Raw genomic sequence first — 115,343 nt, forward strand, 5'->3', positions numbered from 1 at the left:
GACGAACACCATTACCCCAGCCGATGTGAAGCCTGTGGCAGGTCCCTGGATGCGGCTGTCTCCCGTATTTATACCGCCTATGACAGTGTGGACATCCAGTTTGGCACGGATGGGAACCCGGACTGACCGTCATCACCACCCGCCACCACCTTCACGATAGCGTATGCACCTGCGGTCATGTGAGCCGCCATATCCCGCATCGCCAAGCTCCCGACCCGTTATACCCGGAGGTTGATGTGGGCGAGTGGCGGCTGATTGGGGGCAATCTGGCGGCACTTATTGTCCACCTACGGCTGCGCTCACGCTTGTCACTGCGTGGCACACAAGAACTGTTGCGGGAGGTGTTGGGCATTCCCCTAAGTGTCGGGGTGTTGCAGCAATGTTTTGAGGAAGCAGCCGCGAGTGCTTCTCCATTGGAAGATGCCTTGGTGGAAGGGCTGTTGGCAGAAGCCACCGCTGACGGCGGGGTGCTGTATATTGATGAAACCTCTTGGAAAGAGCGTGGCGAAGCCCTGTGGCTATGGACATTCGTCACCACCCTCAGCGTTTGTTTCTACGTAGGGCAGCGCACCATTGAAATGCTCGACAACGTGATTAGCCCCACTTTGGGGGCTGGCTGATGAGTGATGGCTATGCCGCTTACCGCCACCACCCCAAACGCTTGCGTTGCTGGGCGCACCTGATCCGCAAAGCCCGTGGGCTGGCAGAATCACTGGACAAAGACGGGCGGACGTTTGGCAACTTCACCCTCGCTTGGCTGAGGGTATTACAGGACGACATTTACGCTTGGCGGGCAGCAGGCGGCACGGTGGGGACGCAAACCGACGTGATCCGTCAACGCCATCAGGCAAAACTCCTGGAATTCAGGGCATTATGCTTGATCCATGCCGTATCTGCCCATGACAAGACGGCGGCACTGGCGAAAGAGTTCATCAATGATTGGGATGCCATTTTCCGAATCCTTGACCACCCGTGGCTTCCCTTGACCAATAATGAGGCTGAGCGGGCGTTGCGCCATTGGGTGATCCTGCGCAAAACCAACCATGGCACAAAGAGTGCTACGGGAGCCGTGCGTTTGCCATGCTGGCCAGCATCATCGGTACTTGCCGCAAACGTGGACAGTCTGCCTTGGCTTATCTTGCCAGTGTTATTACCGCTGCCCGCGCTGGCTTTGCCCTGCCCGCTTTACCGCAAGGGGTGGGATGTGATCAATTACCTTCATTCCAGAAGAAACGGTACGTCGCCAAGGTGCTTGACCAACTCTGGCAAGCCCTAGGGATGCTGGACTGGGGGCTTTCAGCATAGCGTTGAGAATATGGACAGCGCGTGTTTCGAGCGCTTGTCTCCCAAATCAAGATCGGTGAGTTCGCTAGATGACCCGTTCATGGGTGAAAATTGCTTATCTTATCACTTGGGACTTGTGTATAGGAGATGGGTTTTCCGATGGAGCTACAACTAACAAGTATTGCAATAATTGTTAGCAAAACGGGAGGCGGAGAGTAGCGCAAACCATCTAGACCCATAGCAATATATACTCACTTTTCACGCATGTAATCAAAAGATTTTACCAATGCCTTTAAATTTTCTTCAAATAAATTTTTTGATATGTTCTCATGGCTTATTTATTTCGTTAATCAAGTAATTAATATCTTTTTTTGAAAATAAAAAAGGTCTTATAAAATCTTTATAGCATTGTTTTTAAAAATTATTCTTGTTTGTATTTGAATTTTCCATAAGGTTTATTTTTCGCATATATTTTATCTCAGAAATTTTATTGTTTCATTGTGAAAATAATAGGCTATATTTAGAGTGCCATTATCTATTGAAATTGATCGAGTACTTGTTAGCTCACCAACTAGAAACATAATAATAATAATAATTAAGGCAACAATACTACCGGAATTGTATATAACTACCATAGCTCCAGTAAATGCTATTCTAGTAATAATAATTTTTTTTAAATCTGGAAAAATTATCATGCTACCATCCGATAGGGCTAACATGGTTCTGAAATAGAGTATAGCTTGCGGCAGCAACCCCACCCCAATAGCCGTATTGTACCCCCATTGCTCCGACGACCGCGCCATCCCAATCCTCTGTTTGTGCAGACCAACCAGCTCCCATGTAACTCAACGCTGGGCTGCGTATTCCAGCGACTCCGAGAAAACTATTCAGAATGATTAGGTCGCGCTGACCTGCATCAGTCTTTACATAATCTGCAATATCACGATAATCGTTATTTGGTGCTTCCCACCAAGGTTGATTAAAGCCTCCTGAAACCCCACCATAGTTTTTTTGATTCTCCATCCATTGATTGCTTATTTTGCTTTGAGCATGGTGAGACACAACACTCGGAACTCTTGGGTCGCTATGGTCTCTTGTAACCCAGCCATCCTCATTATCAAAATATGTCATTTCATCATTAAATACATGGGTAATCGCCGCCGCTCTTGCTCCATCCTGAAAATCACCGCCACTGATTTCAGCAGCCAAGCCTCCTATTAAGCCTGATAGTGCTGTGCGTTGGGCAATACCTGACATTGTGTTCACATTTGCACCTAGTTCTGCTGCGACTGCTCCCGTAAAGCCGGAGACAAATTCACCACCCCGGGCTTCTTGGAATACGCCTTGAGCAATACCGTGTGCTATTGGTTTTGCATTACCAAAGGGCGAATTACCATTATCGCCATGCCCAATATAGTTGGCTACCTTAGCACTTGTAATATCCAGCATGGCATTTTTGGGGTCATTAATGACTGTCGCTACCGTTGCTATATCACGTAGAGCGCTGGCAGTGTTCGCTATATTGGTTGAGCCAGTGAGTTTACCTGTCCCTGTTACTGCTCCAGCAGCACTTGCTAAGGCTTTAGTGATGTTGCCATCTTCAGCCGCCTGAATGGTGTCATGTGCCGCCGCCACAGTATTAAAAATAGTCGCGACAGGCGTAAGAGGGGTAAACTGCGCGATTTGTGCAACCGTGCGAATAACTGGGTTGTCAATGACGTTTTCAATGAATCCATTAACGAAACCGCTTAAACCATGACGATCTTTGGTTGGGTCAAATGCCCCATTTTATTGTTATCCGCTCCTGCTGTATGCCCATGCTGGGTGTTTTCCGCAATGGCAGCCAACAGTTCCCCACCTGCAACGTAATGACCGCCTTGTGGTGAAGAGATTTTAATATCCTTGCTGACTTCTGCTTTGAATGCTTCCTGCGACGTTTCAAAACGGTAATTGAGTCGTTGATCGGCATAAGTCACGATATGCAGACTCTGACCATTCTTCCTTGGCGTATTGATGATTGTAGGCTTTCGTACGGATTCAGTTTTTGGTTAATCTCATCAAGACGCCTTGACGGTTGGATTTTGATATTGTGTTGTAATTGGGCGTATTCCTCTATGAGAGCTTTCATGTCAGCAACGTTCAATTGCTGCCCAGTGGCAGGAATTAACGCACGATAATAATCATCGGGGAGTTGCTTCAGGAATTGCTGCTCATCGTATTCAGGCGTTGCGCCTGCGTAACTATAAATGCCATGCTATTGTTATAAGCATCCTGCACTGCCATTGCCGCGTGGTCAACGCCAGTCATGGAGTAGGTTTCACTATTGGTTTTCTGATTGAGATTGGTGACAGTTTGTGCTGCTAATGCCTGATAGTCCTTGTTATCCAGTGCAGTTTTGCCGGTAGTTTGTAAGCATTTTTCGCGCCATTGAGTGAACCCTTGCGGTGTATTGAGATCGGGCAGATTGGATGGCGGTGGGGCTGAAAGTACTTGCGTGAATTGCATCACACTGTGGTTATCAAGTGCTGTAGACGTTGCTACAGACGTATTGGTTGATAACGAACGAGAAAATTTCTAACACTGTCTACCATGACTTTAGCTCCCAGCAATTCAAACTATTAGCAATGGCATCAATATACACGGGGCGGTAAATCCCATAGCGAATGCCATAGACCGTCAATCTGCTTTAGCGGATAAACGGAGTGAATTTAGCGCAATCAATGCAAAATAATCCGTATGCTTAAACCGCTGCCATTATCCGCCGCTCCAAACGCTAATTGCGCCCCAATGGTGGCAGCGCGTTTGCGCATACTCGCCAGCCCTTTGCCCGGTTGGTAAGTGGCAGGCATCCCCATGCCATTATCGGCAATTTGCACAAAGCCGTGCTCACTCGCCGCATCCGTGCCCGTGCTGACAGTGATAGTATTGCCGCCGCTGTGTTTGATGGCGTTAGTAATCGCTTCTTGCACGATGCGTAACAGTTGCAAGGTTTTTCTGCGCCAAACCTGCGGGTGTGGCAATGTCTTCCACTGCCAGCGCAGTTCAAACCTGCTTGCTTGATCTTGCGGCTGTTACGACTGCGGAACTGCCGAGGGCGGTGGTGATGTCTTGCGAGTCAAATCAGTGATCAATCACCAGCCGCAAATCGTTTAACGCGTCTTGAATGTTTTCTTTGATGACAGAATCCGTGCATCGGGCGTTCCAGCATGGCTAAGGTGGAAATCAAATCTCCGCCAAAACCATCATGAATGTCACGCATATGCGTTCGCGTTCATCGACCACGGCTTTTTCTTGCTCCATGCCGCGAATTTTTGGTAATTAGCTTCCAATTCTTGCTCACGCGCTGCCGACGATGCTTCCAGATTGTTGGCGTAATATTGTGTTTCACGCAAGCTGCTCACAAAACGCCGCACCACAGCACATACTGAGTGAGCAAGGTGAACATCGCCGCAAAATGCAGCAGGTAAGGGCGGGTCGAATGCCGCTCGATAATCACCTCGGTGTCATGCAGCCCGAACACCAGCATGGCGAAACCGCACAGCACAAACAGCAAGCGTTTCGCGGTTTGGTCTTGCCAATAGAGTTGCACCACATACGCCAGCACCAGCGAAACAGCAAGGCGAGCAAACTGTACCAAACGATATGGTAGTTTGCCTGTGCTCCAGACGCATACGGCAAGATAAACAGCGGCAGTGCCAACACCAGCACGGTTGCCCACAAATAAACAGCGGATGGGTGTAACGTCGCGGTGGTAGGTGAGTGCGGGGAACGTAGTAATACACCATTGTGACTAGCGCCAACACGCTCAACCCAATCGTAAACGGCACAGAAGCTGCCCACAGCGCATCATTCACCGGAATATCGCGGATCACCAAGTTGCTGCTGTGAATTCCCATATGCCGTACCAATCGCATACCACAGGTATTCCTTGCGAGCGGGGTAAACAGCCAGATACCGCCGATCAACAACGCGCCAGCAAGAGCGTGGTCAGCAGCACTTTCACACTGTCTTGGCGTAGCAGATTGTTGAGGTAGTAAGCCTTTCGAGGGTTGCGCTTGCACCGAGATACACATTAGTCAGCATCAGGTATTCGGGCGGGTCGAGGCTAATTCAAAGCGCATACGCCGCCGGGTGTCAGCGCGGGTTTGTACAGCGGCAGCAACAGCGGGCGGTGTTTATTGCGGGCATCGGTGCGGTCATGCTACCGCCATCGCCCGCGAGTGTGCCGTCAGGTAATACACGGCAATATTTTGGTTGAGATTGAGATCAGCACGGGGTGTTCATCGTTGAGATTGGCAGGATACGATCGTACCCGTGCTGCGAGTAGCGTTGGGGCTATCTAACGTCACCTTGGCTTGCGGTTGCTCCGGCGCAAAGGTCAGGTGATCCAATTGTTGTGCTAGCAAATACAACGCCAGCAGTACAACGGTAACCACCAAAGACGCGTATCCCCCCAAACCTTCATAGCAGATGCCGTTTGACGGCTTCGTGTACCGCTTCGGCGCGGGTGCTGATGTGCAATTTACGGTAATGCTTTTGATGTGCGAGGTAACGGTGTGGTAGGAATGTGTTGAGATCCGCCGCTTCTTGCGCGGTGTAGCCTTTGGCGATGAAGCGCAGAATTCCAACTCGGCTTTGGTGAGCTTGATTTCGTCGGCTTCGGGGCGCAGGCGTTTCAGTAAGTGGCTGGCAACGGCGGGGCTGATCGGTGAGCCGCCTGCGCACAGTTGCACAATCGCTTGTTCCACTTCCATCGACTCGTCGTCTTGAGGATATAGCCAGTTGCGCCTGCTTCGATAGCGGTGATGACGTGCTTTCATCGCCAATACGCTGATCACCATGATATGTGTGTCGGGGTGTTGTTCGGTGCATTGGCGGATCAAGTCCAGCCCGTTGCCGTCGGGCAAACCGAGGTCGGTTAACAAGACATCGGCGTGGCTCGCGTTAATGACGCTGTGGGCAGTAGTGGCATTGCTGCACGCGGCAACCAGCGTGAAGCGTGGGTTGCTGGTGAACATAGTCATGAAACGGTGCAAGACGATGGGATCATCTTCCACAACATAATGCTGATGGGGTATTCATGGCGGGGCTACCATTGGTTGTGGGAACGGGCATTTATGCACAAGTATAGACCTTCATTTCAGCATCGGGTAATCCCCTGTTCTGGGGATTAATTGCGTAAATTCACACGTTTGTGGGATTAATAATCATCAACTTGCGTGTTAAGGTAGCGCCATCAGCAAGCGAGGGAGAGTGGGCATGGCAAAGCGTTTGATGGTGTGTTGTGACGGGACCTGGCAAGCCCGGATAATGATTGCCCAACCAATATTGTGAAATTGGTGCAGGCGCTCAAAGACGTTGGCGATGACGGTTTGCATCAGGTGATTTATTACGATGAAGGTGTGGGTGCGGATAGTCATGGTATTGCGCACTACCTCAGCGGCGCGTTTGGGATTGGGCTGGATAAAATATTCTGGATGCATACCGTTTCCTGTGCCTGAATTACGCGCCGGGGGATAAATTTGCCTGTTTGGGTTCAGCCGTGGGGCTTACACGGTGCGCAGTTTGGCAGGTTTGTTGTATTCCTGCGGGGTGTTGGAACGGCGTTGGATTGCGCTGTCCGGTGAGGCGTATCGTTTGTACCGTGACCGTAATATTCGCCCTGAAACCTCGATTGCGGCAGCGTTTCGCAGGAGTTAGCACATCCGGTTGAAGTCGATTTCATGGGCTGTTGGGATACGGTGGGTGCGTTGGGATTCCCGATGTATTGCCGTATTTTCCGCTGGATAATTTGCTGAATCGCAAGTACGAATTCCACGACACCAAACTCAGCCCGATTGTGCGCAAGGCGCGTCATGCGATTGCGCTGGATGAACCCGCAATATTTACAATGTCACCCACATGGAATTATCCAACAAGGCTCAACAGGCGGGGGTAGATGTGCAAGAACGTTGGTTTGTGGGGCATCACGGTGCAGTCGGCGGCGGCAAACACGAGAATCGCGGGCTTGCCGATATTACCCTGACGTGGATGTTGGAGGAGGCGATGAGTACTGGGGTAGGGGTGGATGTCGAGAAAATCCTGACGCATTAATACCGGATGCGTGCTGCACGTTTACCAGCAAGCTCTATCAGGTATTCGCGTTGGGGTCGGGTTTTCGGCGGGCGTTTCGTGGGGATAAAGACTGTATTCACCCCAGCGTGTTTGAGCGGGTTAAGCGGTGCCGGATTACCGACCGCGTAATATTGAGGGGTTTCTCGACTGAGGTTTCACGCTCTTGGTCTGCACTTTGCCGCGTGGGGGACACACCTCCACGCGGCTGTTTTGCTTAAACGTTGCCGAACACTTCGCGCTGCAAACCGTTCAATTGCACAGCCGTGCGTTCAATTCAGCTCAATACCACGCCACAGGAGGCTTGCCCTTCGCGGGTTTCCAGATGCCGGCATAATAGCTCTTCCACAATGTGGATGGTGGATGTCTAGTTCAATATGCCCGACAAACAATTCCAGTGCATCTTCGGTAATCCCGGCACAGTACGCAAGCCCGTGAGCAACATGCGGTAATAGGGTGGAATCGGCCATTCGCCTGCAATGCCTGCCACACCAACGGCGGCGAGCCAATCCGTGCCTTGGGTCACGCGCATCATGGTGTCGATGTAGCCTTGCTGTTCGGGCGTAATCGGCGCATTTGCCATTTCTGCTTCACTGAAATCCAGCGCCCGTAGCAGTTTGCGATACACCTCCATGTGCGAATTTGCGGGATTACCGTTGCCGTATTCGTCGTACAAAATATCGGCTAATACTGCTTGAATACGTTCGTCTGGCGTGACTCCCAGCGCATTGGCTTGGTACAAACGCGTGCGCAAAATGTGCGGGTAATACAGCAGCGCAAAGGTACGCGCTTGGGCAAACGTCAGTGGCTGCGTCGAAAATTGTTGCAGGAATGGATGGCGCAAGAAAGGGTGATTATTCACGCGTTCTTTGAGTTCTTGCAGGAAAGCAGGTGCATTCATGTGGTGTCATCTCCAAAAGTGTCATGGTGGCAATATATCAGGGATGTTGAGCTGGCTCGAATTATCCATAAGTTTTTGCTGATATGCTTGGTATCTCGCGCTGAAAAATAGACTTAATCCCTGTCTGCTTGATGTGTGTCATCTTAACGGAATAAAAGCTCATCAATAATATGCCTAACTAATGCCCTATAAGATGAGGATGTGTTTTTATGCAGCAGTTCCGTACACTCTTTCACCCAACTGATCTCTCTGCCGCCAGTGAAGTGGCGTTCTTGCACGCGTTGAAATTAGCCGTGATGAACAAAAGCAGTTTGACGCTCTTGCATGTGGCGGGTAAACACGAACATGTACACAGCAACCACTTTCCTAGTGTGCGTGCAACCTTGGAGGGCTGGGGAGAGATTCCGTCACACAGTGATAAAGCGGCTGTTTTGCCTTGGGCGTGACAATCCACAAGGTGGTATCCAACCGGAAGACCCAGTACGCGCCTGCCAACGCTATTTGGAATCACACAGCATTGATTTGGTGATTTTGGCGGTGCATCAACACAACAGCCGGATGGGTTGGTTATATGCTTCTATCGGGCAACCTATTGTGCGGAATACTGGCGAAACCGCGCTCATGTTGCCCCACGGGGTCAGCGGTTTTGTGGATCGTCAGGCGGGGAGCTTGTCGCTCAGGAATATCCTGATTCCGATTAGCACACAGCCGAATCCGCAACGGGTGGTGGATACTGTGCAGGCATTGTTGGCGACATTGCAGTTGACGGAAGGGCGGGTCATTTTGTTATACGTTGGGCAAGCCAGCGATGCGCCGCGTGTCTCTTTGCCTGCGGAGAGTGGGTGGGTGTGGGAACAGCAAGTTGCTTCTGGTGATGTGGTGGATACCATTCTGCAAGTCGCTACGGATTCGAGCTGTGACCTCGTGGCAATGGCAACAGAAGGGCGGCACGGTTTCTTTGATGCGTTGCGGGGTAGCACGACGGAACAGGTTTGCGTCGTTTGAATTGTCGTTGTTGCTGTGCCTGCGTAAAGCTGGTATTTTTTGTGGTGTATCCTTACAAGCTTGGATGGAAGATTAGATGGGAATTCCCTCGCTCCCCAAATCAGCGCATTTTTGTTGACAAATGGGGAGCGGTAGAAAAATATGACTGTTTTACAGTGCTATGATCTATCGGGATTGACAAATTTAAAATCCATAAGAAATACCTATTGATGCAACAGGCCAATATTTTATTGAATCTATATCATTACGTATATTGTCAATTTCTTATTAATGTCAGTTTGTGAGACTAAGTTCTGTGGCGATACTTGCAGACTAACTTTTGGACTTCCTTGGTATAAAATACCTAGCTCTGAGGTGAGGCTAAGTCCTTTGTTACTTGCAATCGGTTGACGATAGCCAATGCCAATATAGGGACTTGCACCATCGAAACTGATAGTTGAGTCAACTTTACCGGTATTGACTATGGTATCGCCAATATTGACACTTTTGTTACTGGTTGCAGTCGCTGACAAATCTAGTTTGTTATTGTTAACCATCATGCCACCACTAACAAAAAGCTATTGTTTACGGGATGCCAGTCCGCCAATACACTGATTGTTTGTAATTGATCACATCCCCACCCCTTGCGGTAAAGCGGGCAGGGCAAAGCCAGCGCGGGCAGCGGTAATAACACTGGCAAGATAAGCCAAGGCAGACTGTCCACGTTTGCGGCAAGTACCGATGATGCTGGCCAGCATGGCAAACGCACGGCTCCCCGTAGCACTCTTTGTGCCATGGTTGGTTTTGCGCAGGATCACCCAATGGCGCAACGCCCGCTCAGCCTCATTATTGGTCAAGGGAAGCCACGGGTGGTCAAGGATTCGGAAAATGGCATCCCAATCATTGATGAACTCTTTCGCCAGTGCCGCCGTCTTGTCATGGGCAGATACGGCATGGATCAAGCATAATGCCCTGAATTCCAGGAGTTTTGCCTGATGGCGTTGACGGATCACGTCGGTTTGCGTCCCCACCGTGCCGCCTGCTGCCCGCCAAGCGTAAATGTCGTCCTGTAATACCCTCAGCCAAGCGAGGGTGAAGTTGCCAAACGTCCGCCCGTCTTTGTCCAGTGATTCTGCCAGCCCACGGGCTTTGCGGATCAGGTGCGCCCAGCAACGCAAGCGTTTGGGGTGGTGGCGGTAAGCGGCATAGCCATCACTCATCAGCCAGCCCCCAAAGTGGGGGCTAATCACGTTGTCGAGCATTTCAATGGTGCGCTGCCCTACGTAGAAACAAACGCTGAGGGTGGTGACGAATGTCCATAGCCACAGGGCTTCGCCACGCTCTTTCCAAGAGGTTTCATCAATATACAGCACCCCGCCGTCAGCGGTGGCTTCTGCCAACAGCCCTTCCACCAAGGCATCTTCCAATGGAGAAGCACTCGCGGCTGCTTCCTCAAAACATTGCTGCAACACCCCGACACTTAGGGGAATGCCCAACACCTCCCGCAACAGTTCTTGTGTGCCACGCAGTGACAAGCGTGAGCGCAGCCGTAGGTGGACAATAAGTGCCGCCAGATTGCCCCCAATCAGCCGCCACTCGCCCACATCAACCTCCGGGTATAACGGGTCGGGAGCTTGGCGATGCGGGATATGGCGGCTCACATGACCGCAGGTGCATACGCTATCGTGAAGGTGGTGGCGGGTGGTGATGACGGTCAGTCCGGGGTTCCCATCCGTGCCAAACTGGATGTCCACACTGTCATAGGCGGTATAAATACGGGAGACAGCCGCATCCAGGGACCTGCCACAGGCTTCACATCGGCTGGGGTAATGGTGTTCGTCTGCATTGATGGGCGGATGCCATACCCGACCATAACCCGGTGCGCCGGGTTGTTTACCCGCTTTGCGTTTGGCTGGTTGGGCTGGCTTTGTGCCCGCCACAGCTTCTGGTTCCGGGGTTGGCTTTCCTCTGGCTGCACCCACCCCTTCTGTTTCGGGCAAAGCCACCGTTTTGGGTGACGTTTCCCACGGGAAACCGCTGCTGGGTGGTTTGGAGGAGTTGTTGGAGTTTTGGTTGATCTGTTCCCGCGCTTCTTTCAGGTCATGCAACAACTTGGTCGACAGGTGCAGCAGTTCCTCCGGCGTGAGCTTGGCAAGGTACTGGCTGTTAAGCTGTTTGAGGCTGTGGTCTTTCAGTTGTTGGGTCATCGGGGGAGTGTCGCAAATTTAGTGCGTTTGGGTAAGGGGGGACTGTTCAGTTACAGTTAAACAGGCTTGTATCTACGGCACTTTGCCCCTATAAATGGTGGCATGACAATACGCCTGTACCCAGAACTGAACGAACGCGCCCGCCACATCCTCAAAGTGTTGGTGGAAAGCTATATCCAAGACGGACAGCCCGTCGGTTCGCGCAACCTTGCCCGTAGCAGTGGCTTGGACTTGAGCGCCGCCACCATCCGCAATGTGATGGCGGACTTGGAGGATATGGGCTATATCCGCGCCCCGCACACCTCGGCAGGGCGCATTCCCACCTCGCAAGGCTACCGTCTCTTTGTGGATGCGTTGGTGAATATCAAGCCGCTCGAACAACACGCCATGCACATCCTGCAAGGGCAGTTGAAAGCGGAACGCGACCCCGCTGCGTTAATCCAATCCGCCTCTAGTTTGCTCTCTTGTATTACCCAACTGACGGGCGTAGTGAGTTTGCCGCGTCGCAATCCTTCATCTATCCGCCAGATTGAATTCCTGAGCTTATCGAGTCGGCAAGTGCTGGCGATTTTGGTGATGAACCGCAATGAGGTACAAAACCGCATTATCCAACTCGATGCGGATGTGAGTTCTTCGGAATTGCAACAAGCCGCCAATTTCCTCAACGAACGCCTGATTGGCAAGGATTTACAGCAAGCTCGTGCTGCCTTGCTGGAAGAAATGCGCGAACACCGCGAAGACATGAACCGCATGATGCTTTCCGCGATTGAGCTGGGCGAAAAAACTGTCGCGGATTTGGGTGATCAGAAGCAGGAAGAGGATTGCGTGATTGCGGGTGAAACCAATCTGATGGGTTACGATGACCTGTCGGATATTACCAAGCTGCGCGAATTGTTTGCCGCCTTTACCCGCAAGCGCGATATTCTGGGTTTGCTGGACAAATGCTTGCAGGCGGATGGGGTGAAAATTTTCATCGGGCGCGAATCCGGTCAGGCAGTGTTCGACGAATGCAGTTTGGTGACAGCACCGTATGAGGTCGACGGTGAGCAGTTGGGCGTACTGGGTGTGATTGGTCCCAAACGCATTCCGTATGAACGGGTGATCCCTGTTGTTGACATTACCGCGAAGTTACTGAGTTTGGCATTAAAATCACGGTACTGAAGTTGCATAAAACACAATTTATGTGACGATTGTCATAAATTATTATTATAATAAGTGGTTAAATAACAATCTAGTCAATGTATCAGCCAGTGAGGGGCTACGGCTATGTTAACTTCAGTGGTAAAAATCTTGTTGCGGCTATTTGTCATCAGTCTCATGAGCCTAGGGTATGGTGTGGTTTCGCCAGCGGCTGCCGCTGTGTCGATTAAGTTGCCGGAGAATGCGTTGCCTGCTATTCCCGCGCAGCCATTACAGCTTGTACGTCCGCAAACGGATGCAGGGGTGCGCTATGACCGTATTAGCCCTGTCGTCAATGGGCAAGCGACTTATAACCCCGCGCTGTGTAATGTTGCTGCGTACTGGTCTGCGACTCAAGTAAGTGTGGGCGGGCGGGCTATCGGTAACGGTGTAGATGTCTGCAAGGTGCAGGCGCAAACTGATGACGGTGCACTCAAATTCCTCACTAAATGGCCACTCAACAATATCCATTACCCGTTGACCCCTGCACCGGCTTGGGCGCAGTTTCGTTTTTCGATTCCGCAAGGTCATACGGCTAGCACGTTGGAATACGAATTGTCGTGGTACAAACTGTTCGGTTCTATGCCTACGCATTGCCATCCTACGGAAATCGACTCTACCACAGGGCTGTGCAAACTGGATGTGAGTACCGACTGGCAACCGGATGTACCGGCGGGCTTGTTCTTGTTGTGGGCAAAACCGGGCGATAGTCAATATACCGTCACTGGGCCACATGACCCGATTGAGAAAATCGGCTATAGCGGTAAACAGGTGTTTCAAGCGGCTGTTCCAGAAGCCATGCGTGGCGTGGATGAAGTGATCGTGACGCTGTTGACCTATAACCAGTACACTAAAGCGTGTGAAAAAGCTAATCCGAGTGCCTGCACCACGCACGAGAATGAAAATCTGGAACTGCATTCCGTTAGCTTGAAGACTACCCGCGCTTTGCAGCCATTGCATCAACCCGCCCCACAACACCCACGTCTTTTGGGAAATGGTGCGGCTTGGAAAGCCTACTGGCAACCGTTTGAGTCTTTGCCTTGTGTGAACAGCGGCCTTGATGCGGATTGGGGCGTGGTCTTTAATGCCAAAAATGTCTGGGACAAAAACACCAAAGGATATGCGCCTTGTCGGGGAGGTTCACCCACTGGCTTGCAAACGTTAGCTGATGCTGCTTTCTATTTGAATCCGCCGACGGATCCCGTGTGGAATCAAGATCGTGCCTTGCGGGTATTGTTTCTGCTGCGGCAGTTGAAGCAATGCCAAAGCGAGGGCAGCGCTTGCACGTACAGTGCTGCTGAAACCCAAGCCTTACAGGCGGCTTTTATCGCGTATGAAATGCGGCGTTTCCCGACAGTGGTGTGGGATTGGGGCTATAAATGCTTTGATCTTGGCACAGAACCCACCATGAAATTCTGGTCGCTGTTTGTGGATGTGTTCTGGCATGACTTAGCCGCTGCCGATAAAAAAGCCATAGATACCAAACTCGGTGCACTGGCTGATTGTTATTTACAACAATATGCAGCCAAAGATTGGTCGATTTTCAATGGCAATAACTGGACACCCGTGCTGGGCAAGGGTGCAACCTATTGGGCATTAGCTTATTACCATGAAGATCCCCGGGCGCCCGTGGTATTGGAAAAAGTGTTGGAAAGCCTATGGTTACACCGCGATTTCTACCTGACGGATGGGGCGTATATCGAAGGCATTGTCGAATACACCAATGTTTCCTACTCTAGCCTGCGCGAAATCAATAATCTGGTGATGCAGGGCTTTGGTGTGCCACTGGAGAGTGTGCGCTGGGAGCGTATTGCTAAAACCGCCGATTGGTATCTGGATTTTATGACACCTGACGGTAGCATGGTCGATTTCGGTGATTCTTGGGAAAAACTTGGTTGGTACACACTCGACCCGCTCCACATGCTGTTGTGGGAAGAAATGATCGGCAAAAAAGCCATTGGCACGGTTAACCTTGATGCGTGCAAGGTACAGGAGTATTTCAGCAATAAATGGTTTTCCAAAGACCTAGAAGATCCGTGGGCAGTGCAACCGTCCATGGCACGCGATTGGATTGGGTTGGCGGCGCAATGTCAGCGCACTACCCAGAAGGGAACGCGTACCAGCCTATTTACCGAGGCGTTGACTGGTTCGCTACGTCAGTATTTGCCGGGTAGCAGTACGTTGGCACAAAAAGAGGGATTGCGTTTCAAACAAGCGGATCAAACTTATCTCGCGGTGAGTGGTGTACCCAATGATTTCCCGCACCGTGAGTTGGATTTCGGTGGGCTGATTTGGTCAGCGTATGGCAATCGTTTGTTGTACGACTTTGGTTACGGGGATATTGCCAAAACTGCCCAAGGAAAACCGTATTTGATAAAGGATGGTACGAACGAGTTGTTTGATAATCTGCCATTGGGTGCCAATACCTTGGTGGTTGAAAATGCGACACAAACGGGTTACAGCGGCGGCAGTTACAACAATGACACCATTAACAGTAGTCAGATTTACGGTGAACGGGGGCGTTTAGCCAAAGTGAATATTGGGGGATACGACGGTCTTCACCTTGATGCACAGGCGGTGTATGGGGCGAATGATGCTGAACTGGGTTGGTTGCGTTATTTCGACCGCTGGATGTTGTCGCTGAATGATGGCAATTATTTGGTGGTGGATGCGTTTGCCGTTAAGGCTGACCGAGGCGTGGCGGATGTGCAGGAATACTGGCATACCGCTGCCGAAACCGATACGGCGACCAGTTGCAGCTTTTCTCGCCAGAATGTGGCGATGACGCTGGAGAATGCCCAAAGTTTACGGCTGACACCAGAATGTGCGCGTCTTGAGCGCAATGCTGCTTCCAGCGTGGTGGGGAGGATCAGTGCGGCGTCCTTGCAGGCGGGTGCATTCAGCCTTGAGCCACACGTCATCGCCTACCGCAATCGTATTGGTGGCATAACTTCACGCCAGCGGGCGCGTTTTAAACCGCTGAGTCCAGTCGGTGAAGATGTACGGGTTTTCTTATTGCAAGCAGCACCGCAGGCAGCACAATTACAAGCCGTGAGTGTGAAGAAAATGGATTGTGGTGGAATGCCCTGTTTTGATGTGGTGATGAATGGGCAAGCGCGGCGTTTGACGTTTGCATACGCTAATACCCAATACAGTTTGGTTAATATTCAACCCGTTGCGACCGCTTTTGAAAATCAGAATGGGGTGAAGCCAACGACTGTGGTGGAATCCAATAGCATTCAGATCAGTGGTTTAACCAAACCCGCTGCCTTGACGATCAGTGGGGGTGAGTATCGCCTTAATGGCAGCGCTTACACCAAAGCTAAAGGCACAGTGAAAGATGGCGATACGGTTCAAGTACGGCATACGGCTTCCAGCGCCTCCAACACCACTGTTACGACGACGCTGAAAGCAGGTACGAATACTTACACCTTCAAAAGTACGACACTGGTGATGGATAGTACGCCTGACCCGATCAGTTTTGTGCCGCAAACGGGTGTGAGCTTAAGCAGTTTGGTGGAATCGGCTGTTGTCACAGTCAGCGGCATCAATACCACGCTGGCGCTCAGTATTACGGGTGGGGAATACCGTATCAATGGTGGGGTGTATACCAAGGCTAAAGGCACGCTGCAAAACGGGGATACGTTGCAAATTCGGCATACGGCTTCCAGCAAATCCAACACCACTGTTACGACGACGCTGAAAGCAGGTACGAATACTTACACTTTCAAAAGTACGACACTGGTGGTGGATAGTACGCCTGACCCGATCAGTTTTACGCCGCAAACGGGTGTGAGCTTAAGTAGTCTGGTGGAATCGGCTGTTGTCACAGTCAGCGGCATCAATACCACGCTGGCGCTCAGTATTACGGGTGGGGAATACCGTATCAATGGTGGGGTGTATACCAAGGCTAAAGGCACGCTGCAAAACGGGGATACGTTGCAAGTACGGCATACGGCGGCAACCAGCTCGCGCAAATCGATAACGACAACGCTGAAACTGGGTAGTACCTCAGTTAGTTTTAAAAGCACTACAAAATAAACGTGCCGGAGGAAAAAATGCAAATCAGGTATGGTCTATGGTCAATTCTACTCTTCTGGATTCTATCGCCACTAGCGGCATGGGCAGAGGCGCTGCCCCACTACGGTGTTGGCGATATGCTGATCTATGATGGTGAAACGGGTTCTGCGCCAGTGTTGTTTGAAGATGCTGGCAATGGCAGCAACCGTTGCCTGTTCTACCTAGAATCGACCCCTAACGCAGGGCTGAATGGCAATAATGCCCTGCAACTCAAGCCTGATAAATGGCATGGCCCGGCTTACCGACTGTATTGCGGGGGCGGCTCGCGGCGTGATTTTTCTGCGCATGATATTTTGGAATTCTATTTCCGTTGTCCTGCCGGTTATAGCACCCCGCCCGTTTTCCACCTCAGTACTTGGGATCGGAGCAGCAATACCGTGAACATCCTAGACTTTATTGAAGGGGGTGTTATCGATACGAGTTGGCGACGCGTGCAAATTCCGCTGAATAAACTGGCAACCCCCGCGTGGACACTCGGTAATGTAGAGACCCTTGCTTGGCCTACTGATGATAAGAATCGTACTTGCTATGTGGATAATATTGCCCTGCGTGATATTACGCGGCCTACCGTTATCACTCAGGGCGAGACGGCTCCCACGCCTGTCAGTAATCGGGTATTACGTCTGACCTTCAGCGAAGCTTATGCTGCTAGCAGTATCCGCACCTTGGCGAACTACACGCTGCATAGCACAACTGACAGTACTTACAGCAGCCCAGTACCCGCCAGCGATACGGGAATGCATTACCGTATGCAACACTTTGACAACAGCGGCATACCCAAAAACCGTTATGACCTGTTCCTGCAATTTGCCAAGCCGTTGAAGAATGGGCAGGAATACACGCTGACCGTACAGGGTGTGCAAGACCTTTCCGACAATACGATGGCAGTAACGCAATACCGTTTTACCTACAATGACCGGCAACAATTGAATACCAATATCAAGGTGAATCAGGTCGGTTACTTGCCGGAACGCCCCAAAGTTGGTTATGTCGGTGGTTATCTGGGGGATCTCGGAGGGGGCGTTTGGGCAGTCGGCACACAGGGTAACGTTCTGTTTCATGATCCACAAAATGGCTGGCAAGCGCAGTCCACGCCTGTCACTAGCACACTGCGTGCCGTGACGGCTACCCGTGAAGATTCCGCTTGGGCAGTTGGTGATGGTGGCGTTATCTTGCACTGGAACGGGCAACAATGGACACGGGTTACTTCACCCGTCAGTACTAACCTGCTGGCAATTGCTTTCGACCCGTTGAATCAGGGGTGGATTGTCGGTGAGGGTGGGGTTATCTTGCGCTACACCGGTAGTGCTTGGGTAACGGTGGTCAGCCCAACAGCATCCAGTTTGCGTGGTGTTTTGGCAGAAACGGGTAGTGCTGCTTGGGCAGTGGGCGACAACGGCACGATTATCCGCTGGAATGGTGTCAAGTGGGTCATGGATGACAACGTTACCAACGTTACCCTTCACGCCGTTGGAGGCTCTAAAGCCGATGATCTCTGGGCAGTGGGGGACAATGGCACTATCCTGCAACGCCAGTATGGTCATTGGAAACCGTGGGCAGATAAACCGACGGGAACACCCCACCTGTATTCTCTCGCATGGAATCACAGTGGCGCCGTTTGGGCAGCCGGTGATAATGGCGCATTGTGGTATAAAACTGGCTTCGGCAGTAATGCCTTCACGGCACTCGCCAGTGGCAGCACCACGCATTTGCGGGCGGTGGTACGCCAAAACTCGCGTCAGTTCTGGGGCAGTGATGCCAATGGTGCATTGATTACTAACACTGGCGGCAACTGGCAAACGGCAGGCGATCTGCATAGCGGCATTAACGGCATGTTCGCCTTGCCTTATGGCGCGTTACGCCTGCCAGACGTTCTACCCAACGTCAGTATCCAGAATGCTCAGGATGGGCAAACCGTTCTGAGCGTGCCCCTGACGCTGCGTTATGCTAACTGGCATCTGTCGGGTGAAGATGTCTACCAGTTTGATTTCAGCGCCTTAACTACGGCGGGCGAATACCGTGCCTATATTCCCGGCATCGGGGTATCGGACACGTTTAAGGTTAGCAAGGATACGCTGAACTCGGTGGCTTATACCACGGCACGCGGCCTGTTCTACCAGCGTAGCGGTACAGCCTTGACCGAACCGTATGCGGAAGCCCGTTTCACCCGTCCACTCAGCCACGAATACGCTGAGAACGGGCGCAAGATTGACGGGGTTTTCGATAAATCCTTGAGCACTTCACCGCTGTACCATAACGAATCCATTGGCGGTCTTAAGGATGTACACGGTGGTTGGCATGATGCTGGGGATTACGGCAAGTACATGCCCACTGCCGCGACTGCCCTGTGGTATTTGCTCACCGCTTATGACATGCGCTCAGAACAGTTCCGCGATAACGCTTGGAATATCCCCGAAAGCACTAACGGTGTGCCTGATTTGCTGGATGAAGCCCGTTGGGAACTGGATTGGATTGCGCGTCTTCAGGACAGCGATGGCGGTGTTTACCACAAGGTGACGTCGGAATGCTGGTTTGGCGACATGCCGCACAAGGAAACCACACCACGTCATATCTATGCCAAAACAACCCACGACACGGCGTTAGCAGCGGCGCTGTTTGCCAGTGCAGCACGGGTCTGGAAACCCTATGATGCCACGTTGGCAAACCGCTACCTGCAACAGGCTCGTTTGGCTTGGAGCTTTCTGCAAGCCCATCCAAGCAATACACCTGTGGGTGGCTTCAAGAATGTGGCTAACAACTGTTCCGGTGAATACAACGATGCCGATGATTCGGACAATCGGCTGTGGGCAGCGGCAGAACTTAACCGCACGACGGGTGAAAGCGCTTTCCGGCAATATTTTGACAACTGGTGGTCGAGCAACAGCCATACATGGGGCTGGCATGAATGGCAGCATTTTTACAAGCGGGCTTACTGGGCTTATTTACGTACTCCGGCAGCCAATGCCAATGCCGCCGCTCAACAGGAAATCCGCAATAAGATTATTCTGGATGCCAACAATAGTCGCATCCAGACACTTGCCAACCCTTATCAGAACGGGGCGCGGTTGGATGTGCCGGACTGGCTGGGTTGGGGAACCTTTACCCAAAGCACGCTGTATGCCTTCCCGCTATTACAAGCATGGGCTTTGACGGGGGATGAAAAATACCGTGATACCGCCGCGTTAAACTTGGATGCGCAACTGGGGGCGAACCCGCTGGCTTTCAGTTTCATTACCGGCATTGGCAAACGTTACCCGCATGATCCATTGCACACGGTATCCATACACGACGGTGTAGATGAACCTGTCCCTGGCATTCCTGTGTTTGGTATTTTCGCTCACATGAGCAATGGCAAGACCCCGCAACGTAAGGCGCAGGAAGATGCCAACAATTACCCCACCATGCTCAATACTGACGACCCTTACCCGATTTTACGGCGCTATACCGACGAGTCCGATTTGGTGGAAATGTCTGAATTCACCATTCAGGAAATGGCGCTTGCCACAGGGGTATTCGGGCTAATGGCTGAACCCTTGGGCGTTGATCCGCTCATAGATACGGACGGTGACGGAATACCCAATCCGCAGGATACCGATGATGATGGCGATGGTATGCCGGATACATGGGAAATCCAGTACGGTTTGAATGCGCTGGATGCGGCTGATGCCAGTCTGGATAAAGATGGTGATGGCATTGCCAATCGTGAGGAATACCAACAAGGTACTGACCCAACGGTTAAAGATGGCAAACCTGATTTGGTCGTTAGCATTGCACCCGTCACTAGCGTTACACCGGATACTTTTACTTCGCATGTCGTGACAGTGAGCAACACTGGCGTTAAGGCAGCGGCGGGCATCACGCTAAACATACAGTCCCCAGATAAGGCAGAACAAGTGGCGTTCCAGCTTGAGCAAGGCGAAGCCGAATGCCCACTCAGTGTCCGTGCCGCTCTGAAGAATGGTTGCAGCCATCTACCGACAGGTGAAATGTTTTTGCTGGGCGAAATTGCCGCTGGTCAAACCGTGACCGTGACCGTTGTTAACCGTTACAGTGCCCAGACAATAGGCAGCGAGTTAAGGCTTAATGCCACGGTGACATCGAGCACACCAGAACAGAGCCTTGCCAATAATACGATCAGCTCGCTGTTTGTATTACAGGCTAAACGTCTGCTGCAAGGCTGTGATTATCGCCAGATGGTACAGGTTTCTCCGTTCCCACAAACTGCCAATAGTCGGATTGCCAACCACTTCCATGCACTCACGTTTAGTCCCAGTAGTATCCCGCCGCTGACTTTGTTTGGTTATGGTGAAGAGGGGCAGCAAGTCATGCTTACGGGGGATGGTTTTCAATGGAATGGGGTGGATGACTACGGTACTTATCCACCCAGCTTGTGGGCAGTCGCCAAGTCGGAAGTTGGCAATCGTCATGTTGGGGTTGCTACTCTGGGGGGGCTGTACTGGTCAGATGACCGTGTGACTTGGACACCAGCTACTTACCCCAGTACGGCACTATACGATGTCATTTATGCCAAGGGGCGCTATGTGGCTGTCGGGGCGCAAGGCACGATTCTCACCAGCAGTGATGGCAGCAACTGGCAACCTGTGCTCTCCGGCACGACTGCCAAACTGGCTTATGTCGACTATGGCAATAATGAGTTGGTGGCTGGTGGACAAGGTATTGTGCTTACCAGCCCCGATGGTTTGGTGTGGACAATTCGCACCAGCAATAGCGGAATCGATAGTGCCGCCCTCGAATACGGCGCAGTCTGGAATGGCAGCCAATACCTGTTGTTTGATGCGGCGGGTGACACGCATGTATTGGCTGCCAATCTGACTAATCTAGCAGCAGCAACACCATTCAGACCCACGGTAGATGGTGTAACGGAAAGCGCCACGGTACGTGCTTGGTCATCTGTCCACTGGCAGGATAACCAGTACATCGCCCTTACCAGCAAAGGTTTGCTGATTTCCAGCGATGGACATGCTTGGGTCACACAACAAGCATTGGATTATCCTTACATCTACCAGCGGCTCGGCGATAAAGCAGTGGTGGCGGGCAGTTATGGTAGCATTTGGGTCAGCGCTTGTGCGCCGATGACAACACTGCTTACGACCTTCCTTGAGCAACGGGATGTCAAACTCAGTACGCTGATGGAGTCCAACACCCTTAAGGTCAGTGGTTTAACGGGGTCAGTATCCCTCACTGTATCGGGTGGGGAATACCGCAAAAATGGTGGGGCGTACACCAAAACGAAAGGCACGGTGCAAAACGGTGATACGTTGCAGGTGCGGCATACCTCTTCCAGTAAATCCAATACGGCTGTTACCACAACCCTGAAGGCAGGTACGAATACCTACACATTCAAAAGCACGACCTTCGTTATGGATAGCACACCTGACCTCATCAACTGGATAGCCAAGACGGGGGTCACACCTACTAGTTTGGTGGAATCCAATGTCATCACGCTGAGTGGCATTAATGTGCCTGTTGCGGTCAGTGTGACGGGGGGCGAATACCGTATCAACGGTGGGGCTTACACCAAAAGCAAGGGTACTGCTAAAGTGGGTGATACGCTGCAACTGCGCCAGATCACGTCCAGCAAATCCAACACTACGGTGAAAACCACCCTGACGGTAGGGGGCGTAAAACCCGTGTTTAGCACCACCACGCTGGTCATTGATAGTACCCCCGATGCTTTCAGCTTCACTGCCCTTACCGGCATTGCGCTTAATAGCTGGGTCGAATCTGAAAGCATCACCGTCAGCGGCATCAATACAGCAGTTGCCGTCAGTATCAGTGGTGGAGAGTACAGCGTTAATGGCGGCGAATACACCAAGGCTAAAGGCGTTGCAAAGGCGGGAGATACGTTGCAAGTGCGCCATATGAGTTCCAAAAGCAGCAAAAAAACGGTCACGACCAGCTTAACCGTTGGCACCGTTAAAGCAGCGTTCAAAAGTACCACTCAGTAACAAACGTATGGACACAAGGGCAATAAGGTGAAAACAATACTCATCCGATTCGTAATAATGGCATGGAATATCTGCTGGGTTGGGCTAATGTCACCCGCTTATGCGGGAATTGCTATTAATCTTGAGGAAAATGCCACTGCATGGGGGGGGTATCAAGAGGGCAATCCTACTTGGGTTATCGAAAATTCGTTGGCGAACTCCCCCACTGGCAAGGCGTTACGTTGCGGTCTGACGGGTGGCGATCCTTATTCCAATATTCACTGCTACCGTAACTTACCAGCCGATCCAGATGCCCATTTCTTTACACTGGAGCTGGATTTTTATCTGCCTGAAACCAGCTTCAATAATCAGGGGATGCCTTCGCGTATTCAAGCGTTGGAATTCACCATGAACCAGTGGCAAGGGGGGAAGCGCTACGAATGGGCATTGCAGTGGATGAATGTTGGTAGTAATGGCCCGCAATGGCGTTATTGGAATCCTCACCAAAGCGAACGCTGGGTGGCGACACCTATCCAGCAAGCTTTGGCGGTCAAGCAGTGGCATCACTTGCAGATGGAAGGTGAAATCCGTTCTGGTCAAGTCTATTACCGTTATTTCATTATTGATGGTGCACGGCATGAACTGAATATGACGGTCGCCCCCGTCCTGACACCCAATGACCCTGACCGCTTGGCAGTAGCGGTACAGGCAGATGGCAATTATGCGCAGGATGCCTATGACCTATTGATCGACAAGGTTAACTTTTATCACCATCCCAAGCTATCCATGCTATTGCCCCTGTACCAATACCCTAGCCATTGGAATGCAAACAGCTATATCTGGGATGATGTCGCGGCGGCACAAGCCAAAGTCGATATTACAGCGATTATTAACCCTGCGAACGGGCCGGGTGCATCCGGTACACCCAATAGCGACTACCAGATAGGAATGCAGGCATTACGTACCGCAGGTGTCACCCTGTTAGGTTATGTTCCCACCTGCTGGGGCAATTCTCAAGCACAGGCTAGCTGTTATAACACCCGTTCATTGGTAGATATGAAGCGGGACATCAAAGCGTATGCCGATCATTTTGCGGTGCACGGCATTTTCTTCGACGAGGCGGCAACTGACTCCAAGCAGGTCAGCTTTTATCAGGAACTCAGCGGCTATGCTCGTTCATTAGGATTGCCGTTGATCGTGCTGAACCCTGGCATTACACCTGCTGCGTCTTATGTCAGTAACGATGTGGTAGCACAGAGTGCAGTTACTTTTGAATCTTCCTATGCTGAGTGGTTGCAGGCAATCAAGCCAAATGATTGGACGCAGACCACCGCCGCCCGCCAGTCTGCTTTGCTGGTTTATGACGTTCCTGCCAATGCTGTATCAGCGGTCGTCAATCAGGCACTGCAATGGAATTATGGCTACCTTTACTTCACCGACGATGGCAATGATGGCAACCCCTGGGATAGCTTGCCTACTTATTGGCATTCGTTGCTTGATTATCTGGTCAACCTGCAAACCCCGCCAAACAATACATTTAACAGCCAAATAGGTGTTAAACCGACCGCCTTGATCGAATCCAATACCATTACACTTAGCGGTTTGAGTGCTACTACTGCTCTCACCGTGACAGGTGGTGAATACCGTAAGAATGGTGGAGCGTACACCAAAGCCAAAGGTACGGTGAACAATGGCGATACTTTACAGGTGCGGCACACGGCTTCCAGTAAATCCAATACCACTGTTACCACGACGGTCAAGGTAGGCAAGAATGTTTACGCTTTTAAAAGTACGACGTTCGTGATCGACAGTACGCCTACCCCGATTAGTTTTACGCCGCAGACGGGGGTGAGTTTAAACAGTTGGGTGGAATCTGCCATTGTTACGATCAGTGGCATCAATGTTGCTATTCCTGTGACGGTCAGCAATGGGGAATACCGTCTCAACGGTGGGGCGTATACCAAAGTCAAAGGGCTGTTACAGGCGGGGGATAGCTTGCAGGTACGGCATACAGCGGCGGCTCGTGCGGGGAAGATGGTTACTACTAGCCTGAAACTAGGCAATACGTCAGTCAGTTTTAAAAGCACAACAAAATAGAGACGGCAGGTAAAATCATGATGAAGATGGCAACCACTTGGTTAGTAACACTGTTGTTAGGGCTTGCGCTATCTGATCTAGCGGTAGCCGAGGGTACAACGTTACGGTTGGGTAGCAATCTTGGTGGCATTTCGGATTGGTCTACTCAACGCCCGTTTACCAATTTGTTTAAGCAAGCGCGTCCGTGGCTCACTCAATGTGACAATAGCCGTGATGCTGATTGCAATGGACGCTGGGAAACCCATGAGAACGCTAAACTTGACCTCGATGCGGATGGTTGGGTGAAATCACTTCCAGACCCTGCCACACCGGGTTATTCCATTGCTGGCACAGTGTTGGATGTACCGAAAAACTTCCCTGCCGGACGTTACTTATTGCTGTATGAGGGGGAGGGGACGCTGCATTATCGGCTGGGCGCACAAAAAATTGCTGCTGAATCCACGCGAGGGCGTGATGTACTGGATATTGACTTGAACCGTGGTCTGATTCAGATACAGATCATGGACACCGACCCGAATAAAACAGGGAATTATATCCGCAATATGCGCCTGATCCGGCAAGCCGATGAGGGTATTTACCCGCAGCAGATATTCAACCCCGATTTTATTTCCCGTATCCAGCCATACCAAACGCTGCGCTTTATGGACTGGATGAATACCAATGGCAATGCACAACAACGTTGGACAGACAGGGCAAAACCAACGGCGGCTACCTATGCCACTTACGGAAATCCGATTGGCGCTCCGCTAGAAATAATGGTGCAACTCGCTAATGAAACCCGCAAACCCGCGTGGTTCAATATGCCGCACAAGGCGGATGATGACTACATGCGTCAGTTTGCGACCTTGGTTCGGGATACGCTTGATGCCACGCTGCCGATTTACGTGGAATATTCCAATGAAGTTTGGAATACCCAGTTTAGCCAGCACGCGTGGATACGTGACCAAGCCAAGGCGCTGTGGTCGGGTGGCACAGACAGCGATTACACGAAAGTGATTAATTGGTATGGCAAGCGTACTGCAGAAATGTGTGACATTTGGAAAACCGCTTTTGGAGCGCAAGCCAGTCGGGTGACTTGTGTGCTAGGTGCGCAAGCGGCTAATACTTGGACAGCTTCTGCCGCCTTGGACTGTTCGTTGTGGGATAAAAAACCGTGTAGCACCCATGGCATTGGCGCTCTCGCCATTGCACCTTACTTCGGTTACTACCTTGGTCTTCCCACCCATCAAGCCGAGGTCAATGCTTGGACGGGTGCAGCGGATGGCGGACTGGATAAGCTATTTGCCGAGCTAACCACAGGGGGCGTTTTGGCGGGCGGAGCAGCCGGTGGTGCAATCGCGGAATCATGGCGTTGGATGGATGCTTACAACACGTTGGCAAGCACCCGCCGCTTGCAATTATTAGGTTATGAGGGCGGACAACACTTGGTTGGTGTGGGTGGTGTGGAAAATGACAGCGCATTAACCAATCTCTTCATCAATGCTAACCGCGACCCGCGCATGGGGGCGTTGTATCTCGATTACCTGCGTGGTTGGGAGGCGCGTGGCGGTGGCTTGATGATGAATTACACCGACATTGGCATTCCCAGCAAATGGGGCAGTTGGGGTGTACTGGAGCATGTGCTACAAACCCATTCCCCCAAGTACGATGCTTTGTTGGATTATCTCAACGGTACGGATTATGAAGCGGTGGTGACGCTGACTGCTTCTGCTACAGGCATGTCCGAAAAAGGCGGTAGTGTGACGTTGAGCGCACACTTGGATAAAGCCGTTGCCACATCCGTTACGCTCGCTCTGAATGTTGCGGGTACAGCAACCCAAGGAACTGATTACCGTCTTGCTACCGCATCGTTGTTGATTCCCGCCGGTAGTACGAGCGGCACAGTACGACTGGATGCTATCGACGATAGTTTGATTGAGGCCAGTGAAAAGATCACTGTCACGATTGGCACTATTGTCGGTGATGCACGCACCATCTCATCCAGCTTGCAAATCAGTCTGACACAGGAGGATAGCGATGTTGATGGGATGTCGGATGACTGGGAACGCCATTACGGTTTAAATCCTAACGATGCGGCTGATGCCAAGCTGGATTCCGACGGGGACGGTACGAGTAATCAGGCGGAGCATTTGGCTGGCACTGATCCCAAAACACGCGACAGTGCTGCATCGTTGTTAGGCACTAACCTCAGCGGTGTGTCGGACTGGAGTTCGCAAATGCCGTTCCTTGATCTGTTCAAAATGTCGCGTACTTGGATTACTCAGTGTGCTTATTGGGTGGCAAAACCTGATCCCGGCTGTACCGGACAGTGGGATACGGGCGAACAGGCGCAGCTTAATCTGGATGCGGAGGGTTGGGTGAAGTCCCTGCCAAAATCGGAAGATGCGCCGATTTTTACCCGTGTGGCCACTTACTGGGCGATGTACCCTGAATTCAAAGGCGGGCGCTACGTGGTGTTGTATGACGGCGAAGGCACGCTCCAGTACCACTTTTCTGCCCACAAACTGGAGGCAGAATCCAGAACAGGGCGTGATGTCATTAATATTGTGCCGGATAAGAATAACGGTACGGCTATTTTGATGACATTGACGGCGACTGACCCGCAACATAATGGCAATTACTTACGCAATATCCGCATGATTCCAGAAGCGTATGCCACTACTTACGCCCAACATGTATTCAACCCCGATTTTCTGGAACGTACCCGCCCGTTTCAGGTATTACGTTTTATGGATTGGATGGCGACTAATGGCAGTACGCAGGAACATTGGACGGAGCGCCCGTTACCCAGTGATGCTCGCTATGCACATTACGGCTATCAATCCGGCATTCCGCTGGAAATCATGTTGCAACTGGCGAACGATTTGGATAAATCCGCGTGGTTCAACATGCCGCACAAAGCCGATGATGATTATATACGCCAGTTTGCGATCCAAGTGCGTGACAATCTGAAGTCGCACAATAAGGTGTATGTGGAATATTCCAACGAAGTTTGGAACAGCATTTTTGCGCAAAGTACTTACGCGCTCCAGCAAGGTCGGGCGTTATGGCCTGATACAGTTGCAGACGATCATACGGTACGCCTTAACTGGTACGGTAAGCGCAGTGCGGAAATGTGCCACATTTGGAAAGAGGTGTTCGGCAATAATGCCAACCGTGTGGTATGCGTGATGGGCGGGCAGGCAGCGTGGACATACCCAGCGGAACAGGCACTAGCTTGCCCTTTGTGGAAAGAAGGTCCTTGTAGCCACTACGGTATCGACACCCTAGCGATTGCACCGTATTTCGGTGGACATTTGGGCGATCGGACAGTGACTGCGGAACTGGATGGCTGGTTAAAAGATGCGGACGGTGGCATGGGCAAATTGTTCGAGGAATTGCAGCACGGCAATGTACTTAGTAATAGCCCAGATACCAGTGCTATCCAACAAGTAGCTGGTTGGATCAACAACCATCAGCAGTTAGCGCAACAACACGGCTTGCACCTGATTTCTTATGAAGGTGGGCAGCATATCGCCGACATTTGGGGAACACTCAGCACGGGGGTGATTAACCTGTTTACACAAGCCAACCGTGATCCGCGTATGGGGCAGCTTTATAGCGAGTATTTGGCAGCGTGGAAACAGCAAGGCGGTGGGTTATTTACGCATTTTACCGACATCGGTACGCCGGGGCGCTACGGAGCATGGGGGGCGTTGGAGCATGTTGGGCAAACCACGTCACCCAAATATGCAGCCTTGCTGCAATATCTGACCGACAATAATACTGATCGTGACGGTGATGGTGTGCCTAATGAACTGGATGCATTCCCGAATGATCCTGCTGAATCCGTGGATACCGACAAGGATGGCATGGGTAATAATGCTGATAGTGATGATGATAATGACGGGATGCCGGATAGTTGGGAAACCCTGTATGGTTTGAATCCGTTGGATGCCAGCGACGCTAGTAGCGATAAAGATGCCGATGGAGTCAGCAACCTCGCTGAGTATAAACAGGGTTCTAACCCGTTAGTCCCAGACAGCAAATTGGCTTTTATCGAGCAAACGGGGGTTTTACCTTCGACCCTGATTGAATCAAACACTCTTACACTCAGAGGATTGACGAGTGCTACGGTTATTAGCATTACGGGGGGGGAATATCGCAAGAATAGTGGGGTATACACTAAGGCGAAAGGTACAGTTCAAAATGGTGATAACGTGCAAATACGGCATACGTCTTCCAGCAAGTCCAAGACAACGCTGACGAGCACTGTGAAACTGGGTAAGCAAACGCTGACATTTAAAAGCACTACGCTGGTGATTGATACGACACCAGACATTTTTAGCTTTGCTGCTAAAACCTCCGTAGCCCTGAACACTTGGGTAGAGTCTGCTCCTATTACCATCAGTGGTATCAATGTGCCTACAGCAGTCAGTGTCAGTGGTGGGGAATACAGCGTTAATGGCGGTGCTTACACCAAAGCCAAAGGTATGCTTAAAGCCAGCGATGTCTTACGAGTACGGCACTTGAGTTCCAAAAGTGCCAAGAAAACCGTAACCACGACCCTAACAGTCGGCAAGACCAAAGCAACTTTCAAAACTACAACAAAATAAGCGGTTTCTGATAAGGGGTACCTGAGGTTGTTAGCATCCCTCAAACAGTCATTAATTTGTTTTGTTTTATATAAAACAAATGTATATTCAGTGTGTGAATGAGTTTGGGTGAATTATGCTCATCGACGATCATGGGCAAGTAAGGGGGGCTTTTAACATGCAGGTATTCTCAGTCGTTAAGCGGTTTGCTGTTGTCAGTATTATCGCTACATTCTTATTGTCAGCTTGCCAAGAAGGTAAGTTGTCTTCCTATCAAGGTGATGCAAGACCCAGCGTATTGCTAACATCCGAGGTGTTAGGGGATGCCCCTAATTACCCCGCGTTGCAGCCATACCCGTTGTCAGAGGAATTGGAAGCCGCTTGGCGTGTGCCATCCTCTAATACCGGCGGTTGGACAGTTAATCCCAGTAATCGTCAGTTGGCACGCGCTTTTTACAATAGCGTTTATTCAGCCTCACTCAACACACCTATTGAATGGACGGGTAATCATGCCGCTTGTAATGCAGGCGCGACCAGCAGTGCATTTAAAGATTCTGTCCTAGCTCGCATCAATTACTTCCGTGCGATGGCTGGTGTTCCTGCCAGCGTAACGCTATCGAATACGTTCAATACGAAAGCACAGCAAGCTGCTTTAATGATGAGTGCCAATAATTCACTAAGCCATACTCCCCTAGTTCATGGCGGTGTTATACCGCAGATGGGTATACCGCTGCGAGCAGTTCTAACATTTCTTTGGGGCACAACGGTTGGGATGCTGTTGGCGGACAAATGCGTGACAACGGTACTAACAATACGGTGGCTGGGCATCGCCGTTGGCTGCTATATCCACAGACTCAGCAAATGGGCACTGGCGATGTGCCAGCAATCGATACTTACAGCGCCGCTAACGCTGTTTGGGTATTTGATGGGCGTTTTGGCTCAGCTAGACCGACCACCCGCGACGATTTCGTGGCATGGCCCACGAAAGGTTTTAATCCTTATCAAGTTGTGCCAGTACGTTGGTCTTTTGCTTATCCGGGTGCAAATTTTGCAAACGCCACCGTCTCCATGAAGCAAGGTAGTGTCAATGTTCCGGTAACATTGGAAACGCCTACCAATGGTTATGGGGAAAATACCTTGGTATGGCGACCTAATAATATGACCCCTGATCAAGACTGGCCTAAACCTGCTGCGGATACCAGTTACCAAGTAAGCGTCAATAACGTGACGGTTAATGGTAGTTCGCGGAATTTTAGCTATACCGTGACGGTCATTGATCCCCAATCAGTGGGGACATCGGAAGAGCAGGTTCAAGTCAGTGGCAATACCAATCCGGTGGGTGGTGCGTTGGCGACATATACATTTAACGCCGTTTCCCTTGCCCAACAATATGAAGCCTATGTGGCAGAAATTTCAGAGGCTACGGGGAGTTATAATGCGGAAAGCGATAGTTTGAATGTGACGGATGGTACGGATGCTTCCTATGACCTGATTTATTCAGATTCAGACATTAGCGATACGGCGGTTTACCGTTTAGCACCTGTCACATCATCTGAAACAGTTGAATTCCCTATTACCTATATTCCCTCTGGCGACAGTATTTTACAGTTTGATTCTAAACTGGGTTATGCAACGGATGGGCAAACGGCTGCTCTACAAATTAGTGTGGATGGTGGTGCAAGTTGGCGAGACATTTACAGTAAAACGGGTACATCTTCAGGCAATGAAGAAGAGTCGGCATTTTCTACAAAAACGCTTTCATTAAGTGCCTATGCTGACAAATTGGTAAAATTCAGGGCGCAATACCGTCACAATGGTTACCGTTACGTGGGTGTAACGTCTGATGTTAGTTTTTTGGTTGATAATGTACAAATCAGCAATGCTCAACAAGTTGTTGCAGAATCTATTCAAAATACGGGTAGCGCTACCAGCTTCAGTTTTACTCCTGCGAATGGTAAACGTTATGCCTTGGCGGGACGCGCTATTCCTTGGGTCGGTTATCCGGGGTTAGACTGGGGAGCAGTGTTGTATAGTGACGCGGCGCATGGTGTTGATACTCAACCGGATGCTTTTAGCTTCACCGCACAAACTAACGTGGCACGTTCCAGCTTGATGACATCCAATGAAGTGACGGTCAGTGGTATTGAGGTTGCCGTTGCGATGAGTGTGGCGGGTGGGCATTACAGTATTAACGGTGCAGCATTCACTAATACGCCACGTTTGGTAAGCAATGGAGACAGAGTACGCGTACAGCACACCTCCGCTACTGGGTATGCGACCAAAGTGGATACAACCCTAACGATTGGCGGTGTCGATGGTACGTTTAGTAGTACAACCTTGACTGAACCCGTTGATACAACGCCGGATGCGTTCAGTTTCACCGCGCAAACCAATGTAGTACGTTCTAGTGCAATGACATCCAACAGCATCACCGTTGGTGGGATTAATGCGCCAGCAGCGATCAGCGTTGCTGGTGGCAGCTATAGCATTAATGGTGGCGCATTCACCAGCACGGCAGGAACGGTGAGCAATGGCGCAACGGTGCGGGTACAACACAATGCTTCAGCCAATTACGCGACCAAAGTGGATACAACGCTGACGATTGGCGGTGTTAGCAGTATGTTTAGCAGCACGACTTTGGCTGAACCCATTCCTATGATATTCAGTGAAAAAACGGATGTGTTACCTAGCACTTTGATGACCTCCAACAGTATTACGGTCAATGGTTTGACTGCGCCAGTGGCGCTGACTATCACCGGTGGTGAGTACAGCAAGAATAGTGGTGTTTACAGCAAAGCGAAGGGTACGGTGCAAAATGGTGATCAGTTAGTAGTACGGCATACATCTTCGAGCAAGTCCAAGACTGCGGTGACGACAACGGTGAAGCTTGGAGCACAAACGCTGACGTTTAAAAGTACCACGCTGGTGATTGATACTGCGCCCGATGCCTTCAGTTTTGCGGAACTCACGAATGTATTGCCAGCGACAGTGCTTGAATCTGAGCTGGTTACGCTGACTGGGATGAATGCGCCAACCGCAGTGAGTATTAGCGCTGGTGAATACAGCCTCAATGGTGGAGCGTATACGAAAGCCAAGGGTACGGCTAAGACGGGCGATACCTTGCGGGTTCGTCATGTGTCCTCAAGCAAGTCACAAGGCAAAGTGACCACTGCACTAACAGTAGGCGGTGTCAAGGCGAGTTTCGTGAGTACGGTCATGTTGCTGGATACCGTGCCGGATGCTTTCAGTTTTCCAGCCAAAACCGCCGTCGCTTTGAACACGGTGGTGGAGTCTGACCCTGCGACCATTGCTGGCATTAACGTGCCAACCGCTGTGAGTGTTAGTGGCGGGGAATACAGCCTTAATGGTGGTGCTTATACCAAAGTTAAGGGGGCGCTCAAAGCAGGGGATATTCTGCGCGTGCGCCACTTGAGTTCTAAAGTTGCAAAGAAGACAGTGACCACGACGGTTATGGTCGGTACGATTAAAGCGGTGTTCAAAAGCACTGCTCAGTAAACCCGCCTATGAAGATGGATGCCTGCCACGCTTGGTGGGCATCCCTTCCACGCTCTGCTATTCTACGTCTACCCACCACCATACTTAACATGACAACGAGGTAGGCATGGACACCACTCCCAGCAATATTGGCTTAATCGGTCTCGGCGTAATGGGGTCAAACCTTGCGCTCAACCTGAATGATCACGGCTATTCCCTTAGCGTATATAACCGCACCTATTCCCTCACCGAACAATTCATGGCGCAACAGGCACAGGGGCGCACGATCCAAGCCGCGCCAACCTTACCCGAATTCGTCAATCAGCTTGCACAGCCACGCATTATTATGCTGATGGTCACGGCAGGGCGGGCTGTCGATGCGGTGATCGAGCAATTGCTACCGCTGCTCAACCCCAACGACATTATTATCGATGGTGGCAATTCCAACTACAAAGATACCACGCGCCGCTGGCAGGAACTGACCGCAAAGGCTATTCATTTTGTCGGCATGGGCGTATCTGGCGGTGAAGAGGGCGCACGGCACGGCCCTTCCTTGATGCCCGGTGGTGCAGTCGAAGCATGGTCGGACATTCGTGAGATGTTCCAAGCCGTTGCTGCCAAAGCGGACGGTGTTGCCTGTTGCCAATGGCTCGGTGAAGGCGGAGCGGGGCATTACGTCAAAATGGTGCATAACGGCATCGAATACGGCGATATGCAACTGATTGCCGAAGCCTGCCACCTGATGCAACATGCTTTGGGCATGGATTTCGACGCAATGGCGGATACGTTTGCCGTGTGGAATCAAGGCAAGCTTGAATCGTATCTGATCGACATTACCAGCCAGATTTTGCGCCAGAAAGACGTGGACGGTAGCCCACTTGTCACCAAAATCCTCGACCGTGCCGGGCAAAAAGGCACGGGGTTATGGACGGCGCAAGACGCGCTCGAACATGCCGTGCCACTGACCCTGATTGGCGAAGCCGTTCATGCACGGATGTTGTCGGCGCGTAAGGATGAACGTGTCGCTGCTTCTCAACTTTTGGGCGGTTTAGCCGCACCCGTGGCGGCAGATCAGCGGCAAGCCTATCTCGATGCTATTCATGATGCGCTGTATGCGGCAAAACTGGTGTCGTATGCGCAAGGTTTCATGCTGATGCAAACGGCGGCGGCGCAAAATGGTTGGAATTTGCCTTATGGCGACATTGCCTTGCTGTGGCGGGCGGGTTGCATTATTCGCAGCCGTTTTCTTGGCGACATTAAAGCCAGTTTTGAACGCGAACCTGTGCCGCAAAGCCTGTTGCAAGATGCGTTTTTTGCGGTGGAACTGAAGCAAGCGGAAAGTGGTTGGCGTAAAGCGGTGGCGTTAGCGGTGATGCAAGGTGTGCCAGCTCCGGCATTATCTTCCGCGTTGTCATTCTATGACGGCTACCGTTGTGCAGACGGTTCGGCGAATATTTTGCAAGCGCAACGCGATTTCTTTGGGGCGCATGGCTACCAGCGAGTTGATCGCGACCCGGCACTGCATTTCCACACGCATTGGGGCACGGATCGTGCAGAGGAGCTGTTATGAGTTGTGGTTGTGTGGGGATTTCGCACGCCTACGTTATTTTTGGGGCGACGGGCAATCTGGCGGTGCACAAGTTATTGCCAGCACTCTACCAACTGCATTGCATGGGTCATTTGGCGGATGATGTGGAAATTCTTGGCTGTGGACGTACCCCCTTTACGCAGATTTCTTGGCAGGTAGAAGTACGCCAGCAATTGCTGAAGCAAGGTGTGGCAGAAGATGCAGCGTTAGAAAGCTTCATTCAGCGGCTGGATTATTTGGCGGGAAGTTTGACGGAGGCGACGTTCTACCAAGCCTTGGGTGCATGGATTCAAAATGATGGCGAATGCGCCAACAACGTGATTTTTTACCTTTCCGTCAGCCCCGATTTGTACGTCACTGTCACCGAAGGGCTGGCGGCGGCGCAATTGTTGGATGAGGTGCAAGGTTTTCGGCGCATGGTGATCGAAAAGCCGTTTGGTCACGATTTGGAATCGGCGCGTACCTTGCAGCACAGCCTCAGCGAGCATCTTAAGGAAGAACAGATTTACCGCATTGACCATTACGTGGGCAAAGAAGCGGTGCAAAACTTGCTGGTGCTGCGTTTCGCTAACCTGATTTTAGAGCCGTTGTGGAATCGTTATCACATTGACCACATTCAGATTACCCACGCGGAAACGGTGGGAGTGGATGGGCGTGCCAGCTATTACGATAAGAGCGGCGGTGCGGTGCGCGACATGATCCAAAGCCATTTGCTGCAAGTGATGGCCTTGCTGGCAATGGAGCCGCCCGTGTCGCTGGAAGCGGAAGCCTTGCGCAATGAAAAGGTCAAGGTATTGCAATCCATTCGCCCGGTGAATCTGGAGCAGCTTGCGACTCATGCGATTCGTGGGCAATACGCGGCGGGTGAGGTGAAGGGTGAAGCTGTCCCCGGTTATTTGCAGGAAACGGGGGTGGCAGCGGGTAGCCATACCGAATCTTACGCGGCGATGAAGCTGTATATCGACAATTGGCGTTGGAAGGATGTGCCGTTTTATTTGCGTACTGGCAAGCGGTTGAAAGAGCGGCGTTCGTTGGTGGCGGTGCGTTTTAAGCAGCCGCCGATGCAATTGTTTAAGGGCAGCGGGGTGTATCAGCCGCATCCGAATTGGTTGTTGATTGGGATTCAGCCGGAAGATGCGGTGCGCATGGAGATTTCTGCGAAAGTGCCGGGGCTGGAAATGCACACGCGCCAGATTGTGATGGATGCGTCGGTGAGTACGCCGGGTGAGCGCAAAGCCGAAGCGTATGAGGAATTGTTGCTGGATGTGATCAAGGGCGATAGCTCGCTGTTTTTACGTTATGACGAGGTGAAAGCGGCTTGGACGGTGGTTGACCCGGTGATGCAACGTTGGGCAGAAGACGAGCAATTGCCCTTGCAATACCCGGCAGGTGGCTGGGGGCCGAAGGCGGCAGAAAAGATTTTTGGGGATTCGGATAGAGCGTGGCGGCACACCTTGTCGTGCAATGGAGGTGAGTGATGTTACCCAGTGATACGCAAGTGTTGGTGGATGCGGAAGCGGTAGCGCAGCGGGCGTGCGAGTGGATTGCAGCGGCGGCTCAGGTGGCGATTCGCGAACGTGGAGTGTTTCGCTTGGTGTTAGCAGGGGGCGGTACGCCGCAGCGGGCGTATGATTTGCTGGCAGATACACCGCAGGATTGGGATAAGTGGGAGATTTTTTGGGGGGATGAGCGGTGTTTGCCGGTTGAGCATGTGGAACGCAATTCGCGGATGAGCTTGCCGACTGAACGGCGTTTTCCGATTCCGGCGGAGTTGGGGGCGGAAGCGGCGGCGGAGGCTTATGCGCAGACTATCCACGATAAATTGCCGTTTGATGTGGTGATGTTGGGGATGGGCGAAGACGGGCATACGGCGAGTTTGTTTCCGGGGTTTGAAGAGGGGAAATCCCTAACCGTTGCGGTGTTCGATGCGCCGAAGCCGCCGCCGGAGCGGGTGAGTTTGAGTGTGGCGGCATTGCAGGCGTGTCGGCAGCAATTGGTGTTGGTGACGGGGGCGGGGAAGGTTGATGCGCTGGCGCAATGGCGTAGCGGGGCATGTTTGCCGATTGTGTTGGCGGTGCGGGAGGATGCTTGTTTGTTGGTGGATGCGGCGGCATACGGAGAATAGGCAGAGTGCTTTAGATTTTCTCCCACTCAAACCCGACGATATTGCGGGTTTGTTTACTGAATTCGATGCCCACCAGATATAACTCGCGCCCGTCGCGGTATTTGTCAGCGTAGCGTTTGGCTTTGATTTGTGCCAATGCTGCGCCATTGCCCTGTTCTGTGTCGATAGCCTTGAACTCGAAAATAAATACCTTGTTTTCTACGATAGCGGTTAGGTCAATTTGTCCCGTGGCGGTGACATCTTCCGCAATGGTGGTAGCACCACAAGCGACCATGTGAGCGTAGAACAGGCTGGCGTAATAACCTTCGTACTGATCAATATTGTTATTGCGATACCAATCGTGGGGGATGCTAGCGAAGAAGCGTTTGAGGGTATCTCGTAGCCCGTCCATGTCTGCTTTTGCCAATAGGCGGTAGATTTGTATGCTGGTTTGGGGGGCGCGGCTGTTGGTTGGGGTTAGGTAGCTCAGTAAATGGGTGGTTAGGCTGAGTTTGACTTCAAGGTTGGGGTAGCCTAAGACGAAACCCAATTGGTTGCCCATTTGCAGGGTTTCGTGGATGGTGAGGTAGCCTGTCTGGAATAGCAGCACTTCGGCGGGGATATTGTCGATGTCAATGCTGCCAAGGCTGGACTCTTGGACTTCGAGGTATTCCAGTTGCGGCAGGTAGTAATGTCCGGTTTTGAGCAAGGTCAGCAGAAAGCTGGGGGTGGCGGTTTCAAACCAGTAACTGCGAAACTGTTGCCCTTTATCGACAAATAACAAGATGTCAAACGGGTTGTAAACGGATTCTCCTAACCAATTGTAGCCGTTGTACCATGCCCTCACTCGTGCCATATCCGCGCCTTTTAGATGGTCATGGAAATGGTGTTCCAGTTCGCTTTGGGTGTAGCCGCACAGGGCGCTGTAACGCGCATCCAACGTGATGTCGTTGAGGTTGTTTAACCCGCTGAAGAGTGAGACTTGGGAAAATTTGGATACGCCGGTCAGTAGTACAAAGCGCAGCAGGGTGTCGCGCCCTTTCAGCACGGAATAAAGGTTTTTCAGCCCGTCACGCAATTCTGTGGCGCGTTGGCTGTCCAGAATTTGGTCGAGGATGGGTTTGTCGTATTCGTCGATCAGTACTACCGCAGGTTGTGAGTAGGCTTCTACGCTGTCTTCAATCAATTGCGCAAATTGTTGTGAAATAAGCCCTTCTTGTAATTTGACTCCTAGTCGTTCGGCATTCTTTTTGAGTTGCCCGATTATGAGGGTGTCAAGTTGTGTGCGGTCGGTATGTACGCCGTCGTTGAAGGTGATGTGGATGACGGGGTGTTGTTTTGTCCAGTCCCATAACGGGTGAATGGCTAAGCCTTGGAATAGGGGTTCGTTACCCTCGAAGAGTTCTTTGAGGGTGTCAACCAGCAGGGATTTACCGAAGCGGCGTGGGCGGGAGAGGAAGTGATAGCGACTGGTTGTCACCAGTTGGTGGATCAGGGCGGTTTTGTCGACGTAGACGCAGCCGTCGTTGAGGATGCTGCTGAGGGTGCTGATGCCGATGGGGAGTTTTTTCATACAAGGTGCTTGCAGGCTGAGAACAAGGTTTAAGTATAGCGGAAACGTTGGGGCAGGGTGTCATAGTGAGAAGACCTTAACCATGCAGGTGAGCGGGGCATTGTTGGGGAAGCAGTAGTTGCCTTGGGAGTCGATCATTTTCCAGTGGGAGATGACGGTGCTGGGGTAGTTGGGGGCGGTGAAGGTGATGGCGATTTCGATTTGTCCGTTGGGTGGGGTGTCAGGTAGTGGGTAATGGTTTTGGGGGGATTTGAGACCGTGTTTTACGATTGTGCCGTCGGGGTGGCGCACTTGCAGGAGGTCATCAATGCAGATGAGACTACGCCCTTGCCAGTGGACTGTGCCGGTGTTCTGAATCAGCCATTTTTTGACGAAGGTGGTGTTGATAGAAACCATGTCGCCATCGGGAAAGGTCACATCCTTGACGAAGCCGATGTCGTCCCCGGTGGTGGAACTGGATGTACGGCATTCTGTGCCGGTGTGGCAGGCAAAGTCAGCGTAGCGGAAGTAGGCACTGATCAGTTCCATTGGGTGGATGTTGAGTGCATCGGCAATTTTTATCAGCGTTTTGAACTTGGCTTCTTCTACGCTGCCGTCTAGCAGATTGTGGACGGCTTTGCGGCTGAGTCCTACTTCTTCTGCGAATTTGCTAATGGATATTGATTTTTCAAGGATTTTTCGGCGTAGGAATATGCCAAAGTCTGTTTGCATGGTTAGGTCTCGTGCTGTGATAGTGTGAAATTGAGTAGTCAAGTACACAGTTTAACCCTACAAGTAAACCTTTTGTCCAATAAGTAAAAGAAATGGGTTAACATCGAATTGTCAAGTACCAATAATCACCGTTTATCGGATAATTCTGTACACGACAAACAATTCTGACAACTTGTAACCAATTTATAATTTTTTTGATAGGAATAGGACTTGCGCATTGACGGCGACCTGAAATTGTGGGTTAAGGTGCTGCTTACCTTGCATGAAGTTTCTGACGAAAGCGGCGATCACCTTTGTGTGCAAATTGCGTTGCCACTGGTAGGCATTGCTGATGATGTCAACAAACCTCATCTGCTGGAGGTGGACATAACTGCACAAGGCAGCAAAGATATGGTTGCGTATCGGCACTTTTAGGAGATTTAAGTGTGTTGAACAAAAATTATTTCTCGTCGTGGAGTAACACATATCGAGCAGTTGCCTTTTTTCTGATTGTGTTATTTAAGATAGATATTGCCTTTGCTGATGATGGCTGGGCTATGATAAACAATACTCAGGCATCTGAAGCTTTGCCCTATGCTTTGCTAAGTCAATCAGTTTATTCCGATGCAGTATCTGTTGCTGACTGGATAAGAGTAGATGTTAATGAAGGTATTGAAGCGAAGGTATGTTTGAAAATACCTCGTAAAGCACTTGGCACTGATAGTATTTTCAAAACACCTAAAAGAAATCAAAAAATGACTTAAATGTCTCTGACACTGTATGTTCCTCTTTGAACTTATGGGGTTTTTATGCAGCTACATATAAAAAGAGAGATGAATATGTTATAGCTTTTAGGGGTACATCGCTAACATCAATAAATGATTGGATGAATAATTTACATGTCATTCCTTTGCCTACACAATATATAGCAGCGCAGGAGTATGCTCTAAAGGTTATTAAAGAACACCCAAAAAATAAAGTTACTCTAACTGGTCATTCATTAGGCGGTGGATTGGCGGCTTATGTAGCAAAAAAATTATCCATTCCAGCTTATACTTTTAATCCAGCTCCTTTATGGGGCTTAACCAATCCAAAGCTTATCGCAGACTATAAGGGAATTAATAATTTTATTTTAATTAATAATGAAACTTTTGAAATGGATGTTGTTTCGACGACATTAGGTTTTCCTCCGACATTACTGGGAAAAGTATTTATTATACCATCAAGCATAACCGGTAAAGAAAACTTGCATAAGATAGAGAATATATATAATCGTCTTGAGTCAATTTCTGCAACTGCTCGGACAGAAGCAGAGAAACATCTTGATAGATGTATTTCCATGTTTCAAAAAATGGATTTAAGGGGGGTTATGTATAATGGGAAAAGAAAATATGATAAAGATTATGCAATGGGGAGCAAGGTTGGTGGGGTGGAAGCTCAACAAGGAGGGTATTTCTGTCAAAAGACATCACTAGATCAAGGTGTTCTTGGTGGCTTGTGTTTTAAAGCAGAAAAAAGCTCTTATTGGCGAGGAATTTATCCACCTATAGGTGGAATTGACTGGCTTGATGTTCAAAATATCAAGTTGCCTAGTGCCTGCTATTTATGAGGTATGACTTGTGAAAATCTCATTATTAATATTATTAATGTTGCTTTTTCCTCCTATTTTGAAGGCTGATTCATTAAATGATTTGTTTGGGAAAGGTGAGCAAAGTGAAGATTTTGATATTTTTATAGAGATTGCAAGTGCAACAGCGAAAATAAATAGCAAACTCATTACGCATACAATAATTCTTAAAAATAATGGGGCAACTCCAAGAGCTATAAATATCAATTGTTATCTATATAAAAACAGAACCAATACGAATCCTATTAATAGCTATTATGAATCAATTAATGTAGGCGCATATGAAAATTTTGTTTTTGAAAGATCAATAAATGCTAGCAACGAAGGCTTGCATACATTGAGCTGCATAGCAGATGAAGAAAATTCTTTTTTAGAGAAAGATAGAACCAATAATTACTCAAGTTTGGTTGAAACTATAGTCTATAGTACCACTAGTGATTTTGATGCTGATCAAATTAGCGATTACTGGGAAATTGAACATGGTCTTAATCCAGAAGACAAAACGGATGCGATGCTAGACTCTGACGGTGATGGCGTTTCAAATAAAATAGAGTTTAACTGGGGGACTTTGCCAAATAATAAAGATTCTTATATTTCTCCACAAATTCTATATAGCAAAATTCATACTATAAGCGATAATTATTTTATTGTCGATATAGCATCAACTATCATTGGAAGTAATTTTGATGAGATGAATAAGAGGTTTTCAGTAAGTTTTGGCTTTAGTAAGGATAAGCTAGACAGAAAGAGTGATATTATTTATGACTCATTTTTTGATAACAAGGACGTTTACCATGTTTTGATTAAAGTTTTAGTTAATGAGTCGCAATTATATTTGTACAGGCCATCTTTTATATTCGATAAAAACATTACTATTGAGGGGGAAATAAAAAAATACTTCCACCAATCTACATGTAGTTATAGTGAATGGGGGGTGGGTCATGCATTTGATGCTCAAATTAATAAATTATGGTTTAATGAAGAAATTAGGATAGCCATTTCAAATGATTCTATCTATACATCAATAGATGGAGTTAGTTGGGAGCTTTCTTATAAGAAAAACAACGCATTGTTTATTGATATTTTTTGGGATGGCGCACAGTTTTTAGTATTAAACAACATAGATAAAAATATATATGCTAGTGTTGATGGTAAGGTTTGGCAAGTATATGACACCAATTTGTCTTTTAATCCTATTGCAATTTCTTGGAATGGCAAAGAATATATTGTCGTTGGTAACAATGGTGGAATTGCTTATAGTAGAAACTCTCAAGATTGGGTTGATGTTGACTCAAAAACAAATAATCATTTGACAGATGTAACTTGGTATGGAGATGAAAAAATTTTCTTGGTTTCTGGAGGTAATGGTACTGTCTTAAAAAGCCAAGATGGAAAAGAATGGACTCCTGTTTTATTTCTAAATTCGAACGCCATTCTTCAACTTGAATCAAATGGAAAGAGTATTGTTGCCACTGACCATGTTTTCGGGATTTATTTTTATCAAAATGGCAAATGGAACGATACAGGTTCTAGAGCAAGTGGGTATCGCATTGCTTGGGATAATTACCATTATGTTATCCCAGGAACTCAATACACTCTTATTAGTGATGATGGTCAGCTTTGGAGGCGCGTAACTGCGATACAAAGCGATCCTTATGGTGTTCACTTTGATGGTGAATATATGTATGTAGCTGGACGGTCTGGTATTCTATACCAAAACAGGTGTGATGTTGCTGCTAATGATAGGGATGGAGATGGAGTTCCCAATGACCAAGATAGCTTCCCAGATGATAAAAATGAGTCAAAAGATAATGACAAAGATGGGTTTGGCGATAATGCTGATACTGACGACGATAACGACGGTATGCTGGATACATGGGAGCAGCAATACAGTTTTGACCAATTAAACAGTGCAGATGCGGGGACGGATGCTGATAATGACGGGTTCACCAATAAACAGGAACATGATGCCAACGCACACCCGCGTGATGCTAAATCTTACCCTGTAAAGGCAAAGGTAAGCACTGTTATCCCAGAAACAGCGAATGTGGGTGAAAAAATCACTGTCATCGTCACGGGTACAGACTTGCCCGATACCTTGGATATGCAGCTTGCAGATTGCGCGGGCATCCAAAAGTTAGCAGGTGCAACGGCAACAGAAGTGAAATTCACTTGTACGTTCTCCAGTGCAGGCACAAAGTCCGGCACGATTAAAGACAAAGCAGGCAGCAACTATACCCTGAAAACATTTTCACTGAATGTAAGCGAGGTCTTGCCTGATTTGCGCCCCGTCAATTTACAGATTCCTGCATCTGTGAAAGCAGGTGCATCCATCAATGTCAGCGTAGACATAGAAAACATTGGCGGCACTGCAACTCCAGCTTCTTCATTGGGTGTCTGGTTATCAGAAGATGATGTCTTGTCAGGTAATGAAGCATTACCACCTGTTCCGATTCCGGCGGTATTGACTAGCACCAGTGCCAACGTGTCGTTTGATGTTTATATCCCGGAACACATCACTAGCAATTATCGGCTGTTCGTTAAGGCGGATGCTGCTCAGGTCGTTACTGAATCCAATGAAGACAATAACCAGATTACTGCCAACTTAGTAATGGAAGAAAGTTGTATCGCATACAATGAGCCAGACTCGCAGTTCACAGCAATTCCCATCGGCTTAAATACCAGTATTCAACGCTCAATTTGTCCAGCAGGTGATGTGGATTGGTTAACCTTTACGTTGCCATCACCCTCTAGTTTAAGGTTGGAAACCAGTGGTGCGAGTGGTCACGATACCTTTATGACGCTCTATGATTGGAAGTTTGACTCGAATACCGCCAAATCTGACGATGATAGCGGCGAAGGTTATTACTCCAAATTGTTATTTGATTGCACAGCACCGCTACCTGCTGGGAAATACATCGTTAAGATTAATCAATACGCTGATAATGCAAGAATTCCTGACTACTCGTTGCATCTGCAAGACGTAAAAGCCTGTGTTACCGACTCCGATGGCGACGGTTTCCTAGATGACAACGACGCATTCCCCAATGACCCGAAAGAGTGGCTGGATACGGATGGTGATGGTAGCGGTAACAATGCAGACTCTGACGACGACAACGACGGAATGCCTGATACGTGGGAAGAACAACACGGTTTTGATTCTTTGAACAAAACAGATGCCGATCAAGATGCTGATAATGATGGTTTTACCAATAAGCAAGAACACGATGCAGGCACTGATCCGAAAGATGCGAAGTCTTATCCCATTACTGCAAAGGTCTATTCTGTAGAACCGTTAGTTGCGGATGTAAACGAGAATACGGTCTTTACCGTAAAAGGCATAAAGCTACCAAATACGTTGGCTTTCTGGATTGGGTATTGTGAGGGTCTGACAAAGTTGCCAAATGCTACTGAAACTCAAGTTCAGTTTAGTTGTACGCCTAGCCGCGCTGAAAAATTACAAGGATTGGTTAAAGATAAGTCTGGTGGCTCATTGCTAATGGAGTTTTTTGTAGAGGCATCGGTACTGGATAAGGATCAGGATGGCATAAAAGATACCTTGGATAATTGCCCAGAAATTAAAAACACTGACCAGAAGGATTTGGATCGTGACAAAATCGGTGATGTTTGTGACACAGACCGTGATGGTGACAGTGTGTCAAATGATCAGGATGCTTTCCCCGATGATAAAGCCGAGTCCAAGGATAATGACAAGGATGGCATTGGTAACAACGCAGACCCCGACGACGACAACGACGGAATGCCTGATACGTGGGAAGAACAACACGGTCTTGATCCTCTGAATTCAACAGATGCAACGCAAGATGCTGATAAGGATAGCTTCACCAACAAACAGGAATATGACGCTGGCACTGACCCGAAAAACGCGAAATCATACCCCGTGACCGCAACCATCAGTTCTGTAACACCCAATACAGCTATTGTTGGAAAACGGCTGGAACTGGTGATTACAGGGAAAAACTTAACAGGTAGCATAGATGTTACTTTGTCAGGCTGTGACGACATGCAGATACGGACAGATGGTGTCTATCCCCAATTGTCGCCGAAGAGCGCTCTGAAGAATGCTGTAGCTCCCCCGACTGCTCCGCCACCACCACCAGGTACGCTACCGCCATTGCCCGGTGTCGGTGATTTGGTGAACCAGTTTACTGCTAGTTGTATGCCGACAGCGGCAGGTTTGAAAACTGGCGTTATCCGCGACAAGGCAGGCAGTGATTACATTCTCAAACAGTTTGAGGTAACTGTGGCTAATGTGGACACAACACCTGAGCCATTCCCTTTCACTCATCAGACAGGCGTAGCCTTGTCGGCTCTCATTTCGTCAAATGAAATCACAGTCAGCGGTATCAATACTGCTACAGCAATTTCTGTGACTGGCGGGAAGTACAGCATCAACGGCGGGGCGTATGTCAGCACTGCCGGGACGGTTAGCAACGGCGATAAGGTAAAGGTGCAACATACGTCTTCTGCCAGCTATGCAACCAAGACAGAGACAGTCGTGACAATTGGTGGTATAGCCGAAACCTTTATATCCACTACGAAGGTCAATAATGCGCCTACTGCCAATGCGGGCATTGACCAGACCGTGGACTCAGGTGCAAATGTCACCCTGACAGGCAGTGGGGCAGATGTGGATGGCGATGCCATTGCCCATAACTGGGTACAAACTGCTGGTACACCCACTGTTTCCCTCATGGGGGCAGCAACCAGTTCACCATCGTTCACTGCACCCCAAGTCAGCCAAGATACCAAATTTACTTTTACCCTGACGGTTAGCGACGGTAAGGGCGGTACGATGAGCGACACCGTGGATGTGACGGTCAAGGCGGCAGTGGATACTAAGCCTGATCTATTTACGTTCACTGACCAGATTGGCGTGGCGTTTTCCAGCATCATGACATCCAATGAAATCACGGTCAGTGGTATTAATACGGCCACGGCAATTGCTGTGACCGGCGGAAAGTACAGCATCAACGGCGGAGCGTATGTCAGCACTGCCGGGACGGTGAGCAACGGCGACAAGGTGAAAGTGCAACATATGTCTTCTGCCAGCTACGCAACCAAGACAGAGACAGTCGTGACGATTGGCGGTATAGCCGAAACCTTTATATCCACCACGAAAGTCAATACCCCGCCAACGGCGCAAGGCAGTGATGAAACACTCAATGAGGATACTCCCAAAACGATCACGTTGATTGCGACAGATTCAGAAGACGACAAGTTGACTTACACCATTGTTACTCAACCTAAAAATGGTCAAGCACCGCTTATTGGCAATACCGTGACGTATAAACCGAATACCAATTTTAATGGTAAAGATAGTTTCACGTTCAAAGCTAATGATGGCAATACAGATTCTGCTGTGGCTACGGTTAATCTGCAAATTAATGCTGTTAACGATGCACCTACTGCTAATGCGGGCATTGACCAGACCGTGGACTCAGGCGCAAATGTCACCCTGACAGGCAGTGGTGCAGATGTGGATGGCGATGCCATTGCCCATAACTGGGTACAAACTGCTGGTACACCCACGGTTTCCCTCATAGGGGCAACAACCAGTTCACCATCGTTTACTGCACCCCAAGTCAGCCAAGATACCAAATTTACTTTTACCCTGACGGTTAGCGACGGTAAAGGCGGTACGATGAGCGACAGCGTGGATGTGACGGTCAAGGCAGCAGTGGATACTAAGCCTGATCTATTTACATTCACGGATCAGATTGGTGTGGCGTTTTCCAGCATCATGACATCCAATGAAATCACGGTCAGCGGTATTAATACGGTCACGGCAATTGCTGTGACCGGCGGGAAATACAGCATCAACGGCGGGGGGTATGTCAGCACTGCCGGGACGGTTAGCAACGGCGATAAGGTAAAGGTGCAACATACGTCTTCTGCCAGCTACGCAACCAAGACAGAGACAGTCGTGACGATTGGCGGTATAGCCGAAACCTTTATATCCACCACGAAAGTCAATACCCCGCCAACAGCAAAAGATCAGGTGTTGTCAGTGACTGACGGTAAGGCATTGGCATTTACCTTGGAAGGCAGTGATACTGATGGTGATACTCTCACCTACAAGATTACCCAATCTGCTACCAATGGCACACTGCTAGGCTCTGGTAATCAGTTTACCTACACACCGCAAGCCAAGTGGAGTGGCACAGAGGTAATCACGTTTACGGTCTCAGATGGCAACGCCGTTTCTGCCCCCGCAACCATCCGTATTACGGTAACGGCAGTGGATACAACCCCTGATGCGATAGTATTCACACCAAAAACCGATGTGGATTTGTCATCCCTGATGGAATCCAATGCTGTCAAGATCAGCGGCATCAACACAAACGTGCCGATTAGCATCACTGGCGGTGAATACAGTATTGACGGGGCGGCTTATACCAGTGCTAGTGCCACCGTCAGCACTGGTGCAACGCTCAAAGTACGGCACACCAGTGCAGCCAGTCATGCCAGCAAAACCGAGACAGTCCTAACAGTTGGGGATGTCAGCGCAACCTTCACGTCGTTGACCCGTGCTGAACAGACAAAAGCCGATTTGGTGGTGTCTGTTACAAATCAGCCCAATGTAACCCCAGATGAGTTTACGTCTCACCTTATTCGTATTACCAATCAAGGTAATGCCACGGCGGAGGATGTCATCGTTAAGGTCATGTCTCCCGCTGATGCAAATGGTGATGGTAAATTATTGACCGAGTTTGTTGCCCGTAACGCCAGTCAAGGTACATTGGATTGTCCACTTAGCCATACCGACAGTAACAGCAAAGATTGTTTGGTTTCTCCACCGACTAAATTGGACACGTTTATGGTGGGTACTATCCCCGCAGGTCAAACCGCCACGGTCGAAGTCATTAACCGCTATTCCGGCTACACCGCAGGCAACATGCTCAACGTGAGTGCTAACGCGACCACCAGCACAGCGGAAACCGTTACCACCAACAACACCAGCGCCCAAGCCTTCACCCTACAGGCAAAACGGCTGGTGCAAGGCTGCGACTACCGCAACATGGCGAATGTTTCCCCCTACCCACAAACCGAGTCACGCATCGCCAACCACTTCCACGCCCTAACGTTTGCGAGCAAAGACACTAACCCAATCACTCTGTTCGGCTACAGCGACACAGGCGAACAAGCCATTCTCAACGGTGACGGTTTCCAATGGAGCGGCATTCTCCAAAACGGCACATACCCCAGCAATATCTGGGCAGTTGCCAAAGCCGACACCGGCACACATCACGTTGGCGTATCGCTGCTCGGTGGTTTGTTCTGGTCAGACGACCGCATCACTTGGACACCCGTCACTGCTTTCCAAGGCAACGCCCTCAACGACATCGCCTACGCGAAAGGTCGTTACGTTGCCGTTGGCGCACAAGGCACCATCCTCACCAGTGTGGACGGCATCAACTGGCAGCAAGCCACCTCTGGCACGACAGCGAAACTTGCTTACGTTGATACGGGCAACAACGAGTTCGTGGTCGGTGGGCAAGGCATTATCCTCTCCAGTACCGATGGTTTGGTATGGACAACCCGCGCCACCAACACAGGGCAAGATGCCTCGGCACTAGAACACGGCGCGGTTTGGAACGGTAGCCAATACTTGTTGTTTGACTCCGCAGGCAATAGCCATCTCATGGCTGCCAACCTCAGTAGCCTTACTACGACCGCCGCCATCAAGCCAACTGTGGACGGTGTGACAGAAGTCGCCACTGCCCGCACATGGTCAGCAATCTACTGGCAAGACAACCAGTACATCGCACTGACTACCCAAGGCTTGCTCACCTCCAGTGACGGACGTGCATGGACAACGCAACAAGCGATAGCATACCCCTACACCTACCAACGCCTCGCCGACAAAGCCGTCATTGCCGGTGCTCACGGTAGTATCTGGGCAGCAGCCTGTGCGCCAGTTAGCGTCACGCCACCACCAACGCTGAACTACTTCGTTGAACAAAAAGACGTGTCCCCTGCTACCTTGCTGGAGTCCAACACCCTCACCGTTAGTGGGTTAGCAGGTGCAACAACGCTCACCATCACTGGTGGTGAGTACCGTAAAAATGGCGCGGCATACACCAAAGCCAAAGGCACGGTACAAAATGGTGATACCTTGCAAGTGCGTCACACTACATCCAGCAAGTCCACCACTGCTGTCACAACCACGCTAAAGCTAGGGAAAGTGGCGATTGCCTTCAAAAGCACTACTCAGGTGATTGATAGTGTGCCGGATGCCTTCAGCTTCAATAGTCAGACGGATGTGCCATCGTTGACATGGATGGAGTCGAATGTTGTCACCGTCAGCGGCGTAAATGCACCCATCGCTATTAGTATTAGCGGTGGCGAATACCGTATCAATAACGGCAGTTATACTAAAGCCAAAGGTACGGTACGTAACGGCGATACCTTGCAAGTACGTCACGCCTCATCCACTAAATCCAAGACGACAATAACCACGACCTTGAAACTGGGTACGCAATCATTCACTTTTAAAAGCACGACGTTGGTGATCGACAGTGTACCGGATGCGCTTAGCTTCAATGCACTAACGGATGTTGCGCGTAACGCTTGGCAAGAATCTGCCAGTGTTACGGTTAGCGGCATCAATGCGCCGCTTGCGATCAGCATCAGTGGTGGTGAATACAGCATCAACAAGGGGACTTACACCAAGGCAAAAGGCATGGTGAAAGCAGGGGATACCTTGCAAGTGCGGCATTTGAGTGCTAAAAGTGCGAAAAAATCGGTCACTACCACATTAACGTTAGGCAAAAGCAAGGTGGTATTCAAAAGCACTACCCAGTGAATCACGCGGAACGTCGGGGGATGCAGCCGCCAATAGTTGGCATTCCCCCGACAAACGGGCAAAATAAGCGATCTTTTATTCACTGACAGGGCTTGCAATGGCTATTTACCCCGGAATGTACCCTTACACCCGTATGCGCAGGATGCGCCGTGATGATTTTTCCCGCCGTTTAATGCGCGAAAACGTGCTGACTGCCAATGATTTGATTTGGCCGGTATTTGTGATGGAGGGCGAGAATCAACGCGAAGCCATTGCCTCCATGCCGGGCGTGGAGCGCATCAGCATTGATCTGTTGGTAAAAGAAGCGCAAGAGGCGTTTAAGCTGGGCATTCCGGCAATGGCGATTTTCCCCGTGACCCCGCAATCCGCGAAAACCGATAAGGCAGAAGAGGCGTGGAATCCTGACGGTTTGGCGCAACGCGCCGTGCGGGCGATTAAAGCCGCTGTGCCGGAGTTGGGCGTGATTACCGATGTGGCGCTTGACCCGTTCACTTCGCACGGGCAAGACGGTTTGATGGATGAAAACGGCTATATTCTCAACGATGAAACCGTGTCGGCACTGACCAAGCAGGCACTTTCCCACGCCGAAGCAGGCGCGGATGTGGTCGCACCGTCGGATATGATGGATGGGCGTATTGGTGAAATCCGTGACGTGTTAGAGCAGCATGGGCATTTGAACACGCGCATTCTGGCATATTCCGCGAAATACGCCTCTAGCTTTTATGGCCCATTCCGCGATGCGGTCGGTTCGGCAGCAAACTTGAAGGGTGGCAATAAATACAGCTACCAAATGGATCCCGCCAATTCTGACGAAGCTTTGTGGGAAGTGGCGCTGGATCTGCAAGAAGGCGCGGATATGGTGATGATCAAGCCGGGAATGCCCTACCTTGACATCGTGCGCCGCATCAAAGAAGAGTTCAAAGCGCCCACCTACGTTTACCAAGTCAGCGGCGAATACGCGATGTTCAAAGCGGCTGGCATGAATGGCTGGATCAACGAAAAGGCTTGCGTGATGGAAGCCTTGCTGGGTATGAAGCGTGCTGGTGCAGATGGTATTTTGACGTATTACGCCAAACAAGTCGCCGAGTGGTTGAAGGCATAAATGCCTTATTCTGGTGCGCATTTCCCCATGCACTCCCTGAATTAGCGCATTCTAATACAGTATCGCTTTCCTCTTGCTTCCTTCACTCCTTGTGGGGGAAGGGTTGGGGAAGGGGGGAATGTGGCGTAGCCGTCTTTGGCACAACCTTTGCATAATTTCCCACAACAAGCTGCTCCACGGTCAACGGCGACCGTACCGCAGTACCCACGCACCGTTGCGTGACGACAACTTATTCGGGTAACGAAGCCCTGAACCTTCTGGTCTATTTCCGACCTTGAGGTTCAGGGCTTTTTTGTTTTCAGGAGACGCAACAATGCTGAAAGAAAATTTGGTACTGATCGGTAACGGCATGGCAGGGGTACGCACCCTCGAAGAATTGCTCAAACTTGCCCCCGACCATTACAACATCACGGTATTTGGTGAAGAGCCTTACGGTAACTACAACCGCATTATGCTTTCGCCTGTGCTGGCGAGTGAAAAGACCATCGAGCAAATCATGCTCAATAGTGAAGATTGGTACGTCGCCAACGGCATTACCCTGCACAAAGGTAAAAAAGTTGGAGAAATCAACCGCGCCCGCCGCGAAGTCATCGCCACCGATGGCACGGTAGCGCATTACGACCGCCTTATCATTGCCACGGGTTCCGTGCCGTTCATGCTGCCCTTGCCCGGTGCGGATAAAGCGGGCGTAATCGGTTTCCGCGACATCAAAGACGTGGATACCATGCTCGACACTGCCAGCCGCTACCAACACGCGGTCGTCATCGGAGGCGGCTTGCTGGGGCTGGAAGCGGCGAATGGCTTAATGAAACAAGGCATGAACGTCACTGTCGTCCACCTACTCGACACCTTGATGGAACGCCAGCTCGACAAACCAGCGGCTGCCATGCTGCAAAAGTCCCTCGAAGCGCGTGGCATGACCTTCCTGATGGAACACAGCACTGCTGAAATCATCGGTAATCAGCGCGTTATCGGAGTACGTTTCAAAAACGGCACGGAAATCCCTGCCGATCTCGTGGTCATGGCAGTCGGCATCAAACCCAATACCGAACTCGGTAAATCCGCAGGCTTGTATTGCGAACGCGGTATCGTGGTCAGCGACACCCTGCAAACCATTACCGACCCGAAAATTTACGCGATTGGTGAATGCGTACAACATCGCGGTATTGCTTACGGCTTGGTCGCGCCGCTGTTCGAGCAAGCCAAAGTGGCTGCCAATCATCTCGCCAAACACGGTATTGCCCGTTATGTCGGCACAGTCACCTCCACCAAGCTGAAAGTCACCGGGATTGAATTGTTCTCGGCGGGCGACTTTATCGGCAACGATAAAACCGAAGACATTGTGTTTAAAGACGCAGCATCCGGCACGTACAAAAAGATCGTGCTACAAGACAATCAGATCAAGGGCGCGGTACTGTACGGCGATACCGTCGATGGCAGTTGGTATTTCCAGCTCATGAAAGATGGCACGGACATTTCTGCCTACCGTGACACCTTGTTGTTTGGGCAACACCATTTGGGCGATTCTGGGCATAACCCTGACACCCGCGTTGCCAGCTTGCCGGACAATGCCGAAATTTGCGGCTGTAACGGCGTGTGCAAAGGCGACATCGTAAAAGCCATCACTGAGAAAAAATTGTTTACGCTGGATGAAGTGCGGGCGCATACCAAGGCATCAGCTTCGTGCGGCTCGTGTACTGGCTTGGTCGAATCCTTGCTGGCGCACACCGTTGGCGGCGACTATTCCGCCACGCCGAAGACCAAACCGCTGTGCAAATGCACCGATTACACTCATGACGACATCCGTCACGGGATTATTCAGCACAGCCTAAAAACCATGCCGGAAGTGCGTAGCCATTTCGAGTGGGAAACGCCGGATGGTTGCCCGTCGTGCCGGAACGCGCTCAACTATTACTTGCTGTGCGCGTTCCCTACCGAATACGTGGACGATGCGCAATCGCGCTACATCAACGAACGCGCTCACGGCAATATCCAGAAAGACGGGTCGTATTCGGTCGTGCCGCGCATGTTTGGCGGGATGTGTACCTCTGATCAATTACGCGCCATTGCGGATGTTGCCGACAAATACCAAGTGCCGACCATGAAGGTCACGGGCGGGCAGCGCATTGATATGTTCGGCATCAAAAAAGAGCAGTTGCCTGCGATGTGGAAGGATTTGAGCGCGGCGGGTTTCGTGTCGGGCCACGCTTACGGCAAGGCAATGCGTACCGTGAAAACCTGCGTCGGCAGCGAATGGTGTCGTTTTGGCACGCAAGATTCCACCGGACTCGGCGTAAAGCTGGAAGAACTGACGTGGGGTTCGTGGATGCCGCACAAGTTCAAGCTGGCAGTGTCGGGTTGCCCGCGCAACTGTGCGGAAGCGACCATTAAGGACATCGGCGTGGTGTGCGTGGATTCTGGTTACGAGCTGCATGTTGGCGGTAACGGCGGTATCAAAGTGCGCGTCACCGACTTGCTATGCAAGGTTGAAACCGAAGCGCAAGTGTTGGAATACACGGGCGCATTCTGCCAATTCTACCGCGAAGACGCGCATTATCTGGAACGTACTGCGCCATGGATTGAGCGGGTTGGCTTGGAAAAGGTCAAGAAAGCCGTGGTGGATGATGCCGCCCAGCGCAAAGCCTTATATGAACGTTTCCTGATTTCGCAACAACCTGCGCAAATCGACCCTTGGAAGGAACGTGCCGACGGTGCCGAAGCTGCCGAATTCACCCCAATTATGATCGAAGCCTGAGAGAGGACACTACAATGAACAAATGGATAGAAGTAGTCGAATTAAACAAAATTCCGGTACTCGGTTCGCGCCTGATCAAAACCCGTGACACTGCCATTGCAGTGTTTCGCGGCTCAGACGATCAGGTGTACGCGATTCGCGACGCTTGCCCGCACAAAGGTGGGCCATTGTCGCAGGGGATTATGCACGGCTCGACCGTCACTTGCCCGCTGCACAACTGGAAGATCGACTTGAGCAGTGGCAACGCGCTTGCGCCGGATCATGGGTGTAGCAATGTGTTTGCGGTGAAGGTGGAGGGGGGCAGGGTGTATTTGCAACTATGAAAACAACCAAAACCACCTGCCCCTACTGCGGCGTAGGCTGCGGCGTACTGGTACAGCAGGACGACAACGGCAACATCAGCGTTAAACCGGACAAGGAACACCCTGCCAACTTCGGCAGGCTGTGTTCCAAAGGCACGGCATTAGCGGAAACGCTCGACCATCCGCAACGCTTGCTCTACCCCGAAATCGACGGACAGCGCGTGTCGTGGGATGTGGCAACATCGACCATCGCCAGCCGTTTCCAGCAGATTATTGCGGCACACGGCGCGGAGGCGGTAGCGTTCTACGTTTCCGGTCAATTGCTGACGGAAGATTATTACGTTGCTAACAAGTTGATGAAAGGTTTTATCGGTACGGGCAATATCGACACCAATTCGCGCCTGTGCATGTCGTCGGCAGTGGCGGCGTACAAACGGGCTTTCGGCGAAGACCTCGTGCCGTGCAGTTACGCAGATTTGGAAGCGGCGCAACTGATCGTGTTGGTGGGCAGCAATGCCGCATGGTGTCACCCCGTGCTGTATCAGCGCATGGTCAAGGCAAAAAAAGCGAATCCGGCCCTGCAAGTCATCACCATTGACCCGCGCCGTACCCAAACGGCTGATCTTGCTGATTTGCACTTGGGGCTTGCGCCGGGGACGGATGCGATCCTGTTCAACGGCTTGCTGGCATGGCTCGCGGAAAACGGGCATACCGATCACGCTTTCGTCAGCCAATCCACCGCAGGCATGGAACAGGCGGTAGACATGGCGAAAAGCACTACGCCTAACGTGCAAGTGGTGGCGGAACAGTGCCGTTTGCCGGTGGAAGATGTGCAACGCTTTTATGCGCTATTCGGGACAACTGCGCAAGTGGTGACGGTGTTTTCGCAAGGCATCAACCAATCCGCCAGTGGGGTTGACAAAGGCAACGCACTGATCAATTGCCACCTGCTGACGGGACGTATTGGCAAGGTGGGGGCGGGGGCGTTTTCCTTCACGGGGCAACCCAATGCAATGGGGGGGCGTGAAGTCGGCGGGCTTGCCAATCAGCTTGCCGCGCACCTCGACATCGACAACGCAGAACACCGTGCGTTGGTGCAAGACTTCTGGCAATCACCCACGATGGCACAGGGCGCGGGCTTGAAAGCGGTAGACCTGTTTCAAGCGATTGGCGCGGGTAAAGTAAAAGCGGTGTGGATCATGGGGACAAACCCCGTGGTGAGCCTGCCGGACACTGAGCAAGTACGGGCAGCGTTAGCGCAATGTGAACTGGTGATTGTGTCCGATTGTGTGAGTCACACTGATACGTTGGAACTGGCGCACATTCGCTTACCTGCCCTTGGTTGGGGGGAACGTAACGGCACGGTGACGAATAGTGACCGCACGATTTCACGCCAAGCGCCATTTTTGCCTGCACCCGGCGAGGCAAAGCAGGATTGGGAAATCCTCACCGCTGTGGCGCATAAGTTGGGTTTTGCAGCACATTTTCCGTATCAGGCGGCGCATGAAATTTTCCGTGAACATGCGGCGTTGTCTGCTTACCATAATGCGGGGACGCGTTGTTTTAATATCGGGGCGTGGCAGGATGTGACGGTGGCGCAATACGATGCCTTGCTACCGACGCAATGGCCGTTGAATGCTGCTGGGCAGGGTACGGTACGTTTGTTTACGGATGGCAAGTTTTTTACGGCATCCGGTAAGGCGCAATTCATCGCCGTGCAGCCGCGTTTACCGCAAGCGATACGTAGCGCTGCATTGCCGTTTGTGCTGAATACAGGAAGGGTGCGTGACCATTGGCATACGTTGACACGCACGGGGATTTCGCCGCGCTTATCGGCACATATTGCCGAGCCTTACGTGGAAATACATCCATGCGATGCGCGTGATCAATGCTTACAGGAAGGGGGGATTGCCCGTATCCACAACGGTATGCAGCACATTCTGGTCAAGGTCAAAACCAGTCGTGATCAGCAACGCGGTAGTTTGTTTGTGCCGATACACTGGAGCGGACAATTCAGTGGCGCGGCGGGGGTAGGGCGCTTAATTCCGGCAGTGGTAGACCCGATTTCGGGGCAACCGGAGAGTAAGCACGCGACGGTGGCGATTGAACCGTATCAGGTGGTGTGGCAGGGTTTTCTGATTTCGCGCAGAAAGCTGACCCCAAAAACGGATTATTGGACGGCTATTCGTACTGAACACGCTTGGCGTTATGAGTTTTTCAGTGCTAGCTCGATTGATGATTGGGCTGCGTTCGCTCGTGATTTGCTGTGTCAACCTGCCGACGGGGTGAATTGGACGGAATACTTGGATACTGCCCGTCAAACCTACCGTGCGGCACGTTTTACGGGGGCGCAATTGGAAAGTTGCCTGTTTATCAGCGCAGATGGGGGCGCATTGCCAGCACGAGATTGGCTGGTGAGCTTGTTTGCGCATGAGCAATTGCCTGCGGCGGAACGTACCAGCTTGCTGCTGGGTAAACCGGCGGTGGCAGGTGAAGACAAGGGGCGAACGGTGTGCGCGTGCTTTAACGTGGGTGAAAAGACCATTCGCAAAGCGATTGCGGAGCAAGCGCTGGATTCGGTGGAAAGTATCGGGCGTTGTTTGAACGCAGGAACGAACTGCGGCTCGTGCATCCCCGAATTACGCACGTTGTTGGGGGTAAGCGCTACTCGTTAGAGGCTGCCGCTTCTCGCGCCATGTTCACCAATTCAATGAGTGACGTGGCGTGCATTTTATCCATCATGTGGCTGCGGTGAAATTCGACCGTTTTGATGCTTACGCCGAGTTTGGTAGCAATTTCTTTGTTGGAATGGTTGTCGATGACCAAATCCATGACTTCGCGTTCACGCTCGGTCAAATTTGCAATCCGTGCTTGGATCATGGTGAGGCGAATGCGCGATTGTTGGTTGTCATGATCCAATGTCAACGCTTCGTGCACGTAATCCAACAGCACTTGGTCTTCAAATGGCTTTTCCAGAAAATACATCGCGCCCGCCTGCATGGCACGCACTGCCATTGGAATATCGCCATGCCCCGTGATGAACAAGATGGGTAAAGAATGTTTTTGTTTGGTCAAGAATTGTTGTAATTGCAAGCCGCTCATACCCGGCATCCGCACATCCAGAATCAAGCAGCCAATCATGTGCATGGTATAAAACTTTAGGAATTCTTCGGCAGACCCAAAAGTAGCAACTTTCAAACGCATGGATTCGAGTAACCAGCGTAAGGAATCGCGCACTGCGGGGTCGTCGTCAACAATGAAAACAGTCGGTTCATAATTCATCTATGAGAAGTTCCTTTTAGGGGCAGCGTGAAGCTGAAGGTAGCGCCTTTAGTATTGTTATTACTGGCTTCAAGTTTACCACCGTGTGCTTCGATAATGGAACTACTGATCGGCAGCCCCATGCCCATGCCGCTTTTTTTGCTGGTGTAAAACGGGCGGAAAATTTTGCTGGCAAAGTCTGTCGGTAAGCCCGTGCCTTCGTCGATCACGGCAACCCGCACGGTTTGTTCGCCCACGCGTTCGGTGCGGATGTGTAATGTACCAGCGGTGGCAGCGGATTCTTCCATCGCATCCAGTGCATTCAAAATCATATTGACCAGTACTTGCTCGATTTGAATTTTGTTCACATTAACCATGCCCAGATGTGGGTGCAGTTCTTTGGTTAACTGCACTTGCTTGAATTGCTCGGTGGTATCCAATAGGTGCAAGGTTTCGTCAATAATGACGTTGATGTCGTGTTCGTGCCATTCCACGTCCTGATCTTTGCGGGTGAAGTCTTTGGCGTAACGCAGGATTTCCCCCGCACGGCGCACTTGCGTGCTCACCAGCTTCATGACTTCGCCAATGTCGGTGAGGCTGCACGCGTCATCTTTCATGCGCAATTCACACCCTCGGATGTAGTTGGCAATGGCTGACAGCGGTTGGTTGAGTTCGTGCGCAATGCCGGATGCCATTTCGCCTAAGGTGTTGAGGCGCATAATGTGTGCCAATTCTTGTTGGCGGTCGGCGAGTAATTGCTGGGCAATGACGCTATCCGTGTGATCCACAATAATCGACATAATGCGCAGCTCATCGTTGTCGAGATGGATGAGCACGGGGCGGATTTCCAGCCAGCGAACATTGCCTTTGAAGGTTCTAACTTTGACTTCGCGGGCATGGAATTCACCCGTTTGGGCAATTTTAGTGATGCAGGTATCGACATCGGCGCGGTATTCAGGGAAGACAAATTCTTTGAGCGACTGCCCAATCAATTGAGCGGGGTGTTTGGCTTCCATGATGAATAGCCCCGCCGGATTGATTTCCTGAATTGTGCCGTCTAAGTCGCAAATATTGATCCAGTTTGGCTGGCTTTGGAAAATTGTATCCAGCTTGGCACGTTCAATTTCTAAACGGGCTTCTGCCCATTTACGCTCTTCAATTTCATGCAGCAATTGTTCATTGGTATTTTTAAGTTGCAGATTGGCAGCTTCGAGTTCACTGCTTTTAACGCTCACTTCTTGGTTAACGGTACGCAATTCTTCATTGGTGGATTGCAGTTCTTCGTTGGAGGTCTGCAATTCCTCGCTGGACGTGTAGAGTTCTTCGTTGGTGGATTGCGCTTCTTCGTAAGTCGATTGCAATTCTTCGTTAGAGGTTTCCAGCTCTTCAATGGTGGTTTGCAAACTTTCGCGGACTTCGCGTAACTCTTCTTCCAGCTCTTTAATGCGCATGGAATCGCTGACATTTAAAGCATCTTGTTCAGCATTGGTGAGGTAGTCACTGGCGGGTAACACTTCAAAAATGACGACGCTGACATCCGTTTCGGTCAATTTACCCGCTGGGAAGTAACGCGCCCGCATGACAATGCGTACTGGTTCGTCCTTCAGTTTGAAATGAATGCGGCGGCTCATAATGGTTTCATCGGTGCGGCGTGCTTTGTAAATCAGGCCACGCAAATCTTGGCGCAATTCGGTACGAATCAAATCCAATACCCCTAAGCCAGCCCGCCCTTCGCCAAAGCCGAGGAAGGGGTCGACATTGCCGCGCACGTAAACAATTTCTTGGCGGTCATCCAGCATGATACAAGCGGGTTGGTAAATATTAACCAGTAATTTGTCGATAGAATCTTGTAACTTGGCGCGGGGTTTTTCGCGTGTTCCGCCGTTGTAGGGTGCATTGCGTTGTTCACGTAATGAGCGATTTTGTAATAAATAGGGCAAGTGACCTTTGATGTCGCTGCGGCGGCGGTAAAGCCGTGCTTTGCGATCGAGCGTCACAAACAAGCGGTCGCTGCCGCCGATGGTTTCGGATTTGCCGAGAAACATAATACCATCCGGTTCTAGCCCGTAATGGAACGATTCCAGTACATTGCGTTGTAAGGTCTGATTGAAGTAAATCAAGACATTGCGGCAGGAAACTAAATTCAAATGGGAGAAAGGCGGGTCACGTACCAAATCATGCCGTGCAAACAGCACCATATTGCGAATCGTTTGGGTGAGTTGGTATTCACCGTCTTTTTGGATGAAATATTTATCGAGAATACGCGATTCAATCCCCGCGACCGAGGCTTTGGAATAACGCGCTTGGCGGGCAATCGTCAACACGCTGTCGTACAAATCTGTTCCGAAAATCTGTACTTTGTAACGTGCCAGCCGATTGCCGAGGTATTCCGCGAGCATAATGGCAATGGAATAGGCTTCTTCGCCCGTGGCACAACCCGCAATCCATATACGAATCTCGTGCCCACCTTGGGGTACAACATCGTCCAACACGCGTCGTAACGCCAGATACGCATCGGTGTCGCGGAAAAAACTGGTGACGGAAATCAGTATATCGTTGTGTAATTCGTACAGTTCTTCCGGTTTTTGTTTAAGAAATGCCGCGTATTCGCTGAGTTGTTTGCATTTATGCACCGTCATGCGCCGTTCGATGCGGCGCAGCAGAGTATTGCGTTTGTAATCGCGAAAATCCGTGCCGGTTTGATCCAGCAGCATTTTCAAAATTTCCTGAATTTCGCTTTCGCTAGGCTCAAGTTTGTGGGCAAACAGAAACGAAATATCCGGTTGCGCCAGCATGTCGTGGATTTGTTGCGCAATGTCTTCGGGGGGCAAAGCTAAATCGACGTGCCCTGTGCCAATCGCCGAACGCGGCATACTGTCGAAACGTGCGGTGGATTCGAGTTGCGCAATGGTGATCCCGCCCTCCGCTTTAATGGCGCGAATACCGTGCGTACCATCTGTGCCTGTGCCGGATAGAATAATGCCGACCGAATTTCTGCCATGATTTTCAGCCAGTGATGCAAATAAGCGATCTACCGAAGGTTTGGGGCCAATTCCCGTGGCTTTTTCCAAATGAAAGCGTCCAGCGGCGTAGAAAGCATCCATTGCGGGGGGAATAATGTAAAACGTACCCGTTTTCAGCACTTGCTTGTCTTGCAATTCGGCAATGGGCAGATGGGTTTCACGCGCCAAGATAGGCACCATCATGCTGCTGTGCTTAGGGTCTAGGTGTTGGGCAAGGATATACACGACCCGATCATTGATCGGCAGGTTTGGAACTAAAGCACGAAGGGCTTCTAATCCGCCTGCGGATGAGCCAATGCCCACGATAATGAGGCGATTTTCTTCCTCCTTGTGATCAACTTGTTCTGATTCGCTGTCGGTCGTCATTGATTTCATCCCTGTTTTCAATGCCAAAAAATAAGGGAGTCAAATTCCTCTGACTCCCTTCAGTATTATTATGGTTTCTTCAGTCTCTGTCATCGGTATTTGCGTTTTCTCCTAGCGTCGCCTGTAGGCGGGATGATTACTGCAAACACTGAGAGGTAGTATAATTAGTATTTGCTAATAAGCCAATGCGAAGTGCTGTGGGGTAATAAGTGGTTTCCTAAGGGTTTTCACTAGGTTACGCCACTTTTTCTTGATTTAAGTCAAGCGATTAATCGGCAGCAGGAAGCATCGCCGCAGCACTGGGGGAAGTAGTGGTATTACCTTGTGGGTTAGCCGCTGGGTTATTGCCTTGAGTCGAGGCATTGCTTTTACTGATGGCTGATGTGTCGGTTGCTTGATTCAAGCGGGCATCGAGCGTTTTTTCGGTTTGGCTAGTGGGTTTGTCGGCTGTTTTGTTGAACATTTCAGGCTTGCACATGCTATCAATATTGTTCTGCATATCCTTCATCTTGCCCGTTTTTTCTTCAGCCGTTAAGAAGCGTTCACCTTTTTCGTCTTTCCATTTAATCAAGGCATTCTCGGTCATCTGTTTGAGGGCGGCTTCTTGTTGCGCACAGAAATCGCGGTGCTTCTTATCACTTTTTTCACCGGCTTCGCGGGCTTTTTCCTTGTCGTCTTTGGTGGCGTTCTTATCGGCTTGCGCAGGAATGTTATTGCCTAATTTTCCTGTTGAGAGCCGAATGTCCTCTTCAATGTCTTTGCCTTTGGCATCCGGCGGCGGTGGCGTTTGGGTGTAGTGAACTTCGCCGCGTTTATCTGTCCATTTGTACATTTCAGCGGATGCGTTTAGTGTAAAAAATACGCTAACCAGCAATACAACTGGCATAAAGATTGCTTTTTTCATGGATCACCTTGTGATGTTATCGTTTTACTACATATTAGTGTTATCTAATATTCTCTGCTAGGATACAGTAACGTTTAGTTTTTTTAAGGTAAGTATGCCATGAAAATGTTACCAAAGTGGGTACTGATCGTCGGATTGTCGGCGTTGTCGGCTTGCGGTAAAGCAGAACAAGCTCCCGCTGTGACGACAGATAACGTAGTGAAAGCGGCGTTGCCCACCGTCAAGGTCGGTGCAGTCGGTACGCCGGAATTACAATATTTGGATGGTCATGTGGAAGCGATTAATGAAAGCACCATTTCTGCCCAAACCAGTGGTGTCATCGAGAAGCTGTTTTACGATGTGGATGATTACGTTGAGCCGGGTAAGGTTATCGCACGAATTAAATCCAAAAATCAGCAAGCCGGGGTAGCGCAAGCCCAAGCCTCGTTGGATGAAGCGCAAGCCCGTTATGCCGAAGCGCAAACCGATTTCCAACGGATTAGCGAGATTTACGCCAAACGTCTTGTGCCTAAGGCGGACTATGACGCAGCACAAGCGGGCTTGAAAGCCGCCGAGGCGCGTTTAGCGGCGGCAAAAGCACAAGTGACGCAAGCGGGTGAACAATTGGGGTATACCACCTTGATTGCGCCCTATGGCGGTATCGTCACCAAGCGGCACGTCGAATTAGGCGAAGCGGTCAACCCCGGTACGCCTGTCATGACGGGCATTTCATTGGATCAACTGCGCGTAGTGGTTGAAGTGCCACAACGTTTGATCGGTAAAGTGCGTCAGGAAAAGAAAGCGTTTGTATTTCAAGACGGTTCTAACAAATCACTGGCGGTCAAATCGCTGACATTTTTCCCCTACGCCGATCCCAAAACCAATGCGTTCAAAGTACGTATTGAGTTGGCAGAAGGGGCGCAAGACCTCTTCCCCGGTATGTTTGTGAAGGTGGCGTTTGTCATTGGTCAGCAAACGGGTGTCGTGAGTGTGCCGGAAAGTGCGGTGGTGGTGCGTAGTGAAGTCATTGGCGTTTACGTTATCAATGCGGAAGGCAAACCGGCATTACGCCAAATCCGTTTGGGCAAGAAGCTGGATGATAAGACGATTAGCGTACTTGCGGGGGTGGATGCAGGTGAAACGATTGCGGTCGATCCGGTGCAAGCGGCTATTTTCTTGAAGCAGCACAGTATGGAAAGCACGGAGGCAAAACATGAGTGAGCCAACGTTAGGCGTTTCTGGCGGGATTGCAAAAAAATTCCTGATCACGGAAATCACGCCATTGCTGGCAATGGTTGGTTTGCTGCTGGGCTTGTTTGCGGTAATGGTGACACCCCGTGAAGAAGACCCTCAGATCAACGTGACCTTTGCCAATGTGTTTATCCCGTTTCCGGGGGCGAGTGCAGAACAAGTGGAAAGTTTGGTGAGTACGCCTGCGGAACAGGTACTTTCCGAAATTGAAGGATTAGAACACATTTATTCCACCTCCTTGCCCGGTATGTCGGTTGTTACCGTGCAATACAAGGTTGGCGAAGACAATACGGCGGCATTGGTGCGTTTGTACAATAAGGTTGCGTCGAATCAAGATTGGTTGCCGCGTAATCTGGGTGTCGGGACACCGCTGATTAAGCCGAAAGGTATTGATGATGTGCCGATTGTGGCGCTGACTTTGTGGACAGAGGATGAGACGCGTGGTGCGTATGAGCTGAATCAAGTGGCTCATGCGATTGAATCGGAATTGAAACGCGTCTCCGGTTCGCGTGATATTTACACCATTGGCGGGCCACAACAGGTTGTACATGTTTTGTTGGATGCGGAAAAACTCGCAGGTCACAGCATTTCCTTAGCCGATTTACGTAATGCCTTGCAGGCCAGCAATTCAGCACGGGATGCGGTATCGCTCGTCAATAACAACGAAGAGATCCAAGTGCAGGCAGGGACATTCCTGATGGATGCCTCTGAAGTGGGCGAGTTGATGGTCGGCGTATTCGACGGTAAACCGGTGTTCCTTAACGATGTGGCGGAAGTCAAGCGGACTTCGGATTCACCACAAGCCTATGTCAGCTTTGGTACAGGTGTGGCAGCGTCGCACAAGGGGCTAACGACTGGCATTCATTCGCCTGCGGTGACGATTGCGGTGGCAAAACAACCGGGTACGAATGCGGTGGATATTGCCAATAACGTAATTGACCGTTTCGAGAAATTGCGCGGTACGTTTGTGCCAGAAGGCGTGAATGTCACGGTAACGCGTAACTACGGCGAAACGGCACAGGCGAAATCCGAGAAGTTAATCCACAAATTGATCATTGAAACTATTGCGGTGGCGTTATTGATTTGGTTTGCGCTGGGTTGGCGGGAGGCGTTGATTGTGGGTGCGGCGGTGGTGATTACCTTAGCGGTAACGCTGTTTGCGTCGTGGGCGTATGGGTTTACCTTGAATCGCGTCTCGTTGTTTGCACTGATTTTCTCTATCGGGATTCTGGTCGATGACGCGATTGTGGTAGTGGAAAACATTCACCGTCACATGCAGAAGGGTGGCAAGAAATTGCTGGAGGTGATTCCGTTGGCGGTGGATGAAGTCGGTGGCCCTACGATTTTGGCAACCTTTACGGTGATTGCGGCGCTGTTGCCGATGGCGTTTGTGTCGGGTTTGATGGGGCCGTATATGTCGCCTATCCCGATCAATGCAAGCATGGGGATGTTGGTTTCCTTGGCGGTTGCTTACGTGGTGACACCGTGGATGACAGGGAAAATGTTGGCAAATGTGGATTTCAGCCATCACCATGAGGGTGAAAACAAGCTGTATGGCTTTTTCAGCCGTATTATGTCGCCGTTTTTGGATGAGAAGAAAGGCGGGAAACGGCGCGTGGGTTTGTTTGCGGTGATTACCTTGCTGATTGTATTGTCGGCATCGTTAGCCGTGGTCAAATTGGTGGTGTTGAAGATGCTGCCGTTTGATAACAAATCGGAGTTTCAGGTGATTTTGGATATGCCGGAAGGAACGTCGTTAGAGCAAACCTCGCGAGTGCTCAATGAAATGTCGGCGTATCTGGGTAAGGTGGATGAAGTCACCGATTACCAGATTTACGCGGGAACGGCTGCCCCGATCAACTTTAACGGGTTGGTGCGGCAGTATTACCTGCGTGAAGGCGCGAATGTTGGTGATATTCAAGTAAACCTTACCGATGCGCACGGACGTGAACGCCAAAGCCATGCCATTGCGTTAGCGGTGCGCCCACCGTTGCAAGAGATTGCGAAAAAGTACAATGCCAATGTGAAAGTCGTTGAAGTACCACCAGGGCCACCGGTGATGTCACCGATTGTGGCGGAAGTATATGGCTTGGATTATGCGGGGCAGATTGCGGTTGCTAAACAAATTCGGGGCGAATTTGAGAAAACGTCGGATATTGTCGATATTGACGATAGCGTGGAATACCCGCAAAAGCGTTTGGTGGTGCAAGTGGATCGCCGCAAGGCTGCGTTGTTGGGGGTGTCGCAAGATGCTATTGCCTCAAGCATTGATACGGTATTGCGCGGGGAAGATGTGGTGTTCCTGCATGGTAAGGGCATCAAGTACGCTGTGCCGATTCGGGTGGAATTCCCTGTGGCACTCAAAGACAAGATGGACTCGGTGTTAGCGTTGCGAGTGCGTAGCCAAGCGGGTGAATTAGTGCCAATGTCGGAATTAGTCACGGTGCAAGAAGCGAAGCGTGAAAATTCCATCTACCACAAAGACTTGTTGCCGGTAGTTTATGTGACAGGCGATATGGCGGGGGCGACCGATAGCCCATTATACGGCATGTTTGATATTTTTTCCGGTATTCAACAACTGTCCGTCTACGATAATCCGATTAACCAGTTCTTCGTGGCGCAGCCCGATGATCCGTATTTGTATGGGATGAAGTGGGACGGGGAATGGCAAGTGACGTATGAAACCTTTCGTGATATGGGCATTGCCTATGGGGTGGGGATGATTCTGATCTTCTTATTGATCGTGGCGCAATTCCGCTCGTACATGGTGCCATTGGTGATTATGTCGCCGATTCCACTAACCATTATTGGCGTTATGCCGGGTCATGCCTTGTTAGGAATGCAGTTCACCGCTACGTCGATGATTGGGATGATTGCGTTGGCGGGGATTATTGTGCGAAATTCCATCCTACTGGTTGATTTTATCAATGAGCAAGTGCGCGGTGGGATGGCGTTGACAGACGCGGTGATTAATTCCAGTGCAGTACGTGCCAAACCGATTGCGCTCACGGCATTGGCAGCAATGGTGGGGGCGTTCTTTATCATTGATGACCCCATTTTCGGTGGATTAGCGGTTTCGCTGATCTTCGGGATTTTGGTGTCAACCGTGCTGACGCTGGTGCTGATTCCGATCATGTACTACATGTATGCGCGGAATCGCTTGGCAACGATTGTGAAATAAACAGGTAGTGGGGGCGAATAATGCTTCGCCCCTACGCTGTTTACCCATTATAAATGCTCGATGGTTTCTGCCGTCCGGCTCAAATACAGTGTCAAACCGAGATCATTTTCAGCCACATGGCGCATAAAGTGTTGCATCGCAGTGAAACGATTTAAACACGCATCCAATACATTCACTTGGCTATCCCAAATTTGCGGGTAGATGTCGTCGTCTAACATTTGGTTAATATCGAAGTTTTTGGCTAAATCCGCCGGATTTTTGCGTACCAATGTTTGGGTAATGCGTTTGACTTCGCAGGAATCGAAGGCGCGTGCGGGGCCATAGCCCACATCAACATCACCCACGTAACTGCCGCCATCAATCAGGAACGCATCAGGAAGCTCGCCACTCCAGACTTGACCGCACATGAGGTAATGGATGCCATGCCAGTATTCGCCTAAATTTTCGCGCAGTTGCACGGTTTCAGGCTCTAGCGCTCGGCGTGACGGCGGAAAACGTCCCACATCCAATTGATCCGCGAATACGACTGTCCAAATCAACTTTGGATTTGCCATTAAACGACTGATGTTTAGATCAGACGTTGCTGCAAGATGTAAATGTACACCCATGATAAATAGACCCCTTTTGAAATTTGGCAGAGCCAAAAATAGAGAAACTTAGTTGTTTGATTACTTAATGAGCGGATTATCCCCGCGATACCGTACTTGTGCTGTGATAGTCATCACCTTGGTGCATAAATTCGCATTGTTTTGAGGCTTTGCGTGACTTTGCTATGATGTGCGGCATTGATCACAACAACGAGTATTGTATGCAAAGTATTCTTTCACGCATCGCCACCGAATTGGCGGTTCAAGAACAGCAAGTGGCTACTGCTGTTGCCTTGCTAGACGAAGGTTCTACCGTGCCATTTATCTCCCGTTACCGCAAAGAAAAAACCGGCGGTTTAGACGATACTCAACTGCGTTACTTAGAAACCCGTTTGGGCAGTTTGCGTGAATTGGAAAAGCGCCGCGAAACTGTCCTCAACTCAATTCGTGAGCAAGGCAAGCTCAGCGCTGATCTCGAACAACAAGTCTTGCAAGCGCAAACCCGCACCGAACTCGAAGACATTTACCTGCCGTATAAGCCTAAGCGGCGCACCAAGGCAATGATTGCGCGTGAAGCAGGCATTCAACCCTTAGCCGATACTTTGCTAGCCAATCCGCAACTTGATCCAGAGGTGGAAGCGGTGAAATACCTCAACCCTGCCTTGGAGTTTACGGACACCAAAGCGGTGTTGGATGGCGCTCGCCAAATTCTGATGGAGTATTTTGCAGAAAACCCTGAATTGAGCGGCAACTTGCGTGAATATTTGTGGGAGCAGGGTGGTTTTACCTCCCATGTGATCGAAGGTAAGGAAGTCGAAGGACAGAAGTTTGCTGATTACTTCTCGTATAGCGAAGCCTTGAACAAGATACCGTCGCACCGTGCATTGGCACTGTTTCGGGGGCGCAATGAAGGTATTCTTGATCTGAAACTAGATGTGACGGTGGAGGAAGGTGTCAGTCATCCGTGTGAAGAAAAGATTGCGGCGGCATTCCATATCAGGGATCAGGGCAGGGCAGCCGACCGTTGGTTGCTGGATACGGTGCGTTGGACGTGGAAAGTGAAAATGCACAGCCGTTTGAGTACTGATTTGAATTTGCGTTTGCGTGAACAAGCGGAAGCGGAAGCGATTCGCGTGTTTGCGGCGAATCTGAAAGATTTGTTGCTAGCAGCACCAGCGGGAGCACGGACGACGCTAGGGCTTGATCCCGGTTTGCGCACGGGGGTGAAAGTCGCAGTAGTGGATGCGACGGGCAAGTTGTTGGACTTTGCGACGATTTACCCACACGTACCCAAAAAGCAGTGGGATCAATCCATTGCTACCTTAGCGGATATGTGTGCGCAACATAAAGTTGAATTAATCAGCATTGGTAATGGCACCGCGTCGCGGGAAACCGATCAATTGGCGGGTGATCTGATTAGCCGTCACCCTGAGTTGAAATTGTCCAAAGTCGTGGTATCTGAAGCGGGCGCATCCGTGTATTCCGCGTCTGAATTGGCAGCGAAAGAATTCCCGACGTTGGATGTGTCTATCCGTGGTGCGGTGTCGATTGCACGGCGTTTGCAAGATCCGTTGGCAGAATTGGTGAAAATCGACCCTAAATCCATCGGCGTGGGTCAATATCAGCACGATTTGAATCAACCTGAATTGGCGCGTTCGCTCGATGCAGTGGTCGAAGATTGCGTAAACGCGGTCGGCGTGGATGTGAATATGGCTTCGGCAGCATTATTAGCACGCGTCTCTGGTCTGAACAGTGGCATTGCCGAAAACATCGTCGAATTCCGTAATGATAACGGCGCATTCCGCAACCGCAATCAGTTGAAGAAAGTCTCGCGCCTTGGTGCAAAAACATTTGAACAAGCGGCGGGTTTCTTGCGTATTCGTGATGGCGAATACCCGTTGGATGCGTCTGCGGTGCATCCAGAAGCCTATACCTTGGTGGAACAAATTGCTGCCGTGAACCGGCAGCCGTTGCAAGAGTTGGTTGGCAATAGCGAATTTGTGCATACGTTAAAGCCGAGCGATTACGTTACAGTACAATTCGGTTTACCCACTATCCGCGATATTTTAACGGAATTGGAAAAGCCCGGTCGTGACCCGCGTCCTGAATTCGTGACCGCTACTTTCCGCGAAGGTGTCAATGAACTCAAAGACTTGCAAGTGGGGATGATTCTTGAAGGTGTCGTCACTAACGTGGCAAACTTTGGGGCGTTCGTGGATATTGGTGTGCATCAGGATGGCTTGGTACACATTTCACAATTGACCAACAAATTCATTAAAGACCCGCGTGAAGTGGTTCGCACCGGCGATGTGGTCAAAGTGCGTGTGGAAGAAGTAGACGTGCAGCGCAAGCGCATCGCCTTAACCATGCGCTTAGAGCCGACAGAAGCCAAAGAGCCTGCGCCACGCCCTGATCGCCCTGAACAAAGTGCGGTGCAAAAACACCAGCAAAAGTTTGGACAGCGTGAAGAACGTCGCCCGCAATCGTCCACCAGACAAGAACACGACCGTAGGTCTGATACGCATAAACCGAATGTGAAAAAACCTGTCAAAGAAGCGTTGCCTGCGGCAAACTCAGCGATGGGTGACGCATTGGCGGCGGCGCTGGCAAAGATGCGGAAATAATCAAACGGGAGTAGTGGCAATGAACAAAGTGTGGCTGTTTTTCTTAGGGTGCTGGTTATTGATGGGCTGTGCGCCGCAATACGAAACCCGCTACGCTTTTTCGCCACCTGCCAGTACCAGCGGTTTGAGTTGCCTCAACCGCTGTGATACTCAAACCCGCGCTTGTAATTTGCAATGTAACCAGCAATTTGGTCAATGTAGCGCCAAAGCCGCCCAGCAAGCACAAATAGAACTTCCCGCCAAAATGGCAGAATACGAGACACGTTTAGCTGCATGGCAACGCGAAATGGAACGTTACGAGACGGATCAGCGATTCTACGCGATGGAACTACGCCAACGGGAATTGCAGCACGATTTGCAACGCTTAACTTGTGATCGCGATGGCAAAGAATCGGCTAGTTGCCTACAGCACCAAGGTTTATTGCACGGAATGCCATTGCTTCATGAGCCTAATCGCCCTGATTCAGCCCCAGATAAGCCTGATCTTGCCAGTGAAACGGCGAGAATTCGCCAGTTAACGTGTAGCAATGAATGCAAGTGTGATGATGACTATCGGCAGTGCTACACCAGTTGTGGCGGTGCGGTGAAGCCATATCAGTTTTGCACGCAGAATTGCCCCAAATAATCGGCTATAATCCCGCGTTGACCCGTTAAGCTGCTGGCAATCTTCCAGCAGGCTTTGTATGCTTTGCCCCTTCGATAACCAGTGAAAAGAAAGCCTTGGCTATGAGTAACATGCAGGAACAGTACCAACACAAGTCCTTAGAACCCGAAGTTCAGCACTTCTGGGAACAACAGCGTACTTTTGAAGTCACCGAAGATCCCAATAAGGAAAAATACTACTGCCTTTCCATGTTTCCTTACCCCAGCGGCGTGCTGCACATGGGGCATGTACGCAACTACACCATTGGTGATGTGATTGCGCGTTTTCAGCGGATGCAGGGCAAAAACGTGCTGCAACCGATGGGCTGGGATGCGTTTGGCTTGCCTGCGGAAAATGCCGCGATCAAGAACAACACCGCTCCGGCTGCATGGACATACAAAACATCGACTATATGCGCAATCAACTTAAGTCAATGGGCTTAGGCATTGACTGGTCGCGTGAAATTGCAACGTGTACGCCAGAATACTACCGCTGGGAACAATGGTTTTTCACGCAGTTGTACGAAAAAGGCTTGGTATACCGCAAAAAATCTACCGTGAACTGGGATCCGGTTGACCAAACTGTTTTGGCGAATGAGCAAGTGATTGACGGGCGCGGTTGGCGTTCTGGTGCGTTGATTGAACAACGTGAAATTGATCAGTGGTTTTTGAAGATTACTGCGTATGCCGATGAATTACTGGATGAAATCGGCAAAATGCCCGGTTGGCCTCAGCAAGTTTGTACCATGCAGGAAAACTGGATTGGGCGTTCCGAAGGTGTGGAACTCGAATTCGGTTTAGCCGGTAAAGACAGCAAGTTAAGCGTGTTTACCACCCGCCCAGACACCTTGATGGGCGTGACCTATGTTGCTGTTGCCGCACAACACCCGTTAGCGTTGCAAGCCGCTGCCACCAACCCTGCCTTAGCGGCGTTCATCGAAGAATGCAAGCTGGTCAAAGTGGCTGAAGCTGACATGGCGACGATGGAAAAAAAGGGCATGGCTACGGGCACTATGGCGTTGCACCCCATCACAGGCGCGGTTGTGCCGATTATGGTTGCTAACTTCGTGCTGATGTCTTACGGCTCTGGGGCAGTCATGGCTGTGCCTGCGCATGATCAGCGTGATTGGGAATTTGCCCAAGCGTATGGCTTGCCGATTAAACAAGTGATTGCGCCTACGGATGGGCGTGAAATTGATTTGAACGTTGCAGCTTTCACTGAAAAAGGCGTGCTGGTCAATTCGGGCGAATTTACGGGGCTGACTTCAGCCGCCGCGTTTGAAGCGATTGCTAACTTATTGTCTGAAAAGGGGAAAGGACGTAAGCGTGTCAACTTCCGGTTGCGTGACTGGGGTGTTTCCCGGCAGCGTTATTGGGGTTGCCCGATTCCGATCATTTATTGCGATGATTGCGGTGCTGTGCCTGTACCAGAAAAAGATTTGCCTGTTATTCTGCCGGAAAACGTGACGTTTGATGCAACCGGCAGTTCGCCGATTAAGAAAATGCCGGAATTCTACGAAACCAGTTGCCCGTGTTGCGGTAAACCTGCCACGCGTGAAACAGATACATTTGATACGTTCTTTGAGTCATCGTGGTATTACGCTCGCTATACTTGCCCGGATAGCAATGAGGCAATGTTGGATGCTCGTGCTAACTATTGGTTGCCCGTTGACCAGTATATTGGCGGGATTGAACACGCGATTCTGCACTTATTGTATTCGCGTTTCTTCCATAAATTGATGCGTGACAATAAGTTAGTTGATTCTGATGAGCCGTTTACGCACTTGTTAACTCAGGGTATGGTGCTAGCGGAAACGTTTTTCCGTGAGAAAGAAACCGGTGGTCAAGATTGGTTTCAACCGACTGCCGTTAATGTTGAGCGGGATGATAAAGCGCGGGTAATCGGTGCAACCTTGATGGCGGATGGCTTGCCCGTGCAATCCGGCGGCATTACTAAGATGTCGAAATCCAAGAACAACGGCGTTGATCCGCAGGAAATGATTGAGAAATACGGCGCGGATACGTTGCGCTTGTTCTCGATGTTTGCCGCGCCGCCTGATCAAAGCATGGAATGGTCGGATTCGGGCGTCGAAGGTGCACAACGTTTCTTGCGCCGTTTGTGGAAACAAGTGTTTGACCACGTATCAGTGGGTGCTACCGCGCCATTGGATACCACTAGTTTAGATGACGTTGCACAAGCCTTGCGCCGTAAAGTACATCAAACCGTGCAAAAAGTTGGGGATGATATGGCTCGTCGCCATACTTTCAATACGGCAATTGCGGCGAACATGGAGTTACTGAACGATATTGCCCGTTTTGCCGATGAAACGGTACAAGGTCGCGCCGTCCGGCAAGAGGCATTGGAACGTGTTGTATTAATGCTCGCCCCAATCACGCCGCATATTTCTCATGTGCTGTGGCAAGCCTTGGGTCACATGGAAGAAGCGGTGATTGATACCCGTTGGCCGAGTGTGGATGCCAGTGCGTTGGTACAAAACACCTTGGAACTCATCGTACAAGTGAACGGCAAAGTGCGCGGTAAGATTCAAGTCAGTGCTACCACAGGCGAAGCTGACATTAAAGCGACGGCGTTAGCCAATGAAAATGTCCAGAAATTCCTTGAAGGCTTGACCGTGCAAAAGGTCATTGTCGTGAAAGGTCGTCTGGTTAATATCGTGGCAAACTAATGAAAACACTGCTGTTGACACTCGGCATCTCTTTTCTGCTATCAGGTTGTAGTAACGAGCCGTTTCATTTGCGCGGCAACAAACCCTTGCCGGAATTGATGCGCCAAGGCATTTACGTGCAGGGTGTTGATCCGCGTAGTGATTTCGGTTTGGTTTTGCGGGATGGTTTGGAAGATGCCGGTGCTAATGTCAAACAACGTGAGCAGGATGCCGCAGCAACCTTAAACATTACCAATTTACGTGAAAATCGTTCCGTATCGGGTTATTCCTCCACACGCCAAGTGCGTGAGTTTAACCACAGCGTTACGGTCGATTTTCGGGTGAAAACGCGCACGATGCTGGAAGCGGTGGAACGTTCTGTCAATGCAGAACGTTCCCAAGTTTATGACGGCCAGTACGTCTTAGGGACGGCTGAAGAAGAAAATGTCATCAAGGAAGAATTGCACCGCGAAGCCGTGCGCCTAATCCTGTTGCGATTGCAAGCCATTAACTAGCGTGCGCATTATGTTGCACAATAATTGCTAAAGCGGACGAATCCAGTTCGCCTTTTCCCGTATCCACTAACGCCTGCATATAATCAGCAGCGCGTTGCGTTGCCGGTAAATTCAATCCAAACGCTGTGACTGTATCGGTTACGATGTGCATGTCTTTGTTATGCAAGTGCGCTTTAAAACCCGGTTGGAAGTTTTCCGTTAAAATCCGCTGCCCGTGCAATTCCAATACTTTGGAGTAAGCAAACCCGCCTAATAAGGCTGCGCGGATTTTAGCGGGATCAACCCCCGCCGCTTTCGCCAGTTCAAATGCTTCCGTTACCGCAATGACGGTTTGGGCGGCGATCAATTGGTTACAGGCTTTAGCAAGTTGCCCCGCGCCGTGATCACCGATGTGCGTAATGGTTTTTCCCATCACTGCGAGGACAGGGCGCACGTAGTCTAAATCCTCTACCTTACCTCCCACCATTATGGTTAAGGTGGCGGCGATTGCACCAACATCACCGCCGGAAACGGGTGCATCCAACATGCGGATGCCTTTTTCTGCCAATTTTTCTGCGATTTCACAGGTAGCAACGGGTGAAATAGTACTCATGTCAACGACTAATAAACCCGCGTTGCCGCCTTCGATCACGCCGTCTTTGCCAAGTAACACCGCCTCGACATCCGGCGTGTCGGAAACCATGACGATTACCATATCGACTTGTGCCGCGAGGGTTGCGGGCGTTGACGCAAAAGTTGCGCCTAAATCCACTAAGGCTTGCGCTGATTCAGATCGTCGCGCATAGATCACCAGCGGAAAACCTGCGTTCAGTAAATGTGTGCACATGGGAAGTCCCATAATGCCGGGGCCGATCCAGCCGATAGTGGGTTGCTGAGTCATTGCTAGCGTTATCCTTTATTAGGTGAGTGTTTGAAGATGTTAGCACATGCCCGAAAGGTGGTAGAATCCCGCTTTGCTTTCAAACCCCTTGGTCTTTATATATGCAGTCAGATAACGCAATGTCTTTGCAGTGGTTTTTCGCTTGCCCGCAATTTATTGAGCCATTGTTGGCGAATGAACTCAGCCGTTACGGCGCTGAATCCGTCAAAATTGGTCATGCAGGCGTGCAAGCATGGGGCGATTTACGCTTTGGCTACCGTGCCATGTTGTGGAGTCGGCTGGCTTCGCGTGCCACGTTGCAATTGGCGCAAGGATTTGGCAAAGATCAAGCGGAACTACAAACCTTGCTGGATTCTATTGATTGGCAACAACATTTACGTCCAGATGGTACGCTGAAAGTGCGCTTTTTCGGTATGAATGACGATATTCGCAATACGCAATTCGGAGCGCAATGGGTTAAAGACCAAATTGGCGACCAATTTCGTAGCCAGCACGGCATCCGTCCGAGTGTTAGCAATACTCCCGACCTCGTGGTGGTGGTGAATTTGCACAAAGGCAATGCCAGTATTGGTATTGAACTCAATCAACACAGTTTGCACCAGCGCGGTTATCGCGATTTGGATACGCACGCGCCGATGCGGGAAAATCTTGCCGCTGCCGTATTGATTCGCTCAGGTTGGTTGGAATTAATCGCGAGTGATGCAGAATCGGTAGCACTGATTGATCCGCAATGTGCAGCGGGAACGTTCCTCATCGAAGGCGCATTAATAGCGCTGGATATTGCACCGGGTTTATTGCGCGAACACACGGTTGCGGAACGTTGGTTAGGGCATGATGCTGAATTGTGGAGCGAGCTATATACGGAAGCACAACAACGCCGTGCGACTGGGTTTGCCAATGCGGAACGCTTTGAGTTTTGGGGTAATGATAGCGATGCCGCAGTGATGGCAGCACGCGCAGATTGGCGCTCTATCGACTTGCCAGCCGCCCGTTGGACGCAATGTCCATTGACCGCTATGCCTGCGCCAACAATAGCAACGACTGCTTTAGCTATCAGTAGTTTACCGTTTGAAGCGAGTGCTAATGTGGTCACATTGAAGCCGCACTATGATGCCTTGGGTATGTGGATGGCGAGTTTGCCGCCGAGCTACCGTGGTGCATTATTTGCAGAGGCGGATGCACCGTTAGCACTCACCAATTTGTTCTACAGCAAAGAGTACCGTTTTCTAAACAGTGAAACCGAGTGCAAACTCTATACCTTCGACAAGTTGATGCAGAAAGAACGCCCAACGGTATGGATTTCTGATGACCTCGCCAATCGCATTAGCAAGAACTTGCGCAAGCTGAAAGGCTTTATCAAACAAGGGCATACTGACGCTTACCGTGTTTACGATATGGATATTCCTGAATACGCAATTGCGGTAGACCGTTATGCGGATTGGTTGCACGTTCAAGAATATGCGCCACCGAAAACCATTGACGACAAAGTGGCTGAACAACGTTTGCAGCAAGCCTTACTCACGTTACCGACTGTGTTGGGCGTTGATCCGAAAAAAATCGTGTTAAAACAACGTCGCCAGCAAAAAGGTAAAAACCAGTACGAGAAACAGGGTAGGGCAGAACAAGCCCTGACCGTTACGGAACATGGTGTTCATTTCAAAGTGAATTTGACTGATTATCTGGATACAGGCTTGTTCCTTGATCACCGCCCGATGCGCTATTGGTTACAACAGCATTCTAAAGGCAAAAAAGTGCTGAATTTATTCTGTTACACCGGCACAGCGAGTGTTCATGCAGCAATAGGGGCAGCCAATCGAGTGGATAGTGTGGATATGTCGGCCACGTATTTGGAGTGGGCGAAGGACAATTTTGCGTTGAACGGTTTACAGCACGACCCATACCGCCGTTACCGTTTTATTCAAGCGAACGTGTTGGAGTGGTTATACGATTGTGATGAATATTACGATCTGATCTTTCTTGATCCGCCGACTTTCAGTAATTCCAAGCGGATGCAGGATACGTTTGATGTACAACGTGATCATGTAGCGCTGATTGATGATGCTATGCGAGTGTTATCGCCGGACGGCACGCTGATTTTTTCTAATAACTTCCGTAAGTTCAAGCTGGATGCTGAAGTGGAAAATAAATACAACGTGCAAGATTTTCGTAAACAATCCTTACCGCTGGATTTTGAGCGTGACCCGAAAATTCATGGTTGTTGGTTAATTAATCATCAATAATAATACTTATATCGAATAAATTTCACCCTTGTTCTTATAAAATTATGGTCTGGATTAAAATTCGTTTTATAATCCGTCAAAAATCTTCCTAAACAAATTCAAGGATTTAATTTATTTATGGACTTAGGGTATAAGCAATTTGCCAAGGGAATAAAAGAGGGGTTAATCCTCTCTTCTTTGGCTTTATTAAGTGCTTGTGGCGGTGGGAACAACGACACGGTTGCCACCGTCACAACAACAACTACGCCTACCGTGGCAACAACTGCCACTACTACAACGCCGATCATTACGCCAACACCTGTGGTAGTTACACCGTCGCTGCCACCACCCGCACCTTCGCGTTATCTAAAATTGGACAGTGGTGGTAATGAATTACCAGCTAATGCCAGCGATTGGAGCTGTGTGAAAGACAAGGAAACAGGTTTTGTGTGGGAAGCAAAAACCAATGACGGCGGTTTGCGTGATAAAGGTTGGCGCTATCGTCATTTCCATAACTTCGCGGGTTATGCTTCTAACGTTGATTATAACGGCAAGGTTTTGTGCCAGAACTTGGGTTCTTCTTCGTGTGATGCTTATAGCTACGTCAACGGACTGCAAGGTTCAGGTCTTTGCGGCAGAAGCGACTGGCGTTTACCCTTGCAGGGAGAGTTATTGAATTTGGTTACATACCATGATGATGGCAGTCCACCTAATATTGACCGTACTTACTTTTCAGATACGGTTAAAGGGGCGTATTGTGCTGAAAATACGATTACTAACCCTGATGACTGTGGATACGCCCCAGGCTCTAACGTCAGTTACAACGCTGACGGACGTATCGAATGTAATTACCAAGGTGTCGATTTCAGTGCAGTAGTCCGTGCCGATAATCCTCGCGGTGATAGCATGGTTGCGTTGAGATTTTCAGGGGAAGTGCAGGATGGCAAAACCGCTTACCCTAATGCTAACTGGATTTGTTATACCCGTTTAGTCAGTGGGCAACGTTGATCCTTAGTTTTTGCGTTGAATGAATAGAGAGAGGCAGTTTCTACCGCTCTCTATTCCAAATATACAAATTTTATAAAAACGTATTTACGTAAAAATAATAAATCTACTATTTTTCATTAACTTAAATCTTAAAGTTAGCTAATTATTAGCGTATAATTAAACGTATTTAGTTAGTAGTAGAGCACCACCATGAGCAACGTCGTCAAGCTACCTGACACAGGTTCGTACAATACGATTGAGATTGAAGATGCACCGTCGGAATTTCCTATTCCGCACGAAGGGTGTTTCTACGGCGTTGCGGGGCGTTTTGCGTTTGATGCGTGCTTGCAATCAGAAGCTGATCCGATTGGTGTATTGATCCATTTATTGACATGGGCAGGGGCTTATTTCGGTAATAAAGCAGTGCTGCGTTTGGGCGATGTTGAAGCGCCCCCGCGCTTATTCAGCGTAACGGCAAGTTCGGCGGGCGGCGGTAAAGGCACGGCTGCTGCGCCAGTACGGAAACTGATGCAAGATTACGTTGGAGTGCAATTGCGCAAAATGGGTTTGCCACTGGCATTATACCGTGATGGCCCAATGTCGAGCGGGGAGGGGTTGGCATGGGCAGTGCGTGACGCATCGGATACCGATGATGATGATGGCAATCCTACCGACAAAGGTGTCGCCGATAAACGCTTGATGATTCTCGAAGAAGAATTCGCTGCCGTGTTACAAGCAGCGCGACGTGAGGGCAATACTGTGTCGGCGGCGATTCGGCGTTTTTGGGATACCGGCAACTTTTCGCCATTGACCAAAAATAACCGCGTGACAGTGACGGATGCACATGTGTGTTTTGTCGGTCACATCACTTACGAAGAATTGGTGAAACGATTGGAGCAAAGTGAGTACGCCACGGCACTAGCCAGTCGTATTCTGTGGATATGTGTGCGTCGCCCCAAAATTGTCGCTATTCCAGAAAGCATCCCCGTCGTCAAAATGTTGCATTATGGTGATGAAGTCGCGAAAGCCATTCAGTTTTCCAGCGACGTGAACGAGTTGTCATTATCCGCAGCATCGTTAGAACTGTGGGGAACGTTGGCATTGTCTTTGGCAAAAGTGAATTCGCCGATGTCAGAACGTTCACGCGTCCAAGTGTTACGACTCGCCTGCATTTTTGCGTTGCTGGATTGCACTGATGAAGTTGCGCCGCAACACCTCCGTGCGGCGACCCATCTTTGGGATTATTGCCTTGGTAGCGTTGCTTACATTTTTGAAGGCGAGCAAAACGAAGATGAGGGGAAAATCATTGCTGCATTGCGCAAACACGGCGGCTTAACCACAACGCAGATCCGCGTCAACGTTTTCCAGCAAAACATCAAGTCTGCCGCAATGAATACTTTACTGAAATCGTTGGAAACGCAAGGCAGGATCAAACGCACCGTTAAACAGCGTTCGGATGGTCGCAGTGGCAAGCCAGCCACGATTTTTGAACTCATTAGATACTAACAATGTAAATTACGTTTAAATAAATGCTAAATTTAATCCGTTAAATTACTGTATTTACTTAGTTTAACTAAAAATTACGTTAATACGTAAACCTTTATTAAATATTTCTTAAAAGCTTTAACTTCTGATAACTGTTATTCTCAGAAGTTAAGAAAAAAGGCAGGAAATGGGTAATTTTCAGACAATAGGTTCAAAAGCAGATGGACTTAGCGAAAACGTTCAGCGATTTGTGGTTGAAGCGACCAGTGCTGCAACGCGGCGTGCCTACCGTATTGATGTGAAAATATTTGCAGCATGGTGCGAAGAAAGGGGAGTGTTGGCGATTCCTGCTACAGCGATGACGATTGCAGATTTTTTAGCAAGTCAAGCGCAAGCGGGTATTTCCCCCTCGACATTAAACAGACGCATTGCTGCGATTCGTTATGCGCATGAAGTAGCAGGGTATGAAACACCGACGACTAACAAATTGGTTAGCATTACCTTAAAAGGGATTCGACGCTCGAACAGAATACGTACCCGCAAAAAAGCGGCAGCCACAGTGGATAAGATTTATCAGATGATAGCGCATTGCAATACTCAAACGTTGCAGGGCAAGCGCGACAAGCTAGTACTGATTTTAGGGTTTGCGGGTGCGTTTCGGCGTTCCGAGTTAGTAGCCCTAACGGTTGCTGATATTCAGGAAGTCCCTGACGGACTAAAAGTCTTGATACAGAAATCGAAAACAGACCAAGAGGGTACAGGGCATACGATTGCCATTTTGAATGGGCGTTTAAATGTAGTCGGTGTTCTGCAAGATTATTTGAAAACAGCGAACCTTACTGAAGGTGCTATTTTCAGACCGATCACTAAATACGGAAAAATTCGCAAACAAACCTTAAGTGACCGTTCTATTGCGGACATTGTAAAACGTTATGCAACGGCAGCAGGCCTGAATGCAGAAGACTTTAGCGCACACAGTTTACGTTCAGGCTTCATTACCACTGCTGCGGAAGCAGGTGCTAATTTATTTAAAATAATGGATATATCGCGTCATAAATCTGTACAGACTGTACAAGGCTATGTGCGGAATGCAGAACTCTTCAAAAACCATGCAGGCAATAGTTTTCTCTGAAGAAACTGCTTCTTTCTCATAAGAAGAAAGAAGCAGTTAAATAGTTTACAACTCAGTTGTACAACTATTATTTTTGTGGCAATTGCACGCGAATATTCAATTCACGTAATTGCTTTGCATTGACTTCAGCAGGCGCATTCGTCAGCGGGCAAGCAGCCGTTTGTGTTTTTGGGAATGCCATGACATCACGGATAGACTGACTACCCGTCATTAGCATGATCAAACGATCCAAACCAAACGCTAAACCACCGTGTGGGGGGCAACCGTATTTCAGCGCGTTTAGTAAGAAACCAAACTTCTCTTGCGCCTCTTCATCAGAAATACCCAGCAGTTTAAAGACGGATTTCTGCATGTCCATATTGTGGATACGCACAGAACCGCCCCCGACTTCCGTACCGTTTAGTACCATGTCGTAAGCAATCGAGAGGGCTTGACCAGGGTTTGCCAGCAATTCTTCGGGTGTGCCTTTAGGCGCAGTGAATGGGTGATGCAGTGCAACCCAACGGTTATCTTTATCATCCCATTCAAACATGGGGAAATCAACGACCCACAGCGCAGCCCATTCACCTTGCACTAGACCACGATCATGACCGAGTTTCACGCGCAACGCACCAAGTGCATCATTGACCACGCGGGATTTATCAGCACCAAAGAAGATCAAATCGCCAGTTTGTGCGCCTGTACGTTCCATAATGCTGGTAACGGTTTCATCCGGCAGGAACTTCATGATTGGCGATTGTAAGCCTTCGCGCCCAGCCGCTAGATCATTGACTTTAATGTAAGCCAAACCTTTTGCACCGTAACGCCCAACAAACGTGGTGTAATCGTCGATTTCCTTACGGGACAGTTCACCACCTTTAGGTAAACGCATCGCGACTACGCGGCTGTCAGGGTCTTTTGCCGGTGCAGAAAAGACTTTGAACTCAACGCTTTCCATCAAGTCACTGACTTCGATGAACTCAAGCGGAATCCGCATATCGGGCTTGTCAGAACCAAAGCGGTGCATCGCTTCGGAATAGGGCATCCGTGGCAGCGGGTTAGGCAATTCAACACCCAATGTGTCTTTGAAGGTTGCCCGCATCATCTCTTCCATCAAGCCCATAATGGCATTGTCATCCATAAAGGATGTTTCAATGTCCAACTGGGTGAATTCAGGCTGACGGTCAGCACGCAAGTCTTCATCACGGAAGCAACGCGCAAACTGGTAGTAACGATCCATACCCGACATCATCAGCAATTGCTTAAACAACTGCGGAGACTGGGGCAGGGCAAAGAATGAACCTGGATGAGTACGGCTAGGCACGAGATAATCGCGAGCACCTTCTGGGGTTGCCTTCGTCAACATTGGGGTTTCAATGTCGAGGAAACCATTGTCTTCAAGGAAACGACGCAAGAAGCCGGTGACTTTCGCACGCATTTGCATCCGCTTCTGCATTTCTGGGCGGCGTAAGTCAATGTAGCGGTAGGTTAAACGGGTTTCTTCACCAACGTTATCTTCATCCAACTGGAACGGTGGCGTTTCAGCGGTATTTAATACGTTCAGTTCAACGCCAAGGATCTCGATTTGACCACTGCGCAAGTTAGCGTTTTCAGTACCCGCAGGGCGACGACGCACTTTGCCGACGACTTGCAATACGTATTCATTCCGCGCCTTTTCAGCATTATTAAAGACATCAACACGGTCAGGGTCGAAAACGACCTGTACGATGCCTTCACGGTCACGCAAATCAATAAAAATAACGCCACCGTGGTCACGGCGACGGTTTACCCATCCACACAAAGTAACTTGCTGATCCAGCAGGGCTTCATCCACCTGCCCGCAATAATGGCTACGCATTGCTTATTCCTGTTTGTTTCCATTCGCGCCCGAAAAATATACTGATTAGGTAACGGGAACGTTGCTTGTAAAGGCGGGAATGTTAAGCCCTGACAGCCTTAGAAGCAAGCTAGATACAGGAAAGCAGCACAGTTACAGCGTGGAAAGCGTTGTACCTACCGAGTAAACATTTGCTTCCAAATCACCACCGACGTGTTCGTATTCACCACGTACTTGCCACTGGTCATTAAGCTTATAGCCACCACCAACACCGAGCAAAATGTCAGTACCGCTCATGCCTTTAACTAAAACACCGTCGGTATTGCCTTTAGTATCCCAAGCCATAAAACCGACTCTGCCGGAGAGTGAGCTTTTGCCGTCAGCAGAATACGTACCAATCGTGGATAACGCTAAACCCGATGCATTAACAGCGGATTTTTTTAACGTCGTTGGACTCATGCCGTCATTACTGAACAGGTCGTAGTAACCGCCTTCTACCGCAAAATTTTCATTGAATTTATAGCCAGTTCCCAACTTATAACCAGTGCTGTCACACGCAACACCTTCATACGTGCATTCTGCTTCCGATTTCAGCAAGCTGAAACCCGCATAGAATTGACCCAGTTCTTCGGTTTGTTGCGCAAATAGATCGTTTGCAAAGACGGTTGGCGATGCGACACACGCCGCCAAGCAGCAGAGGAATAACGTTTGTTTCATGGGGGTTTCCTGATAGACACCCCATTCTTGTAGCAAGAATGGGGCAGGGGGTTTACGTATAAGGAAAATTAGAACGTTGAGAACGTTGCGCCAGCTGAATAGAGATTCGCGTTTAAGCCATTAAAATGCTCGACTTCACCACGAACACCCCAGTTATCGTTGATTTTGTATTCAGCACCCGCACCTAGAGACAAGTCAACACCATCAGTCGAAGATACAGTTGTTACATCTTTTTTTGTCGTCCCAACAGTAACATTTTTAACAGTAAGATCACCTTCTTTTTCCCAAGCGGTGAAACCTGCTTTGCCAAATACATTGATCTGCTCTGTTACTGGAGCGCTGGCAACACCAGACACACCAAAACCTGTGGCGGTAGACTTAATAGATGCTGGATTAGCTACCGCATTGCCGACAATGCCTCCAGGAATGGTGAAGTTAGACTCTGCTTCACCGAAATCAACATAAGAACCTTCTACTGCCAAATTTTGTGCTACTTTATAACCGCCAAATACTTTCCAGCCACTGGGAGTAGGGCAGTCAATATTGCCTAATAACGCACCAGCTTGATCAGCAACAGAATTACAAGTGCTGTCACTAGCTTGACCAATACTTGCACCACCATACATAGCGCCAGCACCGGATACCGTATCGCTTTCAGAACCGCCAAACAGTGAACCGCCCGCGAATGTAGAAGAAGCAGAGAAAGCAGCCGTCAGGGCTACCAATAGAATAGATTTTTTCATAATGCCATAAACCTTTTATTGTTGTATTTAAGCAAACGCGCTCATTTTATTCTGGCTGTAGCATTAGGCTATATTTTTTCCGATAAATGGCGAAACGCACTGGCGGCAAAGCTTATGCCGCCAAGCAAGCGTCACAAACGCTATTTTGCAGCGGGGCAAGCACTCGTACCACAAGCGGAAGAGGGTGCATCACTATTGGCAAGATTTTTCTTGTTACCACTTTTGAAGTCTGTTTCGTACCAACCACCACCACCTAGACGAAATGCAGCTGCCGTCACTTTTTTGGTCAGAGTTAAGGCGCTGCAAGCAGGGCATTCGGTGAGGGCTGCATCCGACATTTTTTGCAACGCTTCTAGTTCGTGACCACAAGCGCTACATTGATAAGCATAAATAGGCATTTTTCACTCCAGTCCGTGTATATTAGCAGCCCGTGATAATAGAGGCGGGATTGCCTGAATTCAATGAATCACGCTACATTCTACCTATTGATATGCAGAGGATTAATGAAACATGCGTAATGTGTTGATTACCGGCTGTTCTAGCGGTATTGGTTATTGTGTAGCAAAAGGCTTGAAAGCACGCGGTTATCAGGTTTATGCCTCGGCTCGCAAGTCCGAAGATGTGGAACGCTTGGAAGCAGAAGGCTTTAGAACATTGTTATTGGATCTAGCTGACCCTGAAAGTGTGCAGGATGCGGTCTACGAGCTGATGTTACGTACTAACAGCGAATTGTATGCTGTGTTCCATAACGGCGCTTACGGACAAGCAGGGGCGTTAGAAGACCTCTCGCGTGAAGCCTTGGAACAGCAATTTGCAACGAATGTGTTTGGTTGGCATCAACTCACCACGATGCTGTTACCGATACTACGCCAACGTAACGAAGGCAGGATTATTTACAACAGCTCTTTACTAGGTTACGTGGCATTGCCATTTAGAGGCGCATACAATGCCAGTAAATACGCGATAGAAGGCATGGCAGACACGTTACGCCTAGAACTGGCAGATACGGACATCAAAGTCTGTTTGATCGAACCTGGCCCAATTGAGAGCCGTTTTAGGGCTAATGCGTTGCAATCACTCAAGCAGCACGTCAACATTGATCAAAGCGTACACCGTCTGAAGTATCAAGGTGCAATTAAACGCCTAGAGAAGGAAGGGGCGGCTTCGTTTACCTTACCTCCTGAAGCGGTGCTGGCAAAGGTGATTGATGCATTGGAAAGCCATTACCCTAAAGCACGTTATCCTGTTACTATACCAGCGTATCTTTTTTGGATATTACGCCGTCTTTTACCCACTCGTTGGTTGGATAAGATCCTGTTACGCATTGCAAGCAAAGAAAATCAATAGGTTATAATTAAGATGAACGAAGTACTGGAATACCTGTTTTTTACCCAAAGCACCGCTGATAAGTTTATTGCGGCGTTGCAAGCGCATGATTTGCACTTTGAACGTGAAATCGAGTCAGTGCAAGGCGCGATTGTATTGAAAATAGCCGAAGGTGTGGATGATGATCTATGGGACACGTTAGATGAGCTATACGACGAACTCAGCGAAGCAGATCAAGCGTTGGTAGAAGCGGGGCTTGAAGATGATGAAGAATCAAAGAGCACTGCTGGTATCTACCTCCAATTAGCAGGTGGTCATCAAACTATTGCGCAAGTAGATCCAGATGTTATGAGTCGAATGCTAAAGGTCATTACTACCGATGAGCTGAATAGCTTTGTAGACACGATTGTACGTAGTGTCGAAACACCGGATGATTCACCCATCTGCAAGCGTTAATCAACAAGAGTGAAGTGAAATACTACATTTCACTTATATTATGTCAAATTGACATAATATGTATTATGCGAAATAGAGAATTACCAACATCTTGGAAAGATTGGACTTTTTGGGAAGGCTATTTGCTTGACCCAGAGGGAAATCGTTACAGCCCCGACATGGTGCGAACCTCCCTGTTCACGCAAGAACTAGCCCACGAGCTAACCGGAAGCCCCTTGCAGGTGTACAGCATGAAAGCGCAACTTCAGAAGCGCCTGAAGCTACTGGCAGCCGAGCCGGAAGTCGTTATCCGCTGGAATGGGCAGGAGATCACCGTGAAGCTACCCAAAGCAGGCTAAATTACACAGATGTGTAACGATGGAAGTTAACCTTTTAACTTCCAAACCGTAGCAGCTTGTATGCCCTCTTTTCATCTTCCAGATCAACGACCAATACGCCGCCCTCTGCGATCTTCAGCGCCGATAACCACGCCTTCTTAGTTCCCAAGCCGTAACGCGGGAACGTTGGAGCGTTCACCCAAAGCAATTGGCTATGATCGGAGGACACCGGAACGGCAAAACGCCTAGCGTGCTGGTAGTCCACCAACTGATAGAACGATTCACGCGGGTACTGAAACAAACGCGCTACCATCCGTTCATTGTGCTGGAGAGCATGAACGCCATAGGAGAACGGGATAGACTGGCAGTCATCCCACAGGGCAATACTTTTTGACATACTCAGAACCCCAAGGCTTAGAACGGTGTCCACTTCACAAAAGCCATGATGTCGGAAAGCTCAACCGCTCCGCCCCACATCACCGTAGACACGAAAGTTTTTTGCAGCCAGTAAGCCTGTTTAGCCCGATCGTCAAAGGAACACCGAAAGTTATTCACCAAATCCTTAGTGACCTTGCCGCAATGCGAGCCATGACCGACCACAAAGCGCCACACGGGACGAATAGCGCCGAACATACCCCAGAACCGCCCCACGTTAGCATAGTCGGCAGGAACGTCTTTCTGTTCCTGTTTAGCTGCGTACTTGGTAGCGTAGTAGCTGGCAACGTGAGGTTTACGGACGTATTCCAAACAGGAACGCCCCGACAATTGCCCCAAGTGCCAAGCCAAATGTTTTGGATCACGAGAACCAACAATCCGAAACCATGCCTTAGCGACGGCTTGAACGCCGCCTAGTGGGTAGCTGGACAGAAACAAGTGATAGTGAGGTGCACCACGTTTCTGGAACTCTAAGAACCAGAATGCGCCGATACCCCGCCGTTTTAACCACTTGCGGAATACTGACAAATCGCGCTTAACCTTCAGCCCGTCAGTAGGGAAATCATCGGGATAGGTAAGCGTGACAAACGCCTGAAAAGCCCCTTCAGGAACGTTACGGGAAGCTAGCTTCATACGCTTGATGGAAGCCTTGGAAAGCCGGGTGATCTTCCCCCTCTTCCCACCGCCCGCATGATTTGGAATCGCCCCGCCGCTAATCTTGTGTTTCACAACCACATCCTGAGAACCGATTTGTAACGTGACCGTTTCACCACAGAAAGCAACAGGTTCATGACCGGCAATGAAGCCAACAGGCTTAGGAAGTTGTAACTCACGAGGTCTAGATAACCGAGAAACGACCCATTCGTCGATCTCAGCTTCACACTGACTAACAGCATTTGAACCAAAAACAGCGTTACGAAACCAACGCCGCCCTGACTCAAAGTCGAAGAACACATTGCCATCAGCAGCGGCAAGCAGTGCGGTAAAGCCATCAAACGCATTGCCAGCGGCAACGCTAGGGGGTATATTTTCCATCGTTAAGTCTCTTGTTCAAGAAGAGCCTTGGCGTCCCAAGGCGGTGTAATTTGTAGTTACATCGCCTTACTTTTTTCTGGTCAGGTTGGCTTACCTGAAATACTGCACAGCCAAGAGTGCAATACCCAGAATATCCATTCAGATATTCCGCCTAGAATGTTAACGCACCGATTTTCAATTGATTATAAAGTAATCACCTGAATTGACTGTTTTCTAATTCGCTGGGAGTCACCCGAAAAGCGGATTTATTGCGTTAATAAACCTTAGTTCAGCCTTTATTCACGCGCAACACGCAAACCGACAAACGGTTAAAGAATGTTCAATTTTAGGTCACAAAGTTCCTAGATAGCTTGTATTTTACCCTTCGGTCTCATTTGTGCCTTATGACTAGATAGCTTGTATTTTACCCTTCGGTCTCATTTGTGCCTTATGACAAGAAGAGGGGGAAGTCAGCCACCCTACCCCCTTCCTCCTCCGTTGGCACGTCGTCGTCTGGTGTAGGGCTGCTGACTTTTTGCTCTTTTCGTATCTCATAACGAAACAATCCGACGAACGGTAAAGCGCTAAATCATGCCTTTTAACCTCACGCGCCCTTCGGCTTGTGCAAGAGGCTTTCAGGGGGAGGTGAGGTTTTGCAGCTATCGCTAACGACCACTAACCGCCCGATGCCTGACATCTCTTCGATTAGCCATCACAGCCCCCGCCGTGGGTGTCAGGGGATTACGCAGCGGCTTTCGCCGGATTCCGCGAGGCAGGGCTTACTGGTACTACAACGTTTTGCGTGTCGCTTGCGTGGCTACGCCACCAAGAGGCGCACCCCTTACGCATTGTGGGCAGGGTTGAAGGGATAAGCGGATTTTGAATTCTGTTACAACAATCAAAAAGGTCTACAGGTGTAGACTGGCAACGATCAGGCAGCAAGCGCGGTCGGCTGTTCCGCAAGCTCCACCCGCCGCCGCGCTTGCTACCTCTCACTTGGAGAAAATACGACATTCTACAGACGTAGAATCATGGTAAAACTCACAGGCGTGAGCAGTTCACAGACGTGAACTAAAACCCCATGAACAACCCGCAAGTGATTGACTCCACTATGTATTATGCGTAGTTAGAGATAAAGGAAGAGGGGATGTACTACACAACGATCTTCTTACTTTTACTCTTTTCAGTACGCCGGATTGGCGGCAGGTTGTTTGCTAAGATCACCTAGCATCTCTTCAATGAATTGTTTGACGCGAAAGCGGTGTTCACCCATGAATTGCAAACCGACACCGGGGCTAGTACCACGTTGACCGACACCGGGGGAAATCCACACCACTCGTCCCGGAATCAACAGCTTCTTCCCGTCTTCGACCAAGCGCAAATGCAATACCACTTCGTCATGTAAGCTAAATTTGTCCGTGGTGGGTACAAACAAACCCCCATCTTTAATAAAGGGCATGTAACACGCTTGCAACGCAGATTTTTCGACAATAGCCATCGATAAGCTGACAGGTGTACTCTTCGGTTGCTGCGGGGTATCGTCCATTATCATTCTCTAACTAACGTGTGGAATTCCAAGATGTTAGCATGGATTCCAGTAACAACCGCGCATTAAGCGGATGGGTGGCAAGTTTCTTCAGTTCCATCAAACGGGCGTAAATGTGTAAAATACGTTTTTTGTCTAACAGGTGTTGCAACGTCTGCAACTCCACTTCTTGAACAACACTATTCTGTTCTATATCCTGCTTTAGCAGCGCAAGAATCCACGCAAACTGCCAATCCAGCAACTGTACCTTATCGAACTTTTCCCAATGCGCAGAAGTGCTGGTAATACTGCCCTGCCCCTGTACGTATTGCGTCAAATGCTCCAACCATTGCTGGCGCTGGCTCATCGCATCCGTCGTATCCAGTGCTAAGGCTGCCAGTGGGCGACCATTCGCACTTTGCAGCAATTGCGCCGCTGCATGTTGCAAAGGTTGTTGAGTCAACCAATCCAACGCGGCGGCAGGTGCAGGCAGTGGCAAACGCACTCGTTGGCAACGGCTGCGAATAGTGGGCAGCAACAGCGCTGAATGCGCCGTCAACAGCAAAATATGTGTATCTGCCGACGGTTCTTCCAACGATTTCAGCAGGCTATTCGCTGCATTCACATTCATGCGCTCAGCCGGATAAATTACCACTACCCGTCGCAAACTGTAGCTGCGACTCAACCCCAAAAAGTAGTTAAGCTCACGAATTTGCTCGATTAGAATGGACTGCTTATCTTCCAGCAACGTAATTGACATGAAATCAGGGTGCGCATCCGACATAAACACCTGACAACTGCGGCAATGTCCACACGCCGCACCATCAGCCAGTGGCTTTAAGCACAACAGGCTTTTAGCAACAGCCTGAATAAACGTTTCGTTCCCGCAGCCTTCTTCGCCGTTAAACAGTAACGCGTGATGCAAGTGATCGTTGGTTTTGGCTTGCTGTACGTTCTGCCACGCGTGCGTGTGCCACGGGTAAATCATTGTGCCGCTTCCGCCACAATACGCTCAGCAACCGCCAGCAATTGTTGCCTAACCGCTTCCAGCGCTTCTCCCGCCCGAATCGTCGGGTAACGGGCTGGCAACTGTGCGGCACGCTGCTGGTAGCCTGCACGGATACGCTCGAAAAACGCGGTATGTTCTTGCTCAAAACGATCTGCCCGTCCCCGCGCTTGCGCTCGCGCCATGCCGGTTGTCACGTCCAAATCGAACAGAATGACGTAATCAGGGCGGATGTCGCCTTGTACCCACTGTTCTAGCGCCGCAATACGGGATAAGGCAATACCACGCCCATAGCCTTGATATGCGTAAGTTGCATCGGTAAAGCGGTCGCAAATCACCCATATCCCCTGCTCCAAGGCAGGTAAGATTTTGGTGTGTAAATGTTCATTCCGTGCCGCAAACATTAACAGCAACTCGGTATCCGCGTTCATGGCAGGCAAATCAGGTGATAGTAATACGCCCCGAATCGCTTCGCCGACCTCAGTACCGCCCGGTTCACGCGTGACTAATACCGTTTTGCCGCACGAACGTAGGTAATCCGCTAACCACGTCGCATTGGTGCTTTTACCCGCGCCTTCACCGCCTTCTAGCGTGATAAATAAACCCCGTTTCATGGTTTTTGCTCCGTGACTTTCTTACGATTGATGATGTATTGCTGAACAGCGCGGTTATGCTCATCCAACGTTTCGGAAAACTGAGAAACACCCCCCGGTGTCGTTGCCACAAAGTACAATGCTTTGCTGTCGACAGGGTGCATCACCGCATCAATCGCCGCTTTGCTCGGTGTCGCAATCGGCGTAGGTGGCAAACCCGTTCTGGTATACGTGTTGTAAGGCGTATCGGTTTGCAGATCGACCTTGCGAATATTGCCATCGTATTTATCGCCGATACCGTAAATCACCGTAGGGTCAGTTTGCAGCAACATACCTTTTTCCAAACGATTGAGGAAAACACGCGCAATCAGCGGACGTTCTTCCGGTAAGCCCGTTTCTTTCTCAACGATGGATGCCAAGATCAACGCCTCGTAAGGCGTGGTAATTTTGGGGTGAGGTACGCGCCCTTCCCACGCTTTGTTTAAGTAATCTTGCATCGCATTATGGCTACGTTGCAAAAACTCAAGGTCGGTGGTTTTGCGTGGAAAGTTGTAGCGATCAGGAAAAAACCAGCCTTCTGGCTGCATACCGATTGCTGCACCAAGCTTTGGCATAATGTTTTGCACCTCTGCATCGGAGAGCGTTTGTTCGACATTGGGGTGTTTACGCATGTCCGCGATAATATCTTTAAAGCGCTTGCCCTCGATAATACCCAGTTGATATTGCAACACTTGACCGGAAGTGAATTTCTTCAACAAATCAGCCGGTTTCATGCCCGTTTCGAGTTGGTACTCACCGGCTTTGATCTGATCAGCTTTGCCCTCTAAACGGGCATGAATCACAAACAATAAGCCATAAGGCAATAGCTTGTTAGCTTCGAGCTGATTGGCTACTTGGCGGATGGTGCTGCCTGGCTTGATTTCAAAATGCGCCGTTTCAGGCGTTACGTTCACGACTGTTTGCTGAAACTGATCGTATTGATACCAGAGAAAACCGGCAGAAACGCCGACAAGGATGAATAAAACACTGAATAATTTGGCTAGCAGCTTCATGATAATGTGTGTAGTGCCGCCTGTAACTCCCTCAGTAAGGGCGGAATGTTATACGATTTGCCGGAAAATTCGCGTACAGGCCACAGACCAATTAGGGAGTTGGTCATGAAAATTGCGTGGGCTTGCTCGACATTCTGCAACGTTAACGTGTGAATGTGGCATTCAACGCCCATTTTCTCAAGTGTTTGCGCAATATATCGCCGCATGATGCCCGCAATACCGCATTGGCTGAGTTCTGGCGTGCTAACCGTGCCGTCAGCATTCACGATGAAGACATTGCTCATCGTGCCTTCGATCACATTGCCGTGGTAATCGCGCACCAACCCTTCTTGGTAGTCACTACCAAACTCGCTGCGTGCTAATACCTGTTCCAAGCGATTCAGATGCTTAAAACCCGCGAGACGCGGTTGATGGGCTAAGCGTGTTTCACATAAAGCTAAGCGAATGCCTGTAAAAGCATAATCAGCGGGGTATTCAGACCAAGGCGATACTTGCAAAATACGTGTTGGTTCAGCAGCCGTGTGTGGATTGTAACCGCGTTGTCCGCTACCACGGGTTACTATCCATTTGAGGACAGCACGTCCCTGCCCTGCACAGGCTGTTGCGATTTCTTGGCGCAACAATGCATCGTGTGGTGAGGCTATCCCTAGCGTTTGCAAGCCCCATTGGAGGCGCTCTATGTGCCATTCAAGCCATTGCGGTGTGCCCCGTCTGATACCGATGGTTTCCCACACGCCGTCGCCGTATAGCAAGCCACGGTCAGTCATAGGCAAATTATCTGTGATAACACCGTTAACCCAAATCATGACCGATGGCTCGTAACAATCCGCGTGCTTTGTGGCGCGTTTCTTTGAGTTCGTTAGGCGCGACGGAATCCATCACAATACCAGCTCCCGTGCGAAATTGCAGGTGTTGCCCTTGCAAGGTCATGGTGCGAATCAGGATATTCAAATCCATATCGCCATTATGATTCAAATAACCGACCGAACCGGTGTAAGCCCCCCTGCCCGTCTGCTCCAATTCCGCAATGATTTCCATGCAACGTACTTTCGGGCAGCCAGTAATTGTACCGCCGGGAAAAACAGCGCGAATAATTTGCCCCGGTGTAATGCCTGCCCGTAATTTCCCCTGAATATTGGAAACAATATGGTGAACGTGTTGGTAGCTTTCCACCACCATTAGCTCATCAACCTTGACCGTACCATACTCACAAAGGCGCCCTAAATCGTTACGTTCCAAATCAATTAACATGATGTGTTCGGCGCGTTCTTTGGGGTGGGCAATGAGTTCTTCTAACAGGGCTTGATCACGTGCGGCGTTATCGCCGCGTGGGCGAGTGCCAGCAATGGGACGCGTATCCACTGTGCTGTTTTGTACGCGGACTAAACGTTCGGGAGAAGAGCTGATAACGGCGAAATCATCAAATTGTGCTAAACAGGCGAACGGTGCGGGGTTGGTATTGCGTAGGCTTCGATATAAATCCAACGCGGTTTGGTCAGACTGCAATTCACCTTGCCATGCGCGTGAGAGATTCACCTGAAACACGTCGCCGGTGCCGATGTACTCGCGAATGCGTTCAACGCCTGCCGTAAATTGTTCTGGAAGGTCTTCGGATAAAGAAACCGCGCCTAGCCTCCCAGCCGTTTCATCGCCGCGCTCTGTACTAATATCTTCCTGCATGGTAGCAAAGGCGTGCTCGAAGCTATGTTCAGCCACCACAATCGTTTCATGCTGATGATGATCGACAATAATGGCAGCAGGTATGCGCACCGCCAATGCGATGGGCAACGGTTGTGAAGTCGCAGGTAAGTGCAACGTCGGCTCTAACTGTCCAACCAGCTCATACCCCAAATAAAGAAACCATCCTCCCCGAAACGGCATCTCACTTTGTCTTTCTGCTTTTTCTTCATTTCTCCACGCCGCATCCAACCGCTCACAAAAACTAGCTTCATCCACCTGATCCAGACGAATCTGTGTCTGTGGAAACGCAAACAATAAACTGTAGCGATTGAGCAGTGAGGTAGCGACACTTTCCAACAGGAAAGGATAACGGGCGGGATTTTGTTGATGCAGGGCGAGTAAATCATACTCGCCCTTGAAGGTTTGCGTCTGCAATCAGATTTTCTTGAAGATCAATGTTCCGTTCGTGCCACCAAAGCCAAACGAGTTGCTCATCGCAATATTGACGGTGGTTTCACGCGCAATGTTGGGCACGTAGTCCAAATCGCATTCAGGGTCTTGATTGTCCATATTGATGGTCGGCGGCAAGATCTGGTCACGAATCGCCAGCACACTGAAGACCGCTTCAATACCACCGGCTGCACCTAACAGATGCCCTGTCATGGATTTTGTGGAGCTGACCGCCACTTTGTACGCGTGATCACCCAAGGCACGTTTGAGTGCCATTGTTTCGGCTTTATCACCCGCTGGGGTCGATGTGCCGTGCGCATTCACGTAATCGACATCGACCACATTCAAGCCAGCATCTTTCATGGCGTTAACCATGCAACGTGCCGCACCTTCGCCACCTTCGGATGGAGTAGTCATGTGGTAAGCATCACTACTCATGCCGTAACCGACCAGTTCGCAGTAAATCCGGGCGCCGCGTTTTTTCGCAAATTCGTACTCTTCCAGTACTAATACGCCTGCGCCATCACCGAGCACGAAACCGTCACGATCCTTATCCCACGGGCGGCTTGCCGCTTCAGGGTCATCATTGCGGGTAGATAGTGCGCGTGCCGCCGCAAAGCCACCGATGCCCAATGGGGTTGAACCCATTTCTGCACCACCCGCCACCATGACATCTGCATCACCGTAAGAAATCATGCGGGCTGCATCGCCGATACTGTGTGTCGCGGTTGCACATGCCGACACGATTGACATATTCGGTCCTTTCAGACCAAACATGATGGATAGGTTGCCAGCCACCATGTTAATAATACTTGCAGGCACAAAGAAGGGGGAAATCTTACGTGGCCCGCCATTCATAAACGTCGCATAGTTGCGTTCAATGGTATCCAAACCACCGATACCCGACCCCATCAGTACACCGATGCGTTCTGCATTTTCTTCGGTGACTTCCAGACCCGCATCACGAATCGCTTCAACGCCTGCGCCGATCCCGTAATGGATAAACTTATCCATTTTTTTCTGGTCTTTCGGCTTGATGTAATCATCGGCGTTAAAACCTTTGACGTTACCAGCAATCTGCACACTAAAGGCACTGGCATCGAACAGGTCAGGACTAATACGGTTAATCCCGCTGCGGCCAGCTTTGATATTGTCCCACGCTGTTTCCAGCTTAGAACCAACAGGTGAAACAATGCCGAGACCTGTTACTACTACACGTCGCTTAGACAAACTTATGCCCCTATCTTTAGCTTTTGAAGGATAAGCCGTAGCCTGTAACAGACTACGGCTTATGTGCAGGAATTAACCCTGTGCTGCTGTGATGTAATCAATCGCCGCTTGGACGGTAGTGATTTTCTCGGCAGCTTCATCAGGGATTTCAGCACCAAATTCCTCTTCTAGCGCCATAACCAGTTCAACGGTATCCAGAGAATCCGCGCCGAGGTCGTCAATGAAAGAAGAGGAATTTTTCACTTCAGCCTCATCAACGCCCAGTTGTTCAACAACGATTTTCTTAACGCGTTTTTCTATATCGCTCATGGTCTTGTATTCCTCGTAAATAAAAAGTGTTTGTTCGCGGTAGACTATTGTATTTAAAACCCGTGCATCATACCAGCAGGTTTATGCCATATACATACCGCCATTGACATGAATTGTCTCACCGGTGACGTATGCACCCAATGATGATGCTAAAAACAGGACAGCACCCGCGATTTCGCTGGGTTGCCCCAAGCGGCTAAGCGGTATGTTTTGCAGCAAATGGTTACGCTGTTCTTCAGACAATTCACGCGTCATATCGGTATCAATGAACCCCGGTGCAACCACATTCACGGTAATACTACGTGAACCGATTTCGCGAGCTAACGATTTGGAAAAGCCCACCAGACCGGCTTTCGCAGCGGCATAGTTGGTTTGCCCCGGATTTCCCGATGCACCAACGACGGATGAAATCGAAATAATACGACCTTTTTTTGCTTTGGTCATGCCACGCAGACAGGCTTTACTCATGCGGTAGACAGAAGTCAAGTTGGTGGTAATGATGTCATCCCACTCCTCATCCTTCATGCGCATTAATAAGTTATCGCGGGTAATACCTGCATTATTGACCAATACGCTGACTGTACCAAACTCGCCCGTGACGGCTTTGACGACGCTTTCAATCGACTCTTTATCAGCAACATTCAGCACCATACCTTTGCCAGCAATACCTGCTTCAGACAAATAGGCAGTAATCGCATCTGCACCTTTGTCACTGGTTGCCGTGCCGATAACGGTTGCACCTGCTTTGCCGAGCATCTCTGCGATGCTACGTCCGATCCCACGGCTTGCGCCAGTCACCAGAGCAATTTCGCCCTGCAAATTGATGAGTGAATTCATTATGCTGCCGTCTCCTCACAAAGTTTTAAGGCTTCTTCCAATGTTTTGCTGTCCAAAATGCAGACTGCGCCGAGCTTGCGATCAATACGCTTATTCAGACCCGTCAACACTTTGCCGGGACCAAACTCAATGGCAGCCGTCACACCGTATGCGTTTTGCAAACCTTGGATGGTATCAACCCAACGCACGGGGCGATAGAGTTGTTGCTCCAAAGCGGTGCGTGTCGCATCCACATCAGTACGGGCTGCGGCATCAACGTTATGTAGAACCGGCAGTTGCGCGGGGTTAAACGCCGTTGCTGCCAAGCGAATTGCTAGTTTTTCAGCGGCTGGTTTCATCAGCGCACAATGTGACGGCACGCTAACCGATAACTTGATAGCTTTCTTTGCACCCATTTCGGTTAATACTTGAATGGCGCGATCAATCGCCACAGCACTTCCCGCAATCACGACTTGACCGGGCGAGTTGAAATTTACCGCTTCCACCACATCGTTTTGCGCTGCTTGCTCGCAACCCGCCACGATTTGTGCATCATCCAGCCCTAAAATAGCCGCCATTGCACCCTCACCATCAGCCACAGCGGATTGCATTAAACGGGCGCGTTCGGCAACCAAACTAACCGCATCAGCAAAATCCAGTGCACCGGCTGCCACCAGTGCGGAATATTCTCCAAGGCTATGCCCTGCGAGTGCTACCGGTTGGCAACCGCCTTGCGCCAACCACACACGCCACACGGCAACACCGGCTGCTAACATGAGTGGCTGTGTATTTTCAGTGCTATTCAGTGCGACTTCTGTACCTTCTTGCGCCAATTGCCACAAATCACGCCCTAGTACCTCGGAGGCTTCTTGAAACGTATTACGCACGTCCGCAAAGTCTGTGCCCAATGCCGACAGCATACCGAGCGACTGTGAACCCTGCCCCGGAAAAATACCCGCGATTGTCATATTGTCTGCTACTCCAGCGAAAAATCGTTCTATCCTAATAAAAAAGGATTGTGATGAAAACCGTCAAATCGAGAAATCCAAAAAAGAACTTGTCATCTGGCGTGTGGCAAGGATAATACGCCGTTTAGTATTCCCAAAGTATTGACAGAACCTATGGCAAAAGAAGATTACATTGAAATGGAAGGCATTGTGCAGGAAACCCTGCCTAATACCACTTTCCGCGTTGAGTTGGACAATGGTCACGTCGTGAATGCCCACATTTCGGGGCGTATGCGCAAAAACTATATCCGCATCCTGACTGGCGACCGCGTAACCGTGCAGCTTACCCCTTACGACTTGACAAAAGGTCGTATCAGCTACCGCAACAAATAACAATGCGCCCTAGGGCGCATTGTTTGTGTCAGTTTCCCCCGATCATGCTTAGGCTGGTACAGCGGCTTCTAAACCGTGCATTTCGATCACCAGCCCTTCATCATCTGTCGATACTTCCACCCTGCCACCCTGGCTGAGTTCGCCGAACAAGATGGCGTCTGCCAGTGGTTTCTTGATGTGTTCCTGAATCACCCGTTCCATCGGACGAGCACCCATTAGACGATCGTAACCCTTCTCTGCCAGCCAGTGACGGGCAGCCTCGTTCACAAGCAACACCACTTTCTTCGGTTCAAGTTGCGCTTCTAACTTGATAATGAACTTATCCACCACGGAAGACACGACTCCCGGTGTCAACGTATTGAACTGAATCACCGCATCCAAACGATTACGGAATTCCGGCGAGAACGTGCGATTGACCGCTTCGGTAGAATCCAGCGTGTGATCTTGGACGGTAAAGCCTAACTGTTTACGGCTGATATTTTCCGCGCCCGCATTGCTGGTCATGATCAGAATCACGTTGCGGAAGTCGATCTTGCGTCCGTTAGCATCCGTCAATGTGCCGTGATCCATCACTTGCAGCAGGATATTGAAAATATCAGGATGCGCTTTTTCGATTTCATCCAGCAATAATACCGCGTGTGGATGCTTATTCACCGCATCCGTCAGCAAACCGCCTTCATCATAGCCGACATAACCGGGCGGCGCACCGATCAATCGCGATACGGTGTGGCGTTCCATGTATTCGGACATATCGAAACGAATCAATTCAATGCCCAAACGTTGCGCCAACTGCTTAGTAACTTCGGTTTTACCCACACCCGTAGGGCCTGAAAACATGAATGAACCAATCGGTTTGGTATCATCGCGCAAGCCAGAACGTGCCATTTTAATCGCCGCCGTCAATTGCTCGACCGCTTTATCTTGCCCGAAGATCACCATTTTCAGGTCACGCTCCAGATTACGCAGAGTTTGCATATCGGACGTAGATACGGATTTCGGTGGAATCCGCGCAATTTTGGCAACGATGTCTTCAATGTCGGTGACATTGATGGTTTTCTTGCGGGAAGCCGCAGGCTGCATTTGGCGATTTGCGCCCGCTTCGTCAATCACGTCAATCGCTTTATCGGGCAAGTGACGGTCATTGATGTATTTTGCCGCCAATTCCGCTGCCGCTTTCAATGCAGGTTGGGTGTAGCGCACGTTGTGGTGTGCTTCAAAGCGCGACTTCAAGCCTTTGAGGATTTCAATGGTTTCTTCCACGGAAGGCTCATTCACGTCGATTTTCTGGAAGCGACGTGCCAAAGCGCGGTCTTTCTCGAAAATCGTGTGGTATTCCTGAAACGTGGTTGAGCCAATGCACTTGAGGTCGCCATTCGAGAGCACAGGCTTGATCAGGTTAGACGCATCCATCGTGCCGCCCGACGTTGCCCCTGCCCCGATAATGGTGTGGATCTCGTCAATGAACAGCACCGCATTGGGTTCACTTTTGATCTGCTTCAATACCGCTTTCAAGCGCTTCTCGAAATCACCACGGTATTTTGTACCCGCTAGCAACGCCCCCATGTCGAGTGAATAAATCACTGCACCCGCAAGGATTTCAGGCACTTCACCATCGACAATGCGTTTTGCCAAGCCTTCTGCAATCGCGGTTTTACCTACGCCTGCTTCCCCCACCAGTAGCGGATTATTTTTGCGGCGGCGGCACAGCACTTGAATGGTGCGCTCGATCTCCAAATCGCGCCCAATTAATGGGTCGATTTTGCCTTCCAGCGCCATCTCGTTTAAGTTGCTGGCGTATTTTTCCAACGGCTTGGCGTTTTCACCTGCATCTAATTCGGGATCAGCTTGATTAGGGGTCGGCTCAACATCGTCCGCCGGTTTATTGCCTTGTGACGATTCGGCTTGGTGGTCTTTGCGAATGCCGTGGGAAATAAAGTTGATGATGTCTAAGCGACTAACCCGATGCCGTGACAGGAAATACACTGCGTGAGAATCCGGTTCACCGAAAATGGCAACCAAAATCGCATCCCCCGTGACTTCGCCTTTTCGCGATGTCTGGGCACTGTAAATGGCACGGTGAATCACCCGTTGAAACCCTAAGGTGGGTTGTACATCGCGTTCCTGATCATGCTCAGGCACTAATGGCGTGTTTTCATCGACGAACATTTCCAGTTCACGGCGCAATTGTGGGATGTCCACCGCACACGCACGCAATGCTTCAGCAGCACTAGGGTTATCCAGCATAACCAGTAACAAGTGCTCAACGGTAACGAACTCATAACGCCTGCCGCGAGCATCGTTGTACAGGGTATTGATCGAGTATTCTACTTCAGCGCTCAACATAAGACTTATGCCTCTTCCATTGTACACAGCAAAGGATGTTGATGTTCCCGCGCAAACCGACTGACTTGCGCCACTTTGGTTTCCGCAATATCACGAGTATAGACGCCACAAATACCTTTGCCACGGGTATGAACGTGCAACATGATACGGGTTGCGTTCTCGTGATCCATGTCGAAAAACGTTCGCAGCACTTCCACTACAAAGTCCATCGGCGTGAAATCATCGTTTAACAGTATAACTTTAAAGCGCGGTGGCTCCTTCACCTCTGGGCGGGATTCCTGCACCGCTACACCGGAATCCTGACCACTGCCATGATCTTCTTTGTGCTTCTGCGCCATTGCTTACTTTACCTTGCCCCAAACTGACGGGTGATGATGCTGATGTTATAAACGGTTTGACCGTCTACTGTCACTATTCCTTGTATAAATTGGTACAACTTCGCCAAATACAATAGTCCCAATACAAAAACAGGCGACACATAGGTCGCCTGTTGCATCATTCGTGAAAAACAGCGCTTACATGTGGTCGATAACGTTATCGCCAAACTCAGAACACGCAATTTCTTCCGCGCCATCAATCATGCGTGCAAAGTCAAAGGTAACACGCTTGGAGGAAATCGCCCCCGCCGTGCCTTTGTTAATCAAATCCGCCGCTTCCAACCAGCCCATGTGACGCAACATCATTTCGGCTGACAGCACCAAAGAACTGGGGTTAACCTGATCCAAACCTGCAAACTTCGGCGCAGTACCGTGGGTTGCTTCAAACATCGCAATGGTATCGGACAGATTCGCACCCGGTGCAATCCCAATCCCGCCCACTTGTGCCGCTAACGCATCAGACACGAAGTCGCCGTTCAGGTTCAACGTTGCCACGACAGAATAGTCCTCTGGGCGCAGCAAAATTTGTTGCAGGAAGTTATCCGCGATCACGTCATTAACCAAAATGGTTTTGCCCGTGTTCGGGTTAGTCATTTTGCACCACGGCCCACCGTCGATTTCTACTGCGCCGAATTCTTCTTTTGCCAGCTCGTAACCCCAGTTTTTGAACGCGCCTTCGGTAAATTTCATGATATTGCCCTTGTGTACCAAGGTCACGGAGGGGCAATCATTGTCGATGGCGTATTGCATGGCTTTGCGCACCAAACGCTTCGTACCGTCACGCGAGACTGGCTTAACACCGATACCTGAGCAATCTGGGAAGCGAATTTTCGTAACGCCCATTTCCTTCATCAGGAAGTCGATGACTTTTTTGGCTTCAGGCGATTCTGCCGCCCATTCGATGCCCGCGTAAATATCTTCGGAGTTTTCGCGAAAAATCACCATATTGGTTTTTTCAGGGTGCTTCACAGGGCTAGGCACACCGTCGTAATAACGAATCGGGCGCAAGCACAGGTACAAATCCAAATCTTGACGCAATTTCACGTTCAAAGAGCGGATACCGCCTCCGACCGGCGTAGTCAACGGTCCTTTAATAGACACCACAAATTCTTTCACAGCATGAACGGTTTCATCCGGCAACCACACATCTTCCCCATAGACTTGCGTGGCTTTTTCGCCCGCAAAAATTTCCATCCAAGCGATTTTACGCGCACCACCGTAGGCTTTTTGCACGGCTGCGTCGACGACTTTGATCATAACGGGGCTAATATCAACACCGATGCCATCCCCTTCGATGTAAGGAATAATCGGGTTGTTCGGCACATTCAAGGAATAGTCGGCGTTAGTCGTAATTTTCTCGCCTTGGGCGGGAACGTTGATATGCTGGTACATGGGTACTCTCTCCATTTTACTGTTTATCTCTCAGAGCGCGTTGAGTGGAGTATAAACAATTCCCTGAGGCTTGGCATACACTCCTTAATCATTGAACCCTGACGTCTGCAAGAAGGAGGCCAAAAATCATGAAAATCGCCACATTCAACCTCTACCAGTTCGCCGCCCACGGGTATTACTGGCATGAACGCACCGACTACAACACCTTCAGCGTGTCTGAATGGGAGCAGAAGCAGCACTGGATCAGTACCCGCTTGCACCAAATGGATGCGGATGTCGTCGGTTTTCAAGAAGTTTTCAGCATTCCCGAACTGCAACAGCTTTGCCTAGCGGCTGGCTACCCGCATTTCGTGTGTGTGGACACCTCAGCGTGCCGCGCCACTGATGCAGCGGTGTATTACCAATCAGTGGTCGCTTTAGCATCGCGTTTCCCCATAGAACGTGTTCACCCCGTGGACATCGCCCCCGCTGTACGGGCTGATTTACCGATTCCCGACAACTTTCGGTTTAGCCGCGCCCCCATTTGTGCCGATATACGCGTTCCCGACCTTGGGCTGGTGACGGTGTATGTATTACACCTCAAATCCAAACGCCCTGCCACGTTGGATATACGCTATGGTGCAGATGTGGCATGGTCGCACCGCGTCGCCGATACCCTGCAACATCTGTCGCGTGGCACGATTGCCTCTCTCTTGCAGCGTGGTTTAGAAGCCACCTTGCTCTATCATCACATTATCGCCCGTTTGGAACAGGATGCCGCACACCCTATCGTGGTGGTAGGCGATATGAATGACAGCGAAGACTCTATCCCCCTCGCCGCACTTACCATGCAGGAACGCATCTACAATATTGGCGGTTTAGAACCCGAATACTGGCCCGACGATACTAAAAAGTGGCTATTCGAGTATCGTTTAGCGGACACTTTCCGGCTTGCTCCCAATATGCGCCAACGCGTGCGCCCTTTTACCCAAATTCACCGAGGCACGGGCGGCATCTTGGATTACATCCTCGTATCTAATGCGCTTAACCCAAAAAATTGCGACGCAAAAGCCGAAATTTCCCATTACGAAGTCTGGAATCAACACCTCGAAAGCGATGGTGTCGACGACCGTTTGCAATCAGATCATGGGCAAGTTTGCGTGGAATTACGCCCGTGCGACGCGCAACCCAGTTATGCCAGTCAACTGAATCAACGCCCCGCACACAGCGTACACACAATCGCCGACATTCGTACTCGCCAAGATTTTGTGGAATATGCCGGGGGCGTGTTTCAGTCCCATTACCACTTTAAACAATGGGATAGCACCGACAAGTGGAAGCATTTCTGGTCATTTTTCTTCGATAACGAATACGGTTGGGTAACGTCGATTTATGGCACGATCCCGATCAATGAATTGTATCAAAAACAACACCATAGCATTGAACATGTGATTCCGCGTGACTTTCTGGATCGTTATTTAGCCCGTAAGGGTGCGCCCCGCCATGTCCGCAACGGTGCGACCGTCAACCCGTTCAATTTTGCCCCCTCGGAACGCGGTTTAAACGCCAAACGTTCCAACTTCGCGTTTGATATGGATGACGATCACATCGTGCGACCGTATAACCTTGAATTGCACCCCGACAATTTTGCTGCCGCCACGGGGTTTGATGCGGATCATGAATGGGTTATTCCCTCCAGTAACCGAGGCGATATTGCCCGTGCTATCCTGTACATGGTGTTGATCTATGAAATCGACGAACTGTATGATCGTCACATTGCCACCTTAGTGCATTGGGCAAAGCTTGACAGCCCCAGTGCATGGGAGTTGGCGTATAACCAATGGGTGTATTCGCGCTTGGGCATCCGAAATCCCTTTATTGATACGCCCGAAAATGCGTTACAATTGCTGAATAATCGCGACCTGCTGGATTCAGTCGAATACCAACAGTAATATAAGGCTATGCTGCCCTTTGTTGAATTACCCGCTTTGAGGAAAACAATTACATGACTACACGCCAACACGCGTCTGGATTTTTAGTGCTTAGCCTGTTCGCCAGCCTATGCTCCGTACAAGCTGCTGAAATAATTCCCGTAGAAACCGCAGGTGCTCGTTCCCAATCCGTACTAGGCAGTACGGTTATTCCTTACAAAGAAGTCACCTTAAGCGCCCAAATCCCCGGCGTCGTCAAGTACGTAGCGGGGCCGGTTGGCACAGCGCTCACTCAGGACGGCATTGTCTTTAAGGTCGATGAATCGCAGTTAATGGCGAAACGCAATGCCGTCGTTGCCCAGATCTCCATTGCCCAATCCGCCGTCCAAAACGCGCAAGCCCAGTATTACCGCGAATTAAACTCCCCCCGCAGCAAAGACATCGGTGCGATGCCCGGTTTTGGAATGCCCTCCATGTTTGACCGCATGGCAGTGCGCCCGTTTGCGGATTCCTTCATGGGCGGGTATGACTCCGACACAGTACGCCAAGGCGATCTCAGCAACGTCATGGCAAGTGTTTCCCAAGCGCAAGGTCAACTCCAGCAAGCCATGTCACAGTTGCAGGAAATTGATTCTGCGCTGCGTGATGCCAGTGCGCTTGCCCCGTTTGAAGGCATTATCTTGGAGAAAATGGTCGAAGTCGGTGATACCGTGCAACCCGGTCAACCGCTCATCAAATACGGTTACGTCAAATACAAACGTTTGCAAGCGGATGTGCCATCCGGTTTAGTGGGTAACTTAAACAAAGATATGCTGCTACCTGCGCGAATTGACGGCAGCACCGATACCTCTGTGCGCGTTTCTGAAATTGCGCCGGTCGCTGACCCTAACCGTCATACCGTTACCGTAAAATTCGACATCCCGATGGAAATCACCACCGCACCGGGCATGTATGCCGAAATCTACGTGCCAGAAAACAAAAAAGGCAGCACGAATGTCACGGTTATTCCCCGTTCCGCCTTGATGAAAGGCAGCAGCTTGCCGGGTGTCTTGGTCGTGAAAGACAACAATACCTCCGAACTGCGCATGATTCGCTTAGGGGCAGAGCAAAACGGTGGCAGCAAAGTCGCGGTTATTTCCGGTCTGAATCCGGGTGACAAGATTATCGACAATCCACCCGCAGGTGTTACTGCGGGCTGGATGCCGACAACACCTACCACCACCGCAGCACCCGTTTCAGCAACACCTGCAATAGCACCCGCTGCACACTAACACCCACAACGTTCCTGATACCCCCTCCTATTGCCCATGCACAGGAGGGGGATGAAAACAATAAAGCAACCGCAAACATGAGACTGGACACGACTTACACCGTTAACACGCCGGAAGGTATCGCCTTGCAACTCTCCCCCGCAGGCCCTGTACCACGTTTGTTAGCGTGGGTGGTGGACTTGTTGCTACGCACCGTGGTGAATGTTGTGTTATTTGCGCTACTCGCCACCCTCGGTAAAACGGGTATAGGCATTGCCTTGATCCTCGCGTTTCTGCTCGAATGGTTTTACCCCGTGTATTTTGAATTACGGCATCACGGGCAAACCCCCGGCAAGAAAATGCTCGCTATTTACGTCGCGCAAGCCGATGCCAGTCCCGTGACCCCATCCGCATCTTTATTGCGCAACCTACTCAGAGTCGTTGATTTCTTGCCGCTGCTGTACGGGTTTGGCTTTGTTAGCATGATGCTCAACGGACGTTTTCAACGCTTAGGCGATCTCGCCGCCGATACCGTGGTACTGCACAAAGTGCGTCATGCCACTTACCACCCCATCCTTGCTGCCGCCCCCATCCGTCCAGATATCGCCTTAACCCTCCTCGAACAGCAAGCCATTATCTTATTCGCGCAACGCAGCCAAACCTTAACCCCCGCCCGTTTGGATGAACTCGCCCAGATGACCACTCCGCTTGTTGCGCAACAAGCCAATCCGACACAGCATTTACAAGGCATTGCCCGCTGGCTAATGGGAGGCAAAGCATGAAGCAAGAACAATTTGTGCAGCAATACCAAGCACACTGGAAAACCGTGACCGCATGGTTGGATTACCAACAACTTCCTAAAAAACAACGGGCGAATGCCACTGAACCGGCGTTGGATTTTCCGCGTGCCTATCGCCAACTCTGCCATCAACTCGCCTTGGCGCAATCACGCTTGTATAGCCCCTTACTGATTGCACAACTGAACGATTTAGTGACGCGGGGGCATCATCAGCTCTACACCTCACGGCTGCATTTCGCCCAGCATTTTATCCAATTTTACCTGCGGGACTTGCCACGACTGGTACGGCGTGAATGGCAAGCCCTGTTGCTGGCGGGAGCGCTGTTTTTTGGCAGTTTGTTTGCCATGCTGATTGCCATTCAGATTGAACCGGAACTGGTGTATTCGGTCATTGATAGCGCACAAGTGGCAGGCATGGAAGAGATGTACACCCCCGCCCGCACGGAACGCTTTGGGCGCGAAAATGAAGCGGATAGCGACGTGTACATGTTTGGTTTTTACATCAAAAACAATACCAGCATCGGTTTTCAAGTGTTTGCAGGTGGTTTACCCTTCGGGCTGGGGAGTCTGTTTTTCTTGCTCTACAACGGCTTAGTGATTGGTGCGGTTGCAGGGCATTTAACCCAGCTCGGCTATATTGATACCTTCTGGGGCTTTGTGGCGGGGCATAGTGCTTTTGAACTCACTGCCATCGTGTTATCAGGTGCGGCAGGTTTCAAATTAGCTGCCGCATTGATCATGCCGGGGCGCAAGTCGCGCTTACTGGCGTTACGGGACAACGCGCAAGATGCCATCCGGCTGGTCTACGGGGCGGCGACCCTGTTTATTATGGCGGCGTTTGTGGAAGCCTTTTGGTCGTCGCAAACATGGATTCCGTTGCTGGTGAAATACAGCGTCGGCATAGCACTCTGGCTGTTGGTGATTGGCTATTTCACGCAATTGGGACGCGATGAGGTGGCTGATGAAACTTGATGACATCACCACCACGATTCGCTTGCGTTCACCGTGGGAAGCGGTCGATCTGGGCTTTGCGATGGTGCGTTATCAGGCTCGCGGGCTGTTTCCAGTATGGATATTGTTGCTGACAGCGTTTGCGCTGATGTGGTGGGTAATCATGCCGAGCGCTTATCAACAGTACGTGCCGCTGGCGGTGTGGTGGTGTAAGCCGTTGTATGACCGTATTTTGCTGCATAGCCTCAGCCATCAGATGTTTAATGAACGCTTGAGTATGGCGGCAATGGTCAGTGCGCTGCCACGTTTGCTGTGGCATTCGGGACTATTGGCAGCGTTAACCATTCGACGGTTTTCGCTATCACGCGGTTTCAATTTACCGATTTGGCAATTGGAGCAATTGCGCGGTAAACCGCGTGCCGCACGGCAAACGTTATTGCACCTGCAAACCCATTCACACGCGGTGTGGTTAACCATTGCGTGCCAGCATCTGGAGTACGTGGTGCTGTTTAGTCTGTATCTGCTCATGATCATGCTCGACCCAACGGATGGCGCATGGAATTATCTGTTCAGCGTGTTCCAAGCAGGTGTTGACGCAGACACGCAATACTGGGGCAATGTGCTGTATACGGTGTTGTATGTCTTCACTATTGGCATTATTGAGCCGCTCTATATTGCCGCCAGTTTCAGCCTGTATATCAACCGCCGTACCCAACTCGAAGCGTGGGATATTGAATTAGCTTTCCGCCATCTCGGCGCACGCTTAAGCCAACTTGCCCGCACCCCGTTAGCTATCGTGCTGATCGGCACTGTTTGTTTCGGCTTACCCAGTGTGTCGCCGACACCCGCGTGGGCAAGCGAACGTTTACCGCCAGAAGCAGCGGCGGAGCAAATTCACGCTGTCATGCAGCGCGAAGAATTCGCCGAAATGCGGACTCAAATGCAGTGGGTATTACGTCACCCTGACCCCGCCAAAGCCGCTACCAATCCAGACCTGACGGGCTGGCAAAAATCCCTGTCCTTGCTGTTCGCTAACGTCACCAAGACAGCCTTGTGGTTGGCGCTCATTGTGCTGATCGTCATGGTAATCGTGTACCGCCAGCGCATTCTTACCCTTCTGAAACCCATCCGCCGCCAAGCGCCCCAGCCACCCCCACCGGATATTCTGTTCGGCATGGATATTCGCCCCGAATCGCTGCCTGCTGACATTGCCGCTGCCAGCCGTCAACTCTGGGAAGCACAGCAGCACCGCGAAGCGCTCAGCTTGCTGTATCGGGCGGCATTGATGCGCTTAACCCGTCATGATCATCTCGCCATACACGCCAGCCATACCGAAGGCGACATTCTCCAGCTTGCCCAAACACAGCTCAGCCCAACCCGCCTAGCGTGGCTGACCGCAACCACACAGGCTTGGCAAGCCATTGCTTACGCCCATCGGATACCACCCGATTCACAGGTTCTGCCATTGTTTGAGGAGTGGGCATGAAACTCCAACCCATCCTCATCGTTTTATTGATTGCTCTAGTGCTGACAACAGGCACGTTTTGGTTTCTCAAGACTTACGAATACAAAGCCGTCGATGAATACGTCGGTTTGCGCGGTGAAGCCAACAGTAATCCGTTGTTTGCCGCACGTTTGTTTCTACAACGCATGGGCATTCCCGCTGAACGCAAAGATAACCTGCAAACCTTGCCGCCGCTGGACACGGTGTTGCTGCTGGATATGCCCGATAACAGCTTGTCACGGCAAAAAATGGATAACATTCTCGCGTGGGTCGAGCGCGGTGGACACCTCATTACCCACCCTGCAACCATCCAACAAGATGCAGACCTTATCCCCAATAATGAAGAGTTACGCACAATCAAACGCGGGAAAGGCTTAATGACGTTAGTTGCTAACCTCGACCGTATTGAAAATACTGCCATTGGCGATGAAGCACGCGCCAATGCCAAATTCTTGTGGCAGCTCGTGCATAAGCACCACGCCGTTCCCGCTGGCGTATGGTTAATCCACCAAGATGCGATGCCACCGCTTTGGCAACTGATCTGGAAACACGCTTGGGCGCTGGTGTTAACCTTGGCATTGCTCCTACCGCTGACGCTGCTTGCTCTCAGCCCACGTTTCGGCCCACTGATACCTCAACCCGCGCCGGGTCGCCGCCGGATTTTAGAACACATCCACGCCAGCGGCTTATTCATGTGGCAACGCCACCGTAAGCATGGCGACACGCAATACCACGACTTTATCGCGGCAGCCGAACAACTGACAAAAAGCACAAGGACACAACATGACAACACCCACCCTGACGCTTGAACAAGCCAGCCACCTAGCGAACACTATCCGCCACGAAATCGGCAAAGCCTTGATTGGGCAAAAGCAAGTCGTGCGCGAAACCCTGATTGCCTTGCTCGCAGGTGGGCATGTGCTGATCGAAGGTGTCCCCGGTCTGGGCAAAACTTTGCTGGTACGCGCCCTTGCCCGCACCATTTCTGGTCAGTTTGCCCGTATCCAATTCACCCCCGACTTAATGCCTGCCGACATCAGTGGACACGTCTTATTTGATATGCACAACCAAAGTTTCAACGTGCGCAAAGGTCCTGTTTTTACCAACCTCTTGCTTGCCGATGAAATCAACCGCGCCCCCGCCAAAACGCAATCGGCTTTGCTGGAAGTGATGCAGGAACAACAAGTGACGATTGAGGGCAAAGCCCTCCCCGTCCCCCTGCCCTTCATGACGCTAGCCACGCAAAACCCGCTGGAACAGGAAGGCACATACCCTTTGCCCGAAGCGCAACTGGATCGTTTCTTGCTAAAAGTGTTTATCGACTACCCCGCGTTGGAAGAAGAGGTGGAAATGGTCATGGTGGTGACAGATAAACAAATTGGAGACCGTTTCAGCTTCAATAATCTGCAAACCGTTGCCACGCCCGAACAAGTCATAGCCATGCAAACCATCGCAGCAAGCATTGCGGTAGATGTCAGTGTTTTGGATTACGCGGTACGCATTACCCGCGCCACGCGGCACTGGCAAGGCTTACGTTTTGGTGCAGGACCACGCGGCAGTATTGCGTTGATTCGAGCGGCACGCGCTCATGCCTTGTTGGAAGGACGTAATTTTGTTCATCCCGACGACATTAAGCACGTCTGTCTGCCCGTCTTGCGGCATCGTGTTTCCCTTACACCAGAAATGGAATTGGAAGGGTATAATGCCGACCATTTACTCACCGCCATCCTCGCCAAAACCGCAGCGCCACGCCAATGATGCTGCCTGCTCGCCGTACCTTTCAGTTGTTGGGCGTGAATGCAGCGGTAGCGTTGCTTGTCAGTATTGTCCCTGAGCTGATCATGCTCTGGTATGTCAGCGCGGGAGCGAGCCTACTCGCTGCTTTCATCGATTTGTTGTTAGTCGTCACCGAACCTGCACCACGCGGCGAACGTACCGTGCCGCATTCCCTGCCATTAGGTGTGAAACGCACGGTGCAGTTGAAACTGCATAACACCAGTAAACGTCCCCTCACCCTAGACATCTTTGATCATTTCCCGCAGGAACTGCATGTAACGGGCTTTCCCTTGCGTTTAGGTTTGGCAGTAAGTAGTTATGCCGAAGCGTTGTATGAAGTGACCGCGCAAGCACGCGGCAAACTGCATTTTCCGTGCCTACAAGTACGCGTGCTATCGCCGTGGCGCTTGTGGTGGCACGACATGAAACTACCCGTCACCTCCGAAGTTAAGGTTTACCCAAATTTTGCAGCGGTGGCGCAATACGCCTTGCTGGCAACCGATAACCACCTCAGTCATCTGGGTATTATGAAAAAACGGCGGCGTGGTGAGGGGCAAGATTTCCACCAATTGCGCGAATACCGAGCGGGTGACAGCTTGCGTCAGATTGACTGGAAAGCGACCTCGCGGATGCGCAAAGCCATTTCTCGCGAGTATCAAGATGAACGCGATCAAGAAATCATTTTCTTGCTGGATTGCGGGCATCGCATGATGGCGCAAGATGATGATCTTTCGCACTTCGATCACACCTTAAATGCTATTTTATTGCTAACTTACGTCGCCTTGCGGCAAGGTGATGCAGTGGGATTAGGCAGTTTTGCAGGACAACAGCGCTGGTTGCCTGCACACAAGGGGCAATACACTGTGCAGCAGATGCTGAATGCGTTGTATGACTTGCAGCCGACCACTTTCGCCCCTGATTACGCGCAAGCGGCGACCGAATTATTGGTACGCCAGAAAAAACGCGCCCTAGTAATCTTGCTGACCAATCTGCGTGATGAAGACTTAGATGATTTGCTCCCTGCCCTACACCTGCTACGCAAACGTCATGTGGTGCTCTTAGCCAGTATGCGCGAACAAGCGATTGATCAAGCTTTGGATGCCCGCGTAGATAATCACGAAGAAGCTTTGCACAAAGCGGCGGTGCAACATTATGTGCAGGCGCGTGCCGCCACCTTAGCGCGGGTGCAAGCGGCGGGTATCCGTTGTTTAGATGTGCCACCTGCTACACTTTCCGTGAACTTGATCAACCATTACCTCGATATTAAGCAAAGTGGCGTTCTTTAAATACGTAAAAGTACGCTATTAATAACTGAAAATAAACCATTGTAAAAAAAGTAAAAAATAGATTTTACGTAAGTACGTTTACCAAAATCAATTTATGATCTATTTCTTTAATCAAAGAGGGTAGACACGCGTGTCTACCCCTACGATGATAGGGTTTCATCTGTTTCGAGGGAAAACTCTATGTCCATTACCACCCCTAATCTTAGCCGTCGCCGTTTCTTGCTCGGTTCTCTCGCTGTTTCTATCAGCATTCCTGCGTTTTATCACCCCACCGTCGCGGACGCGGACGGTAACGCCCCTGTTTCTAATAACAATGTGCGATTTTTACAGCGCAGTGATACCGATTACGCCAAACATCGCCAGATTTTCAATAAGCGCATTATCGCCATGCCTAAATTCATCGCCGTGTGTGCCAATGAAAAAGGGGTGCAGGAAGCGGTTGCCTACGCGGAGCAAGCCAAGTTACCGATTGCCGTGAAAAGCGGTGGACACAGCTTTGAAGGCTTCTCCACTAACGACGGTGGCTTGATGCTGGATTTATCCGCCATGAACAAGCCCAAATACGATAAAACCAGCAAACATCTCACCATCCAACCCGGTGCAAAACTGGGTGGCGTATACGAATATCTCAACCAATACGGACGCATGATTCCGGCGGGTTCGTGTGCAGGCGTGGGGGTAGCAGGCTTAACCCTCGGTGGCGGCTACGGCTTTTTTGCACGGCAATTAGGGCTAACCTGTGACAGCTTGCAACGTGTGCGTATGGTCGACGGCAAGGGAAAAGTGCATGACTCCAGCACCAACCCTGAATTGCTGTGGGCGTGCAAAGGCGGCGGCAATGGCAATTTCGGCATTATTACCGAACTAGAATTCAAGACTCATCCTGCCCCGCAAACGTTTAGCAGTTACCGCTACAAATACCGCAATTTAACCCCAAGCGCCGCGACTCAACTCGCTGAACGCTGGTTTGAGATGATGAACACCTTGCCCAACAGTGCCTATTCGTCTTGGGTACTCAACGGCAAGCATGTCACGGTAATTGTTACCGATACCAGCAATACTGCCGCGCCTGCATTGAAAGCAATCCTCAGCAAATTAAAGACGGGAGCAACTGAGGTCATGACACCGCGCAAAGACGCGTTTTTACGCGGTATCCAACGCTACAAAGGCGGCACTGAACCGATGTATTTCAAGAATGTCTCGGCAGGTTACTACCGTGGTTTCAGTGACTTGAAAACGCTGCTGCCAGAAATTTGCAAGCAAATTGCCAGCGCAAAAATGACCACGTTACTGCAAATCAATACCTTGTGTGGCGCGATTAACACCTCTGCACTTGAAGATACCGCTGCATATCCGCACCGCACGTATGGCTACTTGGGCGAATTGCAAACCTATTACGACAAAGCCACGCAAACCAAGACTGCCGAGCAGATTGTGCGTGACATCCAAGGAATACTCACCAGAGGCGGGATTACCGCGCATTACCGCAATTACCCTGACGTGGAATTACCAAACTGGGAAACGGCGTATTACGGCAAATCCTACCCGCGTCTACAGGCTCTCAAGCGCCAACTTGACCCCGATAACCTGATTCGCCACCCGCAAAGCGTTAAACTCTGAGAATGTCCGCCAATTGCCAGATGCAGGCATCGGCATTGCGCTGCTGAATTTCGAGGCGCAAACCCGTTTCCTGTGCTGCCAACAAGGTTTCCAGCAAGCGGATGTAACGCACGCGCAGCTTCAGCAAATCGACGCTTTGCATCATCGGCGACAGCAATTCTTCGGCTTCGTTGATATTGTCGTAGACATGGCGGCGCACTTGTTCGGCAATCGCAATAATGCTACCACAATCGTCGTATTGTGCTGCCACTTTGCTGGTGTGTAAGCCGTGGCTATCGGTTTCATCTTCCAAATGGGCATCACGCTTGCTGACCGCTGACAGTTCGCGAATTTGCTGGCGAATTTGTGCCAACTCATGTCGTGTAGTGTGAATCAACTGTTTGTTGGCATCGAGCTGCTGCAACAGATGGCGGTAAAAATCTAAGGAAGACGATAACACGGTATCATTGCTAGGCGGCACTGGCGGGGCTGCATCTTCCGCTACTGCTTCGTGGTGAGCAGTCTCTTCAGGTTCAGGGGTAATAGATACTGGCTCGGATTCGGCAATGGCATCCAGTGTCTCGATGGGGCTTGTATGGATTTCTTCGTTTTCGTTGTAGTCGGACATGAACAATTCCTCGTTATAAAGTGCTAACAGGAATCATGCAAATATTGACGTAGCTTGTCTTCTATCCTCTTCCCGAACCCCGCAATCTTCTGACAATCGGCATGGCACAAAAAAATCCCCCGCCATGCTGGTTGTCATGGACGAGGGAAAGTGCTTGGGAGGGAGTGCTCGGAAAATGTTATCGGTGTTGTTTACGGTTTAGTAATCGCAATAAAGCGAGTGTTTTCACCCTGCATGATCAACATGGCAATGGGTTTACCAGCGGGTGCAGCTTGCACAGCCGTTTTGAGATCAGCGGGCGTACTGACCGACTGATTATTCACCGATACGATAACATCGCCGGTTTCTAAACCTGCTTTTTCAGCGGCACTGTCGGCAAGTACTTGCTCGATCAGCACGCCATTGCTTAGCTTGCGACTGGTCAAGTCATCGCCACTCAAACTGGATACCCCTAACCCCAATATGCTGTTGTCATTTTCAGCTTTAATCAGGGATGTTTCAGCTTCCGTCGAGTCGAGTTTGGCGATGGTGACATCCAGAGTTTTTTCTGTGCCAGCACGCAGCACTTTGACCGGCACTTGTGTACCAATCGGCGCATTCCCCACCAGTAACGGCAAATCGGAGGAGGATTTCACCTTACCTGTGCCGAACCCTACAATGAGGTCGCCTACTTGCAAACCCGCTTTAGCAGCAGGGCTACCCGCTTGTACGCTAGAAACCAATGCGCCATCCAATTGGTTTAGCTTGAAAGAACTCGCCAAATCTTGGCTCATGTCTTGGATGCCGACACCTAACCAACCGCGTTCAACTTTGCCCTTGCTTTTGAGCTGCTCAACCACGGTTTTAGCGACGTTCACCGGAATCGCGAACGAAATCCCCATATAGCCACCGCTACGGCTGTAAATTTGTGAATTCACACCCACCACGCGTCCGCCCAGATCAAACAGAGGGCCGCCGGAATTACCGGGGTTAACGGCCACGTCGGTTTGAATAAACGGTACATACGTGCCATCCGGTAAACTACGGGATAGCGCACTGACGATACCTTGGGTCGCACTGTGGTCAAGCCCAAACGGCGCACCGATAGCCACTACCCACTGCCCTACTTCCAATGCACTGGAATCACCCAATTGCACGGTAGGTAAGTTATCAGCTTTCACCTTGAGCACCGCAATATCGCTGAGAGTATCCACGCCGACGATTTCAGCCGACAATTCGCGCCGATCACCTAAACCCACCGTGACGGACTTGGCGTCTTCCACCACATGCGCGTTGGTAACGATATAGCCGTCGGCGGAAATAATGAAACCTGAACCGGTCGCTTGCGTGCGCCGTGATTCTGGCTCTTCCATGTCGGGTAAACCACGGAAAAAGCGTTCTAATTCCGGCGGCAAGCCTTCCGGCAGACCGCCTGCACGTCCACTGGATTTACCCTCGACGCTGATGCTGACCACGGCAGCACCGTTTTGCTTAATCAGCGTGGTCAATTCCGGCAACGAACCCACGGCGGGTGCGGGTGCAGGCGCAACGGCAGCACCAACTAAGGGTGCAGCCGCTGGCGCTTGGGGCAGCGGGAATGTTTGCGCGGTTTCTGCTGATGCCGACAGAGTGCCCAGCACCAGTACCGAACTCATCAGCAACCCGACGGCAATGACCCGCTTGTTACGTATAAACATGAATGGCGAACTCCTGTAAAAAATCTTACATCTGTATGGCAAGCAGTGTGACAGGCAGAACATTACAGCAGGTTTGCGGGAAGGTTACGGAATGTTCATGTTGTAAGTATACTGGCGACACTTTCAGCTTGGGCAACGCCTTCCATGAATTGCGCAATAAACGCCGCCAACAGCAAGCTGCCACAGCGACGGAAATGCCTGCATGATGGATTTTGATAAGGAACTGCAAGCAGTGCATCCTTGAAAAATAACATTACAAGATGTTCACCACACCAACCCTCACAGTGTTTTATCCTTACTCTCATGAATATCCTAATCGTTGAAGATGACCGCCAAACCGCCAGTTTCATCCAGAAAGGCTTGATGGAAAGTGGCTATGTGGTTGACCATGCCGCCGATGGCGAGGATGGTTTGCACCTTGCCCTGCAAGGCAGTTACGACGCGCTAATTGTTGACCGCATGTTACCTAAGCGTGATGGCTTATCGTTAATCCAAATCCTACGCGCCCAAGGGATGCAAACGCCCGTGCTAATTCTTAGCGCACTTGGCGATGTCGATCACCGCGTCGATGGGCTACGTGCGGGTGGCGACGATTATTTGGTGAAACCTTACGCTTTCAGTGAATTACTAGCACGCTTGCAAGCCTTATTACGCCGTACCCAACCCGCGCAGGAATACACCACTCTCAAAGTGCGTGATCTGGAAATGGATTTGCTGAAACGCCGTGTGATTCGCAATGGCACGGTGATTCCATTGCAACCGCGTGAATTCAACTTGCTGGAGTACCTGATGCGCCACGCGGGGCAAGTGGTGACACGCACCATGCTGCTCGAAAAGGTTTGGGATTACCATTTCGATCCGCAAACCAATGTGATTGACGTACACATTAGCCGCTTACGTGGCAAAATCGACAAGGATTTTGATACGCCGCTGTTACACACCATCCGTGGCGCGGGGTATTTGCTGCATGACCCGCAAGCTGCTTAATACCTCCGTTTTTCGGCTCTCGCTAATCTACGCATTGCTGTTCAGCACCGTCGCCGCAGGCGCACTGGGCTTTATTTATTGGATGGCGAAAGGGCAAATGGAACAGCAAACCGATGCCCGTTTACAACTCGAAACCGATGCTTTGCTCAATATGTACAGCGAATTGCCCGTGGATCGTTTCACGACGATTATCAGTATGCGCAACAGTGAAAACGGCTCGCGTTACTTGTTTGCACGCCTGATTCACCGTAGCCAACACGACTTTGCCCACGATATTCCATTTAAACCGGTCAATAACAATCTTGGGCAAGGTGTTGCCACCCTGCCCTTGAATGAGATTCTGAAGGGTAAAAACAAACACGCTGAACCTGCACGCTTAATGCTGACCATCCTCAGCGGCGATTATCAGTTGCTGGTGATTACCGATTTGAAAGAACAACATATCCTGATGGATCGTTTGTTGCAGACCGTACTGGTGGCGATTGGCGTGATTTTTACACTCGCTTTAATCGGCGGAGTTATTATGAATCGGCACGTACAACGCCGTATCAATGCGGTCGGACATACCGCAAACGACATTATCAGCGGTGATTTATCGCGACGAATGCCCGTCACTGGGCGTGATGACGAATTTGACAGCCTCAGCCACGTTCTCAATACCATGCTGACACGCATCGAACAATTGATGCAAAGTATGCGCGATGTCACCGACAACCTTGCGCATGATCTACGCAATCCATTGAATCGCTTGCGTAATCGGTTAGAAGCCAGCCAATACCATCCCAGTGCAACGACCGATTACCCCGCATTGATCCAAGACACGATTCAGGAAGTGGATGAACTGATCAAAACCTTCAACGCACTCTTGAGTATTGCGCAAGTCGAATCCAGTGCGCAGCGCCAAGAT

87 protein-coding genes and 3 pseudogenes (1 of these 90 running past the window's edge) are annotated in these 115,343 nt (G+C 50.2%); 50 read left to right on the forward strand and 40 right to left on the reverse strand.

From position 1 onward, the window contains the following. Positions 1 to 179 precede the first annotated feature (179 nt). Together J1836_RS21815 and J1836_RS21820 are read left to right on the forward strand one after the other, a co-directional pair. The gene (locus J1836_RS21815; protein ID WP_278189492.1) at positions 180 to 620 is read left to right on the forward strand and encodes an IS66 family transposase; all 441 of its coding nucleotides are present in this window, start codon (positions 180 to 182) and stop codon (positions 618 to 620) included. Continuing rightward, positions 620 to 1,276, forward strand: coding sequence for an IS66 family transposase (locus tag J1836_RS21820; protein WP_278189493.1), 657 nt, complete (start codon positions 620 to 622; stop codon positions 1,274 to 1,276). The genes J1836_RS21815 and J1836_RS21820 overlap by 1 nt, the downstream gene beginning before the upstream one ends. Here the strand turns inward: J1836_RS21820 and J1836_RS22005 are convergent. The 8 genes from J1836_RS22005 to J1836_RS12940 form a co-directional block, all read right to left on the reverse strand. Continuing rightward, entirely contained in the window at positions 1,209 to 1,355 is a 147-nt protein-coding gene (locus tag J1836_RS22005) for a transposase DNA-binding-containing protein (protein ID WP_207251539.1), read from the reverse strand. The two genes, J1836_RS21820 and J1836_RS22005, sit on opposite strands and share 68 nt — an antisense overlap. A gap of 625 nt (positions 1,356 to 1,980) precedes the next feature. Further along, positions 1,981 to 2,919 carry a hypothetical protein gene (locus J1836_RS12910; protein WP_207251540.1) on the reverse strand — a complete coding sequence of 313 codons (939 nt, stop codon included), beginning with the start codon at positions 2,917 to 2,919 and terminating at the stop codon, positions 1,981 to 1,983. A gap of 113 nt (positions 2,920 to 3,032) precedes the next feature. Further along, positions 3,033 to 3,260 (reverse strand): hypothetical protein, encoded by a 228-nt coding sequence (locus J1836_RS12915; protein WP_207251541.1) that lies wholly within the window; start codon positions 3,258 to 3,260, stop codon positions 3,033 to 3,035. A gap of 220 nt (positions 3,261 to 3,480) precedes the next feature. Further along, positions 3,481 to 3,789 carry a hypothetical protein gene (locus tag J1836_RS12920; RefSeq protein ID WP_207251542.1) on the reverse strand — a complete coding sequence of 103 codons (309 nt, stop codon included), beginning with the start codon at positions 3,787 to 3,789 and terminating at the stop codon, positions 3,481 to 3,483. Positions 3,790 to 4,001: 212 nt separating this feature from the next. Next, positions 4,002 to 4,271, reverse strand: a complete 270-nt coding sequence (locus J1836_RS12925; protein ID WP_207251543.1) for a sensor histidine kinase — start codon at positions 4,269 to 4,271, stop codon at positions 4,002 to 4,004. 264 nt (positions 4,272 to 4,535) lie between these two features. Next, on the reverse strand, positions 4,536 to 4,685 hold the full coding sequence (locus J1836_RS12930; protein WP_207251544.1) for a hypothetical protein: 150 nt from the start codon (positions 4,683 to 4,685) through the stop codon (positions 4,536 to 4,538). Further along, complete coding sequence (locus J1836_RS12935) at positions 4,682 to 5,002, reverse strand: hypothetical protein (RefSeq protein WP_207251545.1); 321 nt, start codon at positions 5,000 to 5,002, stop codon at positions 4,682 to 4,684. The genes J1836_RS12930 and J1836_RS12935 overlap by 4 nt, the downstream gene beginning before the upstream one ends. A 562-nt stretch (positions 5,003 to 5,564) precedes the next feature. Then, positions 5,565 to 6,341 carry a response regulator gene (locus tag J1836_RS12940; protein WP_207251546.1) on the reverse strand — a complete coding sequence of 259 codons (777 nt, stop codon included), beginning with the start codon at positions 6,339 to 6,341 and terminating at the stop codon, positions 5,565 to 5,567. A 237-nt stretch (positions 6,342 to 6,578) separates the two neighbouring features. On the opposite strand from J1836_RS12940, the gene J1836_RS21825 reads away from it, so the two are divergent. From J1836_RS21825 to J1836_RS21835, 3 genes are all read left to right on the forward strand, one after another. After that, on the forward strand, positions 6,579 to 6,785 hold the full coding sequence (locus J1836_RS21825) for a phospholipase effector Tle1 domain-containing protein (RefSeq protein ID WP_278189498.1): 207 nt from the start codon (positions 6,579 to 6,581) through the stop codon (positions 6,783 to 6,785). A gap of 25 nt (positions 6,786 to 6,810) precedes the next feature. Beyond that, the gene (locus J1836_RS21830) at positions 6,811 to 6,984 is read left to right on the forward strand and encodes a phospholipase effector Tle1 domain-containing protein (protein ID WP_278189499.1); all 174 of its coding nucleotides are present in this window, start codon (positions 6,811 to 6,813) and stop codon (positions 6,982 to 6,984) included. Positions 6,985 to 7,167: 183 nt separating this feature from the next. After that, on the forward strand, positions 7,168 to 7,377 hold the full coding sequence (locus J1836_RS21835; protein WP_372447680.1) for a phospholipase effector Tle1 domain-containing protein: 210 nt from the start codon (positions 7,168 to 7,170) through the stop codon (positions 7,375 to 7,377). 385 nt (positions 7,378 to 7,762) lie between these two features. Here J1836_RS21835 and J1836_RS12965 read toward each other — a convergent pair whose 3' ends face one another. After that, positions 7,763 to 8,296, reverse strand: a complete 534-nt coding sequence (locus J1836_RS12965) for an iron-containing redox enzyme family protein (protein WP_207251551.1) — start codon at positions 8,294 to 8,296, stop codon at positions 7,763 to 7,765. Positions 8,297 to 8,505: 209 nt separating this feature from the next. On the opposite strand from J1836_RS12965, the gene J1836_RS12970 reads away from it, so the two are divergent. Together J1836_RS12970 and J1836_RS12975 are read left to right on the forward strand one after the other, a co-directional pair. Beyond that, positions 8,506 to 8,742, forward strand: a complete 237-nt coding sequence (locus J1836_RS12970; RefSeq protein ID WP_207251552.1) for a putative universal stress family protein — start codon at positions 8,506 to 8,508, stop codon at positions 8,740 to 8,742. Continuing rightward, complete coding sequence (locus J1836_RS12975; protein ID WP_207251553.1) at positions 8,711 to 9,301, forward strand: universal stress protein; 591 nt, start codon at positions 8,711 to 8,713, stop codon at positions 9,299 to 9,301. Before J1836_RS12970 ends, J1836_RS12975 begins: the two co-directional genes overlap by 32 nt. A 608-nt stretch (positions 9,302 to 9,909) precedes the next feature. Here the strand turns inward: J1836_RS12975 and tnpC are convergent. Further along, the gene (tnpC, locus tag J1836_RS12980; RefSeq protein ID WP_242632653.1) at positions 9,910 to 11,487 is read right to left on the reverse strand and encodes an IS66 family transposase; all 1,578 of its coding nucleotides are present in this window, start codon (positions 11,485 to 11,487) and stop codon (positions 9,910 to 9,912) included. Positions 11,488 to 11,589: 102 nt separating this feature from the next. On the opposite strand from tnpC, the gene hrcA reads away from it, so the two are divergent. The 9 genes from hrcA (at position 11,590) to pgl (ending at position 36,573) form a co-directional block, all read left to right on the forward strand. Beyond that, positions 11,590 to 12,648, forward strand: coding sequence for a heat-inducible transcriptional repressor HrcA (gene hrcA / locus J1836_RS12985; RefSeq protein ID WP_207251554.1), 1,059 nt, complete (start codon positions 11,590 to 11,592; stop codon positions 12,646 to 12,648). A gap of 105 nt (positions 12,649 to 12,753) precedes the next feature. Further along, entirely contained in the window at positions 12,754 to 16,707 is a 3,954-nt protein-coding gene (locus J1836_RS12990; protein WP_207251555.1) for an S-layer family protein, read from the forward strand. A gap of 17 nt (positions 16,708 to 16,724) precedes the next feature. Beyond that, complete coding sequence (locus J1836_RS12995) at positions 16,725 to 22,715, forward strand: glycoside hydrolase family 9 protein (RefSeq protein ID WP_207251556.1); 5,991 nt, start codon at positions 16,725 to 16,727, stop codon at positions 22,713 to 22,715. A gap of 57 nt (positions 22,716 to 22,772) precedes the next feature. Continuing rightward, the gene (locus tag J1836_RS13000) at positions 22,773 to 24,791 is read left to right on the forward strand and encodes a spherulation-specific family 4 protein (protein WP_207251557.1); all 2,019 of its coding nucleotides are present in this window, start codon (positions 22,773 to 22,775) and stop codon (positions 24,789 to 24,791) included. Between the two features lie 17 nt (positions 24,792 to 24,808). Further along, positions 24,809 to 29,386, forward strand: a complete 4,578-nt coding sequence (locus tag J1836_RS13005) for a Calx-beta domain-containing protein (protein WP_207251558.1) — start codon at positions 24,809 to 24,811, stop codon at positions 29,384 to 29,386. Positions 29,387 to 30,118: 732 nt separating this feature from the next. Then, entirely contained in the window at positions 30,119 to 32,881 is a 2,763-nt protein-coding gene (locus tag J1836_RS13010) for an autotransporter outer membrane beta-barrel domain-containing protein (protein ID WP_207251559.1), read from the forward strand. Between the two features lie 106 nt (positions 32,882 to 32,987). Beyond that, complete coding sequence (gene gnd / locus J1836_RS13015) at positions 32,988 to 34,430, forward strand: decarboxylating NADP(+)-dependent phosphogluconate dehydrogenase (protein WP_207251560.1); 1,443 nt, start codon at positions 32,988 to 32,990, stop codon at positions 34,428 to 34,430. Further along, positions 34,427 to 35,926 (forward strand): glucose-6-phosphate dehydrogenase, encoded by a 1,500-nt coding sequence (gene zwf, locus J1836_RS13020; RefSeq protein ID WP_207251561.1) that lies wholly within the window; start codon positions 34,427 to 34,429, stop codon positions 35,924 to 35,926. The genes gnd and zwf overlap by 4 nt, the downstream gene beginning before the upstream one ends. Then, positions 35,926 to 36,573 carry a 6-phosphogluconolactonase gene (pgl, locus tag J1836_RS13025; protein WP_242632843.1) on the forward strand — a complete coding sequence of 216 codons (648 nt, stop codon included), beginning with the start codon at positions 35,926 to 35,928 and terminating at the stop codon, positions 36,571 to 36,573. Before zwf ends, pgl begins: the two co-directional genes overlap by 1 nt. 10 nt (positions 36,574 to 36,583) lie before the next feature. Here the strand turns inward: pgl and J1836_RS13030 are convergent, their stop codons facing one another. From J1836_RS13030 to J1836_RS21585, 3 genes and pseudogenes are all read right to left on the reverse strand, one after another. Further along, positions 36,584 to 38,125, reverse strand: coding sequence for a PD-(D/E)XK nuclease domain-containing ATP-binding protein (locus J1836_RS13030; RefSeq protein WP_207251563.1), 1,542 nt, complete (start codon positions 38,123 to 38,125; stop codon positions 36,584 to 36,586). A gap of 60 nt (positions 38,126 to 38,185) precedes the next feature. Then, positions 38,186 to 38,836 (reverse strand): NBR1-Ig-like domain-containing protein, encoded by a 651-nt coding sequence (locus J1836_RS13035; RefSeq protein ID WP_207251564.1) that lies wholly within the window; start codon positions 38,834 to 38,836, stop codon positions 38,186 to 38,188. 183 nt (positions 38,837 to 39,019) lie between these two features. Further along, positions 39,020 to 39,247, reverse strand: a pseudogene (locus tag J1836_RS21585) (hypothetical protein); the annotation flags it as partial. Between the two features lie 14 nt (positions 39,248 to 39,261). Here J1836_RS21585 and J1836_RS13045 point away from each other — a divergent pair. From J1836_RS13045 to J1836_RS13075, 8 genes and pseudogenes are all read left to right on the forward strand, one after another. After that, entirely contained in the window at positions 39,262 to 39,579 is a 318-nt protein-coding gene (locus J1836_RS13045) for a hypothetical protein (RefSeq protein ID WP_207251566.1), read from the forward strand. Between the two features lie 26 nt (positions 39,580 to 39,605). Beyond that, a complete protein-coding gene (locus tag J1836_RS13050; protein WP_207251567.1) occupies positions 39,606 to 40,424 on the forward strand; it encodes a Tle-like phospholipase domain-containing protein in 819 nt (272 codons plus the stop codon). A gap of 37 nt (positions 40,425 to 40,461) precedes the next feature. Further along, positions 40,462 to 40,830, forward strand: a pseudogene (locus tag J1836_RS22010) (CARDB domain-containing protein); the annotation flags it as partial. Between the two features lie 1,476 nt (positions 40,831 to 42,306). Then, positions 42,307 to 49,272, forward strand: a complete 6,966-nt coding sequence (locus J1836_RS13055) for an Ig-like domain-containing protein (RefSeq protein WP_242632844.1) — start codon at positions 42,307 to 42,309, stop codon at positions 49,270 to 49,272. A gap of 97 nt (positions 49,273 to 49,369) precedes the next feature. Continuing rightward, the gene (gene hemB / locus J1836_RS13060; RefSeq protein ID WP_207251569.1) at positions 49,370 to 50,374 is read left to right on the forward strand and encodes a porphobilinogen synthase; all 1,005 of its coding nucleotides are present in this window, start codon (positions 49,370 to 49,372) and stop codon (positions 50,372 to 50,374) included. A gap of 313 nt (positions 50,375 to 50,687) precedes the next feature. Beyond that, positions 50,688 to 53,129 (forward strand): nitrite reductase large subunit NirB, encoded by a 2,442-nt coding sequence (gene nirB / locus J1836_RS13065; RefSeq protein WP_207251570.1) that lies wholly within the window; start codon positions 50,688 to 50,690, stop codon positions 53,127 to 53,129. Between the two features lie 14 nt (positions 53,130 to 53,143). Next, a complete protein-coding gene (gene nirD / locus J1836_RS13070; protein WP_207251571.1) occupies positions 53,144 to 53,452 on the forward strand; it encodes a nitrite reductase small subunit NirD in 309 nt (102 codons plus the stop codon). Further along, the gene (locus tag J1836_RS13075) at positions 53,449 to 56,106 is read left to right on the forward strand and encodes a nitrate reductase (protein ID WP_207251572.1); all 2,658 of its coding nucleotides are present in this window, start codon (positions 53,449 to 53,451) and stop codon (positions 56,104 to 56,106) included. Before nirD ends, J1836_RS13075 begins: the two co-directional genes overlap by 4 nt. On the opposite strand, the gene J1836_RS13080 is transcribed toward J1836_RS13075, so the two are convergent. From J1836_RS13080 to J1836_RS13090, 3 genes are all read right to left on the reverse strand, one after another. Then, positions 56,096 to 56,713 carry a response regulator transcription factor gene (locus J1836_RS13080; protein WP_207251573.1) on the reverse strand — a complete coding sequence of 206 codons (618 nt, stop codon included), beginning with the start codon at positions 56,711 to 56,713 and terminating at the stop codon, positions 56,096 to 56,098. The genes J1836_RS13075 and J1836_RS13080 overlap by 11 nt on opposite strands. Further along, positions 56,710 to 60,081 carry a chemotaxis protein CheB gene (locus tag J1836_RS13085; RefSeq protein ID WP_207251574.1) on the reverse strand — a complete coding sequence of 1,124 codons (3,372 nt, stop codon included), beginning with the start codon at positions 60,079 to 60,081 and terminating at the stop codon, positions 56,710 to 56,712. Before J1836_RS13085 ends, J1836_RS13080 begins: the two co-directional genes overlap by 4 nt. 268 nt (positions 60,082 to 60,349) lie before the next feature. Beyond that, positions 60,350 to 60,985 (reverse strand): DUF4124 domain-containing protein, encoded by a 636-nt coding sequence (locus tag J1836_RS13090; protein WP_207251575.1) that lies wholly within the window; start codon positions 60,983 to 60,985, stop codon positions 60,350 to 60,352. 99 nt (positions 60,986 to 61,084) lie between these two features. On the opposite strand from J1836_RS13090, the gene J1836_RS13095 reads away from it, so the two are divergent. Together J1836_RS13095 and J1836_RS13100 are read left to right on the forward strand one after the other, a co-directional pair. Continuing rightward, positions 61,085 to 62,185 (forward strand): efflux RND transporter periplasmic adaptor subunit, encoded by a 1,101-nt coding sequence (locus J1836_RS13095; protein WP_207251576.1) that lies wholly within the window; start codon positions 61,085 to 61,087, stop codon positions 62,183 to 62,185. Further along, positions 62,178 to 65,396, forward strand: coding sequence for an efflux RND transporter permease subunit (locus J1836_RS13100; protein ID WP_207251577.1), 3,219 nt, complete (start codon positions 62,178 to 62,180; stop codon positions 65,394 to 65,396). The genes J1836_RS13095 and J1836_RS13100 overlap by 8 nt, the downstream gene beginning before the upstream one ends. Positions 65,397 to 65,443: 47 nt before the next feature. On the opposite strand, the gene J1836_RS13105 is transcribed toward J1836_RS13100, so the two are convergent. Beyond that, positions 65,444 to 66,004 (reverse strand): DUF1877 family protein, encoded by a 561-nt coding sequence (locus J1836_RS13105; RefSeq protein WP_207251578.1) that lies wholly within the window; start codon positions 66,002 to 66,004, stop codon positions 65,444 to 65,446. A gap of 200 nt (positions 66,005 to 66,204) precedes the next feature. On the opposite strand from J1836_RS13105, the gene J1836_RS13110 reads away from it, so the two are divergent. The 4 genes and pseudogenes from J1836_RS13110 (at position 66,205) to J1836_RS13125 (ending at position 72,430) form a co-directional block, all read left to right on the forward strand. Next, positions 66,205 to 68,607, forward strand: a complete 2,403-nt coding sequence (locus J1836_RS13110) for a Tex family protein (protein WP_207251579.1) — start codon at positions 66,205 to 66,207, stop codon at positions 68,605 to 68,607. A 19-nt stretch (positions 68,608 to 68,626) separates the two neighbouring features. Next, positions 68,627 to 69,232, forward strand: a complete 606-nt coding sequence (locus J1836_RS13115) for an Aq_678 family protein (RefSeq protein ID WP_207251580.1) — start codon at positions 68,627 to 68,629, stop codon at positions 69,230 to 69,232. A 110-nt stretch (positions 69,233 to 69,342) separates the two neighbouring features. After that, positions 69,343 to 71,936 (forward strand): annotated as a pseudogene (leuS, locus tag J1836_RS13120) (leucine--tRNA ligase). Next, positions 71,936 to 72,430, forward strand: a complete 495-nt coding sequence (locus J1836_RS13125) for an LPS-assembly lipoprotein LptE (protein WP_207251581.1) — start codon at positions 71,936 to 71,938, stop codon at positions 72,428 to 72,430. The pseudogene leuS and the gene J1836_RS13125 overlap by 1 nt, the downstream one beginning before the upstream one ends. On the opposite strand, the gene J1836_RS13130 is transcribed toward J1836_RS13125, so the two are convergent. Then, positions 72,423 to 73,310 carry an NAD(P)-dependent oxidoreductase gene (locus J1836_RS13130; protein ID WP_207251582.1) on the reverse strand — a complete coding sequence of 296 codons (888 nt, stop codon included), beginning with the start codon at positions 73,308 to 73,310 and terminating at the stop codon, positions 72,423 to 72,425. The two genes, J1836_RS13125 and J1836_RS13130, sit on opposite strands and share 8 nt — an antisense overlap. Positions 73,311 to 73,411: 101 nt before the next feature. Here J1836_RS13130 and rlmKL point away from each other — a divergent pair, with 101 nt between their 5' ends. The 4 genes from rlmKL to J1836_RS13150 all read left to right on the forward strand — a co-directional run bounded on the left by rlmKL (position 73,412) and on the right by J1836_RS13150 (position 79,133). Beyond that, the gene (gene rlmKL / locus J1836_RS13135; RefSeq protein ID WP_207251583.1) at positions 73,412 to 75,550 is read left to right on the forward strand and encodes a bifunctional 23S rRNA (guanine(2069)-N(7))-methyltransferase RlmK/23S rRNA (guanine(2445)-N(2))-methyltransferase RlmL; all 2,139 of its coding nucleotides are present in this window, start codon (positions 73,412 to 73,414) and stop codon (positions 75,548 to 75,550) included. A gap of 117 nt (positions 75,551 to 75,667) precedes the next feature. Next, positions 75,668 to 76,537, forward strand: coding sequence for an Lcl domain-containing protein (locus J1836_RS13140; RefSeq protein WP_207251584.1), 870 nt, complete (start codon positions 75,668 to 75,670; stop codon positions 76,535 to 76,537). Positions 76,538 to 76,726: 189 nt separating this feature from the next. Then, positions 76,727 to 78,022, forward strand: coding sequence for a hypothetical protein (locus J1836_RS13145; RefSeq protein ID WP_207251585.1), 1,296 nt, complete (start codon positions 76,727 to 76,729; stop codon positions 78,020 to 78,022). A gap of 166 nt (positions 78,023 to 78,188) precedes the next feature. Continuing rightward, entirely contained in the window at positions 78,189 to 79,133 is a 945-nt protein-coding gene (locus J1836_RS13150) for a site-specific integrase (RefSeq protein WP_207251586.1), read from the forward strand. A gap of 67 nt (positions 79,134 to 79,200) precedes the next feature. On the opposite strand, the gene aspS is transcribed toward J1836_RS13150, so the two are convergent. The 4 genes from aspS to J1836_RS13170 form a co-directional block, all read right to left on the reverse strand. Further along, positions 79,201 to 80,970: an aspartate--tRNA ligase gene (aspS, locus tag J1836_RS13155; protein ID WP_207251587.1), complete on the reverse strand. Its 1,770-nt coding sequence runs from the start codon at positions 80,968 to 80,970 to the stop codon at positions 79,201 to 79,203. Positions 80,971 to 81,102: 132 nt separating this feature from the next. Continuing rightward, complete coding sequence (locus J1836_RS13160) at positions 81,103 to 81,666, reverse strand: porin family protein (protein WP_207251588.1); 564 nt, start codon at positions 81,664 to 81,666, stop codon at positions 81,103 to 81,105. Between the two features lie 68 nt (positions 81,667 to 81,734). Beyond that, positions 81,735 to 82,409 carry an outer membrane beta-barrel protein gene (locus J1836_RS13165; protein WP_207251589.1) on the reverse strand — a complete coding sequence of 225 codons (675 nt, stop codon included), beginning with the start codon at positions 82,407 to 82,409 and terminating at the stop codon, positions 81,735 to 81,737. A gap of 140 nt (positions 82,410 to 82,549) precedes the next feature. Beyond that, complete coding sequence (locus J1836_RS13170) at positions 82,550 to 82,807, reverse strand: FmdB family zinc ribbon protein (protein WP_207251590.1); 258 nt, start codon at positions 82,805 to 82,807, stop codon at positions 82,550 to 82,552. A gap of 112 nt (positions 82,808 to 82,919) precedes the next feature. Between J1836_RS13170 and J1836_RS13175 the strand changes: the two genes are divergently transcribed. The 3 genes from J1836_RS13175 to J1836_RS13185 all read left to right on the forward strand — a co-directional run bounded on the left by J1836_RS13175 (position 82,920) and on the right by J1836_RS13185 (position 84,529). After that, positions 82,920 to 83,756, forward strand: a complete 837-nt coding sequence (locus J1836_RS13175) for an SDR family oxidoreductase (protein ID WP_207251591.1) — start codon at positions 82,920 to 82,922, stop codon at positions 83,754 to 83,756. Between the two features lie 12 nt (positions 83,757 to 83,768). Further along, positions 83,769 to 84,191 (forward strand): hypothetical protein, encoded by a 423-nt coding sequence (locus J1836_RS13180; RefSeq protein WP_207251592.1) that lies wholly within the window; start codon positions 83,769 to 83,771, stop codon positions 84,189 to 84,191. Between the two features lie 65 nt (positions 84,192 to 84,256). Further along, positions 84,257 to 84,529 carry a DUF3653 domain-containing protein gene (locus tag J1836_RS13185; RefSeq protein ID WP_207251593.1) on the forward strand — a complete coding sequence of 91 codons (273 nt, stop codon included), beginning with the start codon at positions 84,257 to 84,259 and terminating at the stop codon, positions 84,527 to 84,529. Between the two features lie 34 nt (positions 84,530 to 84,563). Here J1836_RS13185 and J1836_RS13190 read toward each other — a convergent pair whose 3' ends face one another. Together J1836_RS13190 and J1836_RS13195 are read right to left on the reverse strand one after the other, a co-directional pair. Then, the gene (locus J1836_RS13190; RefSeq protein ID WP_207251594.1) at positions 84,564 to 84,905 is read right to left on the reverse strand and encodes a hypothetical protein; all 342 of its coding nucleotides are present in this window, start codon (positions 84,903 to 84,905) and stop codon (positions 84,564 to 84,566) included. 17 nt (positions 84,906 to 84,922) lie between these two features. After that, the gene (locus J1836_RS13195) at positions 84,923 to 85,978 is read right to left on the reverse strand and encodes a rolling circle replication-associated protein (RefSeq protein ID WP_207251595.1); all 1,056 of its coding nucleotides are present in this window, start codon (positions 85,976 to 85,978) and stop codon (positions 84,923 to 84,925) included. 632 nt (positions 85,979 to 86,610) lie between these two features. Here J1836_RS13195 and J1836_RS13200 point away from each other — a divergent pair. After that, positions 86,611 to 86,829, forward strand: coding sequence for a hypothetical protein (locus J1836_RS13200; protein WP_207251596.1), 219 nt, complete (start codon positions 86,611 to 86,613; stop codon positions 86,827 to 86,829). A gap of 311 nt (positions 86,830 to 87,140) precedes the next feature. On the opposite strand, the gene J1836_RS13205 is transcribed toward J1836_RS13200, so the two are convergent. The 10 genes from J1836_RS13205 to fabD all read right to left on the reverse strand — a co-directional run bounded on the left by J1836_RS13205 (position 87,141) and on the right by fabD (position 95,586). Continuing rightward, complete coding sequence (locus tag J1836_RS13205) at positions 87,141 to 87,503, reverse strand: PilZ domain-containing protein (protein ID WP_207251597.1); 363 nt, start codon at positions 87,501 to 87,503, stop codon at positions 87,141 to 87,143. A gap of 13 nt (positions 87,504 to 87,516) precedes the next feature. Continuing rightward, positions 87,517 to 88,470 carry a DNA polymerase III subunit delta' gene (holB, locus tag J1836_RS13210; protein ID WP_207251598.1) on the reverse strand — a complete coding sequence of 318 codons (954 nt, stop codon included), beginning with the start codon at positions 88,468 to 88,470 and terminating at the stop codon, positions 87,517 to 87,519. After that, the gene (tmk, locus tag J1836_RS13215) at positions 88,467 to 89,102 is read right to left on the reverse strand and encodes a dTMP kinase (RefSeq protein ID WP_207251599.1); all 636 of its coding nucleotides are present in this window, start codon (positions 89,100 to 89,102) and stop codon (positions 88,467 to 88,469) included. Before tmk ends, holB begins: the two co-directional genes overlap by 4 nt. Next, positions 89,099 to 90,133: an endolytic transglycosylase MltG gene (gene mltG / locus J1836_RS13220; protein WP_207251600.1), complete on the reverse strand. Its 1,035-nt coding sequence runs from the start codon at positions 90,131 to 90,133 to the stop codon at positions 89,099 to 89,101. Before mltG ends, tmk begins: the two co-directional genes overlap by 4 nt. Next, complete coding sequence (gene pabC, locus J1836_RS13225) at positions 90,130 to 90,939, reverse strand: aminodeoxychorismate lyase (RefSeq protein WP_207251601.1); 810 nt, start codon at positions 90,937 to 90,939, stop codon at positions 90,130 to 90,132. Before pabC ends, mltG begins: the two co-directional genes overlap by 4 nt. After that, positions 90,926 to 92,248 (reverse strand): aminodeoxychorismate synthase component I, encoded by a 1,323-nt coding sequence (locus tag J1836_RS13230; RefSeq protein ID WP_207251602.1) that lies wholly within the window; start codon positions 92,246 to 92,248, stop codon positions 90,926 to 90,928. Before J1836_RS13230 ends, pabC begins: the two co-directional genes overlap by 14 nt. Continuing rightward, positions 92,249 to 93,493, reverse strand: coding sequence for a beta-ketoacyl-ACP synthase II (gene fabF, locus J1836_RS13235; protein WP_207251603.1), 1,245 nt, complete (start codon positions 93,491 to 93,493; stop codon positions 92,249 to 92,251). 72 nt (positions 93,494 to 93,565) lie between these two features. Continuing rightward, positions 93,566 to 93,802, reverse strand: coding sequence for an acyl carrier protein (gene acpP / locus J1836_RS13240; RefSeq protein ID WP_207251604.1), 237 nt, complete (start codon positions 93,800 to 93,802; stop codon positions 93,566 to 93,568). Positions 93,803 to 93,883: 81 nt separating this feature from the next. After that, positions 93,884 to 94,639, reverse strand: a complete 756-nt coding sequence (gene fabG / locus J1836_RS13245; protein ID WP_207251605.1) for a 3-oxoacyl-ACP reductase FabG — start codon at positions 94,637 to 94,639, stop codon at positions 93,884 to 93,886. Next, positions 94,639 to 95,586 (reverse strand): ACP S-malonyltransferase, encoded by a 948-nt coding sequence (gene fabD / locus J1836_RS13250; RefSeq protein WP_207251606.1) that lies wholly within the window; start codon positions 95,584 to 95,586, stop codon positions 94,639 to 94,641. The genes fabG and fabD overlap by 1 nt, the downstream gene beginning before the upstream one ends. 153 nt (positions 95,587 to 95,739) lie before the next feature. Between fabD and infA the strand changes: the two genes are divergently transcribed. Further along, complete coding sequence (gene infA / locus J1836_RS13255; RefSeq protein WP_202717118.1) at positions 95,740 to 95,958, forward strand: translation initiation factor IF-1; 219 nt, start codon at positions 95,740 to 95,742, stop codon at positions 95,956 to 95,958. 48 nt (positions 95,959 to 96,006) lie between these two features. Here infA and clpA read toward each other — a convergent pair whose 3' ends face one another. From clpA to icd, 3 genes are all read right to left on the reverse strand, one after another. Next, positions 96,007 to 98,301: an ATP-dependent Clp protease ATP-binding subunit ClpA gene (gene clpA / locus J1836_RS13260; RefSeq protein ID WP_207251607.1), complete on the reverse strand. Its 2,295-nt coding sequence runs from the start codon at positions 98,299 to 98,301 to the stop codon at positions 96,007 to 96,009. A 5-nt stretch (positions 98,302 to 98,306) separates the two neighbouring features. Beyond that, a complete protein-coding gene (gene clpS / locus J1836_RS13265; RefSeq protein ID WP_207251608.1) occupies positions 98,307 to 98,639 on the reverse strand; it encodes an ATP-dependent Clp protease adapter ClpS in 333 nt (110 codons plus the stop codon). A gap of 177 nt (positions 98,640 to 98,816) precedes the next feature. Then, the gene (gene icd, locus J1836_RS13270; protein ID WP_207251609.1) at positions 98,817 to 100,070 is read right to left on the reverse strand and encodes an NADP-dependent isocitrate dehydrogenase; all 1,254 of its coding nucleotides are present in this window, start codon (positions 100,068 to 100,070) and stop codon (positions 98,817 to 98,819) included. 128 nt (positions 100,071 to 100,198) lie between these two features. Between icd and J1836_RS13275 the strand changes: the two genes are divergently transcribed. From J1836_RS13275 to J1836_RS13315, 9 genes are all read left to right on the forward strand, one after another. Next, positions 100,199 to 102,001 (forward strand): endonuclease, encoded by a 1,803-nt coding sequence (locus tag J1836_RS13275; RefSeq protein ID WP_207251610.1) that lies wholly within the window; start codon positions 100,199 to 100,201, stop codon positions 101,999 to 102,001. A 53-nt stretch (positions 102,002 to 102,054) separates the two neighbouring features. Further along, positions 102,055 to 103,251: an efflux RND transporter periplasmic adaptor subunit gene (locus J1836_RS13280; protein WP_207251611.1), complete on the forward strand. Its 1,197-nt coding sequence runs from the start codon at positions 102,055 to 102,057 to the stop codon at positions 103,249 to 103,251. 77 nt (positions 103,252 to 103,328) lie between these two features. After that, positions 103,329 to 104,012 (forward strand): RDD family protein, encoded by a 684-nt coding sequence (locus J1836_RS13285; protein ID WP_207251612.1) that lies wholly within the window; start codon positions 103,329 to 103,331, stop codon positions 104,010 to 104,012. Continuing rightward, on the forward strand, positions 104,009 to 105,001 hold the full coding sequence (locus tag J1836_RS13290) for a stage II sporulation protein M (protein ID WP_207251613.1): 993 nt from the start codon (positions 104,009 to 104,011) through the stop codon (positions 104,999 to 105,001). Before J1836_RS13285 ends, J1836_RS13290 begins: the two co-directional genes overlap by 4 nt. After that, a complete protein-coding gene (locus tag J1836_RS13295; RefSeq protein ID WP_207251614.1) occupies positions 104,991 to 106,466 on the forward strand; it encodes a DUF4129 domain-containing protein in 1,476 nt (491 codons plus the stop codon). The genes J1836_RS13290 and J1836_RS13295 overlap by 11 nt, the downstream gene beginning before the upstream one ends. Then, positions 106,463 to 107,293 carry a DUF4350 domain-containing protein gene (locus J1836_RS13300; RefSeq protein WP_207251615.1) on the forward strand — a complete coding sequence of 277 codons (831 nt, stop codon included), beginning with the start codon at positions 106,463 to 106,465 and terminating at the stop codon, positions 107,291 to 107,293. The genes J1836_RS13295 and J1836_RS13300 overlap by 4 nt, the downstream gene beginning before the upstream one ends. Beyond that, the gene (locus J1836_RS13305) at positions 107,268 to 108,242 is read left to right on the forward strand and encodes an AAA family ATPase (RefSeq protein ID WP_207251616.1); all 975 of its coding nucleotides are present in this window, start codon (positions 107,268 to 107,270) and stop codon (positions 108,240 to 108,242) included. Before J1836_RS13300 ends, J1836_RS13305 begins: the two co-directional genes overlap by 26 nt. Next, the gene (locus J1836_RS13310; RefSeq protein WP_207251617.1) at positions 108,239 to 109,546 is read left to right on the forward strand and encodes a DUF58 domain-containing protein; all 1,308 of its coding nucleotides are present in this window, start codon (positions 108,239 to 108,241) and stop codon (positions 109,544 to 109,546) included. Before J1836_RS13305 ends, J1836_RS13310 begins: the two co-directional genes overlap by 4 nt. A 180-nt stretch (positions 109,547 to 109,726) precedes the next feature. Further along, positions 109,727 to 111,166, forward strand: a complete 1,440-nt coding sequence (locus J1836_RS13315; protein WP_207251618.1) for an FAD-binding oxidoreductase — start codon at positions 109,727 to 109,729, stop codon at positions 111,164 to 111,166. Here J1836_RS13315 and J1836_RS13320 read toward each other — a convergent pair. From J1836_RS13320 to J1836_RS13330, 3 genes are all read right to left on the reverse strand, one after another. Next, complete coding sequence (locus tag J1836_RS13320; RefSeq protein WP_207251619.1) at positions 111,156 to 111,773, reverse strand: hypothetical protein; 618 nt, start codon at positions 111,771 to 111,773, stop codon at positions 111,156 to 111,158. The genes J1836_RS13315 and J1836_RS13320 overlap by 11 nt on opposite strands. A 191-nt stretch (positions 111,774 to 111,964) precedes the next feature. After that, positions 111,965 to 113,449 (reverse strand): Do family serine endopeptidase, encoded by a 1,485-nt coding sequence (locus J1836_RS13325; RefSeq protein ID WP_242632845.1) that lies wholly within the window; start codon positions 113,447 to 113,449, stop codon positions 111,965 to 111,967. A gap of 25 nt (positions 113,450 to 113,474) precedes the next feature. Further along, on the reverse strand, positions 113,475 to 113,678 hold the full coding sequence (locus tag J1836_RS13330; protein WP_207251620.1) for a hypothetical protein: 204 nt from the start codon (positions 113,676 to 113,678) through the stop codon (positions 113,475 to 113,477). Positions 113,679 to 113,752: 74 nt separating this feature from the next. Between J1836_RS13330 and J1836_RS13335 the strand changes: the two genes are divergently transcribed. Further along, positions 113,753 to 114,436 (forward strand): response regulator transcription factor, encoded by a 684-nt coding sequence (locus J1836_RS13335; RefSeq protein WP_207251621.1) that lies wholly within the window; start codon positions 113,753 to 113,755, stop codon positions 114,434 to 114,436. Then, positions 114,417 to 115,343: the 5' portion of a sensor histidine kinase gene (locus J1836_RS13340; protein WP_207251622.1), read on the forward strand. The gene runs 450 nt beyond the window's last position; only the first 927 of its 1,377 coding nucleotides appear in the window; the start codon lies at positions 114,417 to 114,419; its stop codon lies off the right edge, out of view. Before J1836_RS13335 ends, J1836_RS13340 begins: the two co-directional genes overlap by 20 nt.

It is taken from the genome of Thiothrix fructosivorans (assembly GCF_017349355.1).
GTDB classification, from domain to species: Bacteria; Pseudomonadota; Gammaproteobacteria; order Thiotrichales; family Thiotrichaceae; genus Thiothrix; species Thiothrix fructosivorans.

Excerpts from the sequence above, each read along its gene's own strand:
- J1836_RS21820 (WP_278189493.1), top strand. The coding sequence starts at position 620 with ATGAGTGATGGCTATGCCGCTTACCGCCACCACCCCAAACGCTTGCGT.
- J1836_RS12920 (WP_207251542.1), bottom strand. The coding sequence starts at position 3,789 with ATGCAATTCACGCAAGTACTTTCAGCCCCACCGCCATCCAATCTGCCC.
- J1836_RS12965 (WP_207251551.1), bottom strand. The coding sequence starts at position 8,296 with ATGAATGCACCTGCTTTCCTGCAAGAACTCAAAGAACGCGTGAATAAT.
- J1836_RS12970 (WP_207251552.1), top strand. The coding sequence starts at position 8,506 with ATGCAGCAGTTCCGTACACTCTTTCACCCAACTGATCTCTCTGCCGCC.
- tnpC (WP_242632653.1), bottom strand. The coding sequence starts at position 11,487 with ATGACCCAACAACTGAAAGACCACAGCCTCAAACAGCTTAACAGCCAG.
- hrcA (WP_207251554.1), top strand. The coding sequence starts at position 11,590 with ATGACAATACGCCTGTACCCAGAACTGAACGAACGCGCCCGCCACATC.
- J1836_RS12990 (WP_207251555.1), top strand. The coding sequence starts at position 12,754 with ATGTTAACTTCAGTGGTAAAAATCTTGTTGCGGCTATTTGTCATCAGT.
- J1836_RS12995 (WP_207251556.1), top strand. The coding sequence starts at position 16,725 with ATGCAAATCAGGTATGGTCTATGGTCAATTCTACTCTTCTGGATTCTA.
- J1836_RS13000 (WP_207251557.1), top strand. The coding sequence starts at position 22,773 with ATGGCATGGAATATCTGCTGGGTTGGGCTAATGTCACCCGCTTATGCG.
- J1836_RS13005 (WP_207251558.1), top strand. The coding sequence starts at position 24,809 with ATGATGAAGATGGCAACCACTTGGTTAGTAACACTGTTGTTAGGGCTT.
- gnd (WP_207251560.1), top strand. The coding sequence starts at position 32,988 with ATGGACACCACTCCCAGCAATATTGGCTTAATCGGTCTCGGCGTAATG.
- zwf (WP_207251561.1), top strand. The coding sequence starts at position 34,427 with ATGAGTTGTGGTTGTGTGGGGATTTCGCACGCCTACGTTATTTTTGGG.
- pgl (WP_242632843.1), top strand. The coding sequence starts at position 35,926 with ATGTTACCCAGTGATACGCAAGTGTTGGTGGATGCGGAAGCGGTAGCG.
- J1836_RS13030 (WP_207251563.1), bottom strand. The coding sequence starts at position 38,125 with ATGAAAAAACTCCCCATCGGCATCAGCACCCTCAGCAGCATCCTCAAC.
- J1836_RS13035 (WP_207251564.1), bottom strand. The coding sequence starts at position 38,836 with ATGCAAACAGACTTTGGCATATTCCTACGCCGAAAAATCCTTGAAAAA.
- J1836_RS13055 (WP_242632844.1), top strand. The coding sequence starts at position 42,307 with ATGCTGGATACATGGGAGCAGCAATACAGTTTTGACCAATTAAACAGT.
- hemB (WP_207251569.1), top strand. The coding sequence starts at position 49,370 with ATGGCTATTTACCCCGGAATGTACCCTTACACCCGTATGCGCAGGATG.
- nirB (WP_207251570.1), top strand. The coding sequence starts at position 50,688 with ATGCTGAAAGAAAATTTGGTACTGATCGGTAACGGCATGGCAGGGGTA.
- nirD (WP_207251571.1), top strand. The coding sequence starts at position 53,144 with ATGAACAAATGGATAGAAGTAGTCGAATTAAACAAAATTCCGGTACTC.
- J1836_RS13075 (WP_207251572.1), top strand. The coding sequence starts at position 53,449 with ATGAAAACAACCAAAACCACCTGCCCCTACTGCGGCGTAGGCTGCGGC.
- J1836_RS13080 (WP_207251573.1), bottom strand. The coding sequence starts at position 56,713 with ATGAATTATGAACCGACTGTTTTCATTGTTGACGACGACCCCGCAGTG.
- J1836_RS13085 (WP_207251574.1), bottom strand. The coding sequence starts at position 60,081 with ATGACGACCGACAGCGAATCAGAACAAGTTGATCACAAGGAGGAAGAA.
- J1836_RS13090 (WP_207251575.1), bottom strand. The coding sequence starts at position 60,985 with ATGAAAAAAGCAATCTTTATGCCAGTTGTATTGCTGGTTAGCGTATTT.
- J1836_RS13095 (WP_207251576.1), top strand. The coding sequence starts at position 61,085 with ATGAAAATGTTACCAAAGTGGGTACTGATCGTCGGATTGTCGGCGTTG.
- J1836_RS13100 (WP_207251577.1), top strand. The coding sequence starts at position 62,178 with ATGAGTGAGCCAACGTTAGGCGTTTCTGGCGGGATTGCAAAAAAATTC.
- J1836_RS13105 (WP_207251578.1), bottom strand. The coding sequence starts at position 66,004 with ATGGGTGTACATTTACATCTTGCAGCAACGTCTGATCTAAACATCAGT.
- J1836_RS13110 (WP_207251579.1), top strand. The coding sequence starts at position 66,205 with ATGCAAAGTATTCTTTCACGCATCGCCACCGAATTGGCGGTTCAAGAA.
- J1836_RS13115 (WP_207251580.1), top strand. The coding sequence starts at position 68,627 with ATGAACAAAGTGTGGCTGTTTTTCTTAGGGTGCTGGTTATTGATGGGC.
- J1836_RS13125 (WP_207251581.1), top strand. The coding sequence starts at position 71,936 with ATGAAAACACTGCTGTTGACACTCGGCATCTCTTTTCTGCTATCAGGT.
- J1836_RS13130 (WP_207251582.1), bottom strand. The coding sequence starts at position 73,310 with ATGACTCAGCAACCCACTATCGGCTGGATCGGCCCCGGCATTATGGGA.
- rlmKL (WP_207251583.1), top strand. The coding sequence starts at position 73,412 with ATGCAGTCAGATAACGCAATGTCTTTGCAGTGGTTTTTCGCTTGCCCG.
- J1836_RS13140 (WP_207251584.1), top strand. The coding sequence starts at position 75,668 with ATGGACTTAGGGTATAAGCAATTTGCCAAGGGAATAAAAGAGGGGTTA.
- J1836_RS13145 (WP_207251585.1), top strand. The coding sequence starts at position 76,727 with ATGAGCAACGTCGTCAAGCTACCTGACACAGGTTCGTACAATACGATT.
- J1836_RS13150 (WP_207251586.1), top strand. The coding sequence starts at position 78,189 with ATGGGTAATTTTCAGACAATAGGTTCAAAAGCAGATGGACTTAGCGAA.
- aspS (WP_207251587.1), bottom strand. The coding sequence starts at position 80,970 with ATGCGTAGCCATTATTGCGGGCAGGTGGATGAAGCCCTGCTGGATCAG.
- J1836_RS13160 (WP_207251588.1), bottom strand. The coding sequence starts at position 81,666 with ATGAAACAAACGTTATTCCTCTGCTGCTTGGCGGCGTGTGTCGCATCG.
- J1836_RS13165 (WP_207251589.1), bottom strand. The coding sequence starts at position 82,409 with ATGAAAAAATCTATTCTATTGGTAGCCCTGACGGCTGCTTTCTCTGCT.
- J1836_RS13170 (WP_207251590.1), bottom strand. The coding sequence starts at position 82,807 with ATGCCTATTTATGCTTATCAATGTAGCGCTTGTGGTCACGAACTAGAA.
- J1836_RS13175 (WP_207251591.1), top strand. The coding sequence starts at position 82,920 with ATGCGTAATGTGTTGATTACCGGCTGTTCTAGCGGTATTGGTTATTGT.
- J1836_RS13180 (WP_207251592.1), top strand. The coding sequence starts at position 83,769 with ATGAACGAAGTACTGGAATACCTGTTTTTTACCCAAAGCACCGCTGAT.
- J1836_RS13185 (WP_207251593.1), top strand. The coding sequence starts at position 84,257 with ATGCGAAATAGAGAATTACCAACATCTTGGAAAGATTGGACTTTTTGG.
- J1836_RS13190 (WP_207251594.1), bottom strand. The coding sequence starts at position 84,905 with ATGTCAAAAAGTATTGCCCTGTGGGATGACTGCCAGTCTATCCCGTTC.
- J1836_RS13195 (WP_207251595.1), bottom strand. The coding sequence starts at position 85,978 with ATGGAAAATATACCCCCTAGCGTTGCCGCTGGCAATGCGTTTGATGGC.
- J1836_RS13205 (WP_207251597.1), bottom strand. The coding sequence starts at position 87,503 with ATGGACGATACCCCGCAGCAACCGAAGAGTACACCTGTCAGCTTATCG.
- holB (WP_207251598.1), bottom strand. The coding sequence starts at position 88,470 with ATGATTTACCCGTGGCACACGCACGCGTGGCAGAACGTACAGCAAGCC.
- tmk (WP_207251599.1), bottom strand. The coding sequence starts at position 89,102 with ATGAAACGGGGTTTATTTATCACGCTAGAAGGCGGTGAAGGCGCGGGT.
- mltG (WP_207251600.1), bottom strand. The coding sequence starts at position 90,133 with ATGAAGCTGCTAGCCAAATTATTCAGTGTTTTATTCATCCTTGTCGGC.
- pabC (WP_207251601.1), bottom strand. The coding sequence starts at position 90,939 with ATGATTTGGGTTAACGGTGTTATCACAGATAATTTGCCTATGACTGAC.
- acpP (WP_207251604.1), bottom strand. The coding sequence starts at position 93,802 with ATGAGCGATATAGAAAAACGCGTTAAGAAAATCGTTGTTGAACAACTG.
- fabG (WP_207251605.1), bottom strand. The coding sequence starts at position 94,639 with ATGAATTCACTCATCAATTTGCAGGGCGAAATTGCTCTGGTGACTGGC.
- fabD (WP_207251606.1), bottom strand. The coding sequence starts at position 95,586 with ATGACAATCGCGGGTATTTTTCCGGGGCAGGGTTCACAGTCGCTCGGT.
- infA (WP_202717118.1), top strand. The coding sequence starts at position 95,740 with ATGGCAAAAGAAGATTACATTGAAATGGAAGGCATTGTGCAGGAAACC.
- clpA (WP_207251607.1), bottom strand. The coding sequence starts at position 98,301 with ATGTTGAGCGCTGAAGTAGAATACTCGATCAATACCCTGTACAACGAT.
- clpS (WP_207251608.1), bottom strand. The coding sequence starts at position 98,639 with ATGGCGCAGAAGCACAAAGAAGATCATGGCAGTGGTCAGGATTCCGGT.
- icd (WP_207251609.1), bottom strand. The coding sequence starts at position 100,070 with ATGTACCAGCATATCAACGTTCCCGCCCAAGGCGAGAAAATTACGACT.
- J1836_RS13275 (WP_207251610.1), top strand. The coding sequence starts at position 100,199 with ATGAAAATCGCCACATTCAACCTCTACCAGTTCGCCGCCCACGGGTAT.
- J1836_RS13280 (WP_207251611.1), top strand. The coding sequence starts at position 102,055 with ATGACTACACGCCAACACGCGTCTGGATTTTTAGTGCTTAGCCTGTTC.
- J1836_RS13285 (WP_207251612.1), top strand. The coding sequence starts at position 103,329 with ATGAGACTGGACACGACTTACACCGTTAACACGCCGGAAGGTATCGCC.
- J1836_RS13290 (WP_207251613.1), top strand. The coding sequence starts at position 104,009 with ATGAAGCAAGAACAATTTGTGCAGCAATACCAAGCACACTGGAAAACC.
- J1836_RS13295 (WP_207251614.1), top strand. The coding sequence starts at position 104,991 with ATGAAACTTGATGACATCACCACCACGATTCGCTTGCGTTCACCGTGG.
- J1836_RS13300 (WP_207251615.1), top strand. The coding sequence starts at position 106,463 with ATGAAACTCCAACCCATCCTCATCGTTTTATTGATTGCTCTAGTGCTG.
- J1836_RS13305 (WP_207251616.1), top strand. The coding sequence starts at position 107,268 with ATGACAACACCCACCCTGACGCTTGAACAAGCCAGCCACCTAGCGAAC.
- J1836_RS13310 (WP_207251617.1), top strand. The coding sequence starts at position 108,239 with ATGATGCTGCCTGCTCGCCGTACCTTTCAGTTGTTGGGCGTGAATGCA.
- J1836_RS13315 (WP_207251618.1), top strand. The coding sequence starts at position 109,727 with ATGTCCATTACCACCCCTAATCTTAGCCGTCGCCGTTTCTTGCTCGGT.
- J1836_RS13320 (WP_207251619.1), bottom strand. The coding sequence starts at position 111,773 with ATGTCCGACTACAACGAAAACGAAGAAATCCATACAAGCCCCATCGAG.
- J1836_RS13325 (WP_242632845.1), bottom strand. The coding sequence starts at position 113,449 with ATGTTTATACGTAACAAGCGGGTCATTGCCGTCGGGTTGCTGATGAGT.
- J1836_RS13335 (WP_207251621.1), top strand. The coding sequence starts at position 113,753 with ATGAATATCCTAATCGTTGAAGATGACCGCCAAACCGCCAGTTTCATC.